Genomic DNA, 98,589 nt, shown 5'->3' with positions numbered 1-98,589 from the left:
TGGCAAACCAACTGTCCGTCAACACATAGCGGAACTTGATGGCATTCGCCACACTGGTCGCTATCATCTCCCGCATCAGCTCATTTTTGGTGAACTCACTGGCCCGCTTGACCTTGCGGGTCTTCACGTCACTGAACTGGTAAGGCTTGCACACCACTTCAAAGGCGACGGGAATTGAAACTTCCCCACTATAGTATAGGGCGTTCAGCAAGTTGATACCTTTGACCGAACGCCCTTTGCAGTGATCAAAGTGCCAGCACATGATTTCGTTCTCATCCGTCCAGGCCTTCTCCTGAATGGTATCGTCAAATATCAGGCAACCATCTTCCTGTTCTATCTGGCGTACCGTTGCTTTAACCTGACTCCAAAGGTCTTTGGAGGTAAATGCTTTCGATGCCAGAAAACGCGTCATCTGGTCATGGCTTATATCCCCTTCCATCATTGCCGACAATCCGGTCGCCGTCGTAAACCCGTTATTGCAGATCAGGTAGTCTGTGTATAATTCTAGTTTTATTTTTTCCATCCCGAAATAATACGCTTTTTGAGGGGTGGGTGCGTAACATCAGATATTAATACTTAACATTTTGGGAGTCAAAATTTAAGCTTGCTCATACTCAATTTAAGGCCCTTGCTTTTTACTTTTGTTGCCGGATAATCGCATAGAAATACCAAAACGATTGACGTCGGCTCACAGCAGCGGGTAGCATGAAAACTCTTCTAGAAAATCAATAGCCTGTAACCGTGCATAGTCAACGCTTCAATAAAATTATTCACTTAACAGAACATGCCCAAAAACGCATGATTGAACGTGATATTTCAATGGAGTTGCTAATCGACCTCATCGAAACAGGACAGTTAAGCTATAAAGACGACAAACATGCGTGGATTGCAAAGTTCTATCAACATCGAACCGACAACTTGCTTTGTGCTGCAGTAGTCATAGATCAAACGGTTATTGTTAAAACAGTGATGTATCACTTTAGCTTCGAGAATGAATTATGAAAACAATTTACTACCCGGAAGACGACATATTGGAACTGCATTTCAGCGACAATCCTATCGTTAGAGAAACAACCCAAGATTGGAATGTGGTTTTGTCTTACGATGCTAATAATCACCTTGTGCAGATGGTGATATTAGAAGCCAGCGTTTCTGGTCTTCTGCCTTTGCAGGAACAGAAAGCCGCTTAGGTTATAGTCGGGTTACGCTATGCTAACCCGACATGACTTCCTCTTAAACATGCACAATGAAAGACCTGACCCTCTCCTTGTTTCTCGCCGATTCATGACCCCAGTTATTCATGGTTTTAAGGTGGGATACTTTGGTTGAGGCGGTTGAATTTCCTATCCATTTGGAGTCTGCTGAAGGATATTTCACGATGACTGATAAGAAAGTGTGCGCTTGTTGCCCATCGGAAATCACGGAGATCAATGACTCTGAAGAGCATGTGATCCCAAACTCGATAGGTGGGCGCAAAAAGGTTCGCGGATTTATTTGTATTACGTGCAACAGTTCGTTCGGTCAGTCTTGGGATACTAAATTGGCTGAGCAGCTTAACTGGTTTTCGCTGGCAGTTGGTATTGAGCGCGAACGGGGCAGCAGCCCAGATGAGATCGTCCAGACGGTGGACGGGACTGAGTTACGCTTGCGAGCCGACGGAACGATGACGCGTAAGGAGCCATTTTTTCAAAGAACAGAATCCGACGGTAAAGCCAACATACGTATGTTTGCCCGCACAGAACGCGAAGCTCGGAAAATGTTACAAGGGATTAAGAAAAAGCATCCTAAGTTTGACCTGGAAGGTGAGTTAAAGAACCTTAAAATGACGCCGTTCAAGGAGGACAGTGCGCTGCAACATCGGCTTGAATTAGGAGGTTCAGAAGCAGGACGATCCGTAGTCAAAACAGCCATCGCGCAGTGTGTCGGCTTGGGAATTCCCGCGCACCGCTGCGAAATTGGCATCCACACATTAAAGACGCCAACCGATGACAGAGGATTCGCACTTTTTTATATCCGAGATGTGGTGATCGACCGGCCGCAAACCGATTTATTCCATCTTGTTTCTATTCGGGGCGATTCAGAAAAAGGCACCCTGCTCGCATATGTTGAGTACTTCGGAGCAATGAGGGTTATGGTCAACCTCAGCAGTAAATTTGAAGGGGACAGTTTTACAGATGTGTACGCGCTTAACCCACAGACGCGTGAAGAATTGGACCTGTCGGTGAACTGGGATATACCTGCAACCGAGCTACATGCTGCGTTTAATGGCTTTGGATTGGACGCAAACAATTTCGATCTCGCCTGCAGAAACGCTACGGCAATCGCCTCTGATATGCGAAAGATGAGGGAAAGACATCATGTACATCGCGAGGAGCTTTCCGCTGTGTTATCCCAGCTAGGCATCCCGCCGGGCGGTATCCCGGAACCGAAAGACTATGACAAATTTAACGGCATGATGGAGGAAAAATTAGGTTCTCTTTCAGAGTTCATCAAGAAAATCCCCCCAATGCCCGATGACTAATTCAGATTCCAGATTAAGCACGGGGGTCATGGGGTCAGGGTCATGGGTAGAGTAAGAAAACACAGGGTCTTGCAATCACACATCCGGTCTGAGCTTAGCCCAGTCGGACATGCTGTTTATGCCTGACATTAAAAAAAGGCCGTCAATACCAGCGATATAACGCCAGCCAATAATACGCCGAGCATCCATCTGTTTAGATTTAATTCACCATCAATACGATCAAACCGAACATTCATGTCGGCCTTAATGTCATTTTTGGCTTCGATTAGGTCATGCTTAGTGACAAGTTCATCCTGAGCTTCGGCAATCACAGTACAACCGCCTTGAGTGGCAGCGAGAACCGGCATATTCGGCAAGCATCACCAGATTCGCCGGTAACACCGCCTCGCGCTACGCGCCCTTCGACAAGGCTCAGGACAAGCTTGAATGGCCTTATTCTGTGGCTGATTAATTCCAGTGCCATTTAGTGCGGCACAACATGGTCTTGCAACCATTCTAAAAAATCTTGCCGATCCATTTTACTGGCGGCAACAGCCAATATGACTGCTTCTTGACTATCAACATCGGCTTGTATTTCATAGCCATTCATCAGCAAGGTAACCTCAAGCGCGGCATGACCAATACGTTTATTGCCGTCGACAAACGGATGATTATTAATCAAAGAGAAACCTAACGCCGCCACTTTTTCGATTAATGTCGGGTACAGCTCCTGATTTGCATAACTCATGCGAGGCTGTGCCAATGCGGATTCTAGTCCTTCTTGATTACGAACTCCCATGGCACCGCCTGATTGCTCAATGACTCGCTTATGCAGTTTTAAAACCTGTTCCAGCGTTAATAATTGCATTAGGACAGCCGTTTATACAGCTCTTTATTTTTATCCATGGCGTAGTCCATTGATTGCTCAAAATCGAGATGGTTGTCGCTATCGGTTACTTGTATTTTGATTTTATGTTTCGGCAAATTTTCTAAAATTTCCAATAACGCATCATACAAAGTATCTTCAACTTGAATGGTTAATGTTTTCATGGTCTCCCCTGTTTATTCCAGCGCGTTAGGTTGGCAGCGTAGGTTGATGCTGTTCCAACCCAACATTTGCCGCATCCAAATAAAATATTTGTAGATTCTACTCGAAAATCACGGCCAACCGTGCCAGCACTTCATCCATAATGGATTCCGGCACACTTTCCAGCTTCTTAGCGTGACGGGAGCTTAGGTCGATAGCTCTCGGCTGATCGCACCGAATAACGCCGGTGGTATTCGTGCCTGCCCCCATCAACGTCACCGCAAAGCCGCTGGTACGGGCATGATTTCTGCCCCCAGTAATAGGCAGAACTACCGGCGTATGGGTTGCGCGATTGAACGCAAGGGGCGAAACAACCAACACCGGGCGGGTTCCTTGCTGCTCATGTCCTGCAGTCGGATCGAGTGAAACCAGATATATGTCACCCCGCTCCATTTATAGTAGCTCGTTACCGATCGGGCCGGAATCTAACCAGGCGTGATCTTCATCGCTGATCGGTGCGGAAGCGTCACACTGCGCCAACAACTCGTCAAGGGTGTAGCGCGGCCGCAATTGAGGTTCGACCACCAACCGGCCATGATCAATCTCAATGCCGACCGTAGTACCGGCCCCTATATGCAACATATCGAGAAATGCAGGTGGAACGGCCATCATAATTGAGCCGCCCACTTTGCGAAGACTTGTTGTGTACATGGCTATGCTTCCTAGTAATTATACATAAATATAATGTGACTGTAGCAACTGATACTTTGCTTAGCAACAAGCAGTTTAGTTAGGTGGCTTTCCTATCCAATTCCTTCAAATGCTTTAATTTTTCCTTGATCTTGATTTCCAGGCCCCGGTCTACCGGCTGGTAATATTGCCTGCCCGCCAACGCATCGGGAAAATAGTTTTCCCCGGCGGCATAGGCTTCCGGCTCGTTATGGGCATAGCGGTATTCCTTGCCGTAATCCAGCGATTTCATCAATTTGGTCGGCGCGTTTCTTAAATGAACCGGCACGCCTAGGCTGCCGCTCTGTCTGGCATCGGCCATCGCCGCATTGTAGGCCATGTAAACCGCATTGCTTTTCGGCGCACAGGCCAGATAGACGACGGCTTGCGCCAAGGCCAGCTCGCCTTCCGGGCTGCCTAAGCGCTCCTGGGCTTCCCAGGCGTTGATGCAAATCTGCAAGGCTCTCGGATCGGCATTGCCTATATCCTCGGACGCCATCCTGACCACGCGACGGGCCAGATAGGACAAATCGCAGCCGCCATCCATCATTCGGCACAACCAGTACAGCGAGGCGTCGGGCGAACTGCCGCGCACCGATTTATGCAGCGCCGAAATCTGGTTGTAAAATTCTTCGCCCTGGTTATCGAAACGCCGTACGCCGCCCGACAGCACTTCCTTGGCGATGGCTTCATTAACCGTCTGTCCGCCTTTGGCGGCGGCAAGCTCTACGGCGATTTCCAGCAAGTTGAGCAGTCTTCGGGCATCGCCGTCAGCCGCCTGGGCGAACTGCTGTTTGATGTCATCGGCCATTTCGATAGCCAGACCGCCCAAACCGTGCACCTTATCGGTTAACGCTTTATCGATCACCGCCAATAAATCATCCGCCGTTAAGGCGTTAAGCACATAGACCCGAGCCCTGGACAATAACGCATTATTCAGCGCAAAAGACGGATTTTCGGTGGTCGCACCGACAAAATAAACCGTGCCGTCTTCCACATGCGGCAGGAATGCATCCTGTTGCGACTTGTTAAAACGATGCACCTCATCGACGAACAAGATGGTGCGCCGATGCTGTTCCAGCTGGATTTTTTTGGCCTCGGCAACCGCCGCCCTGATTTCCTTGACACCGGACAGCACCGCCGAAATCGGCATAAACTCGGCATCGGAATGCTGGGCAATGATTCGCGCCAGCGTGGTTTTACCGGTACCCGGCGGTCCCCAGAAAATCATCGAGTGCAAGCGTCCCGATGAAATCGCTTCATACAGCGGCTTACCGGGCTTCAGGATATGTTGTTGGCCGACGTAATCGGCTAACTCGGTTGGCCGCATCCTGTCGGCCAAGGGTTTGGTCAAATCATCGAAAAGCATAAAAATCAGGCGAAGGGCAAAAGGCTAAGGACGAAGGTTCATGCTGTTTTAGCCTTTCGCCCTTCGCCCTTTGCTTAAATTCAATCAGAGAAAACATCGGCACCTTTGGGCGCCTTAAACTCGAATAAAGTCTGCTTTAACGGCGGGTTCAAAATTACATTGGAAAAATAAATACGCGTCAGCTGACCGAAATTGTCACTCAACTCCATGCCACCCAGCGAATCGTTATTTAAACCGATCAGCACATATTTAAAACTGCTTTCCTGACTTTTAGGGACTAATTTTACCCACATCAAGTCGCCATCGACACCCTGCTGTTCCATGGTGTAATTATCCTCCAGGGAAATTTCGCCGCTTAACAGCAATGCCGGTGTTGACCCCATAGACTCATCGAGTTTTTTAACGGTGACCTGTTCCAGATCGGTATCATAAAACCAGACCTTTCCGGTCGTAGAAACAATCTGTTGTTGAAAGGGTTTTAAATAATCCCAGCGGAACTTCCCCGGACGTTGCAGATAAAAAACGCCATAACTGGTTTGAGTAGGGTTTCCTGCTTCATTAATCAATACCTGCTTAAAATCGGCGGTGAGCGATTTTGTATTCTTTAAAAACGCTTTTAATTGCCTGACCGGCTTATCTTCTGCATAACCTGATGCATGGACCAGCAACATTGCTATCAAGCCGGCGAAAATTATAATTTTCTTCATAAATACCCCTGTTAATTATTCGGTAACCAATCGTTAATCAAGGTTTCAAATTGATTAACGGGCGAATCCACACACGATGAATACTCTTCCGGGGCTGAACCGGCAATGAATGGATACGACTTCGCTCCCGTGCAATTTTCATTCGCCAGCAAGCCGTTAGCCGGATCAACCCATGCCGTCTTAATATTGTCCGGCGGAATCAGGTTCACCGGCTGGTTTGAAATCTGCTTCATTAACGACGTCCAAACTTGCAAAGCACCGCTTGCCCCGGTTAACCCGGCCGGCTTGTTATCGTCCCGGCCAATCCAGACCACAGCTAAATAATCACCGGTGTAACCGGCAAACCAACTGTCTTTTGAATCGTTAGTCGTACCGGTTTTGCCGATCAAACCATAGTTTGCCGGAAAAGCGGAATACGCCGAACGTCCGGTACCTTCATGCATCACTTCCTGCAACATAGTATTGACGATATACGTTACCGACGGATCAAGCACTTGCCTCACCGTAAACGGATAACTTTGTAAGCGCGTACCGTCGGCCGCAACCACCGCCCTGATGCCTTTTATCGGCGTTGAAAAACCGTCACCCGCCAGCGTTTGATAAATTTGAGTGACTTCCATCGGCGTTAAACTCGCAGCCCCCAGCAGGAATGAAGGGAACAAATCAATCGCCCGGGTGATGCCCATACTGCGTAATGTTTTAGCGACTCTGGCCACCCCAATATCCATCCCTATCCGAACAGTAGCCAGGTTGTATGAATGCGCCAGTGCCGTATGAAAACTCACGGTGCCATGCTCTCTGTGATCATAGTTTTTAGGACTCCAGTCATTGCCATGCGAGCCCTTAACCAAAATGGCCGTATCGCTGACCGGCGTGGTAATGGTGTACTTGTTTGGATATTCCAGCGCGGTCAAATACACGACCGGCTTGATTAACGAACCTATCGGCCTGACCGCATCCAGGGCACGATTAAATCCAGCACCGGATACTTCGCGACCGCTCATCAGCGCGGCTATCTCGCCGCCGTCTCTATGCGTAACCACAGCAGCGGCCTCAAGGTCGTTAGCTTTAGGCAGTTTTTCAAGCTGCTTTAGCTTTTTGGACAGCGTATCCTCCAGCGCATCCTGAACCCGGGTATCCAATGTGGTGAAAATTCTTAGTCCTTCGGAGGTTAAATCTTCCTCCTTGTATTCCTGTCTTAATTGCCGCTTGACCAGATCGAGAAAGCCGGGATAACGATTGGTTGAACGGTGGGTATTGGCGATCACATTTAAGGCCTTGGCTTTCGCCTTGACTGCCTGCTCTTCAGTGATATGACCTTCCGCCTCCATCTCTCCCAGCACCAGATTGCGTCGTTGTACGGCGCGATCGGCATAACGCCTCGGGTCGTACTCAGACGGCCCGCGGACCAACGCAATCAACGAAGCCACATGTTCCAGAGGCAAGTCCTTTAAAGAACTGCCGAAATAAAATTCGCTGGCCAAGCCAAAGCCATGCACCGCGCTGCCGCCATCCTGACCCAGATATATTTCATTTAAATAAGCCTCCAGGATTTCATCTTTGCTGTAGCGATACTCCAAAATCAGTGCCATAAAAGCTTCTTTGACTTTCCGCGTCAAACTGCGTTCAGATGTCAAATAAAAGTTCTTAACCAGCTGCTGGGTAATGGTACTGCCGCCTTGCACAGTATGACCGGCAAGCACATTCATCCAAACTGCCCTGGCAATGCCCTTAAATGAAATACCGATGTGCTGATAAAAATCCCGGTCTTCTGAAGCCAGCAATCCTTTAATAAGCGCATCAGGCGCCTCTTCCAGCTTGATTAAAATCCGGTCTTCTTTGATCCTGGGATATAAGCTCCCGATTTGCACGGGATCCAGACGCACAATAGCGAGATCTTGATTCTGCGCAGCGTCGACGATGCTGGCGATGCCAGATGCGGTAAAATTCACTCGTATCACGCTGCTGGGTTGAGCTTGGTCCCAGAAGGTAAACCCCCTGGTTTTTACACTGACTTGCGAGCCGTTTTTAAAATACGTGCCTTCCGAAGACAAATGAACATCCAGCCGATAATGTAGCGCCTGCAGTAACGCTTCAAACTCTGCGCCAATCAGCTTATAACCGGCATAAAGCTCTACCGGACTGGCATAAACCCGTGCCGGAATAGCCCAGCGTTTACCTTCGAATTGGCTACGCACGTTGTGGTCCAGGTAACCCAGATAACTCGCCAAAATAAATGCAAATCCGGCCACAAAAACCAGAAATGAATTTCTAATCCAATGAGAACCTGACTTTTGGGGAGCCGTTTTTTTCTTATCGTATCTACCCGAGCTACGTTTTTTGGTTTTTTCTGCCATAACCTCTTACAACATTTGTTTTATTAACGTGCGCTATTATACATAAATAGTGTCGTAGGTTGGGTTAGGCGCATCTTTTTGCGCCGTAACCCAACGCGTGAGACTATACAGTCAACACAACCTTCCCGGTGCTATGCCCGGCTTCTATCAATTGATGCGCTATTGCGGCCTCTTCCAGCGGTAACTGTTTGCTGATATGTGCCTTTAAAAACCCTTGCTCAATCCATTGCGCGCATTGCTTCAAAATTTCAACGTGCTTGTCTCTTGCCTCAGGCAAATCTCTGAGCATCGGCGTTAACATCAGCTCAAAGCCTATCGATAAATTACGCATTCGGGCTTCAGCCAGACTCAATTCGCCCGGATCGAGCAAGGTCACCAGATGACCGAAATGCGCGGTCACTGGGATGCTTTGTTTAAATACCTCAGCGCCCACGGTATCGAAAACCAGCTCAGCGCCTTTGCTGTCAGTCAGTTTATTGACCGCATCGGCAAAACCGTTTTGGGTATAAATAATGGCTTCATCAGCGCCCATCGCTTTGACAAATTCGGCCTTTTGCCCGGAACTCACCGTGGTAATCACTCGGGCACCTTTTAATTTCGCCAATTGTATCGCCACATGCCCTACTCCGCCTGCTCCGGCATGAATCAGTACTGTTTGACCGGATTGCAATCTGCCGCGATCGAACAAAGCGCCCCACGCGGTAATCAACACCAGCGGCAATGCGGCGGCCTCGCTAAATGAACCGGTTTCCGGCATCAAACTCGCCCAGCGTTGATCTATTACCGTAACTTCGGCGTAATTGCCCTGTTCACGGCCTAGCCCACCATGACAAAACCAGACTTTATCGCCCGGTTTAAATTGACTGACCGCACTGCCGGTTTCGATAACCTCTCCAGCTCCGTCACAACCCAATACCGCAGGCAGCGGATTATCATAAAGCAAGCCGTTACGCCTGATTTTAGTATCGACAGGGTTGACGCCGGCGGCTTTAAGCCGGACTTTGATCTGGGTTGCCGTGGAGATTTCCGGCTCGTCAATATCATGTAATTTCAGGACATCTGGATTACCGATGGCTGTCATCATTATTGCTTTCATGTTTTTGCCTTTTTTGTAAATAGAAATACGTAACCTCTCACTACAGATTTAATAATCAGGCGAAGGACAAAAGGCGCAAGGCGAAAAAACCAACCTCCAAATTAGCCACCCTTAGCCCTTAGCCCTTAGCCTTTTGCCTTTTGTCTTTTGTCTTTTGTCTTTATCCATCAGCCAGCCATTGCCGACGATAATCCTGATAATCGTAATGTTTCATTTTTTTTACCCGTAGAGAGTTGCTCAGGTAAATATCCGGCAGGTTGTAGCCATTAAAACGGTTCGCCTTAATCAAGGTGTAAGCTCCAACCTGTTTAAAAACCACTTTATCCCCTATTTCCAACGGTTCTTTAAATCGATATTGTCCGAATATATCACCGGCCAAACAGGTACAGCCCGCTAAAATGGCAGTATATTGCCCATCAGGGTCATGTTCATGCAATTCAGGCTGACGCTGATATTCGAATACTTCGGGATTATGATTGACCGAGGTGTCCAGTATCACGATGCTTACACCGTCACTGACAAAGCTATCAAGCACCGTTGCCACTAAATGCCCTGTTTGGCCTACGACCGCTTTGCCCGGCTCAATATAAACCTCAATGGCATAATCATGTTTCAGCTTATTGACCAACTCGACAAATGGGCGATGATCTTCAATCCGATCAAACAAATAGCCGCCGCCGATATTCAACCATTCAAGATCGGCCAATCCTATCCCCAAATGCTGCTGAAGCTTGTCGATCGTTTTAATTAACGGGCTGAAATCGGTTGCTGAAAAAACGTTATGGATATGCAGACCCTGAATTTGATCAAGACAAATCGACCGGCTCAATTCATCAATAGCCACACCCAGCTTTGAATGCTGCCGACAAGGATCGAAGCGCTGATCATGCAGAAAAGACAACTTTGGATTAACCCGTAAGCCGATTGAGGTCTGAGCCCCGGCCGTTTCAGAATACCGCCGATATTGCGGCAGCGAATTAAAGCTGATGTGGGAGCACAGCAAGCTGAGTTCATCCAGCTCCTCCGGTCTTATGCCGGGCGTGGTCAAATGAATACTGCCCTGCCCGGATAAAACCTCATCGGCCAGCCGCGCTTCGAATAAGGAACTGACCGAGAAGCCATCAACACAGGGCTTCGCCATCTCCATGACTGCGGAAAAAGGCAAGGCTTTAATCGAATATAAGACATTGCAGCCGCACTGATTTTTCAGCTCGGTTAAAACCGCCAACGCCCGGGTCACTTCTATTTCATCGACAACAAAAGCCGGCGTGGAATAAATACTGTCTTTCAATACTTGAAAATCCATCAGCTTAAAAACTGCCGTCCTTTACCGGCATAAACTGCTTTTTCCGTTATGACAATATCCATGGCCACATCATGAGCCTCCATAACGACTTGCTCAACTAGCTGGGACTCAAAACAAACCCCGATTAATACCGTATCGGCTCTGACACGCTTCAATAAGCGATCGTAATAACCTCCGCCATTACCCAAGCGCCCGCCATTTCGATCAAAAGCCACGCCCGGCACCAATACGCAATCGAGCTGTTTAGCGGCGATTGCTTTCCCCGCCTCGCCCCATCGTTGCTGAGGTGGCTCTAAAATTCCCCACATGCCCGGCACCAGTTCGGCAACATCTTCCAGCCACCATAAACCCAACTTATTATGCCCCTGCTGATCTTTAGTGCAGTAAGGGACGACTATGCGCTTAGCGGTTGTCAGTTCACACAATAATGCCGCTTGAGTCCTGGCTTCTGAGCGGCAGTGGCTATACCACATCACAGTTTTGGCCTGCCGATAAACAGGATGCGCTATAAATCGGTCGCAAATAATCCGGCTAAGCGCCTCTTTATCGATTTGCTGATTGCGCGCATCGTTAGCTTTGCTGCGTTGCCGTTTTTTCAGATCATTCATCTGCACCCCATAATGTTGTACCCTGGAAAACATAAAATTACCCCGATAATACACAGATTCAACACCGGTTCAAAACTCAAATAGGCAAGCGCATTTTTATTCTGCGGCTTTTTCTTTTATACTTGCCGGATAAAAACATAAAGGAGAGATCATGGAAAAGCCATTTATTTTACATATGCTAACCACCGCTAAAAATCTTAGCCCGTTTGATGTCAATATGGCATTGGATGCAGGCTGGGTTTCCGCATCACCCTACATCAATGTTGAACCCAGCGAAGTTCAAGGCTTAGTGCAGGATGCCATTTTCTCTCGCAGTCCCAAGAACTTGAAACGCACCGGGATATTCATTGGCGGGCGTGATACCAAACAAGCGATGGATATGTTAAAGACGGCGAAACGTTCAATGTTCCCTCCTTTTCAAGTTTCCGTCTTCGCTGACCCCAGCGGCGCATTTACCACCGCCGCCGGCATGGTTGCGGCAGTCGAACGCGAATTAAGACTTAAATTCGACACCACTCTGGAAGGAAAAAATATTCTCGTTCTGGGCGGAACCGGCCCTGTAGGCCAGGTGGTCGCAGTGATTGCCGCTCAATGCGGAGCGCAGGTGAAACTCATCGGTCGTCAACTGGACAAAGCTCAAGCCATTGCCGATATGTGCAACAATGAATTCGGCGAAGGTAAAATCACCATTGAAGCCGGCGCAGACGCCGATAAAGCCGAATACATGAAAACCGCTGATGTGGTCTTTGCAACCGGTGCCGCAGGCATTGAATTATTGAGCGCAGAACTTATCGCTTCAGCCCCACAACTCAAAGTTGCTGCCGATGTTAATGCAGTACCACCATCAGGTATCGCAGGCGTTGATGCTTTCCATAATGGCACCCCCATCGAGGGTTCAAACAGTGGTGCAGTCGGCTTGGGCGCTATGGCAATAGGCAATATTAAATATCAGACTCAAATCATGATGCTGAAAAAAATGATCAGTACCGATAAGCCTGTTTACCTGCATTTTGAACATGCTTTTGAAACCGCAAGAGACTATATTAAATCAAGTTCTTGAGTTTACACTTTCGGATTAACCTGCATAATAACAAGGAACTCTAATGGCGAAGCGTAGCATTCTTCATATGTTTGACCCCATGCCGAACAATAGCCCATTCGACATTAACATGGCTCTGGATGCGGGGTTTGATGTCCTTATGCCGTATAACAATGTCAAGCTCGATAGCGTGCATGGACTGACTCAAGATGCCGTTTTCTCCCGCAGTCCATCGGGTGTTAAACGCACCGGAATTTTTATCGGCGGCCGCGATTTAGGCTTGGCTATGGACATGCTAAACACCAGCAAACAAGCGATGGTTTCGCCTTTTGAAGTCTCGGTTTTTGCCGACCCCAGCGGCTCTTTCACCACCGCTGCGGCCTTAGTGACTTGCGCGGAAAAAGAACTCAAAGCAAAGCACAACAAAGAACTGAAAGAATGCTCAGTGGTGATTTTTGGCGGAACAGGTCCGGTAGGTATTGCTACGGGTATTATTGCCTCATTAGCCGGTGCCGATGTGACATTAACCGACCATTTGTCAATCGATACGGCCGTTGATGTTGCTAAAGCCTACAACCGCCGCTTTAACTGCACGCTTACAGGAGTCCTGGCCAAATCCGAAGCCGATAAAATCCAATTGGTAAAGGATGCTGACATTATCTTTTGTACCGCTAAAGCGGGCATTCAGGTTTTAAATGCCAGTGTTCTTAAAGAGGCGACCCAACTGAAAGTGGCTGCCGATGTTAATGCCGTCCCACCTTCCGGAATAGAGGGCATCAACAACAATGATTCCGGCGCACCACTCATCCACGCAATCGATGCGCCAGGCGCAGTAGGTATTGGTGCCTTAGCTATTGGGAATGTTAAGTTTCAACTGCAGCATGAATTATTAAAAGCGATGCTGGAAGCCGAACAGCCTTTATTTATAGACTTCAGATATGCATTTAACAAAGCCAGAGAAATGCAATTTAATACTCACGTAAACTAGAATAACAACCAGGTTTTACTCACAACTCAGGTCTCTGCAAGTTAACGTGGAAACCTGAATCACCAAATCAAAGCGCCATCGATACAATTGAATTTAATCGCCATGTGAATCAATTCAACATCATTTTTTACGCGCAACTTACCGTAAAGACGATAGCGATAAGTATTTACCGTCTTGTCACTCAATTGCAGTATTGCCGACATTTCCTGAATCGTTTGTCCCTGGAAAATCAAAGTCACCACTTCCGCTTCTCGCGGAGAAAGTATTGAGAACGGCGATACATTACTTCCAGGCAAGCCCTGAAAAGCGAGGTTATTGGCAACTTCAGAACACAGGTAACGCTTACCTTCAACTACTTTCCGAATGGCATGAACCATTTCATCCATTGGCGAACCCTTAGAAATAAAACTTAAAACACCCAGCTTGAATAGTTGATCGGGAATAGGGCCGTCATTATGAACAGATACCGCAATGATCTTTACTTCAGGATCCAGTTGCAGGATTCTACGGCAGGCTTCTACACCACCTATCCCCGGCATGTTAACATCCATCAATACCACATCGGGCGACAAATCAACGACTGCATCAATAGCTTCCTCACCCGATTTAGCCACACCGATAACAGCAATATCTTCAACCTTATTCAATAATGCTTCAATCCCGGCTCGAACAAGTTCATGATCATCGACGAGTAAAACACTAATCATAACTTTTTCATCCCTTTTTCAACTAACTATAAAACAGCTAGCCATATGCATTCAAAAAGCATCGATAGTACATTATATGCCCATATTTATACATAAGTAGATTTACCTAAATTGATGTAATATGCTTTTACAATGTTTTAAGCCATCAACATCTACATAACCAATATGTCTTGATATTATTACAAAATGAAATTCGACAAATTATCAATAAAAACATTTCCGAAAAAAGTTAACCCTTCAACAGCCGCGGGTATTTTTTTAAGCATTATTCTAATCCTGTTTATTATTATAATTGCTGCCAATGATCCGCTTTCTTTTATTAACTTAACCGGACTTGTGATTGTCATAGGCGGCACGACTGCTGCTATCTTTTTAAGCTATCCTTTAAGAGACATTAGACATGGATTGAAATCAGCAAAACTTATTTTCTTTTATGAAGACCTAAATCCCCAAAGGGAAGCTAACGAAATTGCCGCCGTTGCTCAAATGTGGTTTAACAAAGATAAACTTGCCATTGAAAACATCATCGACAGCATCAACAACCCCTATTTAAAAACCGGCTTCCAGCTTATCGTAGACAACACCCCGGTAGAAGACATCTTGTCGTTACTTAAATGGCGTATTGCCCGACTGAGAGCCAAAGAAAAAGCCGAAGCTAATATATTTTACAGTCTAGCCGCTTATTCTCCCGCGTTTGGCATGCTGGGCACCCTGGTAGGCATGATAAATATGCTGCAAATCATTGAACTTAAAGATATAGCAGGCATAAGCTACAACATGGGCATTGCGCTGATTACCACCTTTTACGGCCTCATCATGGCCAACCTTATCTTCAATCCTATTGCCATAAAACTCGAACGGCGCACTGAACAGCGCATTATGATTATGAGCATGATCATGGAAGGCATTACGCTGATAGCAGCTCGTCGCAGCCCCTCGTTTGTCCGAGAAACGCTCAAGTCATTCATCAAGCACTATGACGATGAATTAAAAGACTGAAGCCGTTCGCCGGGGCTATAAATCCCAGCCTTGAATCTCACAAACCGACTAAGTCCTGAAAAATGAGTAAATATCCATTGTCGAAATTACAGTCCTCACTGTCCCTAGAGGATCTGCTTAACCAACCGGACACACACAACTCACAAAACTGGTTATTAAGCTATTTAGATGTATTCGTGCTGATCGTCATGCTAGTCATCACGCTGATTACATTAAGCGACTTAAACACCGAACAGCAACAAGCAGCCGCCAATAAACCGCGAGCGATTAAGCCTAGAACAGTACCAACGGTAATATGCCCTCCAGTTGTTGTACCGGCTATCGTAACCTGCCCTCCCCCCATTGTTGCGGAAAACAAACCCGTTCAAGCCATCGTACCCATCGAAAATAACGTCGAGATAAAAACCGAAGCCAAAGAAAACAACAGCATTGCTCCCGCTCCTGTCAATACGCCGGAAATTAAAAGCGCCGATAACATCACAACAAAGCCCATTCCCCAACCGATTAACACCCAACAGGCAACCGTCAAGCCAACAGACGAAAACAAATTGCAGCAGCAGTTAACAAAAGCAATTGATGAATTTGGCCTTAATAAAACCGTCAACATAAAAGTTACCCATGGTTATGCACAGCTTGAGATTCAAGACAAAGTGTTGTTTAAATCTTCAGAAGCAGATCTAACAGTTCCGGGAAAAGCCTTAATAAAGCGCCTTACCCCCTTATTAAAACAAGCGGTTGGCCTGATCCTAATTGAAGGACACACAGACAACATCCCCATTAAAACCGCCCAGTTCCCTTCAAACTGGGAACTGGGTTCTTCCAGAGCCACCAGTGTTTTGCACTTCTTGGTCTCACAACAATTAGACAGCAGCCGCTTGCGAGCCATTACTTATGCAGACACCATGCCCGTCACCGACAATGCAACACCGGAAGGCAGAGAGAAAAACCGACGCGTCAATATTTTAATCAAATTTTCAGAACAATAAACCCAAGGACTTCCTTAAAAAATCGAACAACCAATCCCCCGATTATTTAACATGTCTGCGCCGGTGCTGTATCATAAAGTCGTACAATCTTAAAAAACGCCTGCGCCTTATCTCTTTCAAACCAAAAAGAAGGCGGCATCTTTATAACAAATAACCGGGGGAATTAATGACTGTTGGTGTTGATGATTTTAAAAAAGCTATGCAACTATGGACCAGTGGCGTCACCGTTGTTACGACACATTCTGAAAAGTTCGGCATTCAGGGCATGACAGTAACCGCCTTTTCAAGCGTTTCAATTAATCCACCTCAAATATTGGTTTGCCTAAATGAATCTGCCGATACCGGCGCGGGAATTAAACAAAGCCAGCATTTTGCTGTCAACATTTTAAGTTCAACCCAACAAGACGTTTCCAATCAATTTGCCGGAGGCAGCAACCAACAGCAACGGTTTGAAAATACCCCATGGACAGCGGGCACTACCGGCGCACCCATTCTGGATAACAGTCTCATGTCCCTGGAATGCAAAGTCATAGAAGAAGTTCGCGCGGGCACTCACTGGATTATAATCGGCGAAGTACAAGACTGTGTGTGCCGCGAGGGAGAACCCCTTTTGTATTATCGAGGTAATTACCAGCAACTTATGCCCCAACCATAACCCGAATCAAAGACAAACAAATACCCCTTAAAACGCTATGCGGCAAGGTATATTTCGCAAAAAACCGCTCCTCTTTGAGGCTTTTTTAAAACCGGCATTACGGCCCTAATAGAATTATCTTTGAGTCTAGTTAAAATATTTTGCCCTGCTCATATCTTTAGTGCTATTATTTGTTCCGGTTAGAGTTTGAGCCAGCTTTATTTATGAAGCTGGGATTTGTAAGCCAACAAAAATTGGCGATTTTTTAAGCAAGAGTGTGATATGTCAGAGCAAGTTGTAGGTACCGTTAAGTGGTTCAATGATGAAAAAGGTTTTGGATTTATTGAGCAGGAAGGTGGCAAAGATGTTTTTGTTCACCACAGTGCAATTAACGGCGCAGGCCGCAAGACCTTGAGAGAAGGCCAAAAAGTTACTATGGAAGTAACTCAAGGTCAAAAAGGTCCACAAGCCGAGAATGTAACCCCAGCGTAACAAACTCATATACTTGGCCCAAAGGTCTATCGACTTTTGGGCCAAGCTCATATTTAGTCACCCACTTATGGCTTTTGTAAACATAGCAAGCCAAGACTAAATATTGATGAGTTTTAAAAAACGCTTCGGACGAGAAATTCGTTTTATTTGAGCAACCCTCCTAAATTACAGCATCATGCACAAACTGCATGTACTTGCTGTGTACGCCCTTTTAATTTGTTAGGGCATAGACAACCTATTCAAATTAAGCCAGATCGCGTTTAATTATTGCGCATCACCATCCTATTTTAAGCAACAGCATTTCTACTTGCTTTCTTTGCACTCAATAGATTCTGATGGGCCGGATTACAGAGAAATAGTTATTTTGTAACCAATCCCGTATGTCAGGCTTTATCACACTTCCCTTAGGTTGACGAGATCCAGACAAAAAGCGCCCTAGTCGAGAAAATAGGACGCCGAAAAAAGCGAAAAAAGAGGGCCATCTTCACATTTACAAGCCAACATCGACGACAAGGCCTTGCTCGCTCAAGCTTTTTTGCAAATAGGCAGCCGTTTTCTTTCGCTCTCAACAACCAGAATGCGCATCAATAAACTCGTTTACGTCTGGCGAACAACACCGATTCAACTAAGCGATGCTTTTGAATACCGGTTTCCGAGACGGTTAATAACTATTGGATGCCGGGAATTTAATCTTGGCTATCCGCCGATAATTTGCTGCACATCATGATTTACCTCACCGTTTTCATGCACGACAGAACGAACATGAATGTCCCGTTGCGGAAATGGAATGACTATTTTATGCTCACGGAAGGCCTTTTCAAGGCGAAAGTGTAAGTCATGCGTAGTCGGCAATCGATTTGCCAATTCACTGACAAAAAGACGGATAGAAAAATCCAACGAGCTATCGCCAAAACCGACGAACAATACACTTGGTTCTGGTTCGGCAAGTACCAGCGGCATCGCTTTTACCGTATCGATCATGACCTTATGCGCCAGCTCGACATTGGAACCGTAGGCAATACTGACCGGAATCACCAGGCGGGTGGTGGCATCGCTTAAGGTCCAGTTTACCAACTGACTGGTAATAAAGGTTTTATTCGGAATAATCAGCTCTTTTTGATCCCAGTCGATGAGTGTAGTAGCCCGCATTTGAATCCGGCTGACTTTACCGCTGACATTATCGATAGTTACGGTATCGCCAACCCGTATCGGGCGCTCAAACAGCAGGATAATACCCGACACCATATTGGCGAAAATTTCCTGCAAGCCGAAACCCAAGCCGACACTGAGCGCAGCAACCAGCCACTGCACCTGCGACCAGCTGAAGCCCAGCTCGTTTGCCACACTGATAAAACCTATGGAAAACAACACATATTTAGCCAGCTGATTAACCGCATAACGACCGCCTGTCTCTATCGACAAGCGCCTGAATACCAATAATTCCATCACGCCGGAAAAGTTTCGTATCGAGACCACGATAATAAAAACATATAAACCGGCCAGCAATAGATTAATCAGGGTTATCGGCTGATAACTCTCCTGATTATCGACATTAACCAGATGCTGCCAGAGCACAACTTGCTCCAAAAATGAAAAGGCCGGCAGGATGTTTTTCCAGATTATCCAAAAACCGATCACCAGCGTAAATCCGATAAAAACATTCAACAGCTTTATGGTTTGGGCATTTATTTTAGGAATATCGATTTGTTGTTCGTCAACCGGCAACACCGGGTCTTCCGATCCAGCCAGATGCTTTTCGGTAATCGCCGCCGTCTTGCGTTTCTGTCTGGCATTAGCAATGGCCAATTGCCTGTTAATCAGCGTTAACCAGCGAATCACCATCGCATGGATGATAATGGCCAGAAAAATCAGCCGTAGGGTAATAATGAGTTTTTGTTGCAACTCCAATGCGCTTAAATAATAGCCGGCGACCGCAAAACCGATAATAACCAACGGTATGCTGATGACTGCAAAATACCACGCATAGCGCAGCTTAGCTATCCACCCTTCAGGATTATTATTGATATAATTTTGCAATAATCCGGTCGAAGGTTTTAACACCCGGCCTGCAAACATTGCCATTGCAATCATGATAATGATCAGCGCCAGGCGGCCGATACTGTCGCTGTGCACCGAAAATTTTGAGGCACTGGTGCTGCTGATAATAAACATCCCCGGCACGGCAATAAAACGGATCCAGCCAATCTGCATGCGCAACAGGCTCACTGATGTTTCTTGCCATTGAAAATGTTTGCGCGCAATACCATCGACTGCAAACAGGCGATAGAAAAATTGCAGAAAAAACATCGTCAATGCCGCGCCCTGCAATCCGTCACCGACGGATTTAGTAAAATCGTCAACCTGAACATCTCTACTTAAAAACCAGCCTATATAGTTAAAAAGTAGCGGCAGCGGCAATACCAGTATTAAATTGTAAAGCAAGGCCTTTAAGGTGTAATAAAAATTATCGGTATAAATTTTCTCGACCTTGCCGGATATAGCCGCTAATTTTAACTTCGCCCAATTCTTAGACAACAGCAAAGCGACAAAAAATATGACCGCAACAAAGATCAAAAATAGATGCTGAAAAGTCAGCTTAACCGAATCTTTAATCACCACCATCCAGTTAAACGGCGACAACAGCCATTGCGCCGAATGATACAAATCGGTTATATATCCCAGGCTAATTGGCTCAGAACTTGGCACCCACAACAAGCGCTCGTCCAGATAAATCGCAAACTTACCGGCCTGAGTGATCATTTGTTGCCGGGCAAAATCGAAATCGCCCAACGCGCGCAAATACGTGCCGTAGGCAACGGACAGCTTGTTGAGTAACTCTTTCTGATTGTTCAGCAACACCCGTAATTCAGCCTGTATCATCATACGTTGCTCGACAGGCAAAGCTTGATCGACTTGTAGGCTCATCATGTCCTTCAGATCTGCGTCAATATCCATCAGCCGTTTCAGTTTATCTTCGACTTTAAACTGCGCCAGACTGGTCAAGGCAGTTTCGTTTTGAATGGTCTGGGACTGCTGTTCAAATTCATCCTGAACCGGTAAATTGCGCCGCTGCTCGCGCAGGATTTTGCCTAGCGCCGGACTTAAGCCAGCCAGACTGATTTTCTTTTCGGCGCTTTTAAAGTCGGTTTCAATTTCACTGGCTTGGGCCTCAACCTTGGCTTTTTGTTCGCTGTATTGTTCAATTTTGGCGGTAATATCCTGTAAATCACGGCTGTATTGAATATTATCTCGGGTACTTTCCTGGATAAGAACATGCTTGTCGGAAACCTCTTTTTCTGCTTGACTGAGTGCGTCCTGTATCTGTTTCGCCTCTTGCTGACGCAGATCGAAAGTAAGACTTTCGATTGCAGCAACAACCGGATTTAGCGCCGTCTTTTGCATATCCAGTAATTGAGATTGGGTTTTAAGTAATTCGACCCTGACCGGATTACTGATAGCTTCAACATCAAGCATTTTTAACTCAGCAGTGCGCGCATCAATCAAGGTTTTTAGCTCCACCTGTCTGGCTTCAGCCTCCAATTTTGCATCGGCTTTGTTGGCAGGAATTCCCAGCTTTTTCTGTGCTGCGGCCAAACTTTGCTGTGCGGCCAGTATTTCTTCACGGATCAACTGCGGGCGGCTATTTTGCACCGCAAGCTCATTTTCAAATTTCTTTAACTGCTCGTCCAGATTACTGATTTTCCCTTTCTCAATAATAAGCCGCTGCTCAAGTTCCTCAACCGGTATCTGACTAAAATCTTCCGGTTTTTGCTTGGATACTTTTAGCAAAACATGCTCGATTTCTTTTTGCAGCTTTTTAGTTTGCTCGGGCGCTTGTTTGATAGCCAACTTAAACTCAGCGGCTTGCGCTTTAAACTTTTCGATATTGGCCAAATTATCTTCGGCCGTCTGATAAATAAACAACAACTTGGATTTTGTAGCCTTATCAACGCCTTCCCGGGAATTGATCACATCGATTTTGGCCTTTAGCGTGTCTTTATTGATTTCAATCGTTGCGCTTTTTTGCCCGACATCCGACGCAGTGGTTTTAGCCCACGCCACGGTTGAGCCCATGGCGATAACAAGCAATAAAAACAGCAAGGGATAAATCTTTGATTGGGCGGAAGGAAAATTAATGACTTTCATAGGTAATACAGAGTTTAACTGGTAATGAATACACTTAAACATTGTAAACTGTTTTTGCCGGTTCCCAAGCAGGCAAAAACAACCTCTTTATTTAACGCCACTGTTCTTCGTGGTTATTTCTTAGATTTATGCTAAAAATGAACTCTTTAACAGCCTCCTATCGGCGAGTCTGCTGCCTTACTGATTTCGGTGAATACCCAAATAGTGCTAAATTAAGACCCTCATTTATTCGGGAGCAAGCTTGACATGAGTTTTTCTAATGTTTCCCATGCCTTGGCCCAGCCGGTGCGCTATCGGGTCTTAACCCGTTATCTTGCTCGCATCGGTCTTGCCGTCATTGTCTTGAGATTAGTTCCTGTTTCAGTCTCTTGGCTGAACGGCGACCGGGCGTTTATGATTAACCAGCTAAGTACTTTAGTGGTGCTCAGCGCCATCTGTCTGCCGTTGTCCCGGATTCAGGCGCCTGAAGACATCAAGGATAATGAAGTGCTAGTCATTTTCGCACTGTCTTTTTTCCTGTCTGCTGCATCCGGCTGTATTCCTTTTATCGGTGAAGGCTTGAGCAACATCGATGCTTTTTTTGAAGCGGTCTCGGCAGTGACCACAACCGGCTTGAGTACGCTGAGTCAAATACAGCGGCATTCAGCGGGGTTTCTATTCGCCCGTTCCTGGATGCAATGGTACGGCGGCTTGGGCATCGTTATTTTTTCAATCGGTTTGCTATTTCAGGATAAGGGACTTGCCGCCCGGCGTCTGGCGATGGGCGACATCGGCGATAGTCGGGATATTTTAGGCAATGCGCGTGCGCATTCGGTTAAATTGCTCACTATCTATTGCGCACTGACCGTGTTTGCCATCAGCCTGTTATTAATGGCCGGCGCCGCACCATTAAGCGCGGTGACGCACGTATTGAGCGGCATATCGACCGGCGGATTTTCCATTTATGATTCAAGTCTTGCGGCTATTGATCAATGGTCTATCCAGCTTATGATCGTGTTATGCAGCGTACTGGGAGCCGTTTCCTTGCCGTTCTATTACCGGTTTGTCCAGAACGGTATCCAGGAATTGTCATTCAATCTGGAGATTCGGGCCTTGTTGTGGCTATCGATATTGGTGATCGGCTTGCTGTTTTTTTGTTCCGGAGAAAGCGGCGGAAATGCCTTGTTGAAGCTTAAACACGCCGTAATTCTGGGACTGTCTGCTCAAACCACGACAGGGTTTTCCAATGTCGATGTGGGCGCTTTGGATAATGCCTCCAAACTGAGCCTTATTTTTTCGATGCTGGTCGGCGGGTCTATAGGATCGACTGCGGGCGGTATAAAAATCCTGCGTTTACTGATTGTACTCCGATTGTTACAGTTTTTTATTCAGCGCACAGCACTGCCCGCTCATGCCGTCCTGGAACGGCATTTGAACAACGGCAAACTGGAATTCCATGAAATAGAAAAGGCTTTAATGCTGATCTTAATCTTCATAGGCACCGTACTATGCTCCTGGCTGCCCTTCCTGATGGCCGGTTACGAGCCGCTGAATGCCCTGTTTGAGGTTGTTTCGGCTTGTTCGACCACCGGTTTGTCGACCGGAATTACCCGAACCGAACTGGAACCTGGACTGAAAATCGTGTTGATTGTCGACATGCTACTGGGACGGGTCGAATTTTTGGCTTTTTTGATATTTCTTTATCCGCGCACCTGGATCAAGGTGGGGAGTTAATCTTGAAAATTGTATTTATTGGCGCATCTTCGCTGGCGATAGCGACCGCAGAATTGCTGCTACAAGGAGACCATGAAGTCATCATTATTGAAAAAGACAAGGCGGTAATCGATGAACTGATAGAAGGAATCGATTGCGTGTTCATGCATGGCAATGGCAGTAAACCGGCCATTCTAAGAGAGACCGACCCCGGTTCTATCGACATCCTGTTTTGTCTGACCAAGAGCGATGAAGCCAATATTATCGCCAGCCTGGTGGCGCTTTCGCTGGGGATTCAGCGGGTCATCACCCGGATCGAAGATGTTGAGTTCGAGCACATCTGCATAGAACTGGGACTGAACGATACCATTATTCCTACGCTTAACAATGCCCGCTATTTAGCGAATATCGCTGCCGGAAGAAATATTCTGGAGCTGTCGGCGATCATCCGAGGCAATGTCCGCTTGTTCAGCTTTATCGCCGACGAAACCTGCGAAGAACCGATCGGTGACCTGGATTTACCGAAACACTCCCGAGTGATATTTCTTTATCGGGATAACGTTTTTCAGCCAACCGACGAGGATACCAAACTTAAACAAGGCGATGAAGTTGTGCTGGTGACAACGACTGACGAATATGAGCAATTACATGAAAGATGGTCCAATGGCAAAGCCATGTAAAGACATACTTACCGTGACAGTCGTTAACAAATTTTGTGGGAGCGACGCTCCCACAATCGATTTTCATACTCCTAGGTCGGCTGCAAGCGCCATGTCCGCGCTCCGCCTAACAGCATCAAAACGCCGTCAACCGACTACTTAACAATTGCTGCGCCCTATCATCCGCACCCGACGGAAGTTTATCAGGGCTCGCGTTAATCCATGCCGCTATGTCCTTCCATGTGGCGGGCGCTTGCAAATCGCGTAACAGCATGTGGTAGCCGTGCGGGTATATCGCCACCGTTTTATTGGCCGCATCCGCTGCAAGAAATTGCCGCAAGAACGCATAAGTCGGCTCCTTGGGGATGATTTCGTCTTTCTCACCGTATAGCATCAGGGTATTTCCGCGTAGCGACGCGGCGCTGTTAAAAGCCTCATCCATCAGATCAGTCAAGCCATACACCGTTTCCACGCGAGTCGCTTTGATAACCCACGGATCACGCCCCATGGCTCTGAGCATGTCGATATTATCCGATGCCACGACATGTACACCCTTTCCGGTTAAAGTCAGCCAAGGCAGGCTGTGCGCCAGCGTCCAAAGCAAACCGGTTTGATACCACGGCATGGTTGACCTGGCCCATAACGCCGGAGCAGCAAGAATAATACCCTCAACTTCCGGCATATCCATCTGACTCATAGTCGTGATAACTATCGCGCCGCCCATGCTTTCTCCGAGCAGATAAAGCGGACGTTTCGGATAGCGTTGTTTGACCAGCCGCACCAAAACCTGCAAATCCTTGGTATAGGCCTTGCACCCTGCCCACAATCCGCGTTGCGGCGCCATGCCGAAACCGCGTTGATCATAAGCGAAACTGGCAATGCCTTGTTGACTGAAATACTCGCCAGGCGAATCAAAAAAACGGCTGTAATCGTTAAACCCATGCAGCGCAATAATAACCGCATGCGGTTCGGTTTTTGGTAACCAATGACGTAACGGTAAACTTGCGCCGTCTTCGGTCAGAAAAATATTCGCGCCAAGTTGCGCCATATTGTTTTCTGCGCCGGGCGGATAAGTCATCGGCATACAGCCGCTTAGCGTCAACAATGCAATTAATGTGTATCTGAATTTCATGCGTTGAGTCAAATCTGTGCGAGAAGTTTTTTATTATAACCGTTGTAGCGACGATAAATCCTCGCCTACAACACTAACAGGCAAAACATCAACGTTGTCGCTATCCAAACCTGGATTAAGGCCTTATCATATGCACAAATGCAGCACAGGACCTTAACCAGTTAACACCACCATTAACCATCATTACGCTTTGGCAAGACGATCCCGCTACCCCAAAAACGGCAACTTTCACTCATTGTCCATCAAGGGACTCTTGCGTAAAGCGATGCTTTATTTGCTGCTCACTTTCCTGGCTACCTCGGTAGGCTTGTGTGTATTGTTACGCTGGGTGCCTGCACCCACTTCGGCGTTTATGATGTATCGGCATATTGAAGATTTAATGGTCGACGGCTCGTTCAAGACCATTAAATACTCATGGGTCGGCGCAAAGAAAATCTCGGCCCATGCCTCTTCGGCGGTTATTGCCTCCGAAGACCAGCGGTTTTTCCAACACTCCGGTTTTGATTTGCGTTCCATAAATGCTTCTATTGATGATTATATTGACGGCGGTAAGCTCAGGGGGGCAAGCACTATTTCTCAACAAGTCGCCAAGAATTTATTTTTAACACCGTCAAAAAGTTTTGTTCGCAAGGGCCTGGAGGTCTGGTTTACGCTGCTGATCGAGTTGCTGTGGAGTAAGGATCGGATCTTGGTAGTTTACTTAAATATCGCCGAATTCGGCGACCATCTATTTGGCATAGAGGCCGCAAGCAAACACTATTTTGGTGTCCATGCAAGCCAAATCAGTCGATCTCAGGCAGCATTATTGGCAGCAACCTTGCCTAATCCTATACTTCTGCGAGCAGAACAACCATCAAGATACTTACTTAAGCGTCAATATTGGATACTCCGGCAAATGCAAAATCAATGAGTTTTTTAAGACTTGTGTCTGATATAATCCGCGCAAAATTTAATAACTGTCCGAGACAGGCTTCCTATCACCTCAGCACCCTGTATATAGAGATAAACCATGAGTATGCAAAAATCTATCCTCAACACTCATTTATTAGTGAATAGTTTGCTTATATCAAGTCTGCTTGGAGGTTGTGCGACCACCTCAAAGGTCAACGAAACAGACTCCTGGGAAGGCTGGAATCGCGGCACGCAAGAATTTAATGACGATCTGGATAAGGCCATTTTAAAACCCGTAGCAAAAGGCTATTTGTCGATAACACCAAAATTCGTGAATGATGGCGTAAGCAATTTCTTCAGTAATCTTAACGACATCGGCGTAACCGTCAATGACCTGCTGCAACTTAAAATGGCACAAGGCGGTATGGATGCCGGTCGATTCCTGATTAACACCACCGCTGGCGTTGCCGGTTTTGTTGATGTAGCAACCATGATTGACCTGCCCAAACATCACGAAGACTTCGGGCAAACCTTAGGTTTCTGGGGCGTTTCGTCAGGTAATTATCTGGTAGTGCCGCTTATGGGACCCAGTTCACCTAGAGAAGTCGTCGGGGCTGTTGGCGATGCTTTATTAAACCCGCTTACCTATACTTTTGTCTTTGCCGGTGGCGGAGCTGCTGTCAGCGCAATTAATAGCGGAGCAAAAGCTGTTGACGTCACCGATACCCGCGCCGATTTAATACCGACTGAGAAGATCGTTGATGAAGCCTCTATCGACCGTTATTCCTTTATCAAAAATGCTTACCAGCAGCGTCGTGAATATCTAGTCCATGACGGTAATGTTCCTGAAGAAGACGAACTCCAGTTGGAAGATGAAGCGGATACTGAAACGACAGGAATTGCAAAAACAACCAGCGCGGCACCGGCAATTAGCAACAATAACACCGGTTTAGCCCCTGTAACCGATCATTCCAGGCACTTTCTGGACTTATCAGCGCCCGTTAAGGAGTAAGCCAGACAACGTGACGATAACAGGTCGCCCTTTATGCTCCACAGCACTGCAGTTTTGAAATGAAATTTTCAGTATTTGTCTTGTTGTTGGCTGTTTTTTCAGGATGTTCCTCATCCCCTGTTGCAAATGACTGGGCAACAATCAAACAAGCGGCACAAATCGGCGATAGCGCCCAGAGTATCGGTTCTTATACGGCCGGTTGTTTGAGCGGCGCTGTCTCGTTACCTCAAAACGGCGCAGGTTATCAAGTGATGCGCCTCACACGAGGCCGATCTTATGGGCATCCCGACTTGATACGATTTATCGAGAATATCGCGCAGACGACGAATTCACAGCACTGGGGAATCTTGTTGATTGGCGACCTGGGACAACCGCGCGGCGGACCGACCCTAAGCGGACATCGCAGCCATCAAACCGGACTCGATGTCGATATCTGGTATTTGCTTTCACAACAAGCCGCAAGCCGAAACCTGGAATTTAATGAGCGTGAAACCTGGAGCGCTCCGTCGGTTCTTGTCGCCGAATCGGATGCTATCAATGATAATCAATGGTCGATGGCTCACGAGAAAATTCTTGAGACTGCGGCACGCAGACCCGAAGTCGAGCGCATCTTCGTCAACCCCAGCATCAAACGGCTATTATGCATGCGCAAGACAAGCCATGACTGGCTAAAAAAAATTCGTCCGTGGTGGGGGCATGACGATCATTTTCATGTGCGCCTCAAATGTCCACTGAATAATAAGAACTGCAGCGGACAGGAATCGCCTCCTGAAAGCGATGGCTGCGATGCGTCATTGGCCTGGTGGTTTTCAGAGGAAGCCAAAAAGCCGGCTCCAGCAGCTAAAAAACCGGAAGCGCTCACGCTTCCGCCACTCTGTGATGTCGTTTTAAACGCCAATAGCCAAACTAAATCAGGCCCTTCTCATCCCGAATCGGGACGATAAAGCCAAGCCCGTCATCCGTTGCAATAAATTCGGACAACTCCAGCCGCAGCTTATTCAGCGCTTCGTCAAGCGCTTCCCGCTTGACCTGATGAAACGAAGGCAGCATGGTTGATGCGTTATGGTACTTCAAAATATCCAATAATATTCTGGCCTGCTCAATGCTGTATCGATGTTTCACAACTTCTCCGTAGGTACTTTTATCCAAGTGTCCAATCATGCTTTATAGAATCCAATTTTTTTGATTGATTAGTCTGTTTAATTTTTTTTGCCTAAATTTAGATAATCAAGGTTTAAGGTCGGCTGGTGTTAGGACTTAGATTCTTTAGCCTTTAGCCTTAATCAATTAGTTTTCATCAAGCCATCCAGCGTCAACCCGCAACTGGGTGCAAACACTTTCATGAAAAAAACAACTTCCGCTTGCTCTGATGCGCCAATAGTTAAAGCCAATTGCGCGGCGGCGGTTTCAAATTCCAAATTTCCGGATTTTAATTCAGCCTGGCATTTGAGATAAGCCGATATTTTATCCGCCGCTTTGATAATCTGCACATGCTCTATCGGCATTCTGTCGTGCTGAATCAGCACCTGAAAATCCGCCTGTAACTCAACCGGCAAAAGCGCCAGCAACTCCAGCTCAGCCTGATGCTCAATCCGCTTGTAAGCCGCGCTGATTTCCGGGGAATGATATTTGATCGGCGTCGGCAAATCGCCGGTAATCACTTCGGTAATGTCGTGATACAAAGCCGCCGTAGCAACCGCATTGGCATCGACATTGCCATCATAATAGCGGTTTTTAATCAAGGCCAAGGTGTGCGCAATAACCGACACCTCCCAGCTATGCTCCATCACATTTTCATCATGCGCATTGCGCTTTAGTCCCCAACGTTTAATCCATCTTAGTCGCGATAAATAGGCGTAAAAACTGCTTGTTATTGGGTTCATATTTCAATCTATTTGTTCAAAAAAAGAGTTTTCTATCGGCGTCTGCACATAATGATTGTTATTATTCCGAAAGAAATCATAACCAGGATTTCATTGTTAAACCATTGGTATAAGTGATCCGATAATTCCCGTCCAGAAGCTCAACCGCCTTCTCGACAACCGGTTTTGTTGATCCGGCGCACAACCACCGGCAAAACCCGCATCCCTAATATGCCAATTACTTTCATCGATTGAACCTTTTATATATTTATAGCTGTTGATTGAACGTCTATGATGCTTAAATATATCATTTTACCCGACTATAAACATCATGCTTATTCAGTGGTACCCCGGCCATATGCACAAGGCTAGTAAAGCCGTCAAAGAAATCCTGCCCCAGGTTGACCTGATCATCGAAATTCTGGATGCGCGCATTCCGTTCAGCAGCCAAAACCCCATGCTGACCGACCTGCGCGGCGACAAGCCCTGCATCAAAGTGCTCAGCAAAAGCGACCTTGCCGACCCTGAAATTACGCAACAATGGCAAACCTATCTGGAGCAGGAACAAGGCGTAAAAACCCTGGCGTTGACCACCGAACAGCCCGAAAAAATGCGCCAACTGACCGAACTGTGCCACAAGATGCTGCCGACCAAACAGAGCAGCGGCAGACTCATCCACACGCTGATCATGGGCATACCTAATGTCGGCAAATCCACGCTGATCAACATACTGGCCGGAAGAATAATCGCCAAAACCGGCAATGAGCCGGCCATCACCAAGAGCCAGCAACGTATCGACATCGGCAACGGCATTATTCTTTGGGACACGCCAGGCATGCTGTGGCCCAACGTCGAAAATAAAAACAGCGGCTACCGACTGGCGACCACCGGCGCGATCAAAGACACCGCCATTACTCATGACCATGTCGCCTTCTTCGCCGCCGAATACCTGTTACAGCATTACCCGGATTTGCTGCAAACCCGCTTTCAGCTGGAGCAAATCCCGGAAAGCGAGCAACAGCTGATGGAAGCCATCGGCAAAAAACGCGGCTGTTTACGCTCAGGGGGACATATCGAGATGGATAAAGTGTCCAAAATTCTGCTGTCTGAATTCCGCGCCGGCACCATCGGCAGAATCAGCCTGGAAACCCCGGCCATGATGGAAAAAGAACTGGCGGAGCTGGTCATTATTCGCGAGCAGAAAGAAGCCAAGAAAAAAGCCCGAAAGCAAAAATGGAAGGGGGCAGGCTAACTTATGTCACCAAGGGATGCCCGAGGAGTAATGATGCGTAACAATGTCTGTTATAGAGTTTATAACTGTTTTTATGACCATGAAGGCCATGAAGATGATGAAGGAAAGAGAATTGGGTGATTTGTCGAATAAGGATTTTTAATCAACTTTACTGTAAAGTTATTAAAGCAAGGACGAAAAAAATTTTGTTTTATAAAATCATCTCTATAGAAAATGCAGGAAGTCAATACAGTAAATTCTTCATGCCCTTCATGCTCTTCATGGTAAAAATAAATAACATACCCTGAAACCAATATCCTTGCCAAGAAGCTCTAGCTTGCTGCTTAAACAAGTTGATTATAGCTGTGAACAAAAACGAGAGGACTAAACGAAATCATGAAAAGATTTTTCTTACTGATGCTGTCAATTTGGCGTCAACAATTAAAGGTTTACCTTGGCGTCGCTCTGACTGGCACGATAATCGGCATTTTTGTATTGGCTCCAAGTTACAACTACATCTACGCACGCGAACAGACAGCCGATCCGCTGTCATCAATCGAGTATGTCTTAAAGCAAGTCGCGTTTCTTTTTACGGGCAAGCTGTCCCATGAAAATGTCGTGTTGATTATGTTCTATGCTGAAATTGGCGCGATGCTTGGGCTATTGTCTCTGGTGCTATATAAATTTATTCATAAACGCCTAGTCAATATCGATCACTTAAAAACCGAATTAGATAAAGATTTACCGTCGATTATTCAGAAAGGCGAGAGCTCTTATTTGGAATTTAAATCTTCGTTGCGTTGGGATATGATTGAATCACGCATCAATCGCTCATTGGAAGGCGTCGTTCTAAAAACACTCGCCGGATTTTTGAATAGCCATCTAAGCGGAACATTACTGATTGGTGTAACGGACGATGGCCAGATTATCGGTCTGGATAAGGATTATCAAACCCTAAAAAACCCGAATCAGGATGGTTTTGAACAAAATTTAATGGCGGCTATTTCAAATAATTTGGGCACTGATCTCTGTCAGTTTGTCCACGTACTATTTCATGTAATTGATAATAAGGAAGTTTGTCGTCTTATTGTTTCCCCTGCACCCAGACCCGTATTTTTAGATCAAGGTAATACACCAAAGTTTTTTGTTAGAACCGGCGGGGGAACTCGTGATTTGAATATTCGGGAAGCGTTAGATTATATTCACGGCAGGTGGAAGCGCATTAAATAATGCGCAAGAAGAAAAGACCCAGAAATGACCTTTGTGACTGTAAATAGTTGGATAAGCTCATTTTTAATTAGAAGCCGTTTACACAGATTTTTTTACAACCTCGTATCAGACGGACTTGATGCGCTAGAAATTGCAGCTTTCTATCGAGAGATACATAGCTTATTTAGCACAACGTTTCGATTCGATGACAAGGAGGCCCTTATGGCAGAAGTACCGCAACCCTTACGCACCATTCTTCTGGTGGATGAGGAAATTAACATCATCAATGCTCTTAAGCGTACGTTACGATCTGATGGCTATACCCTCCTGACCGCCAATAGCGCCGAACAGGGTCTTGCCTTATTGGCGAAGCACGAAGTGGGCGTCATCATTTCCGATCAACGCATGTCGCACATGACGGGCGTGGAATTTCTACGCAGGGTTAAAATACTGTATCCCAAGTCATTACGCATAGTATTGTCTGGTTATACCGAACTTGAATCAGTCACCAGCGCCATTAACGAAGGGGCGATTTATAAATTTTTAACCAAGCCCTGGGACGATGACCTACTTCGGGATAACATTCGCGCGGCCTTTCACTGCTATGAAATGGAACAGGAAAATTTGCGTTTAACCCGGGAACTCCAGTCTGCCAATGACAAACTTTCCATGCTCAATCAAAACCTTGAGCAAAATGTAGCCGATAAAACCCGTGAAATCGTACACAGCCTTAACTTATTGCAAATTTCACAGGAAATTCTTGAGCATTTACCGATAGGCATTATTGGTATTGACGAACAGAATATGATAGTGGCGTCCAACCGATGCGCCGAGAAAATATTCTGCCAAGCTCCGGGCTGTCTGCTCGGGCTTATGACGGGGGACATTTTACCCGAGGCGCTTTTACAATTATTACAGCATGCCTATACGGATAACTCCGTGCCGCTTGACAGCGGCGTCGTGGAATCGAATGCAGGTGTTTCCATGCAGGTATTAATCAGTACCATGGGAGATAGCAGTCAATCGAAAGGAATCATTATGCTATTGACCCCATTAAAGAAAAATTAAAATGCCCAGCTTGGAAAATAAATTTTCGCGTTTGGCGGATTTCCCCCCCATACCGGTATTGCTTATGGAAGCAATGCAACAGATTAATGGCAAACAAGATCTGTCGATACTGGTCGATAAAATCAGCCAGGATCCATCCATGACCATACGGATTTTACGTATCGTCAACTCACCTTTCTACGGCATGTCCAGGGAAATAGGTTCTTTGCGTGAGGCCGTTGTTTTACTGGGTCTAAACCGAATCAGAGACATGCTGATTGGCATCTGTTTTTCAAAAATACTGCCTGCACAGCATAAAGACTTCAATTATCACCAGTTCTGGCATCACAGCATGTCCGTTGCCGAATGCACCCGGCAACTTGCGATCCATACCGGCACCAGTCCTGATCTTGCCTTCACCGCGGGATTGTTACACGACATCGGGCGCCTGGTGATTGTTGCACTTTTTCCTGAGGAATTCAGCCGGATTATTAATGAGCCGGCATCCCCCCTGATGGAAACGGAACAGCGCATCTTAGGCTTTGATAATGTGGAAATGGGGGGCAAGGCTGCACAGCACTGGAATCTTCCAATGGCTATCCAGGAGGCCATTGAGCAACACGAAACGCCACCCGAATCCGGTGCCGCCAAGTCGCTCGCGTTACTGGTCTACACCGCCAATTTGTTGATCGTCAAGACCGAACAAGCCGATGACTCCGCTTTGGAAGAACACGAATCCATATGCGCTACGCTTGCCATGCTCAATGTTTCAATCGATCAGGCAGCACATTGTACTGACAGCGGACGGCAGTTTGCTGATCAGGTCATCACCCTATCTTAATCAGGGAATTATATGCTATTAAATGAAGCTCGCCAGCTCAACTGGATTCATGATTTATACCGCTTAGCCCAATCCGATCTGCGGCAAGATAAAACCGATGTGGTATTTGAACGCATTCTGCAGCATATTGTGCAAGGCTTTAATGCCGATACCGGGTCATTAGCCTTGTGTCAAGAGGATGATGACCGGTTGACTATTGTTGCCGGCATTGGTTTACCGGCGGAATGTATAGGAAGTGTGATAACCCAGGGCAGCGGGATTATCGGTTGGGTGGTAAAAAACGGAAAACCGTTGTTACTTCAAGGGGATGTTGCGGACGATCCGCGTTTTGTCAGCCCTACTCGCAGGATGCAGACGCCTGTTCCATCGTCAGCGCTTTGTTGGCCGCTACAATTGGATAACAGGATTATTGGCGCATTAAGTGTCAACAGCTTGGATGAACAAGGGGGTTATACCGAAGAGGATCTGGAATTCGGAGGCGTACTGGTTAACCTGATCACCCTGGTCATTGATAATGCCAGACTGCATCATGAAAAGCAGCAGCGTATAGAGCAGACTACCAAGATGAACCAGCAGTTACAGACTACCCGTCACCATCTGGAGCAATCGAAAAAGCGCCTGAATGACACACTGGATTCTCTGGACAGTGTCGTCTGGTCAGTCACAGCGGACACTTTTGCACCTTTTTATCTCAATCAGGCGGCTAAAGATGTGTATGGTTATCCGGTTGCCGATTTTTTTAATCAACCCGGTTTATGGCTGGACATTATAGACCCTGCCGATCGAGAAAAAGTAAAAAACTGCCTGGAGCAATTAAAAAATACTATCGTACAAAAAATAACCTACCGTATCATTCACGTTGATAAAAAATCACGCTGGTTGCAGACTCATATGCGTTATATTCCTAATGCTCAGGATATTCCTGCACATTTTGACGGCATTACCGTCGATATTACCCAATATAAAAATGCTACAGGGTTATTAAAAAAGCAGAATGAAGAAATACAGACTACCTTGAACAAGCTGCAGGAGATGCAACAACAGCTATTGCAATCGGAAAAAATGGCATCTGTCGGTCAATTGGCTGCCGGCGTCGCACATGAAATCAATAATCCCATCGGCTATATCAATTCCAATCTGACCTCCTTGAAAAATTATATCGATAATTTACTGGCACTGGTGGCGATTTACGAAACAGCGGAAGCAACCTGCACCAATACCGGGCAACTCGCACACATTAAAGCCTTCAAACAGAAAATAGATCTGGACTATCTAAAGACTGATATCCTCGATTTATTGGAAGAATCTCATGAAGGCGCGACACGGGTGAAAAAAATCGTTCAGGATCTTAAAGACTTCTCTCATCTTGGCGGTGGCGATGACTGGCAATGGACTAATCTGCACACGGGACTTGAAAGTACGCTCAATATTGTCAACAGTGAAATCAAATACAAGGCAAAAATTGTCAAAGAATTTGGCGACCTGCCCGAAGTAAAATGCCTGCCACACCAGCTTAATCAGGTGTTTATGAATTTGCTGATCAATGCGGCACATGCTATTGAAAATGAAGGTATTATTACGTTGCGCACCGGCACGGAAAATGATCAGGCCTGGGTGGAAATCAGCGATACCGGCAAAGGCATAGCTCCTGAACATCAGAGTAAAATTTTTGATCCCTTTTTTACAACCAAGCCGATAGGTCAAGGTACCGGCTTGGGACTTTCGGTTTCCTACAATATTATCAAAAAACATCAGGGGGAAATTCAACTGACCAGCCAGTTGGGTCAGGGGACGACCTTTCGGATTATCCTGCCTATTAGCGGCGCGATTATTGAAAATGTGTAAAATGGCTATCATGTTAATTGAAATAAAGCTGGAGTGGCTATGCCGACTGAACTGACTAGCGTTGCTGATGACAAGACTGCCGCGATATTGTTTGTCGATGATGAAGCGAATGTACTTAAAGCCTTGCGCCGCTTGTTTCATAATGAACCGTATCTCGCCTACTTTGCCTCAAGCGGCGCCGAAGGTCTGGAGATATTACGACAAAATGCCGTTGACCTGATTATTTCCGATATGCGTATGCCGGAAATGAGCGGTGCGGAATTTTTAACCGAGGTTGTCATGCAATGGCCGGAGACTGTCCGTATTTTACTGACCGGCTATACCGATTTTCAATCGGCGATTGATGCCGTCAATAAAGGGCGTATTTACAATTATTGCAATAAACCCTGGAATGATGAGGAACTTAAATTACTGGTTCGCAATGCCCTGGAACAAAAGCATCTGCGCGAGGAGCGGGATCGTTTATCGGGTATTGTTTACCAGCAAAATAAAGAATTAAAAGAGCTCAACGAACATCTGGAAGAAAAAGTCGAGCAGCGCACCGAGCAGCTTAAGAATACTAAGCAGCATCTTGACCAGGCAAATAAGAGCCTGGAAAAACAATATATCAATTCCATCAAGACATTCTCACGTATTATTGAAATGCGCCCCGGCATTAAAAGCGGGCAGTCAAAATATATCGCCGAAAAAGCCTTGCTGGTTGCCCGTAAACTGGGCGTAAACGCCGAGGAGAGGAAACATATTTTTTATGCCGGATTGCTGATACAGATCGGCAAGATGAGTTTGCCGGATAAATTGCTGGCAGAGTCTTATTTCTCAATACCTCTTGCCGACAAACAAAGCTATTTAAAACATGCCGTCGAAGGCGAAGCTTTATTGAAGGGATTGACCCAGTTAAAAGGTGCGTCTGTTTTAATCCGGCATCAATACGAACGCTACGACGGCTCGGGTCTTCCCGACGGTCTGGCTAAACAAAAAATCCCCCTGGGCTCCCGTATTCTGAATGTGGTTGGCGATTATATCGCGTATCTTGAGGGTTCAATGACCGGTGAGGTCATGTCCGTTAGCTCAGCAGTCATTCAATTAACGAGTCGAAAAGGAAGTTATTATGACCCTGATATTATCGATGCTTTTGTTAAAGTGCTTAAAGACACATCCGTTGAAGAGGAAGTGACTACGGAACTCCCTGAGATTAAAAAATCATGGAAGAACAGCAGACTACTGGGCGGGACAGAAAGTTTTATCGTGGAGCGCCCGGTTATGGAAATCTCATGGATGCAACTGAAACTCGGCATGGAAGTGGATAGCATTTATTTTGAGAATAAGCCTTATCTTAAAAATTGTATTGTAGATCAACGAATAATCAACAACATCAAGGCATTAAGAGAGAACGCCGGTAAAAACCCTGTCATTAAAATTCGCATGGGCAAGAAATAATACAACTAAACCCACACTCAAGAACTACAAGACAACATTGAGCAGCCCGGCCGTTGCCTTGCCCAGTCAGGCCGTTTTAACGCGAATGCTTCTTTGCCGGGTTGTTCGTTATACGGATGGCGCAACAGTTCCAACAACTCATTGACCATCGAAAAATCACCGTGCTCTGCCTTGTCTATCGCCAGTTGCGCCAGATAATTGCGTAAAACGTATTTGGGATTGGCGGCGTTCATGGTTTTGATCCGCTCGGCATCGGCTATCCCGGAAGCTTGAACCCGTCTTATATAAGACCTGAGCCAGTTACCAAGACGCGCCTTGTAATCATCGGTTATCTGCCCAGGCACATAATAAGCTTCCATCAGCGGCGTCATCAAAGCCTCATCACTGAGTTCAACAGCCATGACCAGCAGCGCAAGCTTGCGGTAAAAAATGGTCATGTCGGTCTCAACCAACTGCAACAGGATCAACAACTCGGTATTTAGTTCGTTATCAATGGCTGGATCATAGGTATTCAGCCCCAGCTTGGCGGCGACCATGGTTTGCCAGCCCTGCTCAAAGGTATCTTTATAGGCATTAATCGCCTGTTGCAGGGGTTCGACCTGCTCTATCAGCGGATAGATGGCGTTGGCCAGTTGCCCGAGATTCCAGAAAGCGATTTGCGGCTGGTTGCCGAAACGATACCGACGATCCGCCGCATCGGTGGTATTGGGCGTCCAGTTGGGGTCGTAATTTTCCAGCCAACCGTAGGGACCGTAGTCTATGGTGAGACCGAGTATCGACATATTATCGGTATTCATCACGCCATGAACAAAGCCGACACGCTGCCAGTGCACTATCATTTCCGCCGTTCTGCGGCAGACTTCTTCAAACCATTTAAGATAAACGTCCAGCGACGGCTCGCCTAAATGCGGAAAATCGGTGCGGATAGTGTAATCCAGCAATTTTTTCATCAGCTCGATCTCACCCCTGGCGGCGAAAATCTGAAAACTGCCAAAACGGGTAAACGATGGCGCAACCCGGCAAATCACGGCACCCGGCTCCGGCTTGGGGTCGCCGCTGTAAAACATATCCCGAATAACCTCCTCGCCGGTCAGTATCAGGCTCAATGCCCGCGTGGTCGGCACACCCAGATGATGCATGGCTTCGCTGCACAAAAATTCACGCACCGAGGAGCGCAACACCGCCAAGCCGTCCGCATTCCTTGAGTAAGGCGTGGAACCTGCACCTTTAAGCTGTAACATCCAATGCTCACCTCGGTGATTGACCACTTCGCCCAGATTAATGGCGCGGCCATCGCCGAGCTGTCCCGCCCAATTGCCGAACTGGTGGCCGCCGTAACAGGTGGCATAGGGATCCATGCCGGGTAACAGACGATTGCCGACAAACACTTGGGTAAAATCGTCAGACCCGCAAATGTCCGAATCCAAATCCAGTAGTTCTGCAACCTCTCTGGCATAAGCGACTGTTTGCGAATCGGCAACTTTGGTCGGCAACACCCGCGAATAACAGGCGCCAAATACCTGACGGCGATTGTTGACGGTTTCGGGATCGGCGGGTAATTCGCGTAAAAAACGGTTATCGAAAATCAAGTCATCGAATCGTGATATTTTTTTTTGAGAAGCCATCATAATCATAAAAATCTCTCGTTAGTATATACAGCTCTAAATCGGAATCATCATATCGCCATAGCGAGGATCACATTCGAAGCTCTCGCATTATTTAGAACGCACCGAGTGTCTCCGAACCCTCACATCCCTATGCCTGGATTTGCTTCGCACTCTGTCGGGTCGGGCGTCCCTGCCGTATGATCGTGTCTCGTAGACATTTATGTATAAAGCTGAGTCCATATTCGGTGAACCGTTAAATTGATAATTCATGTTTATTCTAGCGTTAAACATGAATTCCCCTTAATATTCAGTTAAAATGATTGCGTTAAAAACCTCCGCTTTGAGTTGGCGGTGTGTCATTTTATTTAATGAATTACTCTGAGGCCGTCGTATGCATAAAAATCTTCTTACCTTCATTTGGGGCGCAACAATGCTCCTTGCACACTCATGGAGTCAAGCGGCCAGCGACTTACCTCCTACGGCCAAGGTAGATATGGGACCGGTAGAAGAAGTCTGTTCCGATTTTATTTCTCCCGAATGGCGTAAAGAACAAGTCATCGATGGTGTAACAATACAGGCTTCACGGCTATGTAATCCCGACAATCCGTCTGACATCGCCGCCTTTGTCAAGGGCACCAACGGCGTTTCCATGAAAACACTGATGGAAACTCAACTCGCTGCCGACGCCATCACGATGTCGGACGATATCGATGGCGACGGCGACCCCGATAAAATCATTATCAGGCTTGAAGTTGTCGAGCTCAACGGCCATTCGCCGGATATGAAAGACCCCACTACTACTTTCGACATAGCCCCTGGCATACAGCCGACTTTTTGGGTTTTTGCGCCGAAAACCCGGGACATGTCAACTAAAAGTATTTACGAGCTGGTAGCCAATCCATTACTGCGGGTACCGTCTCCGGCAATTCATGTCGAGCAGGATGACGTGATCTGGCTGATTCTGGAAAACACCCATTATTTGCCGCATTCCATCCATTTGCACGGTATCGATCATCCGTTCATGGATATGAGCGGCGTCGGCAATGATGGCGTTGCCCAAACCAGCAATATGGATACCATGCCGGGAGAAAGCAAAACTTATGTCATCAAGCCGCGCCAAGCGGGCACCATGTATTACCATTGTCATGTTCAGCCCCATACCCATATTCCGATGGGCTTACAGGGTATTTTTGTGGTTGAGGAAAACCGTCCCAATAACTGGCCGCAAACTTTTAACGTCGGCGCCGGTCAAGTGCGTCACCCCTCGGTAGCGGTGCTGGAAAAATATGCCCGCGAGTACGATTTGCATTATGGATCGGCCGATAAGGAATTACATAATGTGATTGCCCGGTCAGCCAACGATCCGCGTCTGATTGCCAAGCATATGAATACGGAATATGACGTGACCGATGCCACCGACGATTATTTTATGCTCAACGGCCGCTCTTTCCCTTATACGCTAAGGGAATCGCTGATCGAAATGCAGCAGGACGAAAAAGTCAAACTGCGTATTTATAACGGCACCCAGGATACTTTAGCTTTCCATGCGCATGGACACAAACCCACCGCAACCCATTACGATGGCGTTGATAATGGTCCGAATTCCTATATGACCCGGGACGTACATGCTATTGCACCCGCTCAGCGGTTGGATTTGGAATTAAGCGGTGTCGATGATGGCTTGCATAGCTTCGGTCCAGGCATCTGGATGTTCCATGACCATGTTGAAAAAGCGTTTACCACTGACGGCATTGGTGAAGGCGGCGATATCAGTCTGGTCGTCTACAGAGACTTCCTAGATGAAAAAGGCATGCCCAAATCGCACGGCATGGATCTTACCCCCTATTTCAGCAAGGAACTGTGGAAACGTAATTATCCGATCTGGCAGGATTACGATAAATGGCACAGCTTAGGTCTGCCGGATCTGAAAGCAGACTATAAGCCTTCTAAAGTGGCGGTACAAACCGTAAAAGAACAATGGGCGCCTGCAACTCCGCAAGCCGAACCGGAAAGTTCCGCTTTTGGAAAATTGGTATTCGGTTTAATACTGGGTTTATTAAGCTATGTGCTGATCATTAACCGGAAGATGATTTACGACCGTGTTCGTAAGCTGATTAATAAATAAGCCAAGCAGGGTGGGCAGCGCTTTTCTGCCCACCCTAGCCGACTTCATTACCTAAAGGCAGCATATTCTTAGGACTAGGCACAAGGATGCCAAATGCCGCCTCCTTCTACCTAAGCCAATCTTCAACTACGGATAATACCTCTCGATAAAAGACCGTCGCTTTTTATGCGTTTGTACCATAAAAACGACTATTAAACAGAGAAAGCCGATGACCTCAATATGATGCGACCCCGTTCTATACTTGCTGTAGCACTGGTCTGCGGTTGCTTTTCGGCATCAGCAGAACCCATTCATCTACAGCTACGTTGGCATCACCAGTTTCAATTCGCCGGCTATTATGCGGCGTTAGAAAAAGGTTATTACCAAAAAGCCGGACTCGATGTCATTATCCACGAAGGTACCCCGGAAAAAAAACCGGTACAGGAAGTCCTTCAAGGCCATGCCCAGTATGGCGAGGCCAATAGCGAATTACTACTGGAACGGTTGCGCGGCGCACCGCTAGTCGCCTTGGCTGCGATATACCAGCATTCTCCTTCGGTGTTACTGGCACGCAAAGATGCCGGCATTTTTTCACCTGACGATTTAGTCGGGAAAAAAATCATGTTGTTGGATCAAACCATGGACGCTGATTTTGTCGCGATGTTCAATAATGAGGGCATAGACATCAGCCGTTTTCATGTCATCCCCAGCAGTTATGACATTAACGATCTAGTTGACGGCAAAGTAGACGCGTTTAATTCTTACTTAAGCAATGAGCCTTATTTTCTAAAGCAGCAAGGGCTTGAATTCACCGTACTGAACCCGCGCAACTACGGCGTCGATTTCTACAGCGACATCCTGTTTACCACGGAAGACGAGCTTAAACAGCATCCCGAACGCGTCAAAGCCTTCCGTCAAGCCAGTCTCGAAGGCTGGTATTACGCCATGAATCACCCGCAAGAAATTATTGATCTGTTGCTCAACAAATACAAAGTCGCCAAATCCAGAGACCATCTTGAGTTTGAAGCCGAGGCAATCCGTTCATTGATAGTGCCTGATATAGTTGATTTGGGGCACATGAACCCTTGGCGCTGGCGACATATGGCGGAAACATTTATCGAAGCGGGCATGGTTGAAAACGATCTATTTCTGCAAGATTTTAGTTATGATCCCAACCCCAAAGCCGATCAAGAAAAACTGCTTCAATATATCAAAATTGCCGTCGTCATCAGCCTATTAACCGGTGTTATTACCTTAATCCTGTTAGCTTCCTATAGAGCGCAAAAACGAAAAAATAAAATAGCCGACCGCAACGAAAAACTGTTACGTCTGGCGCACGATACCGCCGGTATAGGCTACTACGTGGCCGACCTTGAGAGCGGTCGCTGGGAAAGCTCGCCTATGCTGGATCAGATTTTCGGCATCGACACACACTTTGAACGGGATATCCCCAATTGGGTAGCGCTGATTGATCCGGAACACCGTCAATGGGTAGTTGATCAGCATCAGACAATAATCCGTACCCACGAACAGTTTTCGATGGAATATATAATCGTCCGCCCTAACGATAACAAAACACGCTGGGTCATCGATCATGGCGACATCGAGTGCGACAATGTCGGAAAACCCGTAAAATTGGTTGGCACCATCCAGGACATTACTGAACGTAAACAAGCGGAAGTTGCCCTACGCGAAAGCGAAGATGCATTTCGACATCTGTTTGAAGATTCCAGCGACCCCGCTTTACTGATCAAAGAGGGGCGCTTCATCGACTGCAACGCCGCCGCACTGAGCCAGCTTGGGCTTAATTCAAAGTCAGAATTGATCAATTGCGGACCCGGTGAAATATCTCCAGCCTATCAACCCGATGGTCGATCCTCTGAGGGAAAGGCGTCTGAAATGATAGCCACTGCTGTGCGGGTGGGATATCACCGGTTCGAATGGCAGCATCTGCGAGCCAATGGATCGCCTCTTCCTGTCGAGGTGTCGCTAACAGCTATGACAGTGCATGCCGAGCTTATTGTCCATGCCTGTTGGCGTGACATCACCGAACGCAAAGCCGTCGAAAATGATTTACGTACCCGTACCGATGAACTGGCTTTACAAAACCAAGTTCTTCAACTGATTAACCGGAGAGTCGACCTACCCGAAGTATTGAATACATTAGCCCTTCAAATTGAAGCGCTACATCCTAATATGTTGTGCTCAATTTTACTGTTGGATGAAGACAGCAAACATCTACGCTATGGTGCAGCACCCAGCTTACCCGACTTTTACAATCAAGCCATTGATGGCCTGGCGATTGGCAACGGCGTCGGTTCTTGCGGTACGGCGGCGTATCTCGGCGAACGCGTTATCGTGGAAGATGTGCAACAGCATCCTTATTGGGAAGCGTATCGCGGTCTCGCCAAGCAAGCCAACCTGCAATCCTGCTGGTCACAGCCGATTAAAAATAACCTGGGGGGGGTCATCGGGACTTTCGCCGTCTATCATCGACTACCGGCGCAACCAACCGATGCCGAAATCGACCTGATAGACCACTATGCCGGCCTGGCACAATTGGCGATCGAACGAAGCCGGTCAATGTTACAAATAGCGGAATCGCTATCGATACTAAGAGCCACTTTGGAATCCACCGGCGAGGCCATTCTGGCTGTAGATCTGAACAACAATTGGCTGCTGCATAACCAAAAATTCGCTGATTTGTGGCAAATTCCCGATGAAATCATCGCCGCTAAGATAGGAGCTGAAGACGGCAGTATAGAGCTGTTGTATGGACCCAATCAAATCAAAGACTCCGAGGCTTTCTCAAATAAAGTAACCGAACTGTACGCAACTCCGGAAGCTCACTCCTTCGATATTATTGAGTTTAAGGATGGAAAAATCGTCGAGCGCTATTCCATCCCTCAGATAATTGACCATAAAGTGGTCGGCAGAGTATGGAGTTTTCGCGATGTTACCGAGCAGAAACAGGCCGAAGCAGGGCTACGCATCGCCGCAACCGCCTTTGAATCGCAAGAAGGTATGTCCATCACCGATGCCAATCAGATTATCCTGAAAGTCAACAAGGCGTTTACCCGCGTCACCGGCTATAGCCCGGAAGAAGTTATTGGACAAACCCACGCTTTGCTTAATTCGGGCCGTCAGGATGCCGACTTTTACCAAGCGTTACAACATAGCTTAAAACAGGATGGCTACTGGGAGGGCGAAATATGGAACAAACGCAAAAACGGCGACATCTACCCCGAATGGCTCAGCATTACCACGGTTAGCGATACGAATAACCAGATCATTAACTACGTTTCCGCTTTCACCGACATCACCAAAAATAAGGAAGCTGAAGAAACCATTCACAATCTGGCTTATTATGATCCGCTCACGGCACTGCCAAATCGCCGCCTTCTGTGGGAGCGACTGACGCATGCTATCGAAATGGAGCGACGTGACGGCAAACAACTGGCATTGCTGATGCTTGATCTGGATCGTTTCAAAGCGGTCAATGACAGCATGGGACACTTGGCGGGTGACGAATTACTGCAACAAGTCGCTGCCCGTATCAAAGCCAGATTGCGCGATGTCGATATGGTTGCTCGTTTGGGTGGTGATGAGTTTGTCGTTCTGCTAGAAAATATTACCCATCCGGAAGATGCGGCGCGGGTCGCCGAGAATATTGTCGCCGATTTGGGCCGACCCTTTCAATTGCTGCAAAGTAGCATTACCTATCCTGAGCTAAGCCGAAAGGTCATAATCGGCGCCAGCATCGGCATTAGCTTGTTTCCACAGCACGGCGACAGCCCTGAAAAGCTGATGGATAATGCCGACATTGCACTTTACCGTGCCAAAGATGAAGGACGCAGTTGTTTTGCCTATTTTTCCGAAGAATTTACCGTTATCACCCGTGAACGCATTGCCCTGGAAACTCGCCTGCGTCGCGCCACTGAACGACAGGAATTGTGTGTCTATTATCAGGCACAAATCGACATCGTCAGCGGCCTGATCGTCGGTGCCGAAGCGTTGGTACGCTGGCAAGACCCCAACGAAGGACTGATTTCACCAGCCAACTTCATTCCTATTGCCGAAGAAACAGGCCTAATTTTGGAAATTGGCGCCTGGGTGCTGCGTGAAACTTGCCTGCAAGGCCAGCGCTGGATAGATATGGATTTGCCATCGATAACTTTAGCGGTCAACGTATCGCCGCACCAGTTCCGCCGTAGCGACATCAATGCTCTGGTAGCAGAGGTGTTGCACGAAACCGGCTTTCCGGCTGAACGATTAGAACTGGAACTAACCGAAAGCGGCTTAATGGAAAACGAAGAAAAAGCCGCCGAGGTACTCAACAATTTGCGCGCTCAAGGCATTCGACTGGCCATTGACGACTTCGGCACCGGTTATTCGTCGCTGGCCTACCTGAAGCGCTTTCCGCTGAATGTGCTAAAAATTGACAAGAGCTTTATTGATGATATTCCCTCGGCACAAGACGATATGGAAATTACCGCGACGATAATTGCGATGGGGCATATTTTAGGCTTTAAGGTATTAGCCGAAGGCGTAGAAACGCTTGAGCAACTGGCATTCCTGCGAGAAAAAGGCTGCGACGCTTACCAGGGTTTCATCAAAAGCAAACCCCTGCCGGCCGAAGAGTTTGCCCAGTTATTGCGGGATCAAGTCTGTATGACTGATGTTTCGCCATAGTTAACCTAAAAACCGCAGTACAATTAGTCCACGAAAAGCACGAAAGCCAAAAGTAGGCGCCTCTAGGCGACACGAAAGAAATCAGTATGTTGTATTACGCAGTCATTCACCCTTTGGGTGACGATCTACAACTTGGTATCTCTTTGAATATTTTCGTACTTTTTGTATTTTTCGTGGATCAAATGATTTTTCTAGGGTTAAGGGACCGGGTCTGGTTACCATGCTCCCGCGTGGAAACGGGCGATGTCCCGTCCAGCTATGATGACTTGTGTAGATAGCCATGCGTCCAAAGCCAGCTTAGGACTCCAGAAAATACAGCGGTCGGAGTTCAAAGCTAGCTTTGAATTTTTTAAACGTAATATCCGGAAAATGCCCGCACTACAATTCCCGCGTCGCGCTGAATTTAATATCCGGCCAGCGTTCTTCGGTCAGTTGCAGGTTGACCCGGCTGTTGGCGACATAAACCAAATAACCGCCGCCGTCTTCAGCCAGATTATCAAAGGCTTTGTTCCTGAATTCCTCCAACTTGGCCGGTTTGTCGGAACTTACCCAACGCACCGCTGAGATGGGTATCGCGTCATAAACACATTCGACATTGTATTCGCTTTTAAGCCTGAACGCGGTCACGTCAAACTGTAAAATACCGACCGCGCCCAAAATAAGGTCGTTATTTTTTAACGGCTTGAATAACTGGGTCGCGCCTTCTTCGGTCAACTGTACCAGTCCTTTTTGCAGGGCTTTGGCTCTTAATGGGTCTTTTAACACCACCCGGCGGAATAATTCCGGCGCAAAATAAGGTATGCCGCCATATTTAAGCGTTTCGCCTTGGGTAAAGGTATCGCCGACCTGAATAGTGCCGTGATTATGCAGACCGATAATGTCGCCGGGGTAGGCCTCTTCGACGCTTTTCCGGCTGTCGGCCTGAAAGGTGATCGCGTTGGCGACCTGAATACTTTTACCGATACGCACATGATGAATCTTCATGCCTTTGTCGAATTTTCCGGAACAGATTCTTAAAAAGGCAATCCGATCCCGATGCGACGGATCCATGTTGGCCTGAACCTTAAACACAAAACCGCTAAATGCCGGTTCTTCCGGTAAAACCTCGCGCTGTTCTGCCTGTCTGGGTCGGGGTGACGGCGCATATTCGGCGAATGCATCGAGTAACTCAATAATCCCGAAGTTGTTGATGGCCGAGCCGAAAAAAACCGGTGTCAAGTTGCCCGCCAGATAATCTTCAAGATTGAATTCATGACTGGCGCCTTTGACCAAATCGATTTCATCCCTGAGTTCTTCGGCCTGATCGTCCAGCAGCTCGTCCAGCTTTGGGTTATGCAAGCCTTTGATGATTTCAGCCTGTGCAATCTTGCCGCCATGTTGAGCGCTGAACAGGTGAATTTCATCTTTATATAAATGATAAACCCCTTTAAATCGTTTACCCATGCCGATAGGCCAGGTCATCGGTGCGCATTTGATATTCAGCACATTTTCAACCTCGTCCATTAATTCAATCGGTTCCCGCCCTTCCCTGTCCAGCTTGTTAATGAAGGTCAGGATCGGCGTAGTACGCAGACGACAGACTTCCATCAGGTTGATGGTCCTTTGTTCAACCCCTTTGGCGACGTCTATCACCATCAGCGCTGAATCGACCGCCGTCAAGGTGCGGTAGGTATCTTCGGAAAAATCTTCATGACCCGGTGTATCGAGCAGATTAATAATGCAGTCTTTATGTTCGAACTGCATCACCGAGGTGGTCACCGAAATGCCCCGCTCCTTTTCCATTTCCATCCAGTCAGAGGTCGCATGACGTGCCGCTTTACGGCCTTTTACCGAGCCTGCAAGCTGGATCGCGCCGCCGAACAGCAGCAGTTTTTCGGTGATGGTGGTTTTTCCCGCGTCAGGATGGGAGATGATGGCAAAGGTTCTACGACGTTTGGTTTCGGAACTTATTTCAGTAATCGACATGTTTATGCAAAAAATAGGTACACACACGGTACACAACAAAAAGAGCGCCCATTGGTTAATGGGGGGACGAATGGATGATTGATGACTTCCCTTGTCAAGGATGTAAACATTACCGGCAAACCTAAATCCCTCCTTTAAATAAACAGCAAGCCAGGTTTTTTTAAAAAATACCGAAATAGCCTCAATTGAGTAATTTTACCTAATTCATACAAAATAAGTAAGCCTCAGCCTCTTTCAATACAGAATGAAGCCGTATCTATTAGAAAACCAACCGTATTCTGTGTCCTGGGATTAATCATTTTTGGCTTTGCCTCCGACCTTGTTATGCACACGAAAGCTACTGAACTGGTGCCGACCATGCACATCGGTGTAATGTGCCGCCGTTCCAATTCAAGGTAAGCTTGACTACATTGTATAATGTCTCGTCCTGTATAGGCTTCCCGGTGCAAAATCCGGTTAACGCTATCGTATGAGAATTAAATAACTCATGTCGTGCAATGGGCGACCAACCGGTCGCCCCTACTCTATTCAGATACGGACGAAACACGCAACTTGAGTACTGCGGGGTTTGCCCTACGGGACAGGCCATTGAACCTAATGTAATGCTGCGCTGTGAAGGCCGAGTGGTACAGATAGACAAATAAACAGACAGTTGGGAAGTTGCCGTTAAATTTACGGCATTAGATGGTGAGCGTAAGCATTATTTCATCAAGCAAGGCTTTGAAATAATGCCTGTCGAGCCGATTGCAATAAACGATGCATCAATCAGATATCGATGTGACTACTGTCCACCAAGTCAGGTATCAATGAAACAACAGCATTCTTGATAGCGAACGCCGCCGTTCGCAGGGCTTGTTGTTCGCTGTCGTTCAACTCGGGATGCAAATGGCGAATAATGCCGCCACGTCCAACTACGACAGGAATACTAAAGCAGTTATCTCGAATGCCCATCCAGTCGTCAAACCAGGTTGCGAGAGGCATGGTGCGGTATTCATCGAAAACTATGGCTTCAATAACCATACATGTCGCTGTGGCAATGGCGTGATTGGTATAACCCTTGAGTCGGTAAACCTCAAAACCGGCTTCGGTAACCTGCGTAAATAACTGTCGATGAATGGGAGTGTCGCCGATGGGTTCCCCCCCCGCTTCTGCGCTACTCATTATCGGCACTTGATTGGAGCCGTGCTCACCCAAAATATAAGCCCGGAGATCGTCAGGGTGAATATGTTCTTCCTGTGACAGCAAGGCACGAAAGCGGGCGGAGTCCACCAGCGTTCCGACCCCCATCACCCGATTGGCCGCAAAACCGGATAATTTACACGCTGCATAAGTCATCACGTCAACCGGGTTAGTCACGATAACGAATATGGCATTGGGATTATTGGCAGCCAACACGGGAATCAATTCCTTGAATAATAGGATATTTTTTTCGCCCAATTGGAGACGCGAAGTCAAAACCTGACCATCCATTGCAACCGATGCCGTAATGACCACAATATCGGCATCCTTTACCTGCTCATTAGTGCAACTCTCTATGTGCATCGGCCGCGAGCAAAAAGCCAGCGTGTGTTGCAGATCCAGAGCATCGCCGCTGGCTTTTTCATAGGTACGACCGGCAATCACCAGATGGTCGCAAATCTGTTTTAACACCAGCGCATAAGCAAGCGTGGAACCGACACGACCGGTTCCGATGATCGCAATTTTCATAAATAATGCTTCATGCTGAATAGTTACGTGACAATGCCGCCACTCACCGCAATAGCCTGATTTAGTGCAATTCTTTTATTTTCAGAGCTTTTATTTTATCGTTATTCCTGAGCTCGGTGACGTCCATCTCGATACCGGCCATATGCAGGGGATTGCCTTCAGTATCACGCTGAATTACCGTGCCGCGATTCAATAGCCAAATCAAGGATCCCTGCCGGGTACGAACGCGATATTCAGCCTGAAAAAACGGCGTGCGATTTTCTAAATGCGCCGTTAAAGCGGCATCATAAGCGGGGAAATCATTAGGGTAGATACTGTTTTCCCAGGTATCGATGTGAGATTCTATATCACTCAACCGGTAACCGCGCATCTTGGCCCAACGCTCATTGAAAATGACGCGTCCGGTTTTGATATCCCAATCCCATGAACCCATCTTGGCACTAGCCTGATCTATATCCAGCGTGTGCGTCTGATCTTCACGCAAAACCCTCTTTGCCTGTTTGCTTTCGGTAAGTATAATTCGCAATATCGAACCTTTGCCACCGGATGGTACTGACAGACATTCCATCTGAACAGGAAATACAGCACCATCACTGCGTTTTAACAGCAGCTCGGTACTGTTCCGCTGGTTATGCTTCTTTATGCCTGAGAAAAAAAGCTGGCAACATTCAACATCTTTAGGTGCCACAAAGGTAGAAAAATGATGGGGCGGTAGTTTTCTGCGATCCACACCAAGCAATCTGGCAGCAGTAAGGTTGATTTCTGCAATCAGACCTTCACGCGTGAGCGTGAGATAACCGACCGGAGCAAAATCATAGAGACCCACATAACAGTCACGGGATTCCTCCTGAACAACATGAGCATGTCTCGGTTCCTCACTCTGCCTTTCCAGTTCGATCTGGTGTAGCCGTAGTTCATGCAGCCATTCTACGATAGGGAGATCATCTGCCTCGGTTATTAGAGGATGATAACGTTCTGCGGATAACGAGTTTTGTTTAATTACTTCATTTATCATACGGCACCTTTACAAGTTAATGGAGCACCCGGGGTAAAACATTTCTTGGCAATCTACCTTCAAAGACATCTGCTTTTTGAGTAAAAACCGTCTCATCAGTTATCTATTTTTGCAATAAATTGAAAAAAGGTCAGTACCGTAAACGAACCACTCACAAAATTAAAATTTAAGCATTTTTTAAGTTTAAATTGATAGTGCCTACCTTAACAAAGCAAAAACATAAATAAAATACGTGGTAACACTTACCGATCAACGAAACCCTGACCATAAAACAGCATGATTTTTAAGGAGGTGGTGAGCAATGTTGTTGGTCTATCCCCTCATTAACGAGCAAAACTGCCGAGTGGAGTAAGTAAATTCTGAGAATACGCAGTACTACTAATTCGTATTGCGCCATCATTGTGATAATGTTTAATGCAACTCGCTAATTTATTGTGACTTTTTTAATCGCTAACGCTATTTAATGTGTAACTACTCAGCAGCTACAAAAATAAATTACGAACTTTACTGATAAACTTATAAAAATCAATTGCCCCACGAAAACTAAAAAGGGTGCTGATTCCAAAAAATGTAATAAATTTTTACCATGAAGATCATGAAGATCATGAAGAACTTGAAGAAATTGGTATTGACTTCAGGTGTTATATTGAAACGAAGTCACGAAAACTAAGCTTTTTTATCCCTTGCTTTGAGTATCATACGCAAGCAAGCACCTTATTCGGAAAAGCGCGTTAGCTCTTCCTTCATTATCTTCATGTCCTTCATGGTAATAAAAACATGCGAAAAATTTTATAAAAAACATTGTGCTGCATCAGCACCCACTAAAAACAGCTGCCTCTAGGCAACATAAAATTCACTGAGCAGAACGAGATTTTTTCAACTCCGCTCGGTATGTTTATCGACTGATATGTTCGTCGCAAACAATCTGACCTTTCGAGCTATCAAACGTTTCGGATGGCACAAATACCTCGTCCGGCGTCAGGAGTAAATACTGATAAAAAACTCTTTTCAACCAGTTTAATTAGTGTCATCCATGTTCTATTATTAACTGATGTTACGCGCGTACCTATAAAAAATCGCAGTCCACGAAAAACACAAAAAGCACGAAAAACAAACGGGGTACATAGAAGCAAGTCGAAAATGCATCCTGATTACAATAAACCTTGGCTAGTATCGTCATGCCGGCATGAATGCCAGTTCCAGTCACATTGATATGAATGAATAATTTGGCATTACACCGTCAGTCGAGAAATATAGGGCTTTACATTTTTTCGTGGCTTTCGTGCTTTTTGTGGACAGTGCGTAACATCAGTTATTAAAACCAGCATCTGATGAGTAGTTACTTTTGTTTTATTAGCAATAAGTAAATTATTTTTCTTTATTGACCTCGCAGATCCTGTGTCTGTTTGCTTTAAGGATTTTTCCAGGACTCCTATGAATACAGACTTCCGGATTGCAGTGATTAGTGATGACCCTTATCTTCTGGGCTTATTAAAAGGATACTGTCATGCACACCGCTATAAAATATTTGAAACAGTTGCCGACTTGGAATCACTTAATGCAATGGTTCAGATGCAGCCGAACATCATTATTCTTGCCGTGGATCCGGCACAAGGGCAGACTCAAAAAACTGTCGTTAAGTTGATCCGTGAAATCAGCCTTAACCATCAAATCCCCATATGTTACTTACGTGACATTAATAACGCTTCCAGTTTAGAAGAGGACATGGTTTTCTGGGTTGACACTATTTTAGATTCCCCTCTTGATGTTAATCAATTGGATAACTATCTGCTCAATAAATTCAAGCAACTTCATCGCTTTATTCAAGAAAAAAGGAGTCATTCGAGACGAGCGACTAATGATCGAAGACTGTTAATGCTTGAGGTTAGCAACAATAACCAGTTGGCTAATAACACACCCAAAAATGGGCATGCCGATTATTTTATAGTCGAACCTTTTCAGATTGACCAACGATCTAAATGTGTATTTTTTAACGGTAAATCGCTGAATTTAACCCGTAAAGAATTTGATCTTTTCGAATTATTGGCAAAAGATGTTGATCGTGTATTTATGACTGATGAAATCATCAATCATATCTGGCCTGAAAATGACCGGGTAACCAAATCAGATCTTTATCAATACATGCACTTATTAAGAAAAAAGATTGAACATGACCCGAACAATCCGCAATGGATTTTGACGGTGAAAGGTTTTGGCTACAAACTGAATGTGCCCTCGCCTGCTAAAGTGAATCCGCCGGGTATTTTAGAAAATGAAAATAGTCATTCATCTCTTAAAGCAATTACAATCCATGGATAATATCCGTTTTTTATTAGCAGATTCTAAAGCGAGACTTTGTGACGACACTTTATTATAGTCATCCTGATTTTCTTTTTCATCAAACAGGTGCAGGACATCCTGAATGCCCTGACCGCATCAGGAGCATAGAACAAGCATTGGCGGCATCGGAGTTCTCACTTTTAATCAGGCAATCTCCGCCACTCGGCACAGAGCAGCAAATCAGGCTGATCCACTCCCAGTCTCATATCGATGCCATTCTAAGAGCCATACCCGCACAAGGTGAACACTATTTGGACCAGGACACGGTGCTGTCGCCCGGATCGGGACTAGCCGCTTTTCGTGCGGTTGGCGCGGTTTGCGATGCCGTCGATAAAGTCCTGGCCGGCAAAGCCGACAATGCCTTTTGTGCGATACGCCCACCTGGACATCATGCAGAACCCGAGCAAGCAATGGGCTTTTGCCTATTTAATAATATAGCGATTGCGGCGAGTTATGCGCTTCACCATTATCAACTCAGACGCATCGCGATTGTTGACTTTGATGTCCATCACGGCAACGGTACCCAGGCGGCTTTTTACCATCAGCCCAAGGTACTCTATGCATCCAGTCATGAAATGCCGCATTATCCCGGCACCGGACATCCCTCAGAAACCGGTGTCGGCAACATTATCAATGTGCCGCTGACTGCGGGTGACTCAGGCGTTGAGCTCAGGCAAAAATACCGCAGCAAGATTTTACCGGCGCTAAAAAACTTCAAGCCTGATTTATTGCTGATTTCAGCCGGCTTTGATGCACATAAAGATGATCCCTTAGCTTCCATCATGCTGGTTGAAGATGATTTCAAATGGATTACTGAAGAATTAATGGCTATCGCTGACAGCTGCTGCAAAGGCCGGATTATTTCAGCGCTGGAAGGCGGTTATCATCTCAAGGCATTAGCTGCCAGTGTTGCCATTCATGTGAAGACTCTTATGTCCGGCTAGGATCAACTCGCCTTTGCCTCAACATTCACCTGTATCAAAGCACCATCATAAACCGGAAAAATAGCCCGTACCGTATCACAGCCGCACTAAATATAGATTGCTAAATGGCATTGAGTTTTTTATCATCGATAGGGCGCTGAACTTATCCCGTGTAAGTATTCCGCATTTATTTTTTAGTGGGCTTCAGGTGAGCGGATGATGAACTTATTTATATTTGCAGAATTAGACACCGCAACCCTGCATGAACTCGTAGGGTGCACTGAACGTCATGAAACTTATCGTGAGCATGTCGTATCCATCGTAAACGGTACGCGTCCTTCGTCAGCACATCCTACAAGCTGAATAACATGCATCAGCTCACACCCCATATCATTGTCCTTGAGCTGATTCGTTCAAAGGATGCCGTACTGCGTATTAAACAGCTTAGCCCCTCTGCCGCTATGTTTTTAGACTATGGCGAAAAAGAGCTTATCGGCAAGCCGGTTGACCTTATCTACGCTGCCGGAAACGACAAGGCCGTATGGCAGGCCGCCCTTGCCAATGTAATTGACGGTCAAAACTCTATGCCTCCGCTCAAGACAGGCTTTGTCGGCGAAATTGTCACTAAGGCCAATAATAAAATCCGGGTATTTATCTCGCTGCTTACCTTATCCAACCGGACACCTAACAAAATCGAAATTGCTTTGTTGATTCAGGACAAGTCTGCCGAAGACTTCAGCGTCGAATCGGCGTTTGCCGAAAGCGAAGAACGTTTCCGACAAATGGCGGAAATGGCCGGTGAATGGTTATGGGAGCAGGATCCCGATGGTTACTATAGCTATAGCAGCGCCGCAGTGAGTCAAATACTGGGCTATAGTCCGGATGAGGTGCTGGGCAAACACTATACCGATTTTTTAACGCCCCAAGATAAAGCTGAGCAGCAGCAATATGCAACCAGCCATCGGCCTTTTTATGCATTGTTGGCTCATTATCAGCATAAAGACGGCAGGTCAATACTGACCGAATCGACCGGATTGCCGATAATCGATGCAGCTGGAAAACTGCTTAAATGGCGGGGCGTCGATCGGGATATTACCGCCAGAATGCATTTTCAGGATGCGCTTATCGAAAGCGAAAAACGCACCCGAATGATTATTGAAAGCTCCCTGAGCGCCATCGTGATTATGGATGCAGACGGCATCATTAACGACTGGAATTACCAAGCCGAAAAAATATTCGGCTGGACAAAGGAAGAAGCCATCGGCCAGCGTCTTGAAGAGTTAATCATACCGCCACAATTTCGCCATGCGCACCGACAAGGATTGGAACACTTTCTGCGCACAGGACAAGGTCCGCTTTTCAATCAATTGCTTGAGCAGACCGCCATTCGTCGCGACGGCACTGAATTTCCTGTTGAGCTGAGCTTGTCCCCGTTAAAACTGGGTAATACCTATATATTCAGCGATTTTATCCACGATATTACCAAGCGTAAGCGCCTGGAGCATCGATTTCGACAAGCGGTGGAATCATCGCCCAACGCGATTATTATGGTAAACGAATCAGGAACGATTGTGATGATCAATGCGCAAACAGAGGCGTCTTTCGGTTACTTACGCACTGAACTCATTGGACAATCGATTGAAATATTAGTGCCGGAGCGCTTTCGCAGTGCACATAGGGGTTTCCGTCAGGCGTACCTTGCCGCCCCTGTGTCCAGACCTATGGGAGTGGGCCAAGAGCTCTACGGCTTACGCAAAGACGGAACTGAATTTCCCGTTGAAATAGGCCTCAGCCTGATCGATAGCCATGAAGAAACACTGATACTGAGCACCATCGTAGATATTTCCACGCGAAAAGCTACGGAAGCAGCAATTCGCCAGGCACAAGTCAATCTGGCTATTGCTCAAAGCGAAATCAAGATTGCCGAACGCATTCAGGCATCTCTTTCGCCCTCGGTACCGATTAAATCCAGTCATTTTGAAGTCACCGGTTACTGTCTGCCGGCCGACCAGGTTGGCGGCGACTATTTTGATTATTTTTACCGTAATGAAAACTGTCTGGACATGATTATTGCCGATGTTTCCGGGCATTCAATCGGCCCTGCCCTGTTTATGGTAGAAACCCGTAGCGCCATTCGGAGCCAGGCAAACGGCTCCGGTACACCCGCAGAAACGCTAACCATACTCAATAATTTTCTTTTCGAGGATTTGGATAAATCCGACTACTTTATCACTTTGTTTTATCTGCAATATAACATCACCAACCAGCAATTGGATTTTGCCAATGCCGGTCACCCCCCCCCTTTGCTACATAGCCCTTCCCAAACCAAATGCCGGCAACTGGATGCAGAAGGATTAATACTGGGCGTAAACAAAAATGTGGTTTTTGAAGAAAAAACCACCACACTATCCCAAGGCGACATAATCCTGCTGTATACCGACGGTTTAACCGAAGCAGAAAACGCCAATGGCGATTTTTTCGGCCTACAGCGCGTCAGTGATATTCTTGTACAACATGCTCAGCAGTCCCCACAGGTCATCATTGAAGTGCTGCTGGAACAACTCAAACAATTTTGCCGTCGCGAATCCTTTAATGATGATATTACTTTAATGATTTTTAAGCGGAATTAGTGATTGATTAATGCGTGAGGCTTTTCCCTCCACTCACTAAAGCTGTAGGTACCGAATCTGCCGGATGTGCGTCGCCCTCTTTAGCCGGGGGAACCCCAACAGGCATTACCATCCCAGGTTTTTCACCCTCCATTTCTGGAAGTAAGTAACACTTTCTTCGCTGTAAGGGACTGCTCACGCTCCTGTGTGTTAGATTTAACTTATACCAGAGAGGCTTATTGTGCCGTTTAGGCTTGGACTAAAGGATAAAATGATGCTTAGAAAATTAACAGGGGAGGCATGGACTCTTTATCTGAAAATCTTGGACGTTGAGTGCATTTCAATAAAACACGAGCAGAGAATTCATAGATTAACAAATCAAATTTATTACAGATATGTCCGCCGACGGAATGCTATGGAGCTTCAGGTGATCAGTGGTCGGGTGGATATCAGAGAGAGCCGATAAGGGAAGCCGTTTGTGTTGTAACCCAGAGAAAAACGTCCGCCTTCCCCGCAGGTGGAGTTCATTCGTTAAACACCTGACAAAGATACTGATTAAAAATAGCTGACAAAAGCTAATAACAAACCACCTGCAAACACGCCTGCCAGCACATCATCCAGCATGATACCTAAGCCGCCCTGTACCTGCCGGTCGACCCACTTAATCGGCCACGGTTTAATTATATCGAAGAACCTGAACAGGATAAAACCAACCACCATCGCTTGCCAGGAAAAAGGAACCAGCCACATCGTTATCAGGTAACCGGCAATCTCATCCCAGACGATGCCGCCGAAATCATGTTCGTCCAACTTTTTTGCGGCTATGCCACAAATCGGGATGCCGATAATGGTCACGATTAATGTCAACAGGCTGTAAATAAATAAATTGGATTGCGCAAATAGCCAGTACACCGGAATCGCCGCCAATGTACCCATGGTGCCGGGGGCTTTTTTTGCCAGGCCAGAGCCGAAACCGAAGGCCAGAAACAGTATGGGATCCGACAGTATCTGCCTGGGTGTCAGTTTATTTTTACCCAACTGGGTATTAAGAAAAATGCTCAAAGCCTTTTACCTCTAATGGTTGGATATGACCCGATCTACTCAGTCGCAAACCCGGTTGAGATTCAATGACGCCGATTTTGGTGGCAGCTATGGTCAACTTATCTGCCTGCTCGGAACTTACGGTAAAACACAGCTCGTAGTCATCACCGGCAGTCAGCGGCATAGACCAGTCGCCGGTATCGGTTATATAGGACAGCACAGCATTAGACAACGGCAACGCGTCCCAATCAAGACAGGCACCCACTTGGCTTTGCTCCAGGATATGAGCCAGATCGCCAGCCAAGCCGTCCGATAAATCGATGCAGGCGTTAGCAATGCCGATTAAGGCCTGCCCTGCTTCGATTTGCGGCTCCGGTCGGTTAAAGCGCATTAACGCGGCTTCGGAATCGGCGCAGTCATAGCCTTGCTTTATTTTTAATCCCAGGCCGGCATCGCCCAATAAGCCGGTCATATAAATAAAATCGCCGGGGTGGGCCGATGAACGCCTAAGTGCTTGGCCTTTCGGCACTAAACCCATGGCTTGAACGGTCAGGGTCAACGGGCCGGACGTGGTATCGCCGCCAATCAAGTCCACCGAATAACGTTCGGCCAGATTTAGAAAGCCTTTGGCGAAAGCCGTCAACCAGATTTCATCTGCCTTAGGCAGGGTTAATGCCAGCGTCACCGAAACGGGCTTTGCGCCCATCGCGGCAAGGTCGCTTAAATTGACGGCCAGCAGTTTGTGGCCCAACAGTTCCGGATCGGTTCCGGCAAAAAAATGCACATTTTCCACCATGGTATCGGTGGTCACCGCCAGTTCATAACCATCCTGAATCGACAACAATGCGCAATCATCGCCTATGCCCAACAGCGTTGACGGATTTATGACCCGCTGCTTAGTAAAGAAACGTTGTATCAGGGCAAATTCAGAAAGAGGCATTTTTAAAGGCTAAAGGCTAAAGGCTAAAGGCTAAAAGTGTAGGCCTTTCACCTTGCACCTTTTGCTTTAATCTCCACAGCCCTTTTTTGCTGCGCGACCTTGTCCAATATGCCGTTAACATACTTGTGACTGCCATCGGCACCAAAAAATTTGGCTAAATTAATACCTTCATTTAACACAACCCGGTACGGCATATCCGGTCGATGCAACAATTCGTACACCCCGATTCTTAGAATCGCTCTTTCGACCGGATCGATAGCATCAACAGGACGATCGACAAATTCCGACAACGCCTGATCAATCGCATCCAGATTTTTAGGCACACCGTAAAACAACTCGATGAAGTAACTTTTCTGAGCATCTTTCAAACGCTCTTCTTCCAGAAACTGGCGCTCGATCTCACTAAGATTCTGACCGGCCATTTGCCATTGATACAATGCCTGTACAGCAGCCTTTCGGGCATTGGTTCGAGCTTGACTCATTAGTTTTCCAGGTTATTAAATAAATTGACCATTTCAATGGCTGACATAGCCGCTTCCGCGCCTTTATTACCGGCTTTGGTACCTGCACGCTCTATCGCCTGCTCAATACTGTCAACGGTTAATACGCCAAAACTGACCGGGATACTATATTGCAAAGAAACCTGCGCCAAGCCCTTAACGCATTCACCGGCGACATATTCAAAATGCGGTGTGCCGCCTCGGATCACTGCGCCTAAGGCGATAATCGCATCGTATTTTTTAGTCGCCGCTACGCGTTGCACCACCATCGGCAACTCAAACGCGCCGGGAGCCTTAACCAGATGAATATCCGCTTTATTGGCGCCGTGGCGCACCAGCGCATCAATCGCACCGGCTTCCAATTGTTCAACGATGAAACTGTTAAACCGGGAGGCTACGATACAGAATTTTCCGCCTTGAACGAGTAAATTTCCTTCAAAGGTTTTTAATGTTGACATGATATTTCTCTACTGTGTGTTGTTTTCTACTATTGTGGATAGCATAACCCTCTAATTAAGGGGTTATTACTTTTTCAACCCATATACTCGGCGACTTCCAAATCAAACCCGGACAACGCGACATACTTTTTCTGGGGGCCTAAAACCTTAAGCTTATGTACACCCAAGTCGGCCAGTATTCTGGCACCGGTGCCGGTGGTACGCCAATCTTGGGCACCGGCCGGCTGAACCGAGCTCACAATGCCGTTATCTTCCAGCTGATAGTGGTGTATCAATTCCGCCAGCGACTTATTGTCTTCTTGCTGCCTGATAAGCACCAACACCCCGCGTCCTTCCTCGGCTATTTTTTGCATGGCTGTACGCAATGGAACGGTGCAATCGCTGCGCTTGGAAGCAAACACATCATCCAGCACATTCCGCGCATGAACCCTAACTAAAATCGGTTCGTTGCCGGCAACCTGCCCCATCACCAGCGCCAGATGCAGATTATTATCGTTTCTGTCCTGATAAGCATATAGCCTGAAATCGCCGAATTCGGTCGGATAAGCGCACTCGCTGATGCGTTCCAGGGTATTTTCGTGCTGAATACGGTAATGGATCAAATCGGCGATCGTGCCGATTTTAAGATCGTGCTGCTTGGCGAATACTTCCAGATCAGGTCGTCTTGCCATCGAACCGTCTTCATTGAGTATTTCAACGATAACCGCCGCCGGTTCCACGCCTGCCAATCTAGCTAAATCGCAGCCCGCTTCGGTGTGTCCTGCCCGGTTTAATACGCCGCCGGATTGCGCCATTAACGGGAATACATGCCCCGGCTGCACCAGATCATCGGCCTTGGCATCCGCCATGACTGCACATTGAATGGTACGCGCCCGGTCGGCCGCAGAAATTCCGGTGGTTACACCGGTTGCCGCCTCGATAGACACGGTGAAATTGGTTGAATGGGCAGTTTTATTTTCATTGACCATCAACGGCAACCGTAATTGCTGACAACGCTCGCCGGTCAAGGTCAAACAAATCAGACCGCGACCGTAACGTGCCATAAAATTAACATCTTCAGGACGTGTAAAAGCAGCCGCCATGACCAGATCACCTTCATTCTCACGATCTTCGTCATCCATAATGATGACCATTTTGCCTACGCGTAAATCTTCTATAATTTCTTCGATGGTATTCATTTTGCCTTTGGGCTATTAGCCAAAAAAACCGCTTTTCTGCAATAATTCTTCTGTGATACCGCCGCAACTTTTAGCCGCCGCATCACCCTTGATTAACCGCTCTATGTAGCGAGCCAGCAAATCCACTTCCAGGTTGACTTTGGTTCCGACCACAGCATCACCCAAGGTCGTTTCTTCGAGCGTATGCGGCACAATATTAACGCTGAACACCGCGCCATCAACTTCATTGACGGTCAGGCTAATACCGTTGATACAAATAGAGCCTTTTTCGGCAATGTATTTAGCCAGATTATCGGGGGCTTTACATTTGAAACGAAACGAGCGTCCGTCAGCCTGCTTTTCTATTATCGTGCCGATACCATCGACATGCCCGCTGACGATATGTCCGCCCAATCGGGTTGACGGTGTTAAGGCCAGCTCCAGATTAACCGGCGTACCCACCGTTGCGATATTTAAAATGGTTCTGGACAAGGTTTCATTAGAAACATCGGCGCAAAAATGATTTTTACCTAACTCCACTGCGGTCAGGCATACACCGTTGACAGCAATACTGTCGCCCAACGCGACATCCTGCAGCGGTAATTTTCCGGTCGCCACGGTCAATCGACAATCACCGGCTTTCTGCTCGATTGCCGATATTTTTCCCACTGCCGAAATTATGCCTGTAAACATGGAATGCCCCGCTCCTACAGTGGTGTATAAGTTAATTTTAAATCCGATCCGACCTGCCTGACATCACGCAGTTTTAACTGCTTTTTCTCGGCCATCTGCTGTAGTCCCGGCAGCTTAAACAATCCGCGTCCCTGGTCGCCTAAAATACACGGAGCCATATAAATGATAAATTCATCAACCAGTCCTTCAGCCAGTAATTCGCCATTCAGCACCGAACCCGCCTCAACCAGCAGCTCATTGATTTGTTGTTGGCTTAAAAAATCCATCACCGCATGCAAGTCTAAACGCCCGTTTTTTTCGTCAAGTTTATAAACGTCAAAACCCGCCTGTTGCAACGCGCGTTGTTTTTGGGGATCATCTGCGCAGGTTAAAATCAGGCTGCGTCCCGGAAGTTTTGCCATCTTGGCGGTAACCGGCATGTTCAGATGAGTATCCAGCACCACCCGAAGCGGTTGTTCGACAACCCAGTCCACACGGGCATTCAGCGCCGGATCATCCGCCAACACCGTATTGATGCCGGTTAAAATTGCCGAGCTCTCCGCTCTTAGGCGCTGCACATCGGCTCTGGCCTCGGCTCCGGTAATCCATTTGCTTTCGCCCGACGCCATCGCAGTGCGACCATCCAGACTCATCGCCAGCTTGCTGCGCACAAACGGGCGATTTTCCGTCATTCGTTTGATAAACCCGCGATTTAATGCCTGCGCATCTTTCTGCAATACGCCGCAGCCCACCTCAATCCCAGCCGCCTTGAGCTTTTCCAGTCCGCTGCCGGACACCTGCGGATTGGGATCCTGCATAGCCGCAACAACCCGAGCGATTCCGGCGCTTATCAGCGCATCGCAACACGGCGGCGTTTTGCCCTGGTGGCTGCAAGGCTCCAGCGTTACATAGGCGGTTGCGCCTGTTGCATCCTGCACGTTTTTTAATGCCTCAACTTCTGCATGACCTAAGCCCGCTTTAGCATGCCAGCCTTCGCCGATCACCACACCGTCTCTGACTAAAACACAGCCTACACGGGGATTCGGATCGGTCGTATAACGGCCTTTTTTAGCCAACTGAATAGCTCGTGCCATAAAAAAAGCATCGCGCTGCGCTGACATTATTTTTGTCGCAAGTCTTCAATCATGTCGGTGAATTCACTGACATCCTGAAAACTCCGATAAACCGAGGCAAAACGCACAAAAGCCACATGATCCAGCAAACTCAATTCTTTCATAACCTGCTCGCCCAATACCTGTGCCGATATTTCCCGCTCGCCCAATGCCCGTAAATCCTGTTTTATACGATTGATAGCGGCTTCAATATCATCGCTGCTTACCGGCCTTTTTTCCAGCGCCCTGAGCATGCCTGCGCGTAGTTTATTTTCCTCGAAAGGCTCACGCACCCCGTCACGCTTAACAATCCGAGGCAGCGTTAACTCAGCCACTTCGTGCGTAGTAAATCGTTCCTTACAAGCATTACACTCGCGCCGACGGCGAACCTGGTCCCCGTCATTGGCCAATCTGGAATCAAGAACCCGCGTATCTTGTGCTCCGCAAAACGGACATCGCATAATTAAGCCACTGTTTTTTGTCTACCGGAAAATCGGCCTTCAATCTCGAAAACCGTTAATTTTATAACACTCTGCCGGTTATCTGTATTTTATTTTTCTAGACTATCCGGTAACCACGCTTATACTTACCCGATCACAGCGCACCAGAAATAGCCGAATGAAACAACAAGAAGGCGTCATAAAATATCTGCTAAATCATACGCAACAACCGATTAGCCATCCATGCTCATTAACCGACATCAACGCCTGGCGCACGATTGCATCCGGCTTGACCTAATCGGACAAAGCCCTGAGCGATACCAGAATATCGGTTTTGGCAATATCAGCCAAAGAATCGACCCTCACAGCGCTCAGTTCATCATCAGCGGCACTCAAACCGGGCATCTTAAACAACTAAACCCGGAGCATTATTGCCTGATTGTTAAAGCGGAACCTCACCAAAACCGGATTCAATCCCGTGGTTTGTGCAAACCTTCGTCCGAATCCCTGACCCACGCCAGCGTATACGCCCAGAACCAGGCTATTCAAGCCGTTATTCACGCACACAGCCCTGAAATCTGGAAACATACCGTAGCGCTGGGACTGCCCCACACTAGCGTTGACATTCCCTACGGCACCGTTGAAATGGCGATGGCTGTTGAACAATTATTTCAATCCGGCAAGCTGACGCAAACTTCATTATTTACCATGCTCGGGCATGAAGATGGAGTCATAGCTTTCGGCAGAAACATGGAGGAAGCGGCGTGGGAACTAATCAAACATTTATCGAAGGCTATCCGCATTGAACAACAACGCATTAATCGATAAGATACACAGCTCTATCATTAGCAACTCTTAATAAAATATGCCGGAAATACTGATCTACACCACCAATATTTGCCCCTACTGCATGATGGCCAAACGTCTGCTGGACAAAAAAGGCCTATCCTATACAGAAATTAATGTGGATGCCAAACCCGGTTTAAGGGAAGAAATGATGCTTAAAACAAACCGTCGCACAGTGCCACAAATTTATATCGGCGGTTATCACGTCGGCGGCTTTGACGAATTGCATGCACTGGAACAACAAAAGAAACTCGATGATTTGTTGGCAACTGCGTAGGCTAGGCGACGACTTTTCGTTATATCCAGAATTTCGGGCATAAACAGCATGCCCGAACTACAAACCTCTTAAAATATCTTTTTTAATATCTTCAAGACTTTCCAATCCTACTGAAATCCTGACCAAGCCGTCCTTGATACCGGCCGCCGCTCTGACTTCGGGCGCCAATCTACCATGCGTGGTGGTTGCAGGATGGGTGATGGTGGTTTTAACATCGCCAAGATTTGCGGTAATTGACAGCATTTCGGTCGCATCAATCAGCTTCCAGGCGTGTTCTTTGCCGCCGGTCAGCTCAAAACTGACGATGCCGCCGAAATGACTCTGCTGCCGCTTGGCCAGTTCATGCTGAGCATGCGATGCCAAACCGGGATAATGCACCTTATCGATACCGGGCTGTTGCTCCAGCCAAAGGGCCAGTTCAAAGGCGCTATCGCAATGCGCTTTCATTCTGACCGCCAACGTTTCTAAGCCGGACAAAAACACCCAGGCATTGAAAGGACTCATGGTCGCGCCGCCGGTGCGCAGATACGGATAAATAAACTTTTCGATGATCTCATCGCTGGCAATGACCGCGCCGCCGACACAACGCCCCTGCCCGTCTATATATTTGGTTGCCGAATGGATCACAATATCCGCACTCAGTTCGAAAGGCTTTTGCAATACCGGCGTACAAAAACAATTGTCAACAATCAACAAGCTACCGTGTTTATGGGCGATATCGGCAAGCGCCGCTATATCGGCAATTTCAATCAACGGATTCGACGGTGTTTCCAGAAACAGAAACCGGGTATTCGGTTTAATCGCCGCTTCCCAGGCTGCGGTATCGATCAGATCGACAAAATCGGTTTCAACCCCGAATTTGCTAAAATAATTTTGGAACATCAGCACGGTATTGCCGAACACGCCGCGTGAACACAGCACATGATCACCGGCTTTAAGCAGCCCCATGCCAACCGCCATAATGGCTGCCATCCCGGATGAAAATGCCAGGCATCGCTCACCTTTTTCCATTAGCGCCAGTCTTTCCTGAAAGGCGCTAACCGTTGGATTGGTGAAACGGGAGTAGATGTTACCGGGTTTCTGTCCGGTAAAACGTAAAGCGGCCTCTTCGGCACTCTTGAACACATAACTGGAGGTGGCAAAAATTGGGATGCTATGCTCATCTTCATGAGTGCGCTTATGCCCGGCTCTGATCGCCTGAGTTTCCAGTGAATAGTCGTTCCAGTTAATGTCTGTCATGGTTTTATTAAGCGTGTTTGTTTGTTAACAAGATCAGGCAAAAGGCCAAGGATGGAAGGCAAAAACCAGGCTTCAATACGGCCGATCTTTGCCCTTCGCCTTTAGCCTTGCTCCTCAATCCCCATTTTGCATGCCGATAATGAAATTTTCCGAGTTTCTTGTCAATTGTGCATTGTCATTGCGCAACGCTTCGGTACGTTCCAGATAGGCGTCGTCAATATCACCGGTGATGTATTCATTACTAAAGCAGGAGGTATCGAAGTGCTTGATATCCGGATTACCCTTACGAACCGCATCAATCAGGTCATTCAGTTCCTGATAAATCACCCGATCTGCGCCTATTGCTACTCGCACCTCGTCTTCGGTACGATTATGGGCAATCAACTCATGAGCGGCCGGCATATCGATGCCGTAAACATTGGGGAAGCGTACCGGCGGCGCAGCCGAGGCAAAATAGACTTTTTTAGCACCCGCATCTCTGGCCATTTGAATAATCTGCTCGGACGTTGTGCCTCTGACGATTGAATCATCAACCAACAATACATTCTTGCCTTCAAACTCGAGACCAATGGCGTTTAACTTTTGCCTGACCGATTTTTCCCTCATTTTCTGGCCCGGCATGATAAACGTCCGGCCGATATAACGGTTTTTTATAAAGCCTTCACGGTACTTCACACCCAGAATATTAGCCATCTGCAAAGCCGCTGTTCGGCTGGTGTCGGGAATGGGAATAATCACATCTATGTCATGATCCGGCCAGTCTCTCTGCACTTTTTTGGCTAACTTTTCACCCATACGCAGACGCGCTTTATAAACCGATATACGATCAATAATCGAATCCGGCCTGGCAAGATAGACATACTCGAAAATACACGGACAATGATCCGTTTTCTCAGCACACTGTTTGGTATGCAATACGCCTGATTCTTCAATAAATACCGCTTCGCCGGGCTCAACGTCTCTAATCAGCTCAAAACCCAGGACATCCAGAGCGACACTTTCGGATGCAATCATGAATTCCGAACCTTGCTCGGATTTTTTTTCACCAAACACGATAGGTCGAATGCCATGAGGATCCCTGAAACCTAAAATACCGAACCCAGCAATCATAACCACAACGGCATAGGCGCCACGACAGCGGCGATGAACACCGGATACCGCTTGAAAAACATCATCCACAGTTAAATGCAATTTACCTAAACTTTGCAGTTCATGAGCAAAAACATTCAACAAAACTTCAGAATCGGAATCGGTATTGATATGCCGTTGATCTTCGATGAACAAAACCTTCTTTAGCTCTTCGGTATTGGTCAAATTGCCGTTATGCGCAAGCGTCAAGCCAAAAGGCGAGTTGACATAGAAAGGTTGTGCCTCTGCAGAACTGGTGCAACCCGCCGTTGGGTAACGAACGTGAGCAATGCCCATATTGCCTTTTAATCTCAACATTTGGGCATTGGTAAAAACATCACGGGTCAAGCCGTTTTCCTTGCGCAAATGTAGCCGTCCGGCCTCACAGGTCACAATGCCTGCGGCATCCTGACCCCTATGTTGCAACACTGTCAGAGCATCATATAACTCTTGATTAACAGCCTGATGTGAAACGATAGCAGCAATACCACACATTATTTTTTAACCTGAATTGTTTGTAAGAAGTAACGAAAGAAACTAGCGATAACTGATGGTTTCCGCCATACCTGACGAAAAATGATCTCGCAACCAAACAGCGAGCAATTGAAAAGGCGGAATGAATGTCGATTGTGTCCACCAGGAATCCTTAGGCAAGGGTGTCAATCCCGCCAATATGACAACGACAGTAACGACGATCATGCCGCGTACAAAGCCAAAAACCATCCCGCCGAAACGATCCGTAAAGGTTAATCCGGTTTTTTTAACGCCTATATTCAATAAAAAACCTATTAGACCGCCAAGGCTCAACGTGATGACCAATAAAACCACAAAAGAGGCAACCATTCTGGCTGCCGGATGGCTGATAGTTGATTCCATAAAAACGGAAAACTCACGGCTAAAGCTCAATCCCACCCAGCCTGCCAGCATCCAGAATGCCAACGAGAAAACTTCCTTAACAAATCCTCGCGACAAACCGATTACAAAGGAAATAAAAACCAGACCGATTAGCGTAAAATCTACCCAGATCATGCTTTTATTCTACCCCTGCAGGTCTTCATCACTCAGACATCAAAATGGCTTTTATGTTTTTTTTATCCAGTCTTGCCTTCATTGCGGCCGCTTTTTTCTGGTCAAGTTCCGGACCTACCCGGAGCCGGTATATGGTTCCTTTATCTGTTTGGACGGTATCCAGCGAAGCGGGTAAACCTTGTTCGCTCAAGCTTTTCCAATAAGAAACTGCATTTTCTTTTTTACTGAAACTACCGAGCTGAATATACCAACGCACTAATTTTGCACTCGTTTTCGGTGCAGTGATTGGCTTTTTTGCTTCCGCTACAGCGGCAGCAAGGCTCTTCGGTTTAGGCGGCGATTGCTTAGCGGTCACTGGCGGTTTTACAGGTTCTTTAACGGTTACTGATTTTATCGCCTCTACAACCTGCTGAGCCTTTTCGGGTTTTTTAACCACTGTTTTTCTTTGGAGATCACTAAGTTGAGTGCTTTTTCCGTCATTATCCGCAACGTCTGCCGATAAAGGCTGCTCGACGAACTCTTTGGTATTGGCATCCTCGGTATAGCCTTCGGATTCGGCATACAAAGATTCCCCGGGACGATCCTGTTTCTCAGGTTCATCTTCCACTCCGGTACTCTCTAGAGCATCACTGACATTTTCGATAGATAAAGGCTCAGGATCCGGCAAGCCTAAAACCTGATCCGCACTGCTCGGCACAACCCTGCCATCTGCACTTGGAGCTCCTGAATCAACTGGAGCAGGAATACTCAGTTCACTGACTAATTTGCCGCTATTATCGACAGGATCATCGAACAGCATCGGGATAAAAATTGCACATAGGGCCGTAACAACGACCGCGCCAATCAAACGTTGTTTTAATTCATGATCCATTTCGTCTACTCACTTATTCTCAAATTCAACCAAGCAATCAGATACCAAAAAGAAAGATCCAAAAACCAATAACAAATCACCTTCTCTTGACTGGTTTTTTGCCGCAGCAAATGCCTCAGTAAAACCAGAAAAACCAAAAGAAACCCTGGACACCGAACTTTGTAAAAAAATCTCACGCATAACCGGTTCCGTAACCGCTCTAGGGTTTGCCAAAGGCGCAAAAAACCAGTCGTAAACCACCAGATTCATAATTTCAAGGACTCCGGCTATGTCCTTGTCTTTCATCATTGAAAAAACAGCATGAATGCGTCTTCCAGGAAAAACAGCCGTCACGTAATCAACCAATGTTCGGACTGCCTGAGGGTTATGCCCCACATCCAGCAACACGGGGATTTCGCCGTCAATCAATTGAAATCGACCCGCTAACCGGACATTTTCCAGTCCCTGCTTAATCGCTGCTTCAGTGACCGGCAAAACCTCTGCCATCTTGGTCACCGCCAAAATAACCGCCGAGGCATTGCGATACTGATGCTCCCCTTTTAAACCCGGCTCCGGCAATTGTAACATTTGCCGGTCGGCAGAGAACCAATCCCATCCTGTTGCCTGCTTTTTATAAGCAAAATCCTTACCGATACAATACAGCAGGGCATGCTGCTCAATAGCGCTCTGTAGTAATGATTCCGGGGGTTCCGGATCGCCGATGACAGCGGGAATACCCGCTCGAAAAATACCGGATTTTTCCCGTCCTATGGCTTCTCGCGTACCGCCCAGCCATTCAATATGATCAATACTGATACTGGTGATCAATGCCACATCGGGATCGACAATGTTGACGGCATCCAATCGCCCGCCCAAACCAACCTCAAGCAATTGAATATCGACTCCGGCACGGAAAAATATATCCAATGCGGCCAGTGTACCAAATTCAAAATAGCTTAATGAAGTATTGCCTCGTACCGACTCTATTCTTGCAAATGCCTCGCAAATTTTGTCATCCGATACCGGTTTGCCGTCAATTTTTATTCTTTCATTATATTTCAGGATATGCGGCGACGTATAAGCCCCTACCCGATAGCCTTGCGCCGTGTAAATAGCCTCAAAATAAGCAACCGACGAGCCTTTGCCATTGGTTCCGGCGACAGTAATAGTTGGGGGCTTGGCATAATCGGGATTAAGCGCATGAAAAACCTGCGCCGCCCGCTCCAAACCCAAATCGATGACTAAAGGATGCAAGCTTTCCTGCCACTTCAACCAAGCCTCTAGCGAATCAAAACCTATCATTAATCGATAATAATATCAGTCTTCCTGAGTCGAGTGATGCAGCGCATCATCCGCTTCAACTTCAAGCCCTCCTGCGCCTTCGGCTTCCCCCTCTGTCAAAGGGGGAGCGCTTGCTAGGGGGATTTGCGGTGCTGCAATGTCTCTACCCGCCATCAGCAGTGCCAAGATACCGGCAATCTTATCGCGCATTTCACGCCTGTCGATAATCATATCGATAGCGCCATGCTCCTGTAAAAACTCGCTACGCTGGAAGCCTTCAGGCAGTTTTTCACGAACGGTTTGTTCGATTACCCGGGGACCTGCAAAACCGATCAAGGCATTCGGTTCGGCAACATTAATGTCGCCCAGCATAGCCAAACTGGCTGAAACACCGCCCATCGTCGGGTCGGTCATGAACGATATATACGGAAGACCGGCATCGGATAATTTAGCCAATACCGCACTGGTTTTCGCCATCTGAAACAACGAAAACAGCGACTCCTGCATACGTGCACCGCCGCTGGCCGTAAACACAATAAACGGAACACGCAACTCCAGACTTTTGTTGACACCACGAACAAATTTTTCGCCGACCACAGATCCCATTGATCCGCCCATAAAGCCGAAATCAAAAGCAGCGGCAACAATATACTGACCTTTTAGCTGACCTTTGATCACCACCAGCGCATCATTTTCTTTAGTCTGTTTTTGCGCCTGGGTAATTCTGTCTTTATATTTCTTACTGTCTTTGAATTTTAATGGGTCGATAGGCTTAACATTTCTACCTATTTCTTCATGATCGCCCTCATCCAGAAACATGGTCAACCGGGTTCTGGCCGAAATCCGCATGTGATGCTCACATTTTGGGCAAACGCTGAAATTTCTTTCCAGCTCCGTGTTGTAAAGAATCGCATTACAGCTCGGGCACTTATTCCACAATCCTTCAGGTACAGTGCCTTTTTTATTCGACCCTTCCGTTCTAATTGTTGAAGGGATTAACTTTTCAAACCAACTCATTCATCTGCCCTTTAGTGTTGCTGTTGTTTGGTGGGTCTCCTTGCGTCAGCCCATCCTAGCCATCTATCCTTTAATTATCCATTGCCTGGCGCATGGCGACCAACAAATCGACTATCTCTCTTTTGGCACCTTCCGGATCATCCAGATTCGCCTCAATTTTGCTGATCAGGGCGCTGCCGACAACCACTCCGGCACCCAAACCGGCAACCGTCTTTGCTGTTTGCGCGTCCTTGACGCCAAAACCGATAGCCACAGGCAGGCGGGTATTCGCCTTGATTTGCTTAAGTTTGGCTTCGACATCGGCAACATTTAAATGCCCTGCACCGGTTACGCCCTTCAACGAAACATAATAAAGGTAACCGCTACCGGCAGCATCCATCTTTTTGATGCGTTCATCGGTGCTGTTAGGTGCCAATAAAAAAATCGGATCAATGTCGCGCGCCTTTAACAAGGCCACGCATTCACCCGCCTCTTCCGGCGGCAAATCAACCGTTAAAACGCCATCAATCTCGGCACGTTGCGCGGCATTGGCAAAATCCTCATAACCCATGGCTTCAATAGGATTCACATAGCCCATTAGCACGACTGGAGTTTGTTGATTGATTTTTCTAAATTCTGTCGCGATCGCCAATACGCGTCTTAAGCTCATTTTATATTCTAAAGCGCGCTCACTAGCACGCTGAATAACCGGCCCGTCCGCCATAGGATCCGAAAATGGCACACCCAACTCAATCACGTCGGCGCCCGCCTCAACCATCGCGTGCATCATCGGCAAGGTAAAATCGGGTCTAGGATCGCCTGCGGTAATAAACGGGATTAACGCCTTGCGGCCTGTTTTAGCTAACGCTTCAAATGTTGCAGTTAATCGACTCACAGTTCTATCCCCTCGCGTTGCGCCATCGTTTGCATGTCTTTATCGCCGCGACCGGACAAGCAGACGATGATAATTTCATCTTTACCCATGGTTGGCGCCAGCTTCATCGTGTAAGCCATGGCATGACTCGATTCCAGCGCCGGAATAATGCCTTCCATTCGGGTTAATGCATGAAAACCTTCCAGCGCCTCGGTATCGGTAATATTGACATATTCAGCCCTGCCGGTATCTTTCAGCCAAGCATGTTCGGGGCCTACGCCAGGGTAATCCAAACCGGCTGAAATGGAGTGTGTCTCGATGATTTCACCGTCGTCGTCTTCCATCAGATAAGTCCGATTGCCATGCAATACGCCGGGACGACCCGCACATAAAGGTGCAGAGTGACGCCCGGTTTCAATGCCGTCGCCTGCCGCTTCAACACCGATCATTTTTACCGAACGGTCATCTATAAACGGATAAAACAAACCGATTGCGTTTGACCCGCCGCCGACACAGGCAATCAGCGTATCAGGCAAGCGTCCGGCCTGCTCCAGGCATTGCTGCCTTGCTTCACGGCCGATGATGGCCTGAAAATCCCTGACCATAGCAGGATAGGGATGCGGACCTGCAACGGTACCGATAATATAAAAGGTATTATCGACATTGGTCACCCAGTCTCTGAGCGCTTCATTCAACGCATCTTTTAGCGTTTTTGAACCGGATTCGACAGGCACCACGGTCGCGCCTAATAATTTCATCCGATACACATTTAGAGACTGCCTGACAACATCGACAGCACCCATGTAAATCACGCACTCCAGACCCAGTCTGGCGGCAACCGTCGCCGTCGCCACACCATGCTGACCGGCTCCGGTTTCAGCAATAATGCGCGTCTTGCCCATACGCTTGGCCAATAAAGCCTGACCAACGGTGTTGTTTATTTTATGTGCGCCGGTATGATTCAGGTCTTCGCGTTTCAGATAAATCTGCGCGCCACCCAACTCGCGACTCCAGCGTTCGGCATGATATAAAGGCGAAGGCCGGCCTACATAATGCTTTAAATCAGCATCCAATTCCGCTATAAATTCCGGATCGTCTAAATACTGCTGGTATGCGGCATTCAATTCCTGAATCGGCAGCATCAATGTTTCTGCAACAAACATTCCACCGTAAGGGCCAAAGTGTCCCCGCTCATCGGGCATATTATATTTTTCTGTCATATTATTATTCTGTCACCCTCATTAACTTCACGTATGAATGCCGCCATTTTTAGCGCATCCTTAACACCTTTTTCTACTTCTACACCGCTACTGACATCCACAGCATAGGGTCTTACTGTCTGTACCGCCTGTCCGGCATTGTTCTGATCCAGACCACCCGCCAGCACGATAGGCAAGGCACAATGTTCAGGAATCCTGTTCCAATCAAATCGGCTGCCGGTACCGCCTTTAGCTCCCTGATGATAAGCATCCAGCAGCAGTCCTGCTGCATCATGATATTGCAGGGCCAAAGCTGAAATATCGATACCATCCTGCATCCGCACCGCTTTCATATACCGTTTGCCATACAACCCGCAGGCTCCAGCAGGCTCATTGCCATGAAATTGCAGACAATCTACCGGCACCTGCGCCAAAACCTCGCGTATCCGTGACTCCTGCTCATCGACAAATAAAGCGACTACCGAAACAAATGCCGGCAAAGCCTTAACAATTTCAACCGCCTGCGCAATATCAATATTTCTCGGACTGGGCGGATAAAACACCAAACCGATTGCATCGACGCCTAAGCTAGCCGCACAAACAGCATCTTCAACACGGGTAAAACCGCAAATTTTAACGCGAGTTCGCATAATGTGATATGAGAATTTAACCAAAAAAAGCTAGCCGCCTAGAATACCATAAAACAATGCGACTTAGACTACCAACTTAAGCAGGGACAGTCGAAGGTTAAGCCGCTCGTAATGAGTCTTTCGGCTACGCTCAGGCGAACGGCTTAACCTTGCTACTTGCCCTTAAGTGGGAATGTGCAGCCGCTTTCTGCAAGGCGTACTTACGCCACTCGACTTCATTAATGCTGATGTCCATGCTCCTGCTCATGAGCGCCAGGGACTTCAACCTGAAGCGACTTAACGGCCACACCGTATTGATAAACCATCAATCCGCCTAAATCAGCGCCTAATACCATTAATCCAAACAGTAACGCCGCTAATATCAGAAAAAAGTAATTAGCCATACCTTCAATGACTCCCCCACTGATTGCCCGCCAGGCTGATAATAAAATCGCCAAACAAAGCACAGCCACACCAAAATTCTTATGCCGTTCCATGATGGCATGAACCTCGTCCCCATGCGCTACCGAACCTGCGGCAATGAAACCGGCAATCACCGTAAAGACGGCAGCGGCGGCGCCCAAGTACAGCAACCAACCGGCAACGTTACGCCAATGTTGTTTTTTAGCCAGCGTACCGATCATGTCCAAAGCAAAAAAAGCCGATAACAATGCAATAGGAAAATGCACCAGCACCGGATGGATATTATCCATGCTGGAAAGGCCCGGCATTACTGTCGAAAAAATATCCGCCGAATCATGAGTTGAAAGTCCCTCAAAAAAAGCCAGCAGACTAGAAACGCTGTCGGCAACACCACCGCCGTGATCGACCCCACCATGAATTTGAAAAGACAAAAAATTATTCATATCAATCATCACTATTATCTACAAAGGGAAACAATCTACTTGATATTTGGGCAATTGCAAATAAGTAACTGATGTTACGCACTGTCCACGAAAAGCACGAAAGCCACGAAAAAATGTAGAGCCATATATTCGGTGTAATGCCAAATTATTCATTCATATCAATGTGACTAAAACTGACATTGATGCCAGCATAACAATACTAGCCAAGGTTTATTGTAACCAGGATGCACTTCCTACATGCTTTATGTACCTCATTTATTTTTCGTGCTTTTTGTGTTTTTCGTGGACTATGATTTTTTATAGGTACGCGCGTAACATCAGTAAGTAAGTAAGTAAGTAAGTAAGAAGCATTGCAATGCCGTTAATCATGCCGCTTGGCATCAACCGGTAATTTATCAAATATCGGATGCTTGCCAATGCCGTAATGCTCCGGATAATAAACCGCCCCCAGATACAAGCCGTCAGGCGGCGCAGTCACTCCACCCAGCTTGCGACTCTTAACCTCAAGCAGCTCCCGAGTCCAGTTTATCTCCTGCTTTCCAGCACCTATGTCCATCAATACCCCGGCAATGTTCCTGACCATGTGATGCAAAAAAGCATTGGCGGAAATATCAATAATGACCTTGTCATCCTCCCGATAAACATCAATAAAATACATCTGCCGACAAGGACTTTTAGACTGGCAACCTTGCGCCCTGAACGAAGAAAAATCATGCTTGCCGATCAGATGTTGCGCCGCCCTGTGCATTTTATCGACATCCAGCGGGTTATGATGCCAAGTCACCTGCTTGCGCAATAATGCCGATTTTATCGGCCGATTAAGAATAACATAGCGATAAAAACGGGCAATGGCGCTGTATCTGGCGTGGAAATCGCCTACGGCCTGCTTTACCCAGGTAATTCTGACATCATCCGGCAAATTACTGTTGCCGCCCAGCATCCAGGCATGAAGTTCGCGCTCTATTTTTGCGTCAAAATGCACGACCTGCTCAAGCGCATGCACACCGGTATCGGTTCTTCCGGCACACTGCACGGTGACCTTATGGTTGGCGACTCTCGACAAAGCCTGTTCAAGCACCTGCTGAACACTGCGCTGATCAGTTTGCCACTGCCAACCGCAAAAACCGCTGCCGTCATATTCAATACCTAGAATGATGCGTGTCATGCAGGCCTCTTTGGGTCACAACAAAACTTTACCTTGACTGAAAAACAATTATTCATGAATATAAACTTTAACTCCAACCTCTATCCGATTAAACAAATCCAATACATCGGCATTTTTCATACGAATACAGCCGTGCGATTCAGGGCTGCCGTGCATCAGTTGATCAGGACACCCGTGTATATAAATATATCGCCAGGTAGTATCGACTTTGCCGTAACGATTTTTATGCGGCTCCAGCCCACCCAGCCACAGAATCCGGGTTAATATCCAGTCTCGCTGCGGATATTGCCTACCTAGGTCAGCGCTGTATGTTTCACCGGTCGGACGTCTACCGACAAAAACCGAATTTAACAACTGACCCGCGCCAATTTTGGCCCTGACTTTATGCCAGCCGGCGGGCGTACACTCGCTGCCCATGAGTTCACCTACGCCTTTTTTGGCCGTGGAAACCGGATAAACCTGCACCGGACTGCCATCCGTATAGATAGTCAACTGCTGGCTGGCGATACCAATATCCAGATAATGTTGCACCTTGCCTGACTCATCTTTTTTCATAAACGCTGAAATAATAACCCCTTACAACAATTTACAGTTTAGGCGAACTTGAATAAGTGATAAAAATTTTCAGTCGATGACTCTGCGATATTATTGATCGTGGTGCCACGCAATTCTGCCAAGTGTTCTGCAACATAGCGTACATAGGTTGGATAGTTGGGTCTGCCGCGGAAGGGTACGGGAGCCAGATAGGGCGAATCGGTTTCGATAAGGAAGCGGTCGGCGGGTACTTTTTTGGCGACCGCTTTGATCTCCTTGGCGCTGTTAAAGGTGACTATACCGGAAAAGGAGATATAAAAATTCAAATCCAAGGCTTTTTTGGCAAACTCCCAATCCTCGGTAAAACAATGGATAACTCCCCCGACTTCACCGGCGCCCTCTTCTTCCAGGATACGCAGGGTATCGTCTTTGGCTTCCCGAGTGTGGATAATCAACGGTTTTTTCAACGCTTTTGCGGCATTAATATGATTTCTGAAGCGTTGGCGTTGCCAGTCTACATCGCCTTCACTGCGAAAATAATCCAGACCGGTTTCGCCTATGCCGATGACTTTATCGCGACTCCCTAAAGCAATAAGCTCTTCGACACTGGGGTCTTGGCCATCCTGAACATTCGGATGCACCCCTACGGTCACGGATATTTGCGGATAAGCAGACACCAAATCCAGCATTGCCGGGTAGGCTTCCAAATCTATCGCGATACATAACAGGTGTTCAATTTGACTGTTTTCCGCTTCGCGCATAAAACAGGCAAAATCGTTTTGATAGGGCGCCAGATCGATACGATCCAGATGGCAATGGGAATCTATTAACATAGGATTTTTTAAATTAAAAAAGGCGAAAGGCGCAAGGCTAAGAGCGAAAAAACCTGAGCGTCAACATGCCCGCCCTTAGCCTTGCGCCCTTCGCCTTTTGTTTGATTTACATAGTATGCGTCGAACGGTCATTTTCTAAAGAACCGGCCAGATAGTTTTCAATTTTGTTGCGTGATAGTCCGCCGTCCTGATCGCTAAACTGTACGCCAACGCCGCTGGCTCTATAGCCTTCAGAGCCGGGGGGCGTTATCCAGATTATTTTACCGGCTATCGGCAGCCGTTCGATTTCATCCATTAAATTGAGCAGCATAAATACTTCCTGCCCCATTTCATATTCACGGTTGGTAGGAATAAACAGCCCGCCGTTGGTAACAAAAGGCATATAGGCTGCGTACAACGCATTTTTATCTTTAATTGAAAGGGACAATATGCCTTGTCCTGCCGCTGCATCTGCCATGTTATTTACTCCGATTAAGTTCGTGCCATTGGATTAAAACTTCTTCAAACAATAACTGTTTATTTATTTGGGTATCCAGTCGTTGCCTATCTGACAATAATAAATCATATAATTTATAAAGCCCTTTTAATTCTAGTCGCTGGGACAGTTCTTGTATCTGCTCATTCAAGTCTGGATTATATAAATTTGCAACCTGGGCATGATAAAAACACTTAATCAAATCGATAACCCAGGACGTCATCCAGAATATTAACGCCGATGCCGGTAGCTTGTGCCAAGCTTCGGCGATAATAACCGGAGATTTAAGCTGTTTTGCTATCGCCATCCACGCATCGAAACATTCATTACGCAAGGTTAAGGTTTGATCATTGGCATATTCCAGTGCCAGTAAAGGCGCACCCTGCGCTAAAGAGACATTGCGGTACAAATCCCCCCTTTGCAAAAGGGGAGCTGGGGGGGATTTGTTCAGCAATATGTCTGCCAGCCACTTAACCGCGACTTCCTTATCCGGGTTGACTAGCGCCAGTTTCTGGCAACGACTGATAATAGTTGCAGGCAATTTGGCCGGTTTTTCGGTAATTAATATAATACTGGTGCGCTCGGTCGGCTCTTCAAGGCATTTCAAAAAGGCATTAGCCGCTGCATTATTCATCTTGTCGGCTGGATTGACAATAACAACCCGCTGAGTCTCAAACTGGGGCTTTAAGGTTAAGCGGCTAATCAGGCTGCGTATCTGCCCGATACCAATGCCCTTACCCGGCTCCTCGGGCTGTATCCGGATAAAGTCGGGATGTGTCTCGGCATTCACCAGCAAACAACTACTGCAATGCCCGCAAGCTGTGCCATTAGTCTGCGGTGTTGCACAAAGCAAGGCAACGGCGAACTGAGTAGCTAATTGCTGCTTGCCCAGCCCTTTATTGCCGGTAATGAGTAAGGCCTGAGGAATACGTTTTTGCGCTATATAACTGCACAGATGCTCCCACTGATGCTGTTGCCAGGGTAATAACCGGTTTGGAACAGTCATTTTACGCCGTCGTGCCTTGGAGAAGCCGGACAATTCAAGGCGCACAACCCGAGCAAAACACGAATGACATCGGTAATGGCTCTTTGCACATCGGCTAACGGTTGATTGGCTTTTATAAGTTTGATGCGCTCCGGGTGCAATCCAGCCTGCAATAAATAGGCGCGCCTGACATTTTCAAAAAAACTGATTTTTTCTGACTCAAAACGATCAAGCGCTCCGCGTTCTCTGACCCGCGCTATGCCTATTTCAACCGGCGCATCCAGTAACAGGGTTAAATCGGGTCTTAATGTGCCTTGCGCCAGATTTTCCAGCCATGCTATGGTGCTGATTTTCATGTTCCGGCCTCCGCCCTGATAGGCGTAGGTGGCATCGGTAAACCGATCGCAAAGCACCCATTTTCCATGCGCCAAAGCCGGCTCGATCACATGTTTGATATGCTGGGCTCTTGCCGCAAACATCATCAATAATTCGGCCTGTTCTGAAATGGCCTCGCTGTCGTTATCCAGCAATAATTGACGTATTTTTTCGGCCAACTCAGTTCCACCGGGTTCACGCGTAACCACAACAGAAATATCATGTTGTTGTAAGTAATCTTTTATAAAAGCCATATTGGTGGTTTTACCTACCCCCTCCCCGCCTTCCAGAGTAATAAACTTCCCTCGGATCATTTTTTGTTCCTTTGAAATTTATCAACGGCAGAGTTATGGTCTTTTAAGGTCGCTGAAAACACATGCGTACCATCACCACGAGCTACGAAATAAAGGCTGTCGTCCTTCGCAGGATGCAAGACCGCATGAAGCGCCTCTCGTCCCGGCATCGCAATCGGCGTTGGCGGTAAACCGCTAATAACATAGGTATTGTACGGTGTGGCTGCGATTAAATCTTTCGCTTTAATATTCCCCTGATAACTTTCTCCCATCCCGTAAATAACGGTAGGATCGGTTTGCAACAACATTTTTTGTTCCAGCCTACGGATAAATACACCGGCGATTAAGGGTCTTTCAGCAGCGACCCCGGTTTCCTTTTCTACAATCGAAGCAAGAATCAGTGCTTCATAAGGCGTTTTAAATGGTAGGCCTTGTTCTTTATTGAGCCATGCTTGTTGCAACACCCGCTGCATTTTGTCATAGGCTCTTTTTAATAAAGACACATCGGGCGTGTGTTTTTCGAAAAAATAAGTGTCCGGAAAAATCAAGCCTTCAAGCGATTGAATGGGCATTTGTCTTTGTGCGGATAAATCCGCCCCTACAATTTTGCTCATTACATCTTTAAAATCGATACTGCTTAAGGTATGCTCGATATTGGGATTTTTCTCAATGTCGAGCAAGATTTCCTTAAAACTCCAGCCTTCCGGAAAAGTAATAGCATGCTGCTTGGTTTTTCCCTGAACGAATAAGGCTATTATTTCGGGCAAAGTTAACCCGGAAGTCAGCTCATACTCGCCTGCTTTAAGTTTTTTGAGTGCATTTTCCTGCAAGGCAATGACTTTAAACCAAAAGGGTTTAACAGCCAATTTCTGGCCTACAAGCTTGTCGATAATACGGTTAAGCGAGTCGCCTTTTGCAATTTCTATATAAACCGTTTCGCCGACCAGCACCGGTTTACTTACCGCACTCTGGTAGTCCATCCATAGCCAGCCGCCTACAAAACTTAAGGTCAGCAAGACAAAACCAATAATCTTATTGTTCATTGTTGAATGTCTCCACGGGTAAACCTGCTCAGCTGGATTTGAATACGCTTGGCTATCGGACCGACTGAAAAATGCGTCGTTTCGATCTGCTTGATAGGCCAGATACCAATAATTGAATTACAGACGAATACTTCCTCAGCCGATAACAGCTCGTCGCTGGTAAACCTATGTTCAACGACGGGAAAACCTTGTTCAACTGAAAGCGCCATGATAATGCTGCGCATAATACCGGCAACGCCTGATTGGTCGAGTGCTGCGGTATAAAGGCTGTTATTTTTAATGTAGAACAGATTCGTCATTGTTCCCTCAATAACATGATCATTGATATCCAGCATCAGCCCTTCCTGAATCGCTGCGTCAGTCCATTCTGCTCTCGCCATAACCTGTTCAAGCCGGTTCAAATGCTTAATGCCCGCTAAGGTAGGGTTCAAGCCTAATCGAGTCGTGCAGAAACGCGCGACTATCCCCTGCTCTGAATAGTTTGCCGGGTAGTCGGGGTAAGGATGGAGACTTAATACGCGAGTAGCTTGAATGACATCAGGTTGACGATAACCACGTCCGCCTGAGCCACGCGTGACTATAATTTTAAGCACAGCCCGGTTGGAAGACATACTGCGGCAAAGTTTTTCAGCTTCAAGGCTAATTAATTCTACACCGGGAAAAGGGATATAAAGCCGAAGACAACCTGAATTTAACCGGTCTAAATGCTGCTGAAGAAAAACAACATGTCCGTCTCTTACTTCAATGGTTTCGAATAATCCATCGCCGTATTGAAAACCGCGATCTGCTATGTCGATATGCTTCTTGCTTTCACCATTGATGAGGATCATTTTTTCAGCCTGACAGTACCCATGCAGAATAGGTGACATTATGGCAAAGGCGGGCAAAAAAGCACTGCCCACCCGACAACGCTAATTACTCGTAGCGTTTAAAAATCAACGAACCGTTAGTACCGCCAAAACCAAAGGAATTTGACATGGCTACATCGATTTTCATATTTCTTGCGATATTCGGCACAAAATCCAGATCACATTCAGGATCCTGATTTTCCAGGTTAATGGTCGGCGGAGCGATTTGATTTTTGATGCTTAAGGCAGTCAATACCGTTTCAATACCGCCTGCTGCACCCAATAAATGACCGATCATAGATTTTGTTGAGCTGACTGCCACTTTATAGGCGTGAGCGCCCAATGCGGCTTTCATTGCATGGGTTTCGCCCACATCACCGGCTGGCGTTGATGTGCCATGCGCATTGATGTAATCAACAGCATCGGCATTTACACCGGCATCACGCAGCGCATTTCTCATGCAACGCGCAGCGCCTTCGCCACCGGCTGAAGGTGTGGTCATGTGATAAGCGTCACCGCTCATGCCATAGCCTACCAATTCAGCGTAAATTTTTGCGCCGCGCGCTTTTGCATGTTCCAGTTCTTCAAGAACGACAACGCCAGCGCCATCGCTTAACACAAAGCCGTCACGGTCTTTATCCCAGGGACGACTGGCGGCTTGCGGGTCATCATTGCGGCGTGACAGGGCTTTTGCCGAAGCAAAGCCACCCATAGCTGTCGGTGATGTCGTGCAGCGTTCAGCGCCACCTGCAATCATCACATCGGCATCGCCATATTTAATTAAACGTGCCGCATCGCCAATGTTATGTGTGCCCGTAGAACAGGCGGTAACAATGGCAAAATTTGGACCTTTTAACCCGTATTTGATTGAAAGGTTACCTGAAATCATATTGATAATGTTACCTGGAACAAAGAACGGCGAAATACGTCTCGGGCCACTTTTATCATAGGTTGCATAGCATTCTTCAATACCGGTAATACCACCGATACCCGATCCGATAGCTACGCCGATGCGTTCGGCATTCGCTTCGGTGACTTCAATACCTGAATCTTCAATCGCCTGACAACCCGCTGCAATACCATAATGGATAAAACCATCCATGCGCTTGGCATCTTTTTCGGGGATATATTGGCTAATATCAAAATTTCTTATAACGCCGCCAAAGGTGGTGGCAAAAGAAGAAATATCGAAAGAATCAATTGGGCTTATGCCGCTTTTACCATTAATAATACCATCCCATGTTTCTGAGACCGTGTTAGCTAAAGGCGTGATTGCGCCTAATCCAGTTATGACAACTCGGCGTTTGCTCAATGTGATTTACCGTAAAGAAAAATAAAGGCGGGAATAAAGGCTTAGGTAGGTCGATAGTGCAACGTAACACTGCAATCGAAGTACTACTTGGGCTACGCTCCGTTCGGCAATTTCTCTTGCATTGCTCTATCCCCTATCCTTGGGGGTCGTAACCCAACCTACAAAAATCAGTTTTTAAGAAGCGTTTTTTACTACGTAATCGATAGCTTGCTGAACAGTTGTGATCTTCTCAGCTTCATCATCTGGAATTTCGCATTCGAATTCTTCTTCAAGAGCCATAACGAGTTCAACCGTATCAAGAGAATCAGCACCAAGATCATCTACGAATGAAGCATCGGTCGCGATATCTTCTTTAACACCCAATTGTTCTGCAACAATCTTTTTTACTCGTTCTTCAATGTTACTCATAGTTATTATCCTCTAACAATGTAAGTTCATCAGCGTCTAATCTGAGACCTACAATAGTATTGTTATTAATTTTATTTGAAATCCCGTCTCCGGAAATTCCAGACGGCGGGGGAATTATACTTTATATTGCAATAATGTCACAATAATAAGGCATGAACATAAAGTTACGACCTATAGGCGACATCTCTTACGGCATGAACATGCCGCCATTGACATGGATATTTTCACCGGTGATATAGGCTGCACCATCAGAAGCCAGGAATGAAACTGCATGCGCGATCTCTTCTGCCTTGCCCAAACGAGACAACGGAATAGATGACAACAAGGCATTTTTAATATCATCACCCAGTTCCTTGGTCATATCGGTATCGATAAATCCAGGCGATACTGTATTGATGGTGATATTGCGTGAACCCACTTCTTTGGCCATGGATTTGGCAAAGCCAACCATTCCGGCTTTTGCTGCGGCGTAATTTGCCTGCCCGGCATTGCCGGTTGCACCGACAACCGATGAAATATTGATAATACGACCTGTTTTGGCTTTCATCATGCCTCGCAGTACTGCTTTGCTCATACGAAAAACCGAAGTCAGGTTGGTGTTGATAATATCATCCCACTCTTCATCCTTCATGCGCATCAACAAATTATCACGGGTGATGCCGGCATTATTAACCAGTACCGCAGGCGCCCCAAATTCGTCATTAACCATTTTCATGACTTCTGCAATAGATTCCGGATTAGCGACATCAAGCTTCAAGCCTTTGCCCCGCTCACCCAGATAGACGGAAATTGAATCAGCGCCGTTATCGGTGGTGGCAGTACCAATAACAAAAAAACCATCCTGAGCCAATCTGGCTGCGATTGCTCGACCGATACCGCGACTGGCACCCGTCACTAAAGCTATTTTTTTAGCCATTGAGTTGCTCCAATACTATATTGAATGATTCCGAATCATAAATGGATCTATGCTCGGCATCCTTGGCGATACGTTTATTCAATCCGATTAATACCTTGCCGGGACCACATTCAACAAAACAGGTAACGCCCTGATCATGCATAAACTTGATACTGTCAGCCCAACGCACAGGCTTATAGAGTTGTTCTTTTAATGCGTTACGGATGACTTCAGGGGCGCTGTGCGATGCGACATCCACATTATGAATCAGCGTCATTTTTGGCGTATCAATAACCGTATTCTGTAATTGTTGATCCAGCTTTTTAGCCGCCGACTCCATTAATGCACAATGCGAAGGCACGCTGACCGGCAACAGTACGACTTTTTTGGCTCCCGCCTCTTTTGCCGCAAGCATCGCTCGTTCAACCGCAGCAACGTTACCTGCAATAACCACCTGCCCCGGCGAATTGAAGTTGACTGCTGAAACTATTTCGCCCTCAGCCGCATCGATGCAAACCTTAACAACCTGATGATCTTCAAGGCCCAAAATTGCCGCCATCGCGCCGACACCGGCAGGCACTGCTTCCTGCATCAAACGCCCTCTTGCAGCAACCAGTCTTATGCCATCTTCAAACGACATAGCCTCCGAACAAACCAAGGCGGTATATTCTCCCAGGCTATGTCCGGCCATCCACGCAGGACGAACACTACCGTGCTTACACCAAAGCTCCCAAACGGCCACACCGGCAGCCAGCATTGCAGGCTGGGTATTATGCGTTTGATTAAGTTCTTCCTCTGAACCCTCAGAAACAATTGACCATAGATCTTTGCCCAGCACATCAGATGCCCGTTCAAAAGTATGTTTCACCTCAGGATAGCTTGCCGCCAAATCAGTTAACATGCCGACAGATTGCGAACCCTGACCGGGAAAAACAAAAGCTAAATTATAAGTTTGGTTATTCATTTCAATACGCTTTTAGTATTTAATTAATGCAGAACCCCAAGTGAATCCCGCCCCAAATGCCTCAAGCAACACGACGTGTCCGCGCTGAATACGACCATCTCGAACACCTTCATTGAGAGCGAGCAGCACCGATGCAGATGAAGTATTACCCTGATTCTCAAGAGTCAAAATAACATGATCCATAGACATTTTTAATTTTTTTGCGGTCGCAGCAATAATCCGCGTGTTCGCCTGATGAGGAACCAGCCAGTCAACATCGGACTGCAGCATATTATTTGCAGCCAAGGTTTCATCGACTATCCGACCCAGCGTGTTAACGGCCACCTTAAACACTTCGTTGCCACGCATATTAATGTAGCCGGCTTCATCTTTATTGGCCTCGGTAGCCGCCTGTGGGTTTGGACAATACAGCAGATCTTCATACTCACCGTCAGAATGAATATGCGTCGATAAGATACCGGCTTCATCCGATGCACTCAGCAATACAGCCCCGGCACCATCACCGAATAAAATACAAGTCCCCCGATCTGTCCAGTCGACAACCCGCGAACAGATTTCAGAACCGACCACAAGAACCTTCTTGGCTGCGCCCGATTTTATATATTGATCGGCAATACTCAACGCAAAAATTGATCCTGAGCAGGCGGCCTGCACATCAAAAGCGACGCAGTTTTTAATGCCCAAACGCCGCTGCAATAAACAGCCGGTACTAGGGTAAACACGATCAGGCGTTCCGGTTGCAACGATGATCAAATCAATGTCTTCGGGATCACATGCGGCAGCTTCTATAGCCTGTCTTGCCGCGATTTCAGCCATGCTTGAGGCTGTTTCATCAGCACCTGCAATGCGACGACTTTTAATACCGGTTCGTTCAAAAATCCAGCTATCGGAGGTATCAACAGTTTGTGATATTTGTTCATTGGTGCGAACTTCTTCCGGCAAATAACCGCCGGTACCGATTACTTTTGAATAACGAGTCATGCATTCTCTCTCAGGGCCAAAGTTCTTTCGACTTGTTCGCTTATTTTTCTGATAACGTCTTTTTTTACTTCAATTTCAGCAAGATGAATAGCTGTTTTAAACGCCAGCACATCAGCGCCGCCATGACTCTTAATCACCAACCCGCGCAACCCTAAAAAACTTGCACCGTTGTATAAGCGCGGATCGATACGCTTTTTAAAGGATTTAAGCACCGGATAGGCCAGCAATCCCGCCAATTTGGTAACGATGTTTTTGCCAAAAGCCTCTTTTAACGCAGTGCCTATCATTTTTGCCGCACCTTCAATGGCTTTAAGTGCGACATTGCCAACAAAACCGTCAGCAACAATCAAATCAACCTGGATATGACCTGCATTTAAAGAATTGCCTTCCACATAACCTATATAGTTTAACGATGAATTTTCCAGTAATTTTGCAGCCGCTTTAACCTGCTCATTACCTTTCATGTCTTCTTCACCGATATTTAACAAGCCCACCCTGGGGTTATCAATATTTTCAACCGCCTTAACCAGTTCCGCACCCATTACCGCAAATTGAAAAAGGTGTTCTGCGGTGCAATCCACATTTGCTCCCAAATCAAGCATATGGGTATGCCCGTTAATTGACGGCAACGTGGAAATAATGGCTGGGCGATCAATACCGGGGATCATTTTAAGCACAAACCGGGCAGTCGCCATTAAAGCTCCGGTATTACCGGCACTAACGCAGGCATCTGCACGCCCGTCATGAACCAGGTTGATAGCAACCCGCATTGACGAATCTTTTTTATTTTTTAGCGCTTTGGCCGGAGACTCATCCATTTCAACGCGTTGGGATGCGTGCTGAATGGTAAGCCTATCTTGATAAGTAATTAATGCCTGAGCTAACTGTTGTTTGAGAACAGTTTCGTCACCCACTAAAATCAGTTTTAAGTCTGGATTGTTCTTTAAACAATCCAATGATGCCGGAATGGTAACTTCAGGACCGTAATCCCCGCCCATTGCATCAATCGAAATTGTTAGGCTCACGCTTACGGATGACTCCTGAGTTATTATAAAGAAGCCGAAGCTGATGGTCTATAACCTGATCAACTTCGGCATATCTCATGCTACAAGGCGAGAAGATTGATTAATCTTCGCTGCCATTACTTACAATTTGACGACCCTTAAAGAAGCCGTCTGGAGTCATGTGATGACGAATATGAGTTTCACCCGTCATTGGATCCTGAGATAAGGTTCTACCTGTTAACGCATCGTGTGAACGACGTTGACCACGTCTTGAACGCGATACTTTACTTTTTTGTACGGCCATTATAAATCTCCAGTGTTTTTAAATTTGGCTAAGATGGAAAAAGGGTTTTTGGTGGGTGACTGCGGCTCATTGAGGGCAAAATCCGCCTCTTTATTACCAGACTTATCAGCGAGACAATTGTGCGAGTGCTTGGGGAATGCAGGCAAAATAAGCAATAATTCGTCTTCGACAATATTTTTTAAAGGCATCTTACCCTCAACGACTAACAGCGGCTCATAATCCTCGGGCAATCTGTCTGCTTGATCTATTGAAGTAACAATACCTAACTTAACGGTATGCTTGACAGGCCACTGCACTGCCTGCAGGCAATTTTGGCATTCAAGCTCCAGAACCGCTTCCATGTGCCCCTCAATTTTGGCCAACCTTCCTTCCCGACCAAAAAAAAGATCCACAGTCACAGCTCCCGTATCGTCAAACAGCAAACCTGCCAAACGATCCAAGCTACTTACAGGTATTTGCCCCTTCAATGCACCGCGCTTATCAGCGAGGTGCAAGGGATCTATATATTCAGGTAATCGAGCTAACATAACCGCGTAATGTTATATGGAAACAACAAATTCGTCAAATCTGTGTGCAGTGTTTTTATCATTATCTAACAATAATGGGCTCATTGGCAAGTTCATTGGGGTTATTTGTACCGGGCGGAAAATGCGCTGCCAGCAACAGCGTAATACGCTCGATGCCTTGCATCGAGCCGTGCAAAAAATCACCCCGTTTGAATTCTTTCTGCATAGCCTCGGCTATCGCCTCCCAATCGGCTTGCGCCACACGCCTGGCAATCCCCCGGTCTGCGATAATATGAACCTCCCGATCTGCCAGCAACAGATAAATCAACACACCGCTGTTCTCTTCGGTATCCCAGACCCGTAAATGTGAAAACACCTCTATCGCGCGCTGCCGAGCCGACATGCCACGCCAAACCCTAGCCAATGCCAGCGTATTTTCAACGGCAAAACGAAGCTCACCGCGGTGCTGAAGCTCGGACAGCTGTACTGCGTTTTCTATCTCGGCCAGCACCGCCTTAGGAAACGACACGCGCCAGCGCCATGGCGGCATAAGAGCATGGCGAAACCAACGCTTAATATTTACCATGATCCTGATGCGCCTCCTCCGCCAAAGCCGCCGCCACCGCCACTCCATGAACCTCCACCACCACTCCCGCCAAAGCCGCCTCCGTTAGACAATCCGCGCCCACCCGTTGAACGGACGCCAACAATAAAAAAAATCATTATCCCGACAAATAACGCTACCGAAAAAGCCAATCCCAAAACCAGTACGGCCACGATACCACTACCCAATCCCGCCAGCATGCCGGCCATGACTCGGCCCACCACGGCTGACAGCATAAAACCTGCGATTAAGCCGCCCATCAAAATGAACATGAAAGTCCCCTCACCCAGTCCTTCAGTCGAACTTTCAGACGGCGCAGGCAAATTCTCGCCTTCGATCAGCTTCATTAGCTGCATAACCCCAGCATCAATGCCGCCCGCATAATCACCCGCCTTAAAAAACGGCGTAATGGTCTCGGCAATTACCCGCTTGGCAACCGCATCGGGAATAACCCCCTCCAGGCCGTAGCCGACTTCCAGGCGCAGCTTGCGGTCATCCTTGGCAACGATCAGGATAAGACCATCATCGACACCTTTGCGACCAAGCGCCCATAAGTCAGCGACTTCTATGCCAAATTCGGCTACATCTTTAGGCCCCGTGGTCGGGACGATTAATACCGCAATCTGGCTGCCTTTTTTGGCTTCGAATGCCGCCAGCTTATTTTCCAGCGTAGCGATTTGCTCGGCACTGAGTGTAGAGGTAAGATCGGTGACGCGCTGCGATAATTCGGGAACGCCAACTACGGCCCAGGCCGTTATGCAAAATAACAACAGGGAAAATCCGAGTCCGTAACGGACTCGGGGAAATATCAGAGACAACATATTAATGACTATTCACCGTTGCAGGAGCCCCAAAATCCACTTTGGGCGGAACCGCAATGGCTTGTTCATTTTCTACCGTAAAACTCGGCTTGGTTCGGTAACCGAACATCATCGCAGTCAGGTTGGAAGGGAAAGAGCGCACGGTAATGTTGTATTCCTTGACCGCAGCAATGTAACGATTGCGCGCCACGGTAATGCGATTTTCGGTGCCTTCCAGTTGCGCCTGTAAATCACGGAACAGACCATCGGCTTTCAATTGCGGATAGCTTTCCGCCACCGCCAGCAGCCGTGAAATCGCACTGGTCATTTGCCCCTGAGCGGCGATAAACTTTTGGAACGCCTGCTCATCATTGACCAATTCGGGTGTAGCCTGCAATGCCCCGACTTTGGCGCGAGCTTCGGTAACTTCGACCAGCACATCCTTTTCGTGAGCCGCGTAGCCTTTCACCACATTCACCAGATTAGGCACCAGATCAGCGCGGCGCTGGTACTGATTCAGCACCTCCGCCCATGCAGCTTTAATACCCTCATCACCGGACTGTAGCGTGTTATAACCGCAACCGGACAAAACCATCATCATCAACAAAACAATCAGATGCTTAATCATATCAACCTCGTAGTTTGGATTTAAAATTTATACGGACTGTCCACAAAAGACACGAAAAGCACGAAATCTTTATATTCTTCGTAACTACTCAGCGCCAAAAATAGAACGCGGATGACGCTGAGCACATGATGCGTAAGATTTTTCTTGAAATATCTGCGCTCATCATATCCATCTGCGTTCCATTGTAATTTATGGTGCTGAGTAGTTACTATTTTTCGTGCCTTTCGTGCTTTTCGTGGACGCGCTTAAAAATTAAGCCACCCTGAACCGAATGAAGTAGCGAAAACAAGACTGACTATGGTCATCAGCTTGATCAAGATATTTAAAGACGGGCCGCTGGTGTCTTTAAACGGATCGCCTACGGTGTCGCCCACCACCGCAGCTTTGTGAGAATCGGAACCCTTGCCGCCGTATTGCCCTGTTTCAATCCATTTTTTCGCATTGTCCCAGGCGCCACCCGCATTCGCCATCATCACCGCCAGCAAAAATCCCGAAGACATCGTGCCGACCAGCATACCCGCGAGGGCCTCTTTACCCAAAACATGCCCGACAACCAGCGGCACAACAACCGCCAATGCGCCAGGCAAGATCATTTCACGCAAAGCGCTTTCGGTGCTGATACCGACACAGGCCGCGTAATCAGGCTTTCCTGTGCCGTCCATCAAGCCCGGAATTTCACGAAACTGACGACGCACTTCAACAACAATCTCGTGAGCCGCTTTACCGACAGCCAGCATGGTCAGCGCGGAAAACAGATAAGGCATCATCGCGCCAATCAGGAGTCCCGGCAGTACGGTAGGCCCCAGAATATTCAAATTGTCGATTTTTGCGGCGGTCACATAAGCGGCTAATAGGGCCAGCGCCGTTAACACTGCCGAACCGATCGCAAAACCCTTACCGGTAGCGGCGGTGGTGTTACCCAAACTATCCAGCGCGTCGGTACGCAGCCGCACGTTACTGGGCAGGTGACTCATTTCAGCAATGCCGCCCGCATTATCGGCAACCGGACCGTAAGCATCGGTCGCCAAGGTAACACCCAAGGTGCTAAGCATTCCCACGCCCGCCAAAGCGACCGCATAAAGACCGGCGGCCATAGTGCCGTCGGCCTTATGACCCAGCCATATACTCAACAAGATAGCCGTCGCGACGATCAATACCGGAAATACGGTACTCATCATCCCCACGGCCAAGCCTTGAATAATGGTGGTTGCAGCGCCCGTTTGCGTAGCATAAGCAATGCCTTGCGTGGGTTTTTCCGAGTAGGCCGTGTAATATTCAGTCACATAAGCAATGGCGTTACCTGCCACCAAGCCGACCAGGATAACCAACCCATAATTATAATTGACACCCGAGTAATATATAACAAGCAAAGAAAGCGCCAAAATGAGTACTGAAGCCCCCCAAACCGAACGACGCAACACTTTCAACAACTCATCCAAACTGGGGGTTTTGGCGTCCTTTGTATTTTTTGCGGATTTTAACTTTCTGCCGGTCACCATATAAATACCGAACAAACTGGCAATTACGCCTACTGCGGCAACCAGAAAAGGCAGTCCGATAAAAGCCGGAGATTTTGCACCCAACGCCGCACCCAGAGTAGCCGCAGCAATAATTGAACCCGTATAACTTTCAAACAAGTCGGCACCCATGCCCGCAACGTCACCGACATTATCGCCCACATTATCGGCAATGACGGCGGGATTGCGCGGATCGTCTTCGGGAATGCCTTGCTCGACCTTACCGACCAGGTCAGCACCCACATCGGCGGCTTTGGTGTAAATGCCGCCGCCGACCCTGGCAAACAGCGCAATACTGCTGGCGCCAAAACCAAAACCGGTAATATAGGTCAATTGATTCGGATTGCCGTTAAATATCAAAAACAACGCCGTCATGCCGATCAAACTAAAACTGATCACCGCCATGCCCATAATCGAGCCGCTGCCAAAGGCAACGCGCAAGCCTTCATGCAGGCTTCGACTGGCCGCCGCTGCGGTTCGGACGTTGGCGCGAACCGCCACATACATCCCCAAGTAGCCCGCGCTTGCCGATGCAATCGCACCGACCACAAAACAAAGCGCAGTCTGCCAATGTAAAAACGAAGCAATGACCGTAGCGACAATCGCAACAAAAATCGCTATGACCCGATATTCTCGCGACAAAAAAGCCGCTGACCCTTCCTGAATAGCCTTGGCAATGGCTTGCATGGTTTCATTACCCTGGTCATAGGCAAGAACGCGTCGCAACTCCCGAATCACGAATAAGCTCCCGACTAAGCCCATCAACAATGCAATGAGAACTGATTCAGTTGTTGTAAACATCATAACTTCCTCTCCTTTTTGGTTGGCTTGGTTAAACCAAATGCTATTTTTTTTATTATTGATTTAGCTATCACACAAATATGCACAGCCATGAGCATTAAAAGCGGCATTTTACGCAAGACGCAACTGTTTAAGCTTAGCACAAGCTTCACCGCCACTGATGTCAGGAATTATTCTTAATTCCAGCGCCTTTAATTGATTAAGCCCAACCTCATAATGTTCAATTTCGCAGGTAGTGTTTGGCAGACTAAAGTGATATTGCTGACGCAAAATCTCCCGGTAAGCATCCTCATTGTCCATCAGCCAAAGCAGCACAAATTCTTGAGTGCGTGACTGTTGACGTTCCTCGAACATAAGAACAATATGCTCGATAGTCCGGGGTTGATCGAAAATAATACGAATGACTTGCTCACCGGAAATTGCCGCCTGCCATCCTGATGCCGAATCCGCCGTCAATAACAAGGCCGATTCAACCGGATGTTCCCGACGTTCCGAGGTAAACTCTACTTGGGCAAGATGCTCCAGATCCAGAAAATCCAGATCGGAAGACGGGGGGGGTTCAGCGGACTGATTGATTATTATTTTACGCATTTTTGCTCACCTGTTGCAGTGTGTAGCGCCGACAACTGGCGCTAACCTATATCAAAAAACAATGTTTGCCGGTTTTTTCGCGTCAACTTTTTCACCTTCGGTTTGCAATAAACCATAACTGCAAACGATCAAATAAAAAGGCCTTGCCTCATCCAGCATCGCCTGCCGATCGCCGCTGTCGAATTGATGCGTATTCAAGGTAGGCGCTAAAATCAGCGCCAACGGCTGCACAGTTTTACCCAGTCCCATGTCATCGTCCAGACGCACCATCCATTGATAACCTTCAACTTGATAATCGCGCAATTCGCCTTGCAACGTTGATGGCAGTTTGGGATTTAAATCGCCTGTTTCGTTAAGGCGACGCAACTGATATTAAACTGCATCGTCCACAGCAGACACTTTAGAAGCGCGAGCTACCGTGCAAATACTCGCCCAATTCAGTCTTCTTTTTTAACGAGATACAGCTCTTCAACCTGCGTTCTCGCCCACGGTGTCTTTCTTAAAAACGTCAAACTCGATTTGATGCTTGGGTCGTTATTGAAACATCTGATATCAATTATCCTACCCAGTTCGGCCCAGCCATACTCGGCTACCAGCTCTTCCAGCAGCCTTTCCAAGGTAACGCCATGCAATGGGTTTTCCGGTTGTTTATCACTCATAAGTTAATCTTCATGCTCATAGCGGCGGCGTATCGCCTCGTCTCTGGCATCATCAATTTCACGCATGATGCTGCCAACGTCAGCCGCTTTGTTGTTAGACTTAAATCGGCCGGTCAATTCGACTTGTGGCGTCAAATCACCGCTCTCATAGAGTTTCCAGATCTCTTTGCCATACTCGGTAGTCAGCAACTCTGGAGCAAAACGGCCAAAATAATCGGCCAAATTGTCTACATCGCGTTCCAGCATCCTGGCTGCATTATTGTTCGCCGCCGCATCCACTGCCTGGGGCAGATCAATGATAACCGGGCCGTTGGCGTCAACCAGGATGTTGTATTCGGAAAGATCGCCATGCACCAGTCCGGCACAGAGCATTCTGACCACTTCCTTAATCAGCAAGCCATGATATTCAAGCGCTTGCTCACGACCCAACTCAAGATCGTTAAGTCTGGGTGCGGCGCTGCCCTGTTCGTCGGTGACCAACTCCATCAACAACACGCCCTCGACAAAGTTGTAGGGCTGAGGAACGCGCACACCGGCGGCTGCAAGCCGGTATAGCGCATCAACTTCGGCATTTTGCCACACCTGCTCCTGCTGCTGCCGACCAAACCGGCTGTTCTTCTCCATAGCGCGCGCTTGGCGGCTATTTCGCACCTTACGTCCTTCCTGATACTGAGCCTGCTTGTGGAAACCGCGTTGGTTAACATCTTTATAGACTTTAGCACAACGGATCTCCCCTTCAGACAATACCACGTAGACAGCTGCCTCTTTGCCGCTTTTTAGCGGACGAAGAACCTCGTCAACGAGGCCATCCCGTACTAGCGGTTCAATACTTTTTGGAGTTTTCATAGCCGCCCTTACACACTGCCCTGATAAAAATTAAAAACATTAGCGACCTTTTTCTTCGACATAGACTTTGATCCGGTAATTCTTTCGTTGATATTTTACTTTATTTACAACGCTTCGGTAGAGACTAATTTTCCAGCTGCAAGGTCGCTGCATTACAACCAGGACAACGCGCCCTCCCCTGCAACTCGCCCGCTGGCAAAACAGGCGGTTAATAAATAACCGCCGGTCGGCGCTTCCCAGTCCAACATTTCACCGGCACAGAATACACCCGGCATGGCACGTATCATTAACTGCGGGTCGAGTGCATCAAAGGCAATGCCGCCCGCAGTGCTGATGGCCTCGTCAATAGGCCTTGGCGCCACCAGTTTAACCGGCAATGCCTTGATGGCTTCGCAAAGGCGAACCGGATTATCAAAATCTTCTTTCAATAAAAGCTCTCTCAACAAGCCTGCCTTTACGCCATCAATACCGATTCGCTTGCGCAGATGATTAGCCATGGTGTGCTTACCGCGCGGCGCTGAGATTCTGTCGATCAGATAGTGTTTATCCTTGCCGGGGGCCAGATCCAGATAAACCGTCGCCGTTCCAGTTGCCGCAAGCTGTTCGCGCAACAACGCAGACATCTTATAAATCAAGCTGCCTTCAACACCGTCTGCAGTCACGATCAGTTCGCCCGGCTGGCAAAATTCAACGTCTGCCGAAGGACTAAAAGAAGCCAGCACCGACTTCAACGGCTGTCCGGCAAAACGGCTGCGAAAAAATTCACTCCACTCCACGTCAAAGCCGCAGTTTGAAGGCTGTAACGGTTCAACCGCAACCCCTTGTTGAGCCAGCAACGGCACCCACGCACCGGTAGAACCCAGCCGCGCCCAACTACCGCCGCCCAAAGCCAGCACCACTGCATCGACGCTGACTTTTTTTTCACCTTCCGGCGTTAAAAAACGCAGCAAGCCATCATCCCAACCCAGCCATTGATGGCGCATATGAAAGCTCACGTCGTCTGCACGCAATCGATGCAACCATGCCCGCAATAATGGCGCAGCCTTCATATCGACTGGAAATACCTTGCCTGACGAACCGACGAAAGTCTCAACACCTAAAGCCTGCAGCCATGCCCGTAAAGCCTCAGAGCCAAAGGCATTCAGCAGCGGCTTGATATGTGCTTTACCAGAGCCGTAGCGGGACAGGAATTGGTCGAAAGGCTCGGAATGGGTAATATTCATTCCGCCTTTTCCAGCCATCAGGAATTTTCGACCTAGGGAAGGCATAGCATCGTATAGATTGACCTTTACACCCGCTTGACTTAAGACTTCCGCAGCCATCAATCCGGCGGGGCCGCCGCCAATAATCGCGACGGTTTTGCGAACTGTTATGTTTATCGGTGCGTTACTGATGGTCTTGCTCTCTACAATTTAGTGATTTATGACTCGAAGTTTCTATTATTTGCAGAGTATCTATATCCCCAACAACAGGCATTATACAATACCGTTCAGTCCCTGAATTCATGAAATGAAACCCGCTACCGACTCAATAATCAAATGTATCCTATTATCCCCAATATTTTTAAAAACATACCCGATCAACTACCGGAAGAACTGATTGAATGTATCTTCAAACAGGATAATATGCATATCGAACGCATTGTATCCAAGGGTCATATTACGCCTGCAGGACAATGGTACGATCAAGATGGCGATGAATGGGTAATGCTGCTTCAGGGACAGGCAACTATCCTTTATGAACAAGACAATCAAAGCCTTCATTTAATAGCCGGTGATTACCTGCTGATTCCGGCACATACAAGGCACCGAGTCGAATGGACGCCGCCCGACCTTAACACTATCTGGTTGGCTGCGCATCTGCATTGATGCCAATCAGTGTTGTTGTCGATTAATCTCATGATAGTAGTAGCTGCTCGTTCCCATCCGCCAATGTAAGGCTTAAAACAGAATGAATGTCCAGGTTACCGCTGCCCAAACCAGTGACATCATAACGGCAGCCGAACCGATGTCTTTAGCGCGGCCCGATAATTCGTGATGTTCAAGACCCACTCTATCAACGACAGCCTCTACCGCCGAATTTAATAACTCAACCAGCATGACTAACACGATACTGCCGATCAACAGCAGTCTTTCAATAGTCGTTTCTCCGAGCCAGATTGCCAGAGGGGTGGTTACCACAAACAGGATAACTTCCTGTCTGAATGCTTCTTCATGCGTCCAGGTTGCTTTAAAACCTGCGACCGAGAAAAAACACGCGTTTATCAATCGTTTAACGCCTTTTGCATTTGGATTTGCCATTGCTGTATTTAAAAATAAAGTGAAAGTTATGGTTTTTTAATCTTGCATCTTTACGTCCTTTAGCGCGACTGATGATGCATGACGCCGTATTTAAGCAGGAATTGCGAACAATGCCTAGATTGTCATCAAAACTTAACCATTCTGTCATTTGATGTTCATAAACTCGACACGAAACTGACACCTTTATTCATTAAGGTATCCACATCTTTATCAGCCATGTGGATACCCATGAAAAAAATAGACGTAGCAATACAGATTAAGCCTGCCAAACGGTTGGAATCTTTTGTTATCGCCAGGGATGGTGTGTATGCCGGAAACCTGCCGGGAGCAGGTTCGGCGGCCGTAAGCCAGTCGGGAACTGGTGCAACGGCAAACTCGGAAGCGCTAATAAAAGAAGCCCAGGCATTGCGTTTCCGTGTGTTTGCCAAGGAAATGGGCGCCAAGCTCAAGACCGAAGCGGAAGGTCTGGATTATGATGAGGTGGATAGTTATTGCGACCATTTGATGGCCTATGACAACGTCAATAACAAAATAGTCGGCTACACCCGTTTGCTTAACCAAGACCAGGCGGAGCGCCTTGGCCGTTTTTATTCTCAAACTGAATTCGATCTGGCTCAGGTATTAACCTTGCCCGGCCGTTTTCTGGAAATAGGCCGAACTTGCGTTGATCCCGATTATCGCGGCAGCGCGGTATTAACAACGCTTTGGTCGGCATTGGTTCAATATGCGCTTGAAGGGCAATTCAATTATTTGCTCGGTTGCGCCAGCATTACTCCCGGCCCCAGCGGCTTTGCCGTCGATGCGGTTTATCGGAATATCGATGCCAAAAATATTGCGCCTTCCTCTATTCAGGTCAAACCCAGCATCCCGGTGCCCGGAGAATTAAGATGCGAACGGGATGAATCGGGCATTCCTCCGTTGCTCAAGGCTTATTTTCGTTTCGGCGCTATGGTCTGCGGCGAACCTTGCTGGGATGAGGATTTTAACTGCATGGATTTATTCGTGTTGTTACCTCTCGACCAATTGCAAGACCGCTACAGCAAACACTACATGAGAGGCTATATCGCCAGGGATGGTGTGTATGCCACAAGCCAGTCGGGAACTGGCGTGGCGATCGCCAGGGATGGTGTGTATGCCGCAAGCCAGTCGGGAACTGGTGTGGCGATCGTCAGGGATGGTGTGTATGCCGCAAACCAATCAGGAACTGACTCGGCAATCGCCAGGGATAGTGTATATACCACTAGCCAGCCGAGAACTGGCGTGGCGCAGTAGGCCGGTAATGAAATCGAAAATACGACTGTACTATAAACTTTTTCTGATCGTCATCCTGTTTATCAATGGACTCATCATAGCTGCCGGTATTTTTCCTATACTAGGTTTTCTAAATTCAGCAAGAGAAGCCAACATCAAACGGGATGCGCTCAAAACCCGCTGGCTGCAATGGTTCAGCGCTATTGTTAACCTGCATATCATCAAAGATGGCGAGCTGCCGGAACAGGGCGCCATCTTGGTCAGCAATCACATTTCCTGGTTGGACATCATTGTCATCGGCCAGTATTTGCCCGCCTGTTTTGTTGCCAAGAGCGACATTTCAAGCTGGCCTGTGATCGGTTATCTGGCCAGACAGGCCGGCACCATTTTTATCCGACGCGGCGATAAGCAGCATATCCGGACTACCGCCGAAAAAATGGTCTGGCTGTTAAAACAAAGCAGCAACATTATTGCCTTTCCCGAAGGAACCACGACCAAGGGCGATGAAGTTCTGCAATTTCATGCCTCTTTATTTCAGCCTGCATTGTTAACCAGGTCGGCTATTCAGCCTGTAGCCCTTCAATATCAAGGTGCAGCCAAAGAACACGCGCCTTTTGTCGGTGAGGATGCCTTTGTGCCGCATTTAATCAAGATGCTGACTCTGGAGAGAATCGAGGTGCGGCTTAGTTTTCTTCCTGTCATTAACAACTCAGGAAAAAACCGCCATGCAGTCAGCCTTGAAACAAGAGATAGAATATGGGAAAAAATTTCAGCAGGTTTACCGGCGGATAATTCAGACCCGCAACGTTTAAAATCATCTCAAGGTTAAATTCATCACCCTGTCACAAGCCTGTTATATGCTTTCAGGAGTTATAACGTTTACCACAGGGTGCAATATGAAAATTTTAAGTCTAATGAAAGTTGCTGATATTTTTACTGTTGGAAATCTGTGCTGCGGCATTGTTTCGATTTTGCTGGCAATTGATGGTTTTTACGATTTAAGCGCATTGCTGCTGTTTTTGGCGGTAGTGTTTGATGTGCTTGACGGGAAAGTAGCCGGTCTATTGCATCAAAAGAATCTTTTCGGCAAACAGATCGACTCCATGTCCGACCTGGTATCCTTTGGCGTTGCTCCCGCCTTGTTGTTTTATGCAATGGGCTCTCCCGGTGTATTAGGTATCGCAGTAGCGTTGTTTTTTGTCGCCTGCGGCATGCTTCGGCTTGCACGCTATAATGTTTCTGAAGGTGCGGGTTTCGAAGGCGTGCCTATTACCGTGAATGGTGTCCTGTTTCCCATACTTTTTCTGCTTTTTGGCAGCTTCCCTCAAAGCCTGAATTATTGGCCACTGGTCTTTTTAATTCAGGGTTTCCTGATGATTTCTACGTTTAAAATAGCGCGGATATTCTGATTTATTGCTGAATCCAGTATGAAAGAAAAACTGTTGTCGCAACCTGTTTTTTCCGGAAACAGGGTTACATTTGTCTCTCGTAGACTATATCCTCTGACTCGGTTTTATGACTGCCATTAAATTCCCTGAACTCGAACAACTTGAACGCATTATTGAACAATTAGGAGATCGGGCCAAAACTGAGGTCATAGAAAAGATTCAATACCGGGATCATGAATTCCCCATTCATTGCATTACCCTGGGATCAACTCAGCCCGATGCGCCGGTATTGGCTTTTTTCGGCGGCGTGCATGGGCTGGAGAAGATCGGTTCTGAAGTGATCCTGTCTTATATGCAAACCATCAGTCAGTTATTGGACTGGGATGAGGAATTTCTGACCCGGCTGGAGAAAACCCGATTGGTGTTTGTGCCCCTCGTCAATCCGGTCGGCGTTTATCTTGGCACGCGTTGCAATGGCAACGGCGTCGATTTGATGCGCAACTCACCGGTCGAAGGCGTAGGTTCTACCCGCATTTACAGCGGTCAGCGCATCACACCTCATCTGCCATGGTATCGCGGCAATCAATTAAAAATGGAAAAGGAAGCGCAAGCTTTGTGCCGCGTTGTCGATCGATATCTGTTCAACTCGCCTTTGTCCATTGCCCTGGATTTACACTCGGGATTCGGCATTCAGGACCGTTTATGGTTTCCCTACGCCTCACGTCTTACCCCCTTTGCTTTTATTGCCGAAACCTTAGCCTTAAAAGAACTGTTTGATCGTTGCTACCAACACCATATCTATAGAATTGAACCGACGTGCCGGGAATATGTGATTAACGGCGACCTGTGGGATTATCTGTTCGATGAGTTTGTACGGCGATTTACAGACGAACGTTTATTTCTGCCGCTGACATTGGAAATGGGTTCATGGCTTTGGCTGCGTAAAAGTCCGATGCATCTCTTCTCTCGGCATGGCTTGTTTCACCCGCTCTTGCCTCACCGGCAGCAACGGATTTTTCGTCGGCATTTCATGTTGTTTGATTTTTTACACCGCAGCCTTTTGTATCCGGAAAAATGGACGCGGCTTAAGCCGCAACAAAAGGCAGCCTATAGTTTCTCAGGTAAATAATTTCCAAGCCACTACAGTAAAATTCACGCAGGGATTGCGAAATCTTCACGCATTTTCTTCATGACACACAAAACTTTACTGGCATCTTGCATATACGTCTTGAAAG

General features: G+C 47.1%; 96 protein-coding genes and 1 pseudogene. 32 read left to right on the top strand and 65 right to left on the bottom strand.

The window, feature by feature from the left end:
- The coding region (locus tag RW114_RS05885) for a transposase (RefSeq protein WP_340121798.1) at positions 1-523 on the bottom strand (523 nt) is incomplete at its 3' end.
- 218 nt (positions 524-741) lie between these two features.
- Between RW114_RS05885 and RW114_RS05880 the strand changes: the two genes are divergently transcribed.
- The 3 genes from RW114_RS05880 to RW114_RS05870 all read left to right on the top strand — a co-directional run bounded on the left by RW114_RS05880 (position 742) and on the right by RW114_RS05870 (position 2,521).
- Positions 742-1,002 (top strand): DUF4258 domain-containing protein, encoded by a 261-nt coding sequence (locus RW114_RS05880; RefSeq protein WP_340121797.1) that lies wholly within the window; start codon positions 742-744, stop codon positions 1,000-1,002.
- Positions 999-1,190 (top strand): DUF2283 domain-containing protein, encoded by a 192-nt coding sequence (locus RW114_RS05875; RefSeq protein WP_340121796.1) that lies wholly within the window; start codon positions 999-1,001, stop codon positions 1,188-1,190. Before RW114_RS05880 ends, RW114_RS05875 begins: the two co-directional genes overlap by 4 nt.
- Positions 1,191-1,378: 188 nt before the next feature.
- A complete protein-coding gene (locus RW114_RS05870; RefSeq protein WP_340121795.1) occupies positions 1,379-2,521 on the top strand; it encodes an HNH endonuclease in 1,143 nt (380 codons plus the stop codon).
- 128 nt (positions 2,522-2,649) lie between these two features.
- On the opposite strand, the gene RW114_RS05865 is transcribed toward RW114_RS05870, so the two are convergent.
- The 11 genes from RW114_RS05865 to RW114_RS05815 all read right to left on the bottom strand — a co-directional run bounded on the left by RW114_RS05865 (position 2,650) and on the right by RW114_RS05815 (position 11,699).
- On the bottom strand, positions 2,650-2,868 hold the full coding sequence (locus RW114_RS05865; RefSeq protein WP_340121802.1) for a hypothetical protein: 219 nt from the start codon (positions 2,866-2,868) through the stop codon (positions 2,650-2,652).
- Positions 2,869-2,984: 116 nt separating this feature from the next.
- On the bottom strand, positions 2,985-3,368 hold the full coding sequence (locus RW114_RS05860; protein ID WP_340121794.1) for a type II toxin-antitoxin system death-on-curing family toxin: 384 nt from the start codon (positions 3,366-3,368) through the stop codon (positions 2,985-2,987).
- On the bottom strand, positions 3,368-3,550 hold the full coding sequence (locus tag RW114_RS05855; RefSeq protein WP_340121793.1) for a hypothetical protein: 183 nt from the start codon (positions 3,548-3,550) through the stop codon (positions 3,368-3,370). Before RW114_RS05855 ends, RW114_RS05860 begins: the two co-directional genes overlap by 1 nt.
- Positions 3,551-3,647: 97 nt before the next feature.
- Positions 3,648-3,980, bottom strand: a complete 333-nt coding sequence (locus RW114_RS05850; RefSeq protein WP_340121792.1) for a type II toxin-antitoxin system PemK/MazF family toxin — start codon at positions 3,978-3,980, stop codon at positions 3,648-3,650.
- Positions 3,981-4,238 (bottom strand): AbrB/MazE/SpoVT family DNA-binding domain-containing protein, encoded by a 258-nt coding sequence (locus RW114_RS05845; RefSeq protein ID WP_340121791.1) that lies wholly within the window; start codon positions 4,236-4,238, stop codon positions 3,981-3,983.
- 79 nt (positions 4,239-4,317) lie between these two features.
- Positions 4,318-5,625: a replication-associated recombination protein A gene (locus tag RW114_RS05840; protein WP_340121789.1), complete on the bottom strand. Its 1,308-nt coding sequence runs from the start codon at positions 5,623-5,625 to the stop codon at positions 4,318-4,320.
- 80 nt (positions 5,626-5,705) lie between these two features.
- Positions 5,706-6,332, bottom strand: a complete 627-nt coding sequence (gene lolA / locus RW114_RS05835; protein WP_340121788.1) for an outer membrane lipoprotein periplasmic chaperone LolA — start codon at positions 6,330-6,332, stop codon at positions 5,706-5,708.
- Positions 6,333-6,343: 11 nt separating this feature from the next.
- Positions 6,344-8,689 (bottom strand): penicillin-binding protein 1B, encoded by a 2,346-nt coding sequence (gene mrcB, locus RW114_RS05830; protein WP_340121787.1) that lies wholly within the window; start codon positions 8,687-8,689, stop codon positions 6,344-6,346.
- Between the two features lie 103 nt (positions 8,690-8,792).
- Complete coding sequence (locus RW114_RS05825; protein WP_340121786.1) at positions 8,793-9,785, bottom strand: zinc-dependent alcohol dehydrogenase family protein; 993 nt, start codon at positions 9,783-9,785, stop codon at positions 8,793-8,795.
- 160 nt (positions 9,786-9,945) lie between these two features.
- The gene (locus tag RW114_RS05820) at positions 9,946-11,091 is read right to left on the bottom strand and encodes a type III PLP-dependent enzyme domain-containing protein (protein WP_340121785.1); all 1,146 of its coding nucleotides are present in this window, start codon (positions 11,089-11,091) and stop codon (positions 9,946-9,948) included.
- Positions 11,091-11,699, bottom strand: a complete 609-nt coding sequence (locus tag RW114_RS05815) for a 5-formyltetrahydrofolate cyclo-ligase (protein ID WP_340121784.1) — start codon at positions 11,697-11,699, stop codon at positions 11,091-11,093. The genes RW114_RS05820 and RW114_RS05815 overlap by 1 nt, the downstream gene beginning before the upstream one ends.
- 151 nt (positions 11,700-11,850) lie before the next feature.
- On the opposite strand from RW114_RS05815, the gene RW114_RS05810 reads away from it, so the two are divergent.
- Both RW114_RS05810 and RW114_RS05805 read left to right on the top strand, forming a co-directional pair.
- Complete coding sequence (locus tag RW114_RS05810; RefSeq protein ID WP_340121783.1) at positions 11,851-12,759, top strand: NADP-dependent methylenetetrahydromethanopterin/methylenetetrahydrofolate dehydrogenase; 909 nt, start codon at positions 11,851-11,853, stop codon at positions 12,757-12,759.
- A gap of 43 nt (positions 12,760-12,802) precedes the next feature.
- Positions 12,803-13,726 (top strand): NAD(P)-dependent methylenetetrahydromethanopterin dehydrogenase, encoded by a 924-nt coding sequence (locus tag RW114_RS05805; protein ID WP_340121782.1) that lies wholly within the window; start codon positions 12,803-12,805, stop codon positions 13,724-13,726.
- A gap of 59 nt (positions 13,727-13,785) precedes the next feature.
- On the opposite strand, the gene RW114_RS05800 is transcribed toward RW114_RS05805, so the two are convergent.
- Complete coding sequence (locus tag RW114_RS05800; RefSeq protein ID WP_340121781.1) at positions 13,786-14,433, bottom strand: response regulator; 648 nt, start codon at positions 14,431-14,433, stop codon at positions 13,786-13,788.
- A gap of 336 nt (positions 14,434-14,769) precedes the next feature.
- Here RW114_RS05800 and RW114_RS05795 point away from each other — a divergent pair, with 336 nt between their 5' ends.
- The 4 genes from RW114_RS05795 to RW114_RS05780 all read left to right on the top strand — a co-directional run bounded on the left by RW114_RS05795 (position 14,770) and on the right by RW114_RS05780 (position 17,544).
- Positions 14,770-15,432 carry a motility protein A gene (locus RW114_RS05795; RefSeq protein ID WP_340121780.1) on the top strand — a complete coding sequence of 221 codons (663 nt, stop codon included), beginning with the start codon at positions 14,770-14,772 and terminating at the stop codon, positions 15,430-15,432.
- A 62-nt stretch (positions 15,433-15,494) separates the two neighbouring features.
- A complete protein-coding gene (locus RW114_RS05790; RefSeq protein ID WP_340121778.1) occupies positions 15,495-16,418 on the top strand; it encodes an OmpA/MotB family protein in 924 nt (307 codons plus the stop codon).
- A 166-nt stretch (positions 16,419-16,584) separates the two neighbouring features.
- Positions 16,585-17,073, top strand: a complete 489-nt coding sequence (locus RW114_RS05785) for a flavin reductase family protein (protein ID WP_340121776.1) — start codon at positions 16,585-16,587, stop codon at positions 17,071-17,073.
- A 261-nt stretch (positions 17,074-17,334) separates the two neighbouring features.
- Positions 17,335-17,544 carry a cold-shock protein gene (locus RW114_RS05780; protein ID WP_006893693.1) on the top strand — a complete coding sequence of 70 codons (210 nt, stop codon included), beginning with the start codon at positions 17,335-17,337 and terminating at the stop codon, positions 17,542-17,544.
- A gap of 696 nt (positions 17,545-18,240) precedes the next feature.
- Here RW114_RS05780 and RW114_RS05775 read toward each other — a convergent pair.
- Positions 18,241-21,690 (bottom strand): mechanosensitive ion channel domain-containing protein, encoded by a 3,450-nt coding sequence (locus RW114_RS05775; RefSeq protein ID WP_340121773.1) that lies wholly within the window; start codon positions 21,688-21,690, stop codon positions 18,241-18,243.
- A gap of 246 nt (positions 21,691-21,936) precedes the next feature.
- On the opposite strand from RW114_RS05775, the gene RW114_RS05770 reads away from it, so the two are divergent.
- A complete protein-coding gene (locus RW114_RS05770) occupies positions 21,937-23,403 on the top strand; it encodes a TrkH family potassium uptake protein (RefSeq protein WP_340121772.1) in 1,467 nt (488 codons plus the stop codon).
- 2 nt (positions 23,404-23,405) lie between these two features.
- Positions 23,406-24,062: a potassium channel family protein gene (locus tag RW114_RS05765; RefSeq protein ID WP_340121771.1), complete on the top strand. Its 657-nt coding sequence runs from the start codon at positions 23,406-23,408 to the stop codon at positions 24,060-24,062.
- Between the two features lie 115 nt (positions 24,063-24,177).
- Here RW114_RS05765 and RW114_RS05760 read toward each other — a convergent pair whose 3' ends face one another.
- On the bottom strand, positions 24,178-25,173 hold the full coding sequence (locus RW114_RS05760) for an alpha/beta hydrolase (protein ID WP_340121770.1): 996 nt from the start codon (positions 25,171-25,173) through the stop codon (positions 24,178-24,180).
- A gap of 190 nt (positions 25,174-25,363) precedes the next feature.
- Here RW114_RS05760 and mtgA point away from each other — a divergent pair, with 190 nt between their 5' ends.
- From mtgA to mepA, 3 genes are all read left to right on the top strand, one after another.
- Positions 25,364-26,083 (top strand): monofunctional biosynthetic peptidoglycan transglycosylase, encoded by a 720-nt coding sequence (gene mtgA / locus RW114_RS05755; RefSeq protein ID WP_422614790.1) that lies wholly within the window; start codon positions 25,364-25,366, stop codon positions 26,081-26,083.
- Between the two features lie 99 nt (positions 26,084-26,182).
- Positions 26,183-27,076: an MlaA family lipoprotein gene (locus RW114_RS05750; protein WP_340121769.1), complete on the top strand. Its 894-nt coding sequence runs from the start codon at positions 26,183-26,185 to the stop codon at positions 27,074-27,076.
- Between the two features lie 59 nt (positions 27,077-27,135).
- The gene (mepA, locus tag RW114_RS05745; RefSeq protein ID WP_340121768.1) at positions 27,136-28,020 is read left to right on the top strand and encodes a penicillin-insensitive murein endopeptidase; all 885 of its coding nucleotides are present in this window, start codon (positions 27,136-27,138) and stop codon (positions 28,018-28,020) included.
- Here the strand turns inward: mepA and RW114_RS05740 are convergent.
- Together RW114_RS05740 and yfbR are read right to left on the bottom strand one after the other, a co-directional pair.
- Positions 27,983-28,198, bottom strand: a complete 216-nt coding sequence (locus tag RW114_RS05740) for a hypothetical protein (RefSeq protein WP_340121767.1) — start codon at positions 28,196-28,198, stop codon at positions 27,983-27,985. The genes mepA and RW114_RS05740 overlap by 38 nt on opposite strands.
- 161 nt (positions 28,199-28,359) lie before the next feature.
- Positions 28,360-28,959 (bottom strand): 5'-deoxynucleotidase, encoded by a 600-nt coding sequence (yfbR, locus tag RW114_RS05735; protein WP_340121766.1) that lies wholly within the window; start codon positions 28,957-28,959, stop codon positions 28,360-28,362.
- A 310-nt stretch (positions 28,960-29,269) separates the two neighbouring features.
- On the opposite strand from yfbR, the gene ylqF reads away from it, so the two are divergent.
- From ylqF to nosR, 6 genes are all read left to right on the top strand, one after another.
- Positions 29,270-30,190: a ribosome biogenesis GTPase YlqF gene (gene ylqF, locus RW114_RS05730; RefSeq protein WP_340121765.1), complete on the top strand. Its 921-nt coding sequence runs from the start codon at positions 29,270-29,272 to the stop codon at positions 30,188-30,190.
- A 375-nt stretch (positions 30,191-30,565) separates the two neighbouring features.
- The gene (locus RW114_RS05725; protein ID WP_340121764.1) at positions 30,566-31,399 is read left to right on the top strand and encodes an AlbA family DNA-binding domain-containing protein; all 834 of its coding nucleotides are present in this window, start codon (positions 30,566-30,568) and stop codon (positions 31,397-31,399) included.
- A gap of 201 nt (positions 31,400-31,600) precedes the next feature.
- On the top strand, positions 31,601-32,446 hold the full coding sequence (locus tag RW114_RS05720) for an ATP-binding response regulator (protein ID WP_340121763.1): 846 nt from the start codon (positions 31,601-31,603) through the stop codon (positions 32,444-32,446).
- Position 32,447: 1 nt separating this feature from the next.
- Positions 32,448-33,266 (top strand): HDOD domain-containing protein, encoded by an 819-nt coding sequence (locus RW114_RS05715; protein WP_340121762.1) that lies wholly within the window; start codon positions 32,448-32,450, stop codon positions 33,264-33,266.
- 12 nt (positions 33,267-33,278) lie between these two features.
- Positions 33,279-35,111 carry an ATP-binding protein gene (locus RW114_RS05710; RefSeq protein WP_340121761.1) on the top strand — a complete coding sequence of 611 codons (1,833 nt, stop codon included), beginning with the start codon at positions 33,279-33,281 and terminating at the stop codon, positions 35,109-35,111.
- Between the two features lie 39 nt (positions 35,112-35,150).
- The gene (gene nosR / locus RW114_RS05705; protein WP_340121760.1) at positions 35,151-36,548 is read left to right on the top strand and encodes a response regulator c-di-GMP phosphodiesterase, NosR family; all 1,398 of its coding nucleotides are present in this window, start codon (positions 35,151-35,153) and stop codon (positions 36,546-36,548) included.
- Positions 36,549-36,565: 17 nt separating this feature from the next.
- Here the strand turns inward: nosR and RW114_RS05700 are convergent, their stop codons facing one another.
- Complete coding sequence (locus RW114_RS05700) at positions 36,566-38,182, bottom strand: protein adenylyltransferase SelO (RefSeq protein ID WP_479687022.1); 1,617 nt, start codon at positions 38,180-38,182, stop codon at positions 36,566-36,568.
- A 364-nt stretch (positions 38,183-38,546) separates the two neighbouring features.
- Here RW114_RS05700 and RW114_RS05695 point away from each other — a divergent pair, with 364 nt between their 5' ends.
- A complete protein-coding gene (locus RW114_RS05695; protein WP_340121759.1) occupies positions 38,547-40,280 on the top strand; it encodes a multicopper oxidase domain-containing protein in 1,734 nt (577 codons plus the stop codon).
- A 219-nt stretch (positions 40,281-40,499) separates the two neighbouring features.
- The gene (locus RW114_RS05690; protein ID WP_340121758.1) at positions 40,500-44,951 is read left to right on the top strand and encodes an EAL domain-containing protein; all 4,452 of its coding nucleotides are present in this window, start codon (positions 40,500-40,502) and stop codon (positions 44,949-44,951) included.
- A 378-nt stretch (positions 44,952-45,329) separates the two neighbouring features.
- Here the strand turns inward: RW114_RS05690 and RW114_RS05685 are convergent, their stop codons facing one another.
- The 3 genes from RW114_RS05685 to RW114_RS05675 all read right to left on the bottom strand — a co-directional run bounded on the left by RW114_RS05685 (position 45,330) and on the right by RW114_RS05675 (position 49,638).
- Entirely contained in the window at positions 45,330-46,910 is a 1,581-nt protein-coding gene (locus tag RW114_RS05685; protein WP_422614791.1) for a peptide chain release factor 3, read from the bottom strand.
- 771 nt (positions 46,911-47,681) lie between these two features.
- Complete coding sequence (locus RW114_RS05680; RefSeq protein ID WP_340121756.1) at positions 47,682-48,623, bottom strand: malate dehydrogenase; 942 nt, start codon at positions 48,621-48,623, stop codon at positions 47,682-47,684.
- A gap of 61 nt (positions 48,624-48,684) precedes the next feature.
- Positions 48,685-49,638: a PAS domain-containing protein gene (locus RW114_RS05675; RefSeq protein ID WP_340121755.1), complete on the bottom strand. Its 954-nt coding sequence runs from the start codon at positions 49,636-49,638 to the stop codon at positions 48,685-48,687.
- Positions 49,639-51,072: 1,434 nt separating this feature from the next.
- Here RW114_RS05675 and RW114_RS05670 point away from each other — a divergent pair.
- The 3 genes from RW114_RS05670 (at position 51,073) to RW114_RS05660 (ending at position 55,531) form a co-directional block, all read left to right on the top strand.
- Entirely contained in the window at positions 51,073-51,957 is an 885-nt protein-coding gene (locus RW114_RS05670) for a winged helix-turn-helix transcriptional regulator (RefSeq protein ID WP_340121754.1), read from the top strand.
- A 38-nt stretch (positions 51,958-51,995) separates the two neighbouring features.
- Positions 51,996-52,922, top strand: coding sequence for a histone deacetylase family protein (locus tag RW114_RS05665; protein ID WP_340121753.1), 927 nt, complete (start codon positions 51,996-51,998; stop codon positions 52,920-52,922).
- Positions 52,923-53,269: 347 nt separating this feature from the next.
- Positions 53,270-55,531 carry a SpoIIE family protein phosphatase gene (locus tag RW114_RS05660; protein ID WP_340121752.1) on the top strand — a complete coding sequence of 754 codons (2,262 nt, stop codon included), beginning with the start codon at positions 53,270-53,272 and terminating at the stop codon, positions 55,529-55,531.
- A gap of 534 nt (positions 55,532-56,065) precedes the next feature.
- Here RW114_RS05660 and RW114_RS05655 read toward each other — a convergent pair.
- The 8 genes from RW114_RS05655 to nrdR all read right to left on the bottom strand — a co-directional run bounded on the left by RW114_RS05655 (position 56,066) and on the right by nrdR (position 61,851).
- The gene (locus RW114_RS05655; protein ID WP_340121751.1) at positions 56,066-56,572 is read right to left on the bottom strand and encodes a phosphatidylglycerophosphatase A family protein; all 507 of its coding nucleotides are present in this window, start codon (positions 56,570-56,572) and stop codon (positions 56,066-56,068) included.
- On the bottom strand, positions 56,556-57,491 hold the full coding sequence (gene thiL / locus RW114_RS05650) for a thiamine-phosphate kinase (protein ID WP_340121750.1): 936 nt from the start codon (positions 57,489-57,491) through the stop codon (positions 56,556-56,558). Before thiL ends, RW114_RS05655 begins: the two co-directional genes overlap by 17 nt.
- A gap of 47 nt (positions 57,492-57,538) precedes the next feature.
- Positions 57,539-57,973: a transcription antitermination factor NusB gene (gene nusB / locus RW114_RS05645; protein ID WP_340121749.1), complete on the bottom strand. Its 435-nt coding sequence runs from the start codon at positions 57,971-57,973 to the stop codon at positions 57,539-57,541.
- Positions 57,973-58,449, bottom strand: coding sequence for a 6,7-dimethyl-8-ribityllumazine synthase (ribH, locus tag RW114_RS05640; protein ID WP_340121748.1), 477 nt, complete (start codon positions 58,447-58,449; stop codon positions 57,973-57,975). Before ribH ends, nusB begins: the two co-directional genes overlap by 1 nt.
- 74 nt (positions 58,450-58,523) lie before the next feature.
- Positions 58,524-59,627: a bifunctional 3,4-dihydroxy-2-butanone-4-phosphate synthase/GTP cyclohydrolase II gene (ribBA, locus tag RW114_RS05635; protein ID WP_340121747.1), complete on the bottom strand. Its 1,104-nt coding sequence runs from the start codon at positions 59,625-59,627 to the stop codon at positions 58,524-58,526.
- 15 nt (positions 59,628-59,642) lie between these two features.
- A complete protein-coding gene (locus RW114_RS05630; protein ID WP_340121746.1) occupies positions 59,643-60,299 on the bottom strand; it encodes a riboflavin synthase in 657 nt (218 codons plus the stop codon).
- A gap of 14 nt (positions 60,300-60,313) precedes the next feature.
- Positions 60,314-61,399, bottom strand: a complete 1,086-nt coding sequence (ribD, locus tag RW114_RS05625) for a bifunctional diaminohydroxyphosphoribosylaminopyrimidine deaminase/5-amino-6-(5-phosphoribosylamino)uracil reductase RibD (RefSeq protein WP_340121745.1) — start codon at positions 61,397-61,399, stop codon at positions 60,314-60,316.
- Entirely contained in the window at positions 61,399-61,851 is a 453-nt protein-coding gene (gene nrdR, locus RW114_RS05620; RefSeq protein WP_340121744.1) for a transcriptional regulator NrdR, read from the bottom strand. Before nrdR ends, ribD begins: the two co-directional genes overlap by 1 nt.
- Before the next feature lie 222 nt (positions 61,852-62,073).
- Between nrdR and RW114_RS05615 the strand changes: the two genes are divergently transcribed.
- Positions 62,074-62,658 (top strand): class II aldolase/adducin family protein, encoded by a 585-nt coding sequence (locus RW114_RS05615; protein ID WP_340121743.1) that lies wholly within the window; start codon positions 62,074-62,076, stop codon positions 62,656-62,658.
- A gap of 37 nt (positions 62,659-62,695) precedes the next feature.
- The gene (gene grxC, locus RW114_RS05610; RefSeq protein ID WP_340121742.1) at positions 62,696-62,953 is read left to right on the top strand and encodes a glutaredoxin 3; all 258 of its coding nucleotides are present in this window, start codon (positions 62,696-62,698) and stop codon (positions 62,951-62,953) included.
- Positions 62,954-63,010: 57 nt separating this feature from the next.
- Here the strand turns inward: grxC and RW114_RS05605 are convergent, their stop codons facing one another.
- From RW114_RS05605 to RW114_RS05435, 35 genes are all read right to left on the bottom strand, one after another.
- Positions 63,011-64,192: an O-succinylhomoserine sulfhydrylase gene (locus RW114_RS05605; RefSeq protein ID WP_340121741.1), complete on the bottom strand. Its 1,182-nt coding sequence runs from the start codon at positions 64,190-64,192 to the stop codon at positions 63,011-63,013.
- A gap of 114 nt (positions 64,193-64,306) precedes the next feature.
- Positions 64,307-65,815 (bottom strand): amidophosphoribosyltransferase, encoded by a 1,509-nt coding sequence (purF, locus tag RW114_RS05600; RefSeq protein WP_340121740.1) that lies wholly within the window; start codon positions 65,813-65,815, stop codon positions 64,307-64,309.
- Between the two features lie 42 nt (positions 65,816-65,857).
- Complete coding sequence (locus RW114_RS05595) at positions 65,858-66,349, bottom strand: CvpA family protein (RefSeq protein ID WP_340121739.1); 492 nt, start codon at positions 66,347-66,349, stop codon at positions 65,858-65,860.
- A 28-nt stretch (positions 66,350-66,377) separates the two neighbouring features.
- Entirely contained in the window at positions 66,378-67,220 is an 843-nt protein-coding gene (locus RW114_RS05590; RefSeq protein ID WP_340121738.1) for an SPOR domain-containing protein, read from the bottom strand.
- A 9-nt stretch (positions 67,221-67,229) separates the two neighbouring features.
- The gene (folC, locus tag RW114_RS05585; RefSeq protein WP_340121737.1) at positions 67,230-68,501 is read right to left on the bottom strand and encodes a bifunctional tetrahydrofolate synthase/dihydrofolate synthase; all 1,272 of its coding nucleotides are present in this window, start codon (positions 68,499-68,501) and stop codon (positions 67,230-67,232) included.
- A gap of 15 nt (positions 68,502-68,516) precedes the next feature.
- Positions 68,517-69,497 (bottom strand): acetyl-CoA carboxylase, carboxyltransferase subunit beta, encoded by a 981-nt coding sequence (gene accD, locus RW114_RS05580; protein ID WP_340121736.1) that lies wholly within the window; start codon positions 69,495-69,497, stop codon positions 68,517-68,519.
- Between the two features lie 70 nt (positions 69,498-69,567).
- Positions 69,568-70,371, bottom strand: a complete 804-nt coding sequence (gene trpA, locus RW114_RS05575) for a tryptophan synthase subunit alpha (RefSeq protein ID WP_340121735.1) — start codon at positions 70,369-70,371, stop codon at positions 69,568-69,570.
- On the bottom strand, positions 70,368-71,570 hold the full coding sequence (gene trpB, locus RW114_RS05570; protein ID WP_340121734.1) for a tryptophan synthase subunit beta: 1,203 nt from the start codon (positions 71,568-71,570) through the stop codon (positions 70,368-70,370). Before trpB ends, trpA begins: the two co-directional genes overlap by 4 nt.
- A complete protein-coding gene (locus tag RW114_RS05565; RefSeq protein ID WP_340121733.1) occupies positions 71,567-72,199 on the bottom strand; it encodes a phosphoribosylanthranilate isomerase in 633 nt (210 codons plus the stop codon). Before RW114_RS05565 ends, trpB begins: the two co-directional genes overlap by 4 nt.
- A gap of 218 nt (positions 72,200-72,417) precedes the next feature.
- Positions 72,418-73,044 (bottom strand): DUF2231 domain-containing protein, encoded by a 627-nt coding sequence (locus RW114_RS05560; RefSeq protein ID WP_340121732.1) that lies wholly within the window; start codon positions 73,042-73,044, stop codon positions 72,418-72,420.
- Between the two features lie 361 nt (positions 73,045-73,405).
- Positions 73,406-74,209 (bottom strand): tRNA pseudouridine(38-40) synthase TruA, encoded by an 804-nt coding sequence (gene truA / locus RW114_RS05555; protein ID WP_340121731.1) that lies wholly within the window; start codon positions 74,207-74,209, stop codon positions 73,406-73,408.
- Positions 74,210-74,257: 48 nt separating this feature from the next.
- Positions 74,258-74,764 carry a L,D-transpeptidase family protein gene (locus RW114_RS05550; RefSeq protein ID WP_340121730.1) on the bottom strand — a complete coding sequence of 169 codons (507 nt, stop codon included), beginning with the start codon at positions 74,762-74,764 and terminating at the stop codon, positions 74,258-74,260.
- Positions 74,765-74,802: 38 nt separating this feature from the next.
- Complete coding sequence (locus tag RW114_RS05545; RefSeq protein ID WP_340121729.1) at positions 74,803-75,576, bottom strand: TatD family hydrolase; 774 nt, start codon at positions 75,574-75,576, stop codon at positions 74,803-74,805.
- A gap of 106 nt (positions 75,577-75,682) precedes the next feature.
- Positions 75,683-76,033: a PilZ domain-containing protein gene (locus tag RW114_RS05540; RefSeq protein ID WP_340121728.1), complete on the bottom strand. Its 351-nt coding sequence runs from the start codon at positions 76,031-76,033 to the stop codon at positions 75,683-75,685.
- A gap of 1 nt (position 76,034) precedes the next feature.
- The gene (locus RW114_RS05535; RefSeq protein ID WP_340121727.1) at positions 76,035-77,057 is read right to left on the bottom strand and encodes a DNA polymerase III subunit delta'; all 1,023 of its coding nucleotides are present in this window, start codon (positions 77,055-77,057) and stop codon (positions 76,035-76,037) included.
- Positions 77,054-77,725: a dTMP kinase gene (tmk, locus tag RW114_RS05530; RefSeq protein ID WP_340121726.1), complete on the bottom strand. Its 672-nt coding sequence runs from the start codon at positions 77,723-77,725 to the stop codon at positions 77,054-77,056. Before tmk ends, RW114_RS05535 begins: the two co-directional genes overlap by 4 nt.
- Positions 77,722-78,747 carry an endolytic transglycosylase MltG gene (mltG, locus tag RW114_RS05525; protein WP_340121725.1) on the bottom strand — a complete coding sequence of 342 codons (1,026 nt, stop codon included), beginning with the start codon at positions 78,745-78,747 and terminating at the stop codon, positions 77,722-77,724. The genes tmk and mltG overlap by 4 nt, the downstream gene beginning before the upstream one ends.
- Positions 78,744-79,577 carry an aminodeoxychorismate lyase gene (pabC, locus tag RW114_RS05520; RefSeq protein ID WP_340121724.1) on the bottom strand — a complete coding sequence of 278 codons (834 nt, stop codon included), beginning with the start codon at positions 79,575-79,577 and terminating at the stop codon, positions 78,744-78,746. Before pabC ends, mltG begins: the two co-directional genes overlap by 4 nt.
- 85 nt (positions 79,578-79,662) lie before the next feature.
- The gene (fabF, locus tag RW114_RS05515) at positions 79,663-80,907 is read right to left on the bottom strand and encodes a beta-ketoacyl-ACP synthase II (RefSeq protein ID WP_340121723.1); all 1,245 of its coding nucleotides are present in this window, start codon (positions 80,905-80,907) and stop codon (positions 79,663-79,665) included.
- A 174-nt stretch (positions 80,908-81,081) separates the two neighbouring features.
- Positions 81,082-81,315 (bottom strand): acyl carrier protein, encoded by a 234-nt coding sequence (acpP, locus tag RW114_RS05510; protein ID WP_340121722.1) that lies wholly within the window; start codon positions 81,313-81,315, stop codon positions 81,082-81,084.
- Between the two features lie 187 nt (positions 81,316-81,502).
- A complete protein-coding gene (gene fabG / locus RW114_RS05505; protein ID WP_340121721.1) occupies positions 81,503-82,231 on the bottom strand; it encodes a 3-oxoacyl-ACP reductase FabG in 729 nt (242 codons plus the stop codon).
- Positions 82,224-83,174, bottom strand: a complete 951-nt coding sequence (gene fabD / locus RW114_RS05500) for an ACP S-malonyltransferase (RefSeq protein ID WP_340121720.1) — start codon at positions 83,172-83,174, stop codon at positions 82,224-82,226. Before fabD ends, fabG begins: the two co-directional genes overlap by 8 nt.
- Positions 83,175-83,186: 12 nt before the next feature.
- Positions 83,187-84,155 carry a beta-ketoacyl-ACP synthase III gene (locus RW114_RS05495; protein ID WP_340121719.1) on the bottom strand — a complete coding sequence of 323 codons (969 nt, stop codon included), beginning with the start codon at positions 84,153-84,155 and terminating at the stop codon, positions 83,187-83,189.
- Complete coding sequence (gene plsX / locus RW114_RS05490) at positions 84,152-85,180, bottom strand: phosphate acyltransferase PlsX (RefSeq protein WP_340121718.1); 1,029 nt, start codon at positions 85,178-85,180, stop codon at positions 84,152-84,154. The genes RW114_RS05495 and plsX overlap by 4 nt, the downstream gene beginning before the upstream one ends.
- Positions 85,181-85,280: 100 nt before the next feature.
- Positions 85,281-85,463 carry a 50S ribosomal protein L32 gene (gene rpmF / locus RW114_RS05485; protein ID WP_340121717.1) on the bottom strand — a complete coding sequence of 61 codons (183 nt, stop codon included), beginning with the start codon at positions 85,461-85,463 and terminating at the stop codon, positions 85,281-85,283.
- A complete protein-coding gene (locus tag RW114_RS05480) occupies positions 85,463-85,990 on the bottom strand; it encodes a YceD family protein (protein ID WP_340121716.1) in 528 nt (175 codons plus the stop codon). Before RW114_RS05480 ends, rpmF begins: the two co-directional genes overlap by 1 nt.
- A 61-nt stretch (positions 85,991-86,051) precedes the next feature.
- Positions 86,052-86,555: a TPM domain-containing protein gene (locus RW114_RS05475; protein WP_340121715.1), complete on the bottom strand. Its 504-nt coding sequence runs from the start codon at positions 86,553-86,555 to the stop codon at positions 86,052-86,054.
- On the bottom strand, positions 86,549-87,394 hold the full coding sequence (locus tag RW114_RS05470) for a TPM domain-containing protein (RefSeq protein WP_340121714.1): 846 nt from the start codon (positions 87,392-87,394) through the stop codon (positions 86,549-86,551). Before RW114_RS05470 ends, RW114_RS05475 begins: the two co-directional genes overlap by 7 nt.
- Position 87,395: 1 nt before the next feature.
- The gene (locus tag RW114_RS05465) at positions 87,396-88,001 is read right to left on the bottom strand and encodes a LemA family protein (RefSeq protein WP_340121713.1); all 606 of its coding nucleotides are present in this window, start codon (positions 87,999-88,001) and stop codon (positions 87,396-87,398) included.
- Positions 88,002-88,246: 245 nt separating this feature from the next.
- The gene (locus RW114_RS05460; protein ID WP_340121712.1) at positions 88,247-90,322 is read right to left on the bottom strand and encodes a sodium-translocating pyrophosphatase; all 2,076 of its coding nucleotides are present in this window, start codon (positions 90,320-90,322) and stop codon (positions 88,247-88,249) included.
- Positions 90,323-90,430: 108 nt separating this feature from the next.
- Complete coding sequence (locus tag RW114_RS05455) at positions 90,431-90,910, bottom strand: anaphase-promoting complex subunit 10 family protein (protein ID WP_340121711.1); 480 nt, start codon at positions 90,908-90,910, stop codon at positions 90,431-90,433.
- A 51-nt stretch (positions 90,911-90,961) separates the two neighbouring features.
- Positions 90,962-91,276 (bottom strand): DEAD/DEAH box helicase family protein, encoded by a 315-nt coding sequence (locus tag RW114_RS05450; RefSeq protein WP_340121710.1) that lies wholly within the window; start codon positions 91,274-91,276, stop codon positions 90,962-90,964.
- 71 nt (positions 91,277-91,347) lie between these two features.
- Complete coding sequence (locus RW114_RS05445; protein WP_340121709.1) at positions 91,348-91,569, bottom strand: VF530 family protein; 222 nt, start codon at positions 91,567-91,569, stop codon at positions 91,348-91,350.
- Between the two features lie 3 nt (positions 91,570-91,572).
- Positions 91,573-92,415, bottom strand: coding sequence for a PA4780 family RIO1-like protein kinase (locus RW114_RS05440; protein WP_340121708.1), 843 nt, complete (start codon positions 92,413-92,415; stop codon positions 91,573-91,575).
- Between the two features lie 152 nt (positions 92,416-92,567).
- Positions 92,568-93,794: a TIGR03862 family flavoprotein gene (locus RW114_RS05435; protein WP_340121799.1), complete on the bottom strand. Its 1,227-nt coding sequence runs from the start codon at positions 93,792-93,794 to the stop codon at positions 92,568-92,570.
- Positions 93,795-93,953: 159 nt separating this feature from the next.
- Here RW114_RS05435 and RW114_RS05430 point away from each other — a divergent pair, with 159 nt between their 5' ends.
- The gene (locus RW114_RS05430) at positions 93,954-94,283 is read left to right on the top strand and encodes a cupin domain-containing protein (protein ID WP_340121707.1); all 330 of its coding nucleotides are present in this window, start codon (positions 93,954-93,956) and stop codon (positions 94,281-94,283) included.
- Between the two features lie 72 nt (positions 94,284-94,355).
- Here the strand turns inward: RW114_RS05430 and RW114_RS05425 are convergent, their stop codons facing one another.
- Positions 94,356-94,715: a diacylglycerol kinase gene (locus RW114_RS05425; RefSeq protein ID WP_340121706.1), complete on the bottom strand. Its 360-nt coding sequence runs from the start codon at positions 94,713-94,715 to the stop codon at positions 94,356-94,358.
- A 228-nt stretch (positions 94,716-94,943) separates the two neighbouring features.
- Between RW114_RS05425 and RW114_RS05420 the strand changes: the two are divergent.
- The 4 genes and pseudogenes from RW114_RS05420 to RW114_RS05405 all read left to right on the top strand — a co-directional run.
- A pseudogene (locus tag RW114_RS05420) lies at positions 94,944-95,789 on the top strand (GNAT family N-acetyltransferase); the annotation flags it as partial.
- 205 nt (positions 95,790-95,994) lie between these two features.
- Positions 95,995-96,795 (top strand): lysophospholipid acyltransferase family protein, encoded by an 801-nt coding sequence (locus tag RW114_RS05415; protein ID WP_340121705.1) that lies wholly within the window; start codon positions 95,995-95,997, stop codon positions 96,793-96,795.
- A gap of 67 nt (positions 96,796-96,862) precedes the next feature.
- A complete protein-coding gene (gene pssA, locus RW114_RS05410; protein WP_340121704.1) occupies positions 96,863-97,375 on the top strand; it encodes a CDP-diacylglycerol--serine O-phosphatidyltransferase in 513 nt (170 codons plus the stop codon).
- Positions 97,376-97,481: 106 nt separating this feature from the next.
- Complete coding sequence (locus RW114_RS05405; protein ID WP_340121703.1) at positions 97,482-98,483, top strand: M14 family zinc carboxypeptidase; 1,002 nt, start codon at positions 97,482-97,484, stop codon at positions 98,481-98,483.
- Positions 98,484-98,589: the final 106 nt, after the last annotated feature.

The organism is Methylobacter svalbardensis (genome assembly GCF_037671525.1).
GTDB lineage: Bacteria > Pseudomonadota > Gammaproteobacteria > Methylococcales > Methylomonadaceae > Methylobacter_A > Methylobacter_A svalbardensis.
Note: the sequence above shows the minus strand (reverse complement) of the source record. Positions and strands in the feature narration are given on the sequence as shown.

What these genes read in the sequence shown, in the direction of transcription:
- RW114_RS05875 (WP_340121796.1), top strand. Translation starts at nt 999, where the DNA reads ATGAAAACAATTTACTACCCGGAAGACGACATATTGGAACTGCATTTC.
- RW114_RS05870 (WP_340121795.1), top strand. Translation starts at nt 1,379, where the DNA reads ATGACTGATAAGAAAGTGTGCGCTTGTTGCCCATCGGAAATCACGGAG.
- RW114_RS05865 (WP_340121802.1), bottom strand. Translation starts at nt 2,868, where the DNA reads ATGCCGGTTCTCGCTGCCACTCAAGGCGGTTGTACTGTGATTGCCGAA.
- RW114_RS05860 (WP_340121794.1), bottom strand. Translation starts at nt 3,368, where the DNA reads ATGCAATTATTAACGCTGGAACAGGTTTTAAAACTGCATAAGCGAGTC.
- RW114_RS05855 (WP_340121793.1), bottom strand. Translation starts at nt 3,550, where the DNA reads ATGAAAACATTAACCATTCAAGTTGAAGATACTTTGTATGATGCGTTA.
- RW114_RS05850 (WP_340121792.1), bottom strand. Translation starts at nt 3,980, where the DNA reads ATGGAGCGGGGTGACATATATCTGGTTTCACTCGATCCGACTGCAGGA.
- RW114_RS05845 (WP_340121791.1), bottom strand. Translation starts at nt 4,238, where the DNA reads ATGTACACAACAAGTCTTCGCAAAGTGGGCGGCTCAATTATGATGGCC.
- RW114_RS05840 (WP_340121789.1), bottom strand. Translation starts at nt 5,625, where the DNA reads ATGCTTTTCGATGATTTGACCAAACCCTTGGCCGACAGGATGCGGCCA.
- lolA (WP_340121788.1), bottom strand. Translation starts at nt 6,332, where the DNA reads ATGAAGAAAATTATAATTTTCGCCGGCTTGATAGCAATGTTGCTGGTC.
- mrcB (WP_340121787.1), bottom strand. Translation starts at nt 8,689, where the DNA reads ATGGCAGAAAAAACCAAAAAACGTAGCTCGGGTAGATACGATAAGAAA.
- RW114_RS05825 (WP_340121786.1), bottom strand. Translation starts at nt 9,785, where the DNA reads ATGAAAGCAATAATGATGACAGCCATCGGTAATCCAGATGTCCTGAAA.
- RW114_RS05820 (WP_340121785.1), bottom strand. Translation starts at nt 11,091, where the DNA reads ATGGATTTTCAAGTATTGAAAGACAGTATTTATTCCACGCCGGCTTTT.
- RW114_RS05815 (WP_340121784.1), bottom strand. Translation starts at nt 11,699, where the DNA reads ATGAATGATCTGAAAAAACGGCAACGCAGCAAAGCTAACGATGCGCGC.
- RW114_RS05810 (WP_340121783.1), top strand. Translation starts at nt 11,851, where the DNA reads ATGGAAAAGCCATTTATTTTACATATGCTAACCACCGCTAAAAATCTT.
- RW114_RS05805 (WP_340121782.1), top strand. Translation starts at nt 12,803, where the DNA reads ATGGCGAAGCGTAGCATTCTTCATATGTTTGACCCCATGCCGAACAAT.
- RW114_RS05800 (WP_340121781.1), bottom strand. Translation starts at nt 14,433, where the DNA reads ATGATTAGTGTTTTACTCGTCGATGATCATGAACTTGTTCGAGCCGGG.
- RW114_RS05790 (WP_340121778.1), top strand. Translation starts at nt 15,495, where the DNA reads ATGAGTAAATATCCATTGTCGAAATTACAGTCCTCACTGTCCCTAGAG.
- RW114_RS05785 (WP_340121776.1), top strand. Translation starts at nt 16,585, where the DNA reads ATGACTGTTGGTGTTGATGATTTTAAAAAAGCTATGCAACTATGGACC.
- RW114_RS05780 (WP_006893693.1), top strand. Translation starts at nt 17,335, where the DNA reads ATGTCAGAGCAAGTTGTAGGTACCGTTAAGTGGTTCAATGATGAAAAA.
- RW114_RS05775 (WP_340121773.1), bottom strand. Translation starts at nt 21,690, where the DNA reads ATGAAAGTCATTAATTTTCCTTCCGCCCAATCAAAGATTTATCCCTTG.
- RW114_RS05770 (WP_340121772.1), top strand. Translation starts at nt 21,937, where the DNA reads ATGAGTTTTTCTAATGTTTCCCATGCCTTGGCCCAGCCGGTGCGCTAT.
- RW114_RS05760 (WP_340121770.1), bottom strand. Translation starts at nt 25,173, where the DNA reads ATGAAATTCAGATACACATTAATTGCATTGTTGACGCTAAGCGGCTGT.
- RW114_RS05750 (WP_340121769.1), top strand. Translation starts at nt 26,183, where the DNA reads ATGAGTATGCAAAAATCTATCCTCAACACTCATTTATTAGTGAATAGT.
- mepA (WP_340121768.1), top strand. Translation starts at nt 27,136, where the DNA reads ATGAAATTTTCAGTATTTGTCTTGTTGTTGGCTGTTTTTTCAGGATGT.
- yfbR (WP_340121766.1), bottom strand. Translation starts at nt 28,959, where the DNA reads ATGAACCCAATAACAAGCAGTTTTTACGCCTATTTATCGCGACTAAGA.
- ylqF (WP_340121765.1), top strand. Translation starts at nt 29,270, where the DNA reads ATGCTTATTCAGTGGTACCCCGGCCATATGCACAAGGCTAGTAAAGCC.
- RW114_RS05725 (WP_340121764.1), top strand. Translation starts at nt 30,566, where the DNA reads ATGAAAAGATTTTTCTTACTGATGCTGTCAATTTGGCGTCAACAATTA.
- RW114_RS05720 (WP_340121763.1), top strand. Translation starts at nt 31,601, where the DNA reads ATGGCAGAAGTACCGCAACCCTTACGCACCATTCTTCTGGTGGATGAG.
- RW114_RS05715 (WP_340121762.1), top strand. Translation starts at nt 32,448, where the DNA reads ATGCCCAGCTTGGAAAATAAATTTTCGCGTTTGGCGGATTTCCCCCCC.
- RW114_RS05710 (WP_340121761.1), top strand. Translation starts at nt 33,279, where the DNA reads ATGCTATTAAATGAAGCTCGCCAGCTCAACTGGATTCATGATTTATAC.
- nosR (WP_340121760.1), top strand. Translation starts at nt 35,151, where the DNA reads ATGCCGACTGAACTGACTAGCGTTGCTGATGACAAGACTGCCGCGATA.
- RW114_RS05700 (WP_479687022.1), bottom strand. Translation starts at nt 38,182, where the DNA reads ATGATTATGATGGCTTCTCAAAAAAAAATATCACGATTCGATGACTTG.
- RW114_RS05695 (WP_340121759.1), top strand. Translation starts at nt 38,547, where the DNA reads ATGCATAAAAATCTTCTTACCTTCATTTGGGGCGCAACAATGCTCCTT.
- RW114_RS05690 (WP_340121758.1), top strand. Translation starts at nt 40,500, where the DNA reads ATGATGCGACCCCGTTCTATACTTGCTGTAGCACTGGTCTGCGGTTGC.
- RW114_RS05680 (WP_340121756.1), bottom strand. Translation starts at nt 48,623, where the DNA reads ATGAAAATTGCGATCATCGGAACCGGTCGTGTCGGTTCCACGCTTGCT.
- RW114_RS05675 (WP_340121755.1), bottom strand. Translation starts at nt 49,638, where the DNA reads ATGATAAATGAAGTAATTAAACAAAACTCGTTATCCGCAGAACGTTAT.
- RW114_RS05670 (WP_340121754.1), top strand. Translation starts at nt 51,073, where the DNA reads ATGAATACAGACTTCCGGATTGCAGTGATTAGTGATGACCCTTATCTT.
- RW114_RS05660 (WP_340121752.1), top strand. Translation starts at nt 53,270, where the DNA reads ATGCATCAGCTCACACCCCATATCATTGTCCTTGAGCTGATTCGTTCA.
- thiL (WP_340121750.1), bottom strand. Translation starts at nt 57,491, where the DNA reads ATGCCTCTTTCTGAATTTGCCCTGATACAACGTTTCTTTACTAAGCAG.
- nusB (WP_340121749.1), bottom strand. Translation starts at nt 57,973, where the DNA reads ATGAGTCAAGCTCGAACCAATGCCCGAAAGGCTGCTGTACAGGCATTG.
- ribH (WP_340121748.1), bottom strand. Translation starts at nt 58,449, where the DNA reads ATGTCAACATTAAAAACCTTTGAAGGAAATTTACTCGTTCAAGGCGGA.
- ribBA (WP_340121747.1), bottom strand. Translation starts at nt 59,627, where the DNA reads ATGAATACCATCGAAGAAATTATAGAAGATTTACGCGTAGGCAAAATG.
- RW114_RS05630 (WP_340121746.1), bottom strand. Translation starts at nt 60,299, where the DNA reads ATGTTTACAGGCATAATTTCGGCAGTGGGAAAAATATCGGCAATCGAG.
- ribD (WP_340121745.1), bottom strand. Translation starts at nt 61,399, where the DNA reads ATGTCAGCGCAGCGCGATGCTTTTTTTATGGCACGAGCTATTCAGTTG.
- nrdR (WP_340121744.1), bottom strand. Translation starts at nt 61,851, where the DNA reads ATGCGATGTCCGTTTTGCGGAGCACAAGATACGCGGGTTCTTGATTCC.
- RW114_RS05615 (WP_340121743.1), top strand. Translation starts at nt 62,074, where the DNA reads ATGCTCATTAACCGACATCAACGCCTGGCGCACGATTGCATCCGGCTT.
- grxC (WP_340121742.1), top strand. Translation starts at nt 62,696, where the DNA reads ATGCCGGAAATACTGATCTACACCACCAATATTTGCCCCTACTGCATG.
- RW114_RS05605 (WP_340121741.1), bottom strand. Translation starts at nt 64,192, where the DNA reads ATGACAGACATTAACTGGAACGACTATTCACTGGAAACTCAGGCGATC.
- purF (WP_340121740.1), bottom strand. Translation starts at nt 65,815, where the DNA reads ATGTGTGGTATTGCTGCTATCGTTTCACATCAGGCTGTTAATCAAGAG.
- RW114_RS05595 (WP_340121739.1), bottom strand. Translation starts at nt 66,349, where the DNA reads ATGATCTGGGTAGATTTTACGCTAATCGGTCTGGTTTTTATTTCCTTT.
- RW114_RS05590 (WP_340121738.1), bottom strand. Translation starts at nt 67,220, where the DNA reads ATGGATCATGAATTAAAACAACGTTTGATTGGCGCGGTCGTTGTTACG.
- folC (WP_340121737.1), bottom strand. Translation starts at nt 68,501, where the DNA reads ATGATAGGTTTTGATTCGCTAGAGGCTTGGTTGAAGTGGCAGGAAAGC.
- accD (WP_340121736.1), bottom strand. Translation starts at nt 69,497, where the DNA reads ATGAGTTGGTTTGAAAAGTTAATCCCTTCAACAATTAGAACGGAAGGG.
- trpB (WP_340121734.1), bottom strand. Translation starts at nt 71,570, where the DNA reads ATGACAGAAAAATATAATATGCCCGATGAGCGGGGACACTTTGGCCCT.
- RW114_RS05565 (WP_340121733.1), bottom strand. Translation starts at nt 72,199, where the DNA reads ATGCGAACTCGCGTTAAAATTTGCGGTTTTACCCGTGTTGAAGATGCT.
- RW114_RS05560 (WP_340121732.1), bottom strand. Translation starts at nt 73,044, where the DNA reads ATGAATAATTTTTTGTCTTTTCAAATTCATGGTGGGGTCGATCACGGC.
- truA (WP_340121731.1), bottom strand. Translation starts at nt 74,209, where the DNA reads ATGACACGCATCATTCTAGGTATTGAATATGACGGCAGCGGTTTTTGC.
- RW114_RS05550 (WP_340121730.1), bottom strand. Translation starts at nt 74,764, where the DNA reads ATGAAAAAAGATGAGTCAGGCAAGGTGCAACATTATCTGGATATTGGT.
- RW114_RS05545 (WP_340121729.1), bottom strand. Translation starts at nt 75,576, where the DNA reads ATGTTAATAGATTCCCATTGCCATCTGGATCGTATCGATCTGGCGCCC.
- RW114_RS05540 (WP_340121728.1), bottom strand. Translation starts at nt 76,033, where the DNA reads ATGGCAGATGCAGCGGCAGGACAAGGCATATTGTCCCTTTCAATTAAA.
- RW114_RS05535 (WP_340121727.1), bottom strand. Translation starts at nt 77,057, where the DNA reads ATGACTGTTCCAAACCGGTTATTACCCTGGCAACAGCATCAGTGGGAG.
- tmk (WP_340121726.1), bottom strand. Translation starts at nt 77,725, where the DNA reads ATGATCCGAGGGAAGTTTATTACTCTGGAAGGCGGGGAGGGGGTAGGT.
- mltG (WP_340121725.1), bottom strand. Translation starts at nt 78,747, where the DNA reads ATGAACAATAAGATTATTGGTTTTGTCTTGCTGACCTTAAGTTTTGTA.
- pabC (WP_340121724.1), bottom strand. Translation starts at nt 79,577, where the DNA reads ATGATCCTCATCAATGGTGAAAGCAAGAAGCATATCGACATAGCAGAT.
- acpP (WP_340121722.1), bottom strand. Translation starts at nt 81,315, where the DNA reads ATGAGTAACATTGAAGAACGAGTAAAAAAGATTGTTGCAGAACAATTG.
- fabG (WP_340121721.1), bottom strand. Translation starts at nt 82,231, where the DNA reads ATGGCTAAAAAAATAGCTTTAGTGACGGGTGCCAGTCGCGGTATCGGT.
- fabD (WP_340121720.1), bottom strand. Translation starts at nt 83,174, where the DNA reads ATGAATAACCAAACTTATAATTTAGCTTTTGTTTTTCCCGGTCAGGGT.
- RW114_RS05495 (WP_340121719.1), bottom strand. Translation starts at nt 84,155, where the DNA reads ATGACTCGTTATTCAAAAGTAATCGGTACCGGCGGTTATTTGCCGGAA.
- rpmF (WP_340121717.1), bottom strand. Translation starts at nt 85,463, where the DNA reads ATGGCCGTACAAAAAAGTAAAGTATCGCGTTCAAGACGTGGTCAACGT.
- RW114_RS05480 (WP_340121716.1), bottom strand. Translation starts at nt 85,990, where the DNA reads ATGTTAGCTCGATTACCTGAATATATAGATCCCTTGCACCTCGCTGAT.
- RW114_RS05475 (WP_340121715.1), bottom strand. Translation starts at nt 86,555, where the DNA reads ATGGTAAATATTAAGCGTTGGTTTCGCCATGCTCTTATGCCGCCATGG.
- RW114_RS05470 (WP_340121714.1), bottom strand. Translation starts at nt 87,394, where the DNA reads ATGTTGTCTCTGATATTTCCCCGAGTCCGTTACGGACTCGGATTTTCC.
- RW114_RS05465 (WP_340121713.1), bottom strand. Translation starts at nt 88,001, where the DNA reads ATGATTAAGCATCTGATTGTTTTGTTGATGATGATGGTTTTGTCCGGT.
- RW114_RS05460 (WP_340121712.1), bottom strand. Translation starts at nt 90,322, where the DNA reads ATGATGTTTACAACAACTGAATCAGTTCTCATTGCATTGTTGATGGGC.
- RW114_RS05455 (WP_340121711.1), bottom strand. Translation starts at nt 90,910, where the DNA reads ATGCGTAAAATAATAATCAATCAGTCCGCTGAACCCCCCCCGTCTTCC.
- RW114_RS05445 (WP_340121709.1), bottom strand. Translation starts at nt 91,569, where the DNA reads ATGAGTGATAAACAACCGGAAAACCCATTGCATGGCGTTACCTTGGAA.
- RW114_RS05440 (WP_340121708.1), bottom strand. Translation starts at nt 92,415, where the DNA reads ATGAAAACTCCAAAAAGTATTGAACCGCTAGTACGGGATGGCCTCGTT.
- RW114_RS05430 (WP_340121707.1), top strand. Translation starts at nt 93,954, where the DNA reads ATGTATCCTATTATCCCCAATATTTTTAAAAACATACCCGATCAACTA.
- RW114_RS05425 (WP_340121706.1), bottom strand. Translation starts at nt 94,715, where the DNA reads ATGGCAAATCCAAATGCAAAAGGCGTTAAACGATTGATAAACGCGTGT.
- RW114_RS05415 (WP_340121705.1), top strand. Translation starts at nt 95,995, where the DNA reads ATGAAATCGAAAATACGACTGTACTATAAACTTTTTCTGATCGTCATC.
- pssA (WP_340121704.1), top strand. Translation starts at nt 96,863, where the DNA reads ATGAAAATTTTAAGTCTAATGAAAGTTGCTGATATTTTTACTGTTGGA.
- RW114_RS05405 (WP_340121703.1), top strand. Translation starts at nt 97,482, where the DNA reads ATGACTGCCATTAAATTCCCTGAACTCGAACAACTTGAACGCATTATT.